115 protein-coding genes, 3 tRNA genes, 1 other RNA gene and 2 pseudogenes (2 of these 121 only partly in view) are annotated in these 109,196 nt (G+C 59.7%); 58 read left to right on the forward strand and 63 right to left on the reverse strand.

The features are described 5' to 3' along the window. Both SynA1544_RS03915 and SynA1544_RS03920 read right to left on the reverse strand, forming a co-directional pair. Positions 1-783, reverse strand: partial view of a Tab2 family RNA-binding protein gene (locus SynA1544_RS03915; protein WP_186514900.1) — the 5' portion only. It extends 102 nt beyond the left edge of the window; only the first 783 of its 885 coding nucleotides appear in the window; it begins with the start codon at positions 781-783; the stop codon falls past the left edge of the window. Further along, positions 780-2,027, reverse strand: a complete 1,248-nt coding sequence (locus SynA1544_RS03920) for a S1 RNA-binding domain-containing protein (RefSeq protein WP_186514901.1) — start codon at positions 2,025-2,027, stop codon at positions 780-782. The genes SynA1544_RS03915 and SynA1544_RS03920 overlap by 4 nt, the downstream gene beginning before the upstream one ends. A gap of 74 nt (positions 2,028-2,101) precedes the next feature. Between SynA1544_RS03920 and SynA1544_RS03925 the strand changes: the two genes are divergently transcribed. The 6 genes from SynA1544_RS03925 (at position 2,102) to folE (ending at position 7,395) form a co-directional block, all read left to right on the forward strand. Then, positions 2,102-2,944, forward strand: a complete 843-nt coding sequence (locus SynA1544_RS03925; RefSeq protein WP_186514902.1) for a creatininase family protein — start codon at positions 2,102-2,104, stop codon at positions 2,942-2,944. A 76-nt stretch (positions 2,945-3,020) separates the two neighbouring features. Continuing rightward, positions 3,021-3,740, forward strand: coding sequence for an aldehyde oxygenase (deformylating) (locus tag SynA1544_RS03930; protein ID WP_114988527.1), 720 nt, complete (start codon positions 3,021-3,023; stop codon positions 3,738-3,740). Positions 3,741-3,854: 114 nt separating this feature from the next. Beyond that, complete coding sequence (locus SynA1544_RS03935; RefSeq protein ID WP_006850195.1) at positions 3,855-4,895, forward strand: long-chain acyl-[acyl-carrier-protein] reductase; 1,041 nt, start codon at positions 3,855-3,857, stop codon at positions 4,893-4,895. 19 nt (positions 4,896-4,914) lie between these two features. After that, entirely contained in the window at positions 4,915-5,904 is a 990-nt protein-coding gene (locus SynA1544_RS03940; RefSeq protein WP_114988525.1) for an acetyl-CoA carboxylase carboxyltransferase subunit alpha, read from the forward strand. Positions 5,905-5,928: 24 nt separating this feature from the next. Continuing rightward, on the forward strand, positions 5,929-6,636 hold the full coding sequence (locus SynA1544_RS03945) for an SDR family oxidoreductase (protein WP_186514903.1): 708 nt from the start codon (positions 5,929-5,931) through the stop codon (positions 6,634-6,636). 9 nt (positions 6,637-6,645) lie between these two features. After that, positions 6,646-7,395: a GTP cyclohydrolase I gene (gene folE / locus SynA1544_RS03950; protein WP_186514904.1), complete on the forward strand. Its 750-nt coding sequence runs from the start codon at positions 6,646-6,648 to the stop codon at positions 7,393-7,395. Positions 7,396-7,431: 36 nt separating this feature from the next. On the opposite strand, the gene SynA1544_RS03955 is transcribed toward folE, so the two are convergent. Further along, the gene (locus tag SynA1544_RS03955; protein WP_186514905.1) at positions 7,432-8,106 is read right to left on the reverse strand and encodes a phosphoribosylanthranilate isomerase; all 675 of its coding nucleotides are present in this window, start codon (positions 8,104-8,106) and stop codon (positions 7,432-7,434) included. 62 nt (positions 8,107-8,168) lie between these two features. Between SynA1544_RS03955 and SynA1544_RS03960 the strand changes: the two genes are divergently transcribed. Beyond that, entirely contained in the window at positions 8,169-9,419 is a 1,251-nt protein-coding gene (locus SynA1544_RS03960; RefSeq protein WP_186515440.1) for a site-2 protease family protein, read from the forward strand. Here the strand turns inward: SynA1544_RS03960 and SynA1544_RS03965 are convergent. Next, a complete protein-coding gene (locus tag SynA1544_RS03965; RefSeq protein ID WP_186514906.1) occupies positions 9,377-10,093 on the reverse strand; it encodes a lipoate--protein ligase family protein in 717 nt (238 codons plus the stop codon). The genes SynA1544_RS03960 and SynA1544_RS03965 overlap by 43 nt on opposite strands. Positions 10,094-10,120: 27 nt before the next feature. Between SynA1544_RS03965 and SynA1544_RS03970 the strand changes: the two genes are divergently transcribed. Beyond that, the gene (locus tag SynA1544_RS03970; protein WP_115008694.1) at positions 10,121-10,888 is read left to right on the forward strand and encodes a sulfite exporter TauE/SafE family protein; all 768 of its coding nucleotides are present in this window, start codon (positions 10,121-10,123) and stop codon (positions 10,886-10,888) included. Between the two features lie 4 nt (positions 10,889-10,892). On the opposite strand, the gene SynA1544_RS03975 is transcribed toward SynA1544_RS03970, so the two are convergent. Further along, positions 10,893-11,363: a CRR6 family NdhI maturation factor gene (locus SynA1544_RS03975; RefSeq protein WP_186514907.1), complete on the reverse strand. Its 471-nt coding sequence runs from the start codon at positions 11,361-11,363 to the stop codon at positions 10,893-10,895. Positions 11,364-11,446: 83 nt separating this feature from the next. On the opposite strand from SynA1544_RS03975, the gene psaM reads away from it, so the two are divergent. The 3 genes from psaM (at position 11,447) to SynA1544_RS03990 (ending at position 13,013) form a co-directional block, all read left to right on the forward strand. After that, positions 11,447-11,551, forward strand: coding sequence for a photosystem I reaction center subunit XII (gene psaM / locus SynA1544_RS03980; protein WP_025362433.1), 105 nt, complete (start codon positions 11,447-11,449; stop codon positions 11,549-11,551). A 139-nt stretch (positions 11,552-11,690) separates the two neighbouring features. Next, on the forward strand, positions 11,691-11,993 hold the full coding sequence (locus SynA1544_RS03985; RefSeq protein WP_186515441.1) for a hypothetical protein: 303 nt from the start codon (positions 11,691-11,693) through the stop codon (positions 11,991-11,993). Positions 11,994-12,062: 69 nt separating this feature from the next. Then, positions 12,063-13,013 carry a protochlorophyllide reductase gene (locus SynA1544_RS03990; protein ID WP_186514908.1) on the forward strand — a complete coding sequence of 317 codons (951 nt, stop codon included), beginning with the start codon at positions 12,063-12,065 and terminating at the stop codon, positions 13,011-13,013. Positions 13,014-13,078: 65 nt separating this feature from the next. Here the strand turns inward: SynA1544_RS03990 and bchL are convergent, their stop codons facing one another. The 4 genes from bchL to SynA1544_RS04010 form a co-directional block, all read right to left on the reverse strand. After that, positions 13,079-13,969: a ferredoxin:protochlorophyllide reductase (ATP-dependent) iron-sulfur ATP-binding protein gene (gene bchL / locus SynA1544_RS03995; protein WP_114988518.1), complete on the reverse strand. Its 891-nt coding sequence runs from the start codon at positions 13,967-13,969 to the stop codon at positions 13,079-13,081. A gap of 150 nt (positions 13,970-14,119) precedes the next feature. Next, positions 14,120-15,694 carry a ferredoxin:protochlorophyllide reductase (ATP-dependent) subunit B gene (locus tag SynA1544_RS04000; protein WP_186514909.1) on the reverse strand — a complete coding sequence of 525 codons (1,575 nt, stop codon included), beginning with the start codon at positions 15,692-15,694 and terminating at the stop codon, positions 14,120-14,122. 4 nt (positions 15,695-15,698) lie between these two features. After that, a complete protein-coding gene (locus SynA1544_RS04005) occupies positions 15,699-16,976 on the reverse strand; it encodes a ferredoxin:protochlorophyllide reductase (ATP-dependent) subunit N (RefSeq protein ID WP_186514910.1) in 1,278 nt (425 codons plus the stop codon). 112 nt (positions 16,977-17,088) lie between these two features. Continuing rightward, positions 17,089-17,466, reverse strand: coding sequence for a hypothetical protein (locus SynA1544_RS04010; RefSeq protein ID WP_038556224.1), 378 nt, complete (start codon positions 17,464-17,466; stop codon positions 17,089-17,091). A 118-nt stretch (positions 17,467-17,584) separates the two neighbouring features. On the opposite strand from SynA1544_RS04010, the pseudogene SynA1544_RS04015 reads away from it, so the two are divergent. Next, positions 17,585-18,369, forward strand: a pseudogene (locus SynA1544_RS04015) (BMC domain-containing protein). A 19-nt stretch (positions 18,370-18,388) separates the two neighbouring features. Here the strand turns inward: SynA1544_RS04015 and SynA1544_RS04020 are convergent. Beyond that, positions 18,389-18,970, reverse strand: coding sequence for a non-canonical purine NTP pyrophosphatase (locus SynA1544_RS04020; protein WP_186514911.1), 582 nt, complete (start codon positions 18,968-18,970; stop codon positions 18,389-18,391). Between the two features lie 357 nt (positions 18,971-19,327). On the opposite strand from SynA1544_RS04020, the gene SynA1544_RS04025 reads away from it, so the two are divergent. The 13 genes from SynA1544_RS04025 to cbbX all read left to right on the forward strand — a co-directional run bounded on the left by SynA1544_RS04025 (position 19,328) and on the right by cbbX (position 32,680). Further along, positions 19,328-19,639 (forward strand): BMC domain-containing protein, encoded by a 312-nt coding sequence (locus SynA1544_RS04025; RefSeq protein WP_006169870.1) that lies wholly within the window; start codon positions 19,328-19,330, stop codon positions 19,637-19,639. A gap of 71 nt (positions 19,640-19,710) precedes the next feature. Next, positions 19,711-21,126: a form I ribulose bisphosphate carboxylase large subunit gene (locus SynA1544_RS04030; protein WP_011363747.1), complete on the forward strand. Its 1,416-nt coding sequence runs from the start codon at positions 19,711-19,713 to the stop codon at positions 21,124-21,126. Positions 21,127-21,185: 59 nt separating this feature from the next. Continuing rightward, positions 21,186-21,527: a ribulose bisphosphate carboxylase small subunit gene (locus SynA1544_RS04035; protein ID WP_006043651.1), complete on the forward strand. Its 342-nt coding sequence runs from the start codon at positions 21,186-21,188 to the stop codon at positions 21,525-21,527. A 101-nt stretch (positions 21,528-21,628) separates the two neighbouring features. Further along, positions 21,629-23,992 carry a CsoS2 family carboxysome shell protein gene (locus SynA1544_RS04040; protein ID WP_186514912.1) on the forward strand — a complete coding sequence of 788 codons (2,364 nt, stop codon included), beginning with the start codon at positions 21,629-21,631 and terminating at the stop codon, positions 23,990-23,992. Positions 23,993-23,999: 7 nt separating this feature from the next. Beyond that, complete coding sequence (locus tag SynA1544_RS04045; RefSeq protein ID WP_186514913.1) at positions 24,000-25,751, forward strand: carboxysome shell carbonic anhydrase; 1,752 nt, start codon at positions 24,000-24,002, stop codon at positions 25,749-25,751. A 2-nt stretch (positions 25,752-25,753) separates the two neighbouring features. Further along, a complete protein-coding gene (locus tag SynA1544_RS04050; protein WP_186514914.1) occupies positions 25,754-26,065 on the forward strand; it encodes a carboxysome peptide A in 312 nt (103 codons plus the stop codon). Further along, positions 26,065-26,316: a carboxysome peptide B gene (locus SynA1544_RS04055; protein ID WP_011363752.1), complete on the forward strand. Its 252-nt coding sequence runs from the start codon at positions 26,065-26,067 to the stop codon at positions 26,314-26,316. The genes SynA1544_RS04050 and SynA1544_RS04055 overlap by 1 nt, the downstream gene beginning before the upstream one ends. A gap of 53 nt (positions 26,317-26,369) precedes the next feature. Beyond that, positions 26,370-26,912 (forward strand): BMC domain-containing protein, encoded by a 543-nt coding sequence (locus SynA1544_RS14980; protein WP_304623021.1) that lies wholly within the window; start codon positions 26,370-26,372, stop codon positions 26,910-26,912. Between the two features lie 111 nt (positions 26,913-27,023). Continuing rightward, positions 27,024-28,868, forward strand: a complete 1,845-nt coding sequence (locus SynA1544_RS04065; protein WP_186514915.1) for an NAD(P)H-quinone oxidoreductase subunit F — start codon at positions 27,024-27,026, stop codon at positions 28,866-28,868. Positions 28,869-28,878: 10 nt separating this feature from the next. Further along, positions 28,879-30,369, forward strand: a complete 1,491-nt coding sequence (locus tag SynA1544_RS04070) for an NADH-quinone oxidoreductase subunit M (RefSeq protein WP_186514916.1) — start codon at positions 28,879-28,881, stop codon at positions 30,367-30,369. Beyond that, positions 30,366-31,505, forward strand: a complete 1,140-nt coding sequence (locus SynA1544_RS04075; protein ID WP_186514917.1) for a CO2 hydration protein — start codon at positions 30,366-30,368, stop codon at positions 31,503-31,505. The genes SynA1544_RS04070 and SynA1544_RS04075 overlap by 4 nt, the downstream gene beginning before the upstream one ends. 34 nt (positions 31,506-31,539) lie before the next feature. Next, positions 31,540-31,791 (forward strand): 4a-hydroxytetrahydrobiopterin dehydratase, encoded by a 252-nt coding sequence (locus SynA1544_RS04080; RefSeq protein ID WP_115008707.1) that lies wholly within the window; start codon positions 31,540-31,542, stop codon positions 31,789-31,791. Then, positions 31,775-32,680 carry a CbbX protein gene (gene cbbX / locus SynA1544_RS04085; protein WP_115008708.1) on the forward strand — a complete coding sequence of 302 codons (906 nt, stop codon included), beginning with the start codon at positions 31,775-31,777 and terminating at the stop codon, positions 32,678-32,680. The genes SynA1544_RS04080 and cbbX overlap by 17 nt, the downstream gene beginning before the upstream one ends. On the opposite strand, the gene SynA1544_RS04090 is transcribed toward cbbX, so the two are convergent. From SynA1544_RS04090 to SynA1544_RS04105, 4 genes are read right to left on the reverse strand one after another with little or no spacing between them, the layout of a single operon-like run. Further along, positions 32,634-33,860 carry a chloride channel protein gene (locus tag SynA1544_RS04090; RefSeq protein ID WP_186514918.1) on the reverse strand — a complete coding sequence of 409 codons (1,227 nt, stop codon included), beginning with the start codon at positions 33,858-33,860 and terminating at the stop codon, positions 32,634-32,636. The two genes, cbbX and SynA1544_RS04090, sit on opposite strands and share 47 nt — an antisense overlap. Next, a complete protein-coding gene (locus SynA1544_RS04095; protein WP_186514919.1) occupies positions 33,857-34,096 on the reverse strand; it encodes a 2Fe-2S iron-sulfur cluster-binding protein in 240 nt (79 codons plus the stop codon). The genes SynA1544_RS04090 and SynA1544_RS04095 overlap by 4 nt, the downstream gene beginning before the upstream one ends. After that, complete coding sequence (locus tag SynA1544_RS04100; protein WP_186515443.1) at positions 34,093-35,562, reverse strand: cobyric acid synthase; 1,470 nt, start codon at positions 35,560-35,562, stop codon at positions 34,093-34,095. The genes SynA1544_RS04095 and SynA1544_RS04100 overlap by 4 nt, the downstream gene beginning before the upstream one ends. A gap of 23 nt (positions 35,563-35,585) precedes the next feature. Continuing rightward, a complete protein-coding gene (locus SynA1544_RS04105; RefSeq protein ID WP_115132843.1) occupies positions 35,586-36,029 on the reverse strand; it encodes an Npun_F0494 family protein in 444 nt (147 codons plus the stop codon). On the opposite strand from SynA1544_RS04105, the gene SynA1544_RS04110 reads away from it, so the two are divergent. Further along, the gene (locus tag SynA1544_RS04110; protein WP_186514920.1) at positions 36,028-36,594 is read left to right on the forward strand and encodes a nucleoside triphosphate pyrophosphatase; all 567 of its coding nucleotides are present in this window, start codon (positions 36,028-36,030) and stop codon (positions 36,592-36,594) included. The genes SynA1544_RS04105 and SynA1544_RS04110 overlap by 2 nt on opposite strands. Here SynA1544_RS04110 and SynA1544_RS04115 read toward each other — a convergent pair. Both SynA1544_RS04115 and rpsD read right to left on the reverse strand, forming a co-directional pair. Then, positions 36,591-37,223: a DUF4079 domain-containing protein gene (locus tag SynA1544_RS04115; RefSeq protein ID WP_255477712.1), complete on the reverse strand. Its 633-nt coding sequence runs from the start codon at positions 37,221-37,223 to the stop codon at positions 36,591-36,593. The genes SynA1544_RS04110 and SynA1544_RS04115 overlap by 4 nt on opposite strands. 49 nt (positions 37,224-37,272) lie before the next feature. Next, on the reverse strand, positions 37,273-37,881 hold the full coding sequence (gene rpsD, locus SynA1544_RS04120) for a 30S ribosomal protein S4 (RefSeq protein WP_011363781.1): 609 nt from the start codon (positions 37,879-37,881) through the stop codon (positions 37,273-37,275). A gap of 76 nt (positions 37,882-37,957) precedes the next feature. On the opposite strand from rpsD, the gene yidD reads away from it, so the two are divergent. Genes yidD through SynA1544_RS04135 form a run of 3 tightly spaced genes read left to right on the forward strand, consistent with a single transcriptional unit; the run spans position 37,958 to position 40,050 of the window. Further along, positions 37,958-38,236, forward strand: a complete 279-nt coding sequence (gene yidD / locus SynA1544_RS04125; protein WP_186515445.1) for a membrane protein insertion efficiency factor YidD — start codon at positions 37,958-37,960, stop codon at positions 38,234-38,236. Next, on the forward strand, positions 38,236-38,508 hold the full coding sequence (locus tag SynA1544_RS04130; RefSeq protein ID WP_186514921.1) for a glutaredoxin family protein: 273 nt from the start codon (positions 38,236-38,238) through the stop codon (positions 38,506-38,508). The genes yidD and SynA1544_RS04130 overlap by 1 nt, the downstream gene beginning before the upstream one ends. 36 nt (positions 38,509-38,544) lie before the next feature. Continuing rightward, complete coding sequence (locus SynA1544_RS04135; RefSeq protein ID WP_186514922.1) at positions 38,545-40,050, forward strand: UDP-N-acetylmuramoyl-L-alanyl-D-glutamate--2,6-diaminopimelate ligase; 1,506 nt, start codon at positions 38,545-38,547, stop codon at positions 40,048-40,050. A 5-nt stretch (positions 40,051-40,055) separates the two neighbouring features. On the opposite strand, the gene SynA1544_RS04140 is transcribed toward SynA1544_RS04135, so the two are convergent. From SynA1544_RS04140 to SynA1544_RS04165, 6 genes are all read right to left on the reverse strand, one after another. Beyond that, the gene (locus tag SynA1544_RS04140) at positions 40,056-41,222 is read right to left on the reverse strand and encodes an aminotransferase class V-fold PLP-dependent enzyme (protein WP_186515446.1); all 1,167 of its coding nucleotides are present in this window, start codon (positions 41,220-41,222) and stop codon (positions 40,056-40,058) included. A gap of 91 nt (positions 41,223-41,313) precedes the next feature. Further along, complete coding sequence (locus SynA1544_RS04145; RefSeq protein WP_186514923.1) at positions 41,314-41,520, reverse strand: hypothetical protein; 207 nt, start codon at positions 41,518-41,520, stop codon at positions 41,314-41,316. Positions 41,521-41,604: 84 nt separating this feature from the next. Continuing rightward, positions 41,605-41,832, reverse strand: coding sequence for a hypothetical protein (locus SynA1544_RS04150; protein WP_186514924.1), 228 nt, complete (start codon positions 41,830-41,832; stop codon positions 41,605-41,607). 93 nt (positions 41,833-41,925) lie between these two features. Continuing rightward, complete coding sequence (locus SynA1544_RS04155) at positions 41,926-42,648, reverse strand: GAF domain-containing protein (protein ID WP_186514925.1); 723 nt, start codon at positions 42,646-42,648, stop codon at positions 41,926-41,928. Between the two features lie 112 nt (positions 42,649-42,760). After that, complete coding sequence (locus SynA1544_RS04160; RefSeq protein ID WP_186515447.1) at positions 42,761-43,054, reverse strand: gamma-glutamylcyclotransferase; 294 nt, start codon at positions 43,052-43,054, stop codon at positions 42,761-42,763. After that, on the reverse strand, positions 43,051-43,296 hold the full coding sequence (locus SynA1544_RS04165; RefSeq protein WP_011128549.1) for a NifU family protein: 246 nt from the start codon (positions 43,294-43,296) through the stop codon (positions 43,051-43,053). Before SynA1544_RS04165 ends, SynA1544_RS04160 begins: the two co-directional genes overlap by 4 nt. Before the next feature lie 80 nt (positions 43,297-43,376). Between SynA1544_RS04165 and SynA1544_RS04170 the strand changes: the two genes are divergently transcribed. Beyond that, complete coding sequence (locus tag SynA1544_RS04170; RefSeq protein WP_186515448.1) at positions 43,377-44,885, forward strand: malate:quinone oxidoreductase; 1,509 nt, start codon at positions 43,377-43,379, stop codon at positions 44,883-44,885. 3 nt (positions 44,886-44,888) lie between these two features. Here SynA1544_RS04170 and SynA1544_RS04175 read toward each other — a convergent pair whose 3' ends face one another. Then, on the reverse strand, positions 44,889-45,209 hold the full coding sequence (locus SynA1544_RS04175; RefSeq protein ID WP_136987605.1) for a multidrug efflux SMR transporter: 321 nt from the start codon (positions 45,207-45,209) through the stop codon (positions 44,889-44,891). Positions 45,210-45,280: 71 nt separating this feature from the next. Between SynA1544_RS04175 and lepA the strand changes: the two genes are divergently transcribed. Next, the gene (gene lepA, locus SynA1544_RS04180; protein ID WP_186514926.1) at positions 45,281-47,101 is read left to right on the forward strand and encodes a translation elongation factor 4; all 1,821 of its coding nucleotides are present in this window, start codon (positions 45,281-45,283) and stop codon (positions 47,099-47,101) included. 27 nt (positions 47,102-47,128) lie between these two features. Here the strand turns inward: lepA and SynA1544_RS04185 are convergent, their stop codons facing one another. The 6 genes from SynA1544_RS04185 to SynA1544_RS14985 all read right to left on the reverse strand — a co-directional run bounded on the left by SynA1544_RS04185 (position 47,129) and on the right by SynA1544_RS14985 (position 52,931). Continuing rightward, entirely contained in the window at positions 47,129-48,805 is a 1,677-nt protein-coding gene (locus SynA1544_RS04185; protein ID WP_255477713.1) for a VWA domain-containing protein, read from the reverse strand. Positions 48,806-48,916: 111 nt separating this feature from the next. Continuing rightward, the gene (locus SynA1544_RS04190) at positions 48,917-49,564 is read right to left on the reverse strand and encodes a Tfp pilus assembly protein FimT/FimU (protein WP_186514927.1); all 648 of its coding nucleotides are present in this window, start codon (positions 49,562-49,564) and stop codon (positions 48,917-48,919) included. Next, the gene (locus tag SynA1544_RS04195; protein WP_186514928.1) at positions 49,561-49,995 is read right to left on the reverse strand and encodes a hypothetical protein; all 435 of its coding nucleotides are present in this window, start codon (positions 49,993-49,995) and stop codon (positions 49,561-49,563) included. Before SynA1544_RS04195 ends, SynA1544_RS04190 begins: the two co-directional genes overlap by 4 nt. Positions 49,996-50,151: 156 nt before the next feature. Then, complete coding sequence (locus tag SynA1544_RS04200; protein ID WP_255477715.1) at positions 50,152-51,753, reverse strand: hypothetical protein; 1,602 nt, start codon at positions 51,751-51,753, stop codon at positions 50,152-50,154. A 105-nt stretch (positions 51,754-51,858) separates the two neighbouring features. Next, the gene (locus SynA1544_RS04205; RefSeq protein ID WP_186514930.1) at positions 51,859-52,332 is read right to left on the reverse strand and encodes a prepilin-type N-terminal cleavage/methylation domain-containing protein; all 474 of its coding nucleotides are present in this window, start codon (positions 52,330-52,332) and stop codon (positions 51,859-51,861) included. A gap of 80 nt (positions 52,333-52,412) precedes the next feature. Continuing rightward, on the reverse strand, positions 52,413-52,931 hold the full coding sequence (locus SynA1544_RS14985) for a type IV pilin protein (protein ID WP_304623022.1): 519 nt from the start codon (positions 52,929-52,931) through the stop codon (positions 52,413-52,415). 121 nt (positions 52,932-53,052) lie between these two features. On the opposite strand from SynA1544_RS14985, the gene SynA1544_RS04215 reads away from it, so the two are divergent. Then, positions 53,053-54,306, forward strand: a complete 1,254-nt coding sequence (locus SynA1544_RS04215; protein ID WP_255477717.1) for a HAMP domain-containing sensor histidine kinase — start codon at positions 53,053-53,055, stop codon at positions 54,304-54,306. Here the strand turns inward: SynA1544_RS04215 and SynA1544_RS04220 are convergent. Then, a complete protein-coding gene (locus SynA1544_RS04220; RefSeq protein ID WP_186514931.1) occupies positions 54,275-54,988 on the reverse strand; it encodes a response regulator transcription factor in 714 nt (237 codons plus the stop codon). The genes SynA1544_RS04215 and SynA1544_RS04220 overlap by 32 nt on opposite strands. A gap of 75 nt (positions 54,989-55,063) precedes the next feature. Between SynA1544_RS04220 and SynA1544_RS04225 the strand changes: the two genes are divergently transcribed. Genes SynA1544_RS04225 through SynA1544_RS04240 form a run of 4 tightly spaced genes read left to right on the forward strand, consistent with a single transcriptional unit; the run spans position 55,064 to position 56,951 of the window. After that, entirely contained in the window at positions 55,064-55,477 is a 414-nt protein-coding gene (locus tag SynA1544_RS04225) for a hypothetical protein (RefSeq protein ID WP_186514932.1), read from the forward strand. Continuing rightward, positions 55,474-55,881 (forward strand): hypothetical protein, encoded by a 408-nt coding sequence (locus SynA1544_RS04230; RefSeq protein ID WP_186514933.1) that lies wholly within the window; start codon positions 55,474-55,476, stop codon positions 55,879-55,881. The genes SynA1544_RS04225 and SynA1544_RS04230 overlap by 4 nt, the downstream gene beginning before the upstream one ends. Continuing rightward, entirely contained in the window at positions 55,871-56,413 is a 543-nt protein-coding gene (locus SynA1544_RS04235; RefSeq protein ID WP_186514934.1) for a Tfp pilus assembly protein FimT/FimU, read from the forward strand. Before SynA1544_RS04230 ends, SynA1544_RS04235 begins: the two co-directional genes overlap by 11 nt. Continuing rightward, entirely contained in the window at positions 56,385-56,951 is a 567-nt protein-coding gene (locus SynA1544_RS04240; protein ID WP_255477718.1) for a prepilin-type cleavage/methylation domain-containing protein, read from the forward strand. The genes SynA1544_RS04235 and SynA1544_RS04240 overlap by 29 nt, the downstream gene beginning before the upstream one ends. Before the next feature lie 31 nt (positions 56,952-56,982). On the opposite strand, the gene SynA1544_RS04245 is transcribed toward SynA1544_RS04240, so the two are convergent. Together SynA1544_RS04245 and SynA1544_RS04250 are read right to left on the reverse strand one after the other, a co-directional pair. Further along, positions 56,983-57,300, reverse strand: coding sequence for a hypothetical protein (locus SynA1544_RS04245; protein ID WP_186514935.1), 318 nt, complete (start codon positions 57,298-57,300; stop codon positions 56,983-56,985). Then, positions 57,297-58,706, reverse strand: coding sequence for a sensor histidine kinase KdpD (locus tag SynA1544_RS04250; RefSeq protein WP_186514936.1), 1,410 nt, complete (start codon positions 58,704-58,706; stop codon positions 57,297-57,299). Before SynA1544_RS04250 ends, SynA1544_RS04245 begins: the two co-directional genes overlap by 4 nt. A gap of 29 nt (positions 58,707-58,735) precedes the next feature. On the opposite strand from SynA1544_RS04250, the gene SynA1544_RS04255 reads away from it, so the two are divergent. Beyond that, entirely contained in the window at positions 58,736-59,608 is an 873-nt protein-coding gene (locus SynA1544_RS04255; RefSeq protein ID WP_186514937.1) for an ABC transporter permease, read from the forward strand. A 19-nt stretch (positions 59,609-59,627) separates the two neighbouring features. Next, positions 59,628-59,843, forward strand: coding sequence for a hypothetical protein (locus SynA1544_RS04260; protein ID WP_186514938.1), 216 nt, complete (start codon positions 59,628-59,630; stop codon positions 59,841-59,843). A 2-nt stretch (positions 59,844-59,845) separates the two neighbouring features. Here the strand turns inward: SynA1544_RS04260 and SynA1544_RS04265 are convergent, their stop codons facing one another. Next, positions 59,846-60,019: a hypothetical protein gene (locus SynA1544_RS04265; protein WP_186494835.1), complete on the reverse strand. Its 174-nt coding sequence runs from the start codon at positions 60,017-60,019 to the stop codon at positions 59,846-59,848. Between the two features lie 63 nt (positions 60,020-60,082). Further along, complete coding sequence (gene trmH / locus SynA1544_RS04270; protein ID WP_186514939.1) at positions 60,083-60,772, reverse strand: tRNA (guanosine(18)-2'-O)-methyltransferase TrmH; 690 nt, start codon at positions 60,770-60,772, stop codon at positions 60,083-60,085. Positions 60,773-60,855: 83 nt separating this feature from the next. On the opposite strand from trmH, the gene SynA1544_RS04275 reads away from it, so the two are divergent. Next, positions 60,856-61,236: an MGMT family protein gene (locus SynA1544_RS04275; protein ID WP_255477719.1), complete on the forward strand. Its 381-nt coding sequence runs from the start codon at positions 60,856-60,858 to the stop codon at positions 61,234-61,236. Between the two features lie 3 nt (positions 61,237-61,239). After that, a pseudogene (locus SynA1544_RS04280) lies at positions 61,240-62,578 on the forward strand (16S rRNA (cytosine(967)-C(5))-methyltransferase). Between the two features lie 9 nt (positions 62,579-62,587). Here the strand turns inward: SynA1544_RS04280 and SynA1544_RS04285 are convergent. The 3 genes from SynA1544_RS04285 to SynA1544_RS04295 are packed head-to-tail and all read right to left on the reverse strand — an operon-like array spanning position 62,588 to position 65,816. Next, positions 62,588-64,639 carry a transglycosylase domain-containing protein gene (locus tag SynA1544_RS04285; protein WP_186514941.1) on the reverse strand — a complete coding sequence of 684 codons (2,052 nt, stop codon included), beginning with the start codon at positions 64,637-64,639 and terminating at the stop codon, positions 62,588-62,590. Next, complete coding sequence (chlG, locus tag SynA1544_RS04290; RefSeq protein ID WP_186514942.1) at positions 64,636-65,589, reverse strand: chlorophyll synthase ChlG; 954 nt, start codon at positions 65,587-65,589, stop codon at positions 64,636-64,638. The genes SynA1544_RS04285 and chlG overlap by 4 nt, the downstream gene beginning before the upstream one ends. Before the next feature lie 11 nt (positions 65,590-65,600). Continuing rightward, positions 65,601-65,816: a DUF2862 domain-containing protein gene (locus SynA1544_RS04295; protein WP_114988478.1), complete on the reverse strand. Its 216-nt coding sequence runs from the start codon at positions 65,814-65,816 to the stop codon at positions 65,601-65,603. Between the two features lie 56 nt (positions 65,817-65,872). Here SynA1544_RS04295 and hisF point away from each other — a divergent pair, with 56 nt between their 5' ends. The 7 genes from hisF to SynA1544_RS04330 all read left to right on the forward strand — a co-directional run bounded on the left by hisF (position 65,873) and on the right by SynA1544_RS04330 (position 72,161). Beyond that, on the forward strand, positions 65,873-66,643 hold the full coding sequence (gene hisF / locus SynA1544_RS04300) for an imidazole glycerol phosphate synthase subunit HisF (RefSeq protein WP_186514943.1): 771 nt from the start codon (positions 65,873-65,875) through the stop codon (positions 66,641-66,643). Continuing rightward, a complete protein-coding gene (gene ubiE, locus SynA1544_RS04305; protein WP_186514944.1) occupies positions 66,640-67,341 on the forward strand; it encodes a bifunctional demethylmenaquinone methyltransferase/2-methoxy-6-polyprenyl-1,4-benzoquinol methylase UbiE in 702 nt (233 codons plus the stop codon). The genes hisF and ubiE overlap by 4 nt, the downstream gene beginning before the upstream one ends. Positions 67,342-67,420: 79 nt before the next feature. Continuing rightward, the gene (locus SynA1544_RS04310) at positions 67,421-67,771 is read left to right on the forward strand and encodes a hypothetical protein (RefSeq protein WP_186514945.1); all 351 of its coding nucleotides are present in this window, start codon (positions 67,421-67,423) and stop codon (positions 67,769-67,771) included. Between the two features lie 42 nt (positions 67,772-67,813). Beyond that, a complete protein-coding gene (gene glyQ / locus SynA1544_RS04315; RefSeq protein ID WP_186514946.1) occupies positions 67,814-68,704 on the forward strand; it encodes a glycine--tRNA ligase subunit alpha in 891 nt (296 codons plus the stop codon). Positions 68,705-68,710: 6 nt separating this feature from the next. Then, on the forward strand, positions 68,711-70,606 hold the full coding sequence (locus SynA1544_RS04320; protein WP_186515453.1) for a ComEC/Rec2 family competence protein: 1,896 nt from the start codon (positions 68,711-68,713) through the stop codon (positions 70,604-70,606). Positions 70,607-70,631: 25 nt separating this feature from the next. Further along, positions 70,632-70,718, forward strand: a tRNA-Ser gene (locus tag SynA1544_RS04325). 264 nt (positions 70,719-70,982) lie between these two features. Further along, positions 70,983-72,161, forward strand: coding sequence for a tyrosine-type recombinase/integrase (locus tag SynA1544_RS04330; RefSeq protein WP_370594108.1), 1,179 nt, complete (start codon positions 70,983-70,985; stop codon positions 72,159-72,161). A 380-nt stretch (positions 72,162-72,541) separates the two neighbouring features. Here SynA1544_RS04330 and SynA1544_RS04335 read toward each other — a convergent pair whose 3' ends face one another. Next, positions 72,542-72,742 carry a helix-turn-helix transcriptional regulator gene (locus tag SynA1544_RS04335; RefSeq protein ID WP_370594097.1) on the reverse strand — a complete coding sequence of 67 codons (201 nt, stop codon included), beginning with the start codon at positions 72,740-72,742 and terminating at the stop codon, positions 72,542-72,544. 338 nt (positions 72,743-73,080) lie between these two features. On the opposite strand from SynA1544_RS04335, the gene SynA1544_RS04340 reads away from it, so the two are divergent. Beyond that, on the forward strand, positions 73,081-73,578 hold the full coding sequence (locus SynA1544_RS04340) for a hypothetical protein (RefSeq protein ID WP_186514948.1): 498 nt from the start codon (positions 73,081-73,083) through the stop codon (positions 73,576-73,578). 1,135 nt (positions 73,579-74,713) lie between these two features. Here SynA1544_RS04340 and SynA1544_RS04350 read toward each other — a convergent pair. The 6 genes from SynA1544_RS04350 to SynA1544_RS04375 form a co-directional block, all read right to left on the reverse strand. Next, positions 74,714-74,971, reverse strand: a complete 258-nt coding sequence (locus tag SynA1544_RS04350; RefSeq protein ID WP_186514950.1) for a hypothetical protein — start codon at positions 74,969-74,971, stop codon at positions 74,714-74,716. A 221-nt stretch (positions 74,972-75,192) separates the two neighbouring features. Beyond that, on the reverse strand, positions 75,193-78,282 hold the full coding sequence (locus SynA1544_RS04355; protein WP_186514951.1) for a CHAT domain-containing protein: 3,090 nt from the start codon (positions 78,280-78,282) through the stop codon (positions 75,193-75,195). A gap of 77 nt (positions 78,283-78,359) precedes the next feature. After that, positions 78,360-79,079, reverse strand: a complete 720-nt coding sequence (locus SynA1544_RS04360; RefSeq protein ID WP_186514952.1) for a hypothetical protein — start codon at positions 79,077-79,079, stop codon at positions 78,360-78,362. Next, positions 79,076-81,301, reverse strand: coding sequence for a CHASE2 domain-containing protein (locus tag SynA1544_RS04365; RefSeq protein WP_186514953.1), 2,226 nt, complete (start codon positions 81,299-81,301; stop codon positions 79,076-79,078). Before SynA1544_RS04365 ends, SynA1544_RS04360 begins: the two co-directional genes overlap by 4 nt. Then, positions 81,301-82,320: a hypothetical protein gene (locus SynA1544_RS04370; RefSeq protein WP_186514954.1), complete on the reverse strand. Its 1,020-nt coding sequence runs from the start codon at positions 82,318-82,320 to the stop codon at positions 81,301-81,303. Before SynA1544_RS04370 ends, SynA1544_RS04365 begins: the two co-directional genes overlap by 1 nt. Next, complete coding sequence (locus tag SynA1544_RS04375; RefSeq protein ID WP_186514955.1) at positions 82,317-83,627, reverse strand: hypothetical protein; 1,311 nt, start codon at positions 83,625-83,627, stop codon at positions 82,317-82,319. Before SynA1544_RS04375 ends, SynA1544_RS04370 begins: the two co-directional genes overlap by 4 nt. An 872-nt stretch (positions 83,628-84,499) precedes the next feature. Between SynA1544_RS04375 and SynA1544_RS04380 the strand changes: the two genes are divergently transcribed. Next, complete coding sequence (locus SynA1544_RS04380; RefSeq protein WP_186514956.1) at positions 84,500-85,273, forward strand: hypothetical protein; 774 nt, start codon at positions 84,500-84,502, stop codon at positions 85,271-85,273. Positions 85,274-85,511: 238 nt separating this feature from the next. Here the strand turns inward: SynA1544_RS04380 and SynA1544_RS04385 are convergent, their stop codons facing one another. Together SynA1544_RS04385 and SynA1544_RS04390 are read right to left on the reverse strand one after the other, a co-directional pair. Further along, positions 85,512-85,751: a hypothetical protein gene (locus tag SynA1544_RS04385; protein ID WP_186514957.1), complete on the reverse strand. Its 240-nt coding sequence runs from the start codon at positions 85,749-85,751 to the stop codon at positions 85,512-85,514. 651 nt (positions 85,752-86,402) lie between these two features. Next, the gene (locus tag SynA1544_RS04390; protein WP_186510609.1) at positions 86,403-86,672 is read right to left on the reverse strand and encodes a hypothetical protein; all 270 of its coding nucleotides are present in this window, start codon (positions 86,670-86,672) and stop codon (positions 86,403-86,405) included. A 65-nt stretch (positions 86,673-86,737) separates the two neighbouring features. Between SynA1544_RS04390 and SynA1544_RS04395 the strand changes: the two genes are divergently transcribed. Together SynA1544_RS04395 and SynA1544_RS04400 are read left to right on the forward strand one after the other, a co-directional pair. Further along, positions 86,738-87,967 carry a glycosyltransferase gene (locus tag SynA1544_RS04395; RefSeq protein WP_186514958.1) on the forward strand — a complete coding sequence of 410 codons (1,230 nt, stop codon included), beginning with the start codon at positions 86,738-86,740 and terminating at the stop codon, positions 87,965-87,967. Between the two features lie 31 nt (positions 87,968-87,998). Continuing rightward, complete coding sequence (locus SynA1544_RS04400) at positions 87,999-88,757, forward strand: sugar transferase (protein ID WP_186514959.1); 759 nt, start codon at positions 87,999-88,001, stop codon at positions 88,755-88,757. A gap of 7 nt (positions 88,758-88,764) precedes the next feature. Here SynA1544_RS04400 and cbiB read toward each other — a convergent pair whose 3' ends face one another. From cbiB to SynA1544_RS04425, 5 genes are all read right to left on the reverse strand, one after another. Beyond that, positions 88,765-89,784, reverse strand: coding sequence for an adenosylcobinamide-phosphate synthase CbiB (cbiB, locus tag SynA1544_RS04405; protein WP_186514960.1), 1,020 nt, complete (start codon positions 89,782-89,784; stop codon positions 88,765-88,767). A 119-nt stretch (positions 89,785-89,903) separates the two neighbouring features. Next, positions 89,904-90,899: a ketol-acid reductoisomerase gene (gene ilvC, locus SynA1544_RS04410; RefSeq protein ID WP_114988451.1), complete on the reverse strand. Its 996-nt coding sequence runs from the start codon at positions 90,897-90,899 to the stop codon at positions 89,904-89,906. A 62-nt stretch (positions 90,900-90,961) separates the two neighbouring features. After that, positions 90,962-91,564: an ATP-dependent Clp protease proteolytic subunit gene (locus SynA1544_RS04415; protein WP_006851781.1), complete on the reverse strand. Its 603-nt coding sequence runs from the start codon at positions 91,562-91,564 to the stop codon at positions 90,962-90,964. A 53-nt stretch (positions 91,565-91,617) separates the two neighbouring features. Beyond that, positions 91,618-92,286 (reverse strand): ATP-dependent Clp protease proteolytic subunit, encoded by a 669-nt coding sequence (locus tag SynA1544_RS04420; RefSeq protein ID WP_114988632.1) that lies wholly within the window; start codon positions 92,284-92,286, stop codon positions 91,618-91,620. A 24-nt stretch (positions 92,287-92,310) separates the two neighbouring features. Further along, positions 92,311-93,468: a PIN/TRAM domain-containing protein gene (locus SynA1544_RS04425; protein WP_115008736.1), complete on the reverse strand. Its 1,158-nt coding sequence runs from the start codon at positions 93,466-93,468 to the stop codon at positions 92,311-92,313. Positions 93,469-93,507: 39 nt separating this feature from the next. Between SynA1544_RS04425 and hemW the strand changes: the two genes are divergently transcribed. Then, positions 93,508-94,713, forward strand: coding sequence for a radical SAM family heme chaperone HemW (gene hemW, locus SynA1544_RS04430; RefSeq protein WP_186514961.1), 1,206 nt, complete (start codon positions 93,508-93,510; stop codon positions 94,711-94,713). On the opposite strand, the gene panB is transcribed toward hemW, so the two are convergent. Further along, entirely contained in the window at positions 94,625-95,440 is an 816-nt protein-coding gene (panB, locus tag SynA1544_RS04435; protein WP_186514962.1) for a 3-methyl-2-oxobutanoate hydroxymethyltransferase, read from the reverse strand. The genes hemW and panB overlap by 89 nt on opposite strands. A 43-nt stretch (positions 95,441-95,483) precedes the next feature. On the opposite strand from panB, the gene ffs reads away from it, so the two are divergent. Further along, positions 95,484-95,581, forward strand: an RNA gene (ffs, locus tag SynA1544_RS04440) — signal recognition particle sRNA small type. 41 nt (positions 95,582-95,622) lie between these two features. Here ffs and ftsZ read toward each other — a convergent pair. The 5 genes from ftsZ to miaB form a co-directional block, all read right to left on the reverse strand. Continuing rightward, complete coding sequence (gene ftsZ, locus SynA1544_RS04445) at positions 95,623-96,732, reverse strand: cell division protein FtsZ (protein WP_115008739.1); 1,110 nt, start codon at positions 96,730-96,732, stop codon at positions 95,623-95,625. A gap of 117 nt (positions 96,733-96,849) precedes the next feature. Next, positions 96,850-97,695 (reverse strand): cell division protein FtsQ/DivIB, encoded by an 846-nt coding sequence (locus tag SynA1544_RS04450; RefSeq protein ID WP_255477720.1) that lies wholly within the window; start codon positions 97,693-97,695, stop codon positions 96,850-96,852. Further along, positions 97,683-98,093 carry a hypothetical protein gene (locus tag SynA1544_RS04455; protein ID WP_114988446.1) on the reverse strand — a complete coding sequence of 137 codons (411 nt, stop codon included), beginning with the start codon at positions 98,091-98,093 and terminating at the stop codon, positions 97,683-97,685. Before SynA1544_RS04455 ends, SynA1544_RS04450 begins: the two co-directional genes overlap by 13 nt. Before the next feature lie 23 nt (positions 98,094-98,116). Then, positions 98,117-99,169 (reverse strand): D-alanine--D-alanine ligase family protein, encoded by a 1,053-nt coding sequence (locus tag SynA1544_RS04460; RefSeq protein ID WP_186514963.1) that lies wholly within the window; start codon positions 99,167-99,169, stop codon positions 98,117-98,119. 51 nt (positions 99,170-99,220) lie between these two features. Continuing rightward, positions 99,221-100,615 carry a tRNA (N6-isopentenyl adenosine(37)-C2)-methylthiotransferase MiaB gene (gene miaB / locus SynA1544_RS04465; RefSeq protein WP_186514964.1) on the reverse strand — a complete coding sequence of 465 codons (1,395 nt, stop codon included), beginning with the start codon at positions 100,613-100,615 and terminating at the stop codon, positions 99,221-99,223. A gap of 74 nt (positions 100,616-100,689) precedes the next feature. Between miaB and SynA1544_RS04470 the strand changes: the two genes are divergently transcribed. Both SynA1544_RS04470 and SynA1544_RS04475 read left to right on the forward strand, forming a co-directional pair. Beyond that, entirely contained in the window at positions 100,690-101,778 is a 1,089-nt protein-coding gene (locus SynA1544_RS04470) for a dipeptide epimerase (RefSeq protein WP_186515456.1), read from the forward strand. Then, positions 101,778-102,860 carry a DUF1611 domain-containing protein gene (locus SynA1544_RS04475; RefSeq protein WP_186514965.1) on the forward strand — a complete coding sequence of 361 codons (1,083 nt, stop codon included), beginning with the start codon at positions 101,778-101,780 and terminating at the stop codon, positions 102,858-102,860. Before SynA1544_RS04470 ends, SynA1544_RS04475 begins: the two co-directional genes overlap by 1 nt. Before the next feature lie 3 nt (positions 102,861-102,863). Here the strand turns inward: SynA1544_RS04475 and SynA1544_RS04480 are convergent. Continuing rightward, positions 102,864-102,936 (reverse strand) — tRNA-His (locus SynA1544_RS04480). Positions 102,937-103,020: 84 nt separating this feature from the next. Here SynA1544_RS04480 and SynA1544_RS04485 point away from each other — a divergent pair. From SynA1544_RS04485 to SynA1544_RS04495, 3 genes are read left to right on the forward strand one after another with little or no spacing between them, the layout of a single operon-like run. Next, on the forward strand, positions 103,021-103,410 hold the full coding sequence (locus SynA1544_RS04485; protein WP_186515457.1) for a DUF4359 domain-containing protein: 390 nt from the start codon (positions 103,021-103,023) through the stop codon (positions 103,408-103,410). Further along, on the forward strand, positions 103,410-104,687 hold the full coding sequence (locus SynA1544_RS04490) for an amidohydrolase family protein (protein ID WP_186514966.1): 1,278 nt from the start codon (positions 103,410-103,412) through the stop codon (positions 104,685-104,687). The genes SynA1544_RS04485 and SynA1544_RS04490 overlap by 1 nt, the downstream gene beginning before the upstream one ends. Before the next feature lie 18 nt (positions 104,688-104,705). Further along, positions 104,706-106,055: an FAD-binding oxidoreductase gene (locus tag SynA1544_RS04495; RefSeq protein ID WP_186514967.1), complete on the forward strand. Its 1,350-nt coding sequence runs from the start codon at positions 104,706-104,708 to the stop codon at positions 106,053-106,055. Positions 106,056-106,058: 3 nt separating this feature from the next. Here the strand turns inward: SynA1544_RS04495 and SynA1544_RS04500 are convergent, their stop codons facing one another. From SynA1544_RS04500 to murA, 5 genes are all read right to left on the reverse strand, one after another. Further along, the gene (locus SynA1544_RS04500; protein ID WP_255477777.1) at positions 106,059-106,532 is read right to left on the reverse strand and encodes a pentapeptide repeat-containing protein; all 474 of its coding nucleotides are present in this window, start codon (positions 106,530-106,532) and stop codon (positions 106,059-106,061) included. A gap of 68 nt (positions 106,533-106,600) precedes the next feature. Beyond that, positions 106,601-107,815, reverse strand: a complete 1,215-nt coding sequence (locus SynA1544_RS04505; RefSeq protein ID WP_186514969.1) for a folylpolyglutamate synthase/dihydrofolate synthase family protein — start codon at positions 107,813-107,815, stop codon at positions 106,601-106,603. Then, complete coding sequence (locus tag SynA1544_RS04510) at positions 107,816-108,997, reverse strand: aspartate aminotransferase family protein (RefSeq protein ID WP_186514970.1); 1,182 nt, start codon at positions 108,995-108,997, stop codon at positions 107,816-107,818. 13 nt (positions 108,998-109,010) lie between these two features. After that, positions 109,011-109,093 (reverse strand) — tRNA-Leu (locus tag SynA1544_RS04515). 33 nt (positions 109,094-109,126) lie between these two features. Further along, positions 109,127-109,196: the final stretch of a UDP-N-acetylglucosamine 1-carboxyvinyltransferase gene (gene murA, locus SynA1544_RS04520; RefSeq protein ID WP_186514971.1), read on the reverse strand. Its footprint extends 1,232 nt past the window's final position; only the last 70 of its 1,302 coding nucleotides appear in the window; its start codon lies off the right edge, out of view; it ends in the stop codon at positions 109,127-109,129.

Below are 109,196 nucleotides of genomic sequence, written 5' to 3' on the forward strand. Positions count from 1 at the left end.
CGAAGTGGCCAGGGCTTCGGCGATTTCAGCGGCGATGCCTGGCTCCAGGTCGCTCACCAGCCAGCGGTCGTCCTGACCAGCCTCCAGCACCAGCTGGCGGTCTTCAACGATCATCCGCACGGGCTCAAGACCCCCCAACCAGCCCGCCATGGCGAGGGAGCGGCTTTGGCTGAACAGGCGCAGACCCGGCACAGAGGCTTCGGGGTCGATGCCATCAGGCACTTGCAGCAGCCCGCTGAAACTCATCGGCCATTCCGATGCCTCCAGCAGCAGGCTCGCCGGCAGGGCGGCCCAGCTCCAGGCGTCGCCTTGAACTTCCTCCGGCAGCGGCACCGGAGGGGTTGGAACGGGCGCCGGCGGCGGTGCCAATGGGCCCGCCATGAAGCCCTCCTCCTCGGGATAAACCTCCCTCTCGCGTTGTTGAAGCCAGTCGAGCAGGGCAAACGTTCGGCGACTGGGAATCACCTCGAGCTCTTGTTCGGCTGCGGCGCGCTGCACCATGGTGCGCATCGAACTGCGCCAGCAGCGCAGGCGCACGGGAGAACCCCAGCCCCCGCTGGCGGATGCCTCCTTGGCTTCTGCCAGGGCTTGGCTCAACCAAAGCGAGTTCACCTCACCAGAGGGGCACACCTTGGCGAAGCGAAAGGGCTCTGCATCGCCCGTTGCGGCAGGGGTGGAGGTGATCAGCAGTTCCCAACGCTTGCGGCCATCGGCCTCAAGGATGGGTCGGGAGTAGAAGTCGAGTTCCCAGTCTTCGGCGGCTGTCAGGGCAGCAGTGCTCATCCGGCGGACTGCTCCTGCTGTTTCAGGGTGTTCTGGGCGCGGCTGGCGCGATCGGCGGCTTCAGCCATCACTTTGTCTCTTTCGATCAGAAGCTCTCCAGGAGGACCCTCCAGCAGGGCAGTGTTGAGGCCGATCCGTCCGCGGCCAGGGTCCAGTTCCGTGATCAGGGCCGAAACGCGGTCGCCCTGGTCGAACACCTCACGGATCGAGCGCAGGCTGCCATTGGTGATGGCTGATTGGTGCAGCAGTCCGCTGATGCCACCAAGGTCGATGAACAGGCCGTAGGGCTTCACCGCAGCAACCTGCCCTTCCACCAATTGGCCCACTTCCAGATCTTGGAAGCGTTCGGCCACGGCGGCTCGTTTTTCGGACAGCACCAGCTTGCGGGTCTCCGAATTCACCTCGATGAAGGCCACGCCCAGGGTCTTGCCCACGAGCTCCTGGTGGTTTTCACCGTTTTGGAGTTGAGAGCGGGGAATGAAGCCGCGCAGCCCTTCGAGATCGCAGGTGACACCGCCGCGGTTGAAGCCATTGACGATGACTTGAACCACTTTCCCCTGTTTCTCCAGTTCCTTCACCCGGTCCCAGCTCTTGCGCAGCTCAAGGGCGCGACAGCTGATCGTGACCATCCCATCAGCGTTCTGCTCACGGGTCACCAGAACTTCAACCTCCAGGCCCTTGGGGAAGCGCTCCCGGAAGTTGGTCACCACGCCAAGGCCCGCCTCGCTCTTGGGCATGTAGCCGGGGGCTTTACCGCCGATATCCACGTACACGCCATCGCTTTCGATGCCGATCACCGTGCCCTTGATCACCTCACCGGTGGTGCCCACCGGAGCGTTCTCGTCCAGGGCGGCGAGGAAGGCTTCTTCATCGAAATCGAAGTCGTCCACACTGCGCGGCTGATTGCTCTGCTCCTTCTTGGGTTGTTGATCCGGCGCGCCCATCAGGTCGGCCATGGTCATGGCCTCCATGCCGCCCATGTCGAACAGAGCGTCGTCATCCGTGCCTGGAGACGATGTGGAGTCCTGCTGGATCGGTCGCGGCGGTGTGGCGAGACCCGCCCGTTCCTCAAGGATGCGTGCTTTTTCCGCCGCAGCCTCTGCTGCTGCCCGTGCTTCAGCCGCTTCACGAGCCAGCTTTTCCTGTTCTTCGCGGCGGTTGATCTGCATCACCTGCAGCGGTTTCGTCGCTGCCGGCTTGGGTGCCTTGGGGCGGTTGGGCTGCGGGCTGCCGGCTGCGGGCATGGACTATTGGGCTTGTCGATCGCTCATTTTGACAGGCTGGGTTGGGATCAGCACCCCCATGCCTGTGCAACGCCATGGACCAGCTCCGCAAGCGATTTGATCAGCTGACCTGGCCCGAGGCCAGCTGTGCTGCCAGCCATCCTGGTGCCACGGTGATCTGGCCGTTCGGAGCCTGTGAGCAACACGGCCCCCAACTGCCGCTTTCGACGGACGCTGTTTTTGCTGAGGGCATCCTCGATTTCGTGTTGCGCGGGCTTGAGCCAGCTCTGCCGATTTGGCGACTGCCGTGTCAGGCCATCGGCTTTTCGCCTGAGCACCAGAACTTTCCCGGCACCCTCAGCCTTTCAGCTCCTCTGCTTCTGGATCTGGTCGACCAGGTGGGCACGCAGCTGGCGGCGATGGGGGTGCAGCGCCTGGTTCTGTTCAACGCCCATGGCGGCCAGATCGGTTTGCTGCAGGTGGCAGCCCGACAGCTGCGCGCTCGCTGTCCGTCGTTGGCCGTTCTGCCCTGCTTCCTCTGGAGTGGCGTGGAGGGGCTGGCGGATCTGTTGCCTGAGCAGGAGTTGGCCCATGGACTTCATGCCGGCCAAGCCGAAACCAGCTTGATGCTGCAGATGGCCCCAGAGCTGGTTGGATCCGCCCGCCCGGTGGATGGACGTCCAGCACCAGGATCCGCGCAGGATCCTCCAGCGGGCTGGAGTCTCGAAGGGGCGGCGCCCTGCGCTTGGCTCACCGACGACCTCAGCGCGACGGGAGTGATCGGTGATGCGCGCCAGGCCTCCGCTGATCTGGGACGTTGTCTGCAAGATCGCTTGATCAAGCACTGGCAGGAGCGTTTTCAAACCCTTTTGGCCAGTGACTGGCCACCCACGCAAAGTCTTCTCACCAAACCGTCCAACATCACGCCCAAGTCCTGAACCTTGGACGCATGTGTCACCAACTCTTGGGGCACTGGTTATTGTCGGTCCCACTGAATGTGGTGGACAGCGTCCTATGACGACCCTCAATGCACCTGAAGCACCCGTGCTGGAGGGCCAGGACGCACTGCCTGATTTCACAACCGAGGCCTACAAAGACGCTTACAGCAGGATTAACGCCATCGTGATCGAGGGCGAACAGGAAGCCCACGACAACTACATCTCCCTTGGCACGCTGATCCCCGAGCAGGCCGAAGAGCTCAAGCGTCTGGCGCGAATGGAAATGAAGCACATGAAGGGCTTCACCTCCTGCGGGCGCAACCTCGGAGTTGAGGCAGATCTTCCCTTCGCCAAGAAGTTTTTCGAACCCCTTCACGGCAATTTTCAGGCCGCTCTCAAGGAGGGCAAGGTGGTCACCTGCCTGCTGATTCAGGCCCTGCTGATCGAAGCATTCGCCATCTCGGCTTACCACATCTATATCCCTGTGGCCGATCCCTTCGCCCGCAAAATCACTGAGGGTGTGGTGAAGGACGAATACACCCACCTCAATTACGGCCAGGAATGGCTGAAGGCCAATTTCGAGGCCAGCAAGGACGAACTGTTCGAGGCCAACAAAGCCAACCTTCCCCTCATCCGCTCGATGCTGGAAGATGTGGCGGCTGATGCGGCCGTCCTTCACATGGAGAAGGAAGACCTGATCGAGGACTTCCTGATCGCTTACCAGGAAGCCTTGGGTGAAATCGGCTTCACTTCCCGCGACATCGCCCGCATGGCCGCAGCAGCGCTTGCTGTTTGACCCGTTTCAGGTCTTGATCCAACGCCGGTTTATCGACAGGCACGTTGCCGTCGATACCGGTTGCCATGGGAGCATGGTTGTTCGAGGTGTTCTTTGAGACGTCAGCGGTAAGACATGTTTGGTCTGATCGGACATTCAACGAGTTTTGAGGCTGCTCGCCGCAAGGCGATGGAACTCGGGTTCGATCACATCGCCGACGGTGATCTGGATGTTTGGTGCAGTGCACCTCCGCAGCTCGTTGAGCACGTGGAAGTCACCAGTCCCGTGGGCACGACCATCGAGGGTGCCTACATCGACTCCTGCTTCGTTCCCGAGATGCTGAGCCGCTTCAAGACGGCCCGGCGCAAGGTGCTCAACGCCATGGAACTCGCCCAGAAGAAGGGCATCAACATCACTGCCCTGGGTGGCTTCACCTCGATCATTTTCGAGAATTTCAACCTGCTCCAGCACCAGACGGTGCGGAGCACCACCCTGGATTGGCAGCGGTTCACCACCGGAAACACCCACACGGCCTGGGTGATCTGCCGTCAGGTGGAGAACAACGCTCCAAGTCTCGGGATCGATCTCAGCAAAGCCAAGGTGGCCGTCGTTGGTGCCACTGGTGATATCGGCTCCGCCGTCTGCCGTTGGCTGCAGGCACGCACCGGAGTTGGTGAGCTCCTGCTGGTGGCGCGTCAGCAGCAACCGCTGCTTGATCTTCAGCAGGAACTGGGCGGTGGCCGGATTCTGTCCCTCGATGAGGCCCTGCCTGAGGCCGATGTGGTCGTCTGGGTGGCAAGCATGCCCCGCACCCTTGAGATCGATCAAGACAGCCTCAAGAAGCCCTGTCTGATGATTGATGGGGGCTACCCCAAGAACCTTGATACGAAGGTCGCCGGTGGTGGCATCCACGTTCTCAAGGGTGGAATCGTTGAGTTCTGCCGCGACATCGGCTGGTCGATGATGGCTATCGCCGAGATGGAGCGGCCGCAGCGCCAGATGTTTGCCTGCTTTGCCGAAGCCATGCTGCTCGAGTTTGAGCGCTGCCACACCAACTTCAGCTGGGGGCGCAACAACATCACCCTGGAGAAGATGGATTTCATCGGCGCGGCATCGGTGCGCCATGGGTTCAGCACCTTGAACCTTCAACCCAACCTGCAGGCCACTGCTGCCTGACCTTCGAAGAGCCAGAGCCATGCCCCGTCGCCCCCTGCTTGAGTTCGAAAAACCGCTCGTCGAGCTGGAGCAGCAGATTGAACAGATCCGTCAGCTGGCCAGAGATTCGGAAGTCGACGTCTCGCAGCAGCTTCAGCAACTGGAAAGCCTCGCGGCCCGACGGCGTCAGGAGATCTTTCAGGGGCTGACTCCCGCTCAGAAAATTCAGGTCGCCCGTCATCCGCAGCGTCCGAGCACGCTGGATTTCATCCAGATGTTCTGCGACGACTGGGTTGAACTGCACGGCGATCGTCGCGGTAATGACGATCAGGCCTTGATCGGCGGTGTCGGCCGTGTGGGCGATCGCCCCGTGATGTTGATCGGCCATCAGAAGGGCCGCGACACCAAGGAGAACGTCGCCCGCAATTTCGGGATGGCGGCTCCGGGTGGATACCGCAAAGCCATGCGGTTGATGGATCATGCCGATCGCTTCCGCCTGCCGATTCTCACGTTCATCGATACCCCCGGCGCCTATGCCGGCCTTGAGGCCGAAGAGCAGGGTCAGGGTGAAGCGATCGCCGTCAACCTGCGGGAGATGTTCCGCTTGCGCGTTCCGGTGATTGCCACCGTGATCGGTGAAGGCGGATCCGGCGGTGCCTTGGGCATCGGGGTGGCCGATCGCTTGCTGATGTTCGAGCACAGCGTTTACACGGTGGCCAGCCCTGAGGCCTGCGCCTCCATCCTCTGGCGTGATGCGGCCAAAGCGCCTGATGCGGCGGCAGCCTTGAGGATCACCGGCCGCGACTTGCTGGAGCTTGGGGTGGTGGATGAGGTGCTTGAGGAGCCCTCCGGCGGCAACAACTGGGCACCATTGGAGGCCGGAGAAAACCTGCGGGCGGCAATCGAGCGTCACCTCGACCAACTGCTGAGCCTTTCGGAACAGCAACTGCGCGAGGCGCGCTACTCCAAATTCAGAGCCATGGGACGGTTCCTCGAAAAAACGTCACAGGATGTCGACAAAGCCGCTTAAAGTGTCGCCGTTTGCTAACGGTTTTTGCCAACGGCTCTAATCACAGGTGCGAGCCGAGGCATAGGTCGCCGAACTGCTGAGCTTCTGGCTCATCAAGGCTGGGATTTGCTGCTCACCGCCCGCAGCGCTGATCAACTGGAGCAGCTGTGTGCTCAGCTCAGCACCAAAGGTGTTTCTGTGGCCTCTGCCGCCATCGACCTGACGCAACCCGATGGCATCGCAGCTGCGATGGCTGGCTTGTTGCTGCAGGGTGAGACCCCTTCCGTGTTGATCAACAACGCGGGTGCGGCCTACACCGGCGATCTATTGGCCATGCCGATTGAGCGTTGGCAATGGCTGCTACAGCTGAATGTCACCAGCGTGATGCAGGTTTGTTCTGCTGTTGTTCCCGCCATGCGTGAGAACGGCGGACTGGTGATCAACATCAGCAGCCACGCCGCCCGTAATGCCTTCCCTCAATGGGGGGCGTATTGCGTCAGTAAAGCTGCCTTGGCCAGCTTCACCCGCTGCCTGGCGGAAGAGGAACGGAGCAATGGCATTCGTGCCTGCACCCTCACTCTTGGGGCCGTGAACACACCACTGTGGGACGCGGAAACCGTACAAAGCGATTTCGATCGTCGTGCCATGCTCTCTGTCGATCAGGCGGCAGAAACACTGGCGAATCTGGCGTTGCAACCCAGCAACCAGTTGATCGAAGACCTCACCCTTATGCCGGCCGCCGGCGCCTTCTGAACGAACACCATGACCTCCACAGTCCCTTTCGTTTCCAACGGCGTCGCCAACGGCAACGGCAATGGCAGCTTGAATCCCCAGATTTCTGCGCGCATCCGTGAGCGCCTGAGGGAAGCGGGTGCTTCCTTCCTGGCGAACGACAACATCGCTGATCACCTCCAGCCGGGTGAGCTGGATCAGCTTCAGATTGAAGTTGCAGACAAGGTTCGCGACCTGCTGCGCAGCCTGGTGATCGATATCGATAACGACCACAACACCCATGAGACGGCGGAGCGCGTCGCCAAGATGTACCTCCAGGAGGTGTTCAAGGGGCGCTACCACCAGCAGCCCAAGGTGGCCAGCTTCCCCAATGTGAAACAGCTGGATGAGATCTACACCGTTGGCCCGATCACGGTTCGTTCCGCCTGTTCACACCACCTGGTGCCGATCATGGGCAACTGCTGGATCGGGATCAAACCTGGTGCCCGGGTGATCGGTCTCTCCAAATTCACCCGCGTGGCTGACTGGGTCTTCTCCCGCCCTCACATTCAGGAAGAGGCTGTGATGATCCTTGCCGATGAAATCGAGAAGCTCTGTGAGCCCCAGGGTCTCGGCATCATCATCAAGGCGCAGCACTACTGCATGAAGTGGCGTGGGGTGAAAGAGCCCCAAACCAGCATGGTGAACTCCGTTGTGCGCGGCGATTTTCGCCACGACCCAAGCCTCAAGCAGGAGTTCTTTGAGCTGGTGCGTCAGCAGGAAGCGCTGCTCAGCACCTGATCAGCCGCGATTCAACGCTCTTTTAACTCCTCGACTTCACGGTCTCGACCTCACAGCCTCGACAAGGGCTTGAACCTTGTCGAGGTTTTTCCATCCCGGTCGTTCCTCAAGCCGACTTGAGGCATCGAGCCCCTGGGGCGTGACGCGGCTGAGCAGTTCTGGAACCCACTCCGCACTCACTCCCCCTGCGAGCCACCACGGCACCGAAAGCTCGGTTTCGGCCAGCCAATCAAGGGGGATCCGGTGCCCGGTGCCGCCCAGTTGATCGGCGCTCCAGGCATCGAGCAGCAGAGCATCAACATGGGGCGCGTACTGCTCGAGCTGCTTGAGATCGTCGGGTTCACGCACCCGCAACGCTTTCCACCACTGCTGCCGGGGGTAGCGCTGTTTCAGGTGTTGGCAGCGTTCGTCTGACTCGCTGCCGTGCAGCTGCACCACGGAGGGCTGCCCAGCACCGTTGAGCGCTTCCTCGAGGGCGGCATCGTCGGGATCGGCCACCACCCAAACGCGATGCAGCTGGGGGTGCTGTTGTTCCAGAAGCTGGAACAAGCCCCTGCGCTGGGCTGGTTCCACAAAGCGTGGGGTGGCGGGAACGCCGATCACGCCAATCGCCTGCACCCCCATCTGTGCGATGGCTTGAGCCTGCTCGGGGTCGGTGATCCCACAGATCTTGAGGTTTGGAGTGGGGCGGGGATCACGCAAGGGCTGCATGGGTTGCTCTCCCTAGGATCGTGGATGAAAGTCCGCGGCAGCGGCACACGACGGGATTGGCGGTGGGAGAGGGCTGGCAGGTGCTCAAGATTGGCGGAATTCCCCTGCGGCTTCAGCCCAGCTGGTTGTTTGCCGTGGCGATCTTCACCACGTTGTTTCAGTCCCGCTACGCGACAACGGCCTCGGCAACGGCGAGTTGGGGGCTGGGATTGCTGACCACCTTGTTGCTGTTCAGCTCCGTGCTGCTGCATGAATTGGGCCATGCCCTGATGGCCCTGAGGGAAGGGGTGAAGGTGTTGAGCATCACCCTGTTTCATCTGGGCGGCATCGCGCGGGTGGAGAAGGAATGCCCCACCGCCATGGGCAATCTGCGCATTGCGGCTGCTGGCCCGATTGTGAGTTTGGTGTTGGCCTTCGGAATGCTGGCGGGGGCTGCAGCGCTGTCGGACACCCAGCCCTTGGCCACACAGTTGTTGAGCCAGGTGGGTTTGCTCAACTTGATGCTCGGCTTGTTCAATCTCCTGCCCGGGCTGCCCCTCGATGGCGGGCTGATCCTCAAGGCCTTGGTCTGGCAGCTGAGCGGCAGTCAGCAGAAAGGCGTTCAGGTGGCATCGGCGTCCGGACGGGCTTTGTCGATGCTGATGATCCTGTTGGGTGGTGTTCTGCTCTGGCAGGGCTGGCGGCTCAACGGCCTCCTGCTGATGTTGATCGGTTGGTTCGGCCTGAGTGCCAACCGCAGTCAGACCCAGATGCTGCAGTTGCAGACGGTGCTGCGGGAGTTGAAGGTGGAGGCTGCGGCAGGCAAACGTTTCCGCGTGCTGGAGGCGGATCAGACCTTGCGGCGCCTCAGTCAGCTGCGGCTGACCGCCAGCGAGGCGGAGGGACCTGCCGATTGGGTGCTCGTCTGCAAGAGCGGCCGTTGGGTGGGTTGGATTGACGATCAACCCTTGAAACTGCTGCCGGTGCAGCAATGGGACCAACAGCGCCTCGAGGATCATCTGCGCCCCCTCACTGAACTGCCGTCCATCGCCAGTTCGGCTCCCCTGGTGGAGGCGGTGCCGGCCCTGGAGGCGGCCTCCCAGGGACGCCTGTTGGTGATGAGTGCTGCGGGCCTTCCCTCCGGCACCCTCGACCGCATGGATGTGGGCGATGCGGTGCTGAAGCGGCTCGGGGTGAGCCTGCCCCCCGCGATCCTCGATGAGGCGCGCAAGCGCAATGGATACCCCCTGGGTTTGGCGATGCTTCCTCAGATGGTGCAGTCGATGCAGGCTCAGAGCGCAGAGCCGGACGCCAGCTCGTCCTCGAACTCCTGAACTTCCTCAGCCTTCAGTGGCTGCATCTGCCACGGGCAATGGCTCCAGGATTGAACCAGGCTCTGGCGCAGTCGCTGATCCAGCTCCAGCCGGTTGATCCGGGCTGGAGCCGCCGCTGGAGCCGCTTCCTCAAACACCTCCTCCCAGAGCTCAGTAGGGGGATCCAGCAGGATTTCACCGTGTTGAAGCAGGCGACCGTTCTGCCAGCGCTGGGCGCTGCCAACCCGTTTGACGCCGCATGGATCCACCAGGTCGGCCACCGTTGCCGAGGCGAAACAGTTGTTGGCCTCGCCACCAGCAGGGTCCGAGCCGAAGTGCAGCGCTAGTCCGAGATCCTGGAAGCCATTGATCAACCACTGGCAGGCCTGGCGGTAAGCCTCCTGGCGTCGCCGGGGTGCATCCGGCCAGATCAAGGCATAGGTGAGACCGCCGGCATGAAGCACGGCCCGACCTCCGCTCGGGCGTCGCACCAGGCTGATGCGGCCGCGGCGGGCCAGCTCATTCCAGTGCTCAGGCCAGTGGCGTTGATGGCGTCCCAGCGAGAGCCAGGGCCCATCCCAGCGGTAAAAACGCAGAACCGGACCGTTGCTGCGCTTCAGAAGCCAGGCATCCAAAGCCACCTGGGTGTGTCCATCCGCTTGCTGGGTGGGGAGCAAACGCCCGGTTGCGGGCATGCTGGAGGGAAGCATCGATCGCACGCCATGGTGCCCTGGTGGGATGTGCCGATCCTGATCGCCCTGGGCCTGCTGGCGGGGGGCTTGGCCGGGTTGTTGGGAATCGGCGGTGGCTTGATCTTTGCCCCGCTCCTGCTCTGGCTTGATCTCCCGCCCCATCAGGCCCTGGCCACCAGCAGTTTCGCCATTGTGCCCACGGCTTTGGCGGGCACCATTACCCATCTGCGCCAGGGCCGGCTGCCGACCCGGCCGGGACTCGCCATCGGCTTGGCGGCCTTTGGCTCGGCACTGCTGTTCGGTGGTTTGGCCGGTTTGGCAGCGGGCTGGATTCTGCTGGCGATGCAGACGCTGATGTACATCGTGCTGGCGTTCTGCGTTCGCGAACGGCCCGAGGCGGATGCCAATGATGACGTTGATGACGGCAGCGCTCCGCAGTTGGCGGGTGTGGGCTGCATCGCCGGCTGGACCGCTGGGATGTTGGGCCTGGGCGGGGGGCTGGTGATGGTGCCCCTGATGAGCGGTCCGATGTCTGTGCCGATTCATCAGGCCGTGCGGCTGAGCACGGTGGCGGTGCTCTGCTCTGCCAGCGCAGCATCCCTCCAGTTCCTGCATGAAGGACGCGGCGTTCCTCTGATGGGCCTGCTGCTGGGGGCGGTGGCGGCGATCGCTGCGCAGTGGACGGCCAGCCGGCTCGATCAGTTTGATGCGGCCCTGCTTGTGCGCTGTCTGCGGGGACTCGCCATCATCCTGGCGATCGACAGCTCCAGGCGGGCCCTGCAGCTTTGGCTGAGCTGACTGGTCAGCCCAACAGGTTCCAAAATCCCGCATCCAGCTCGTAGCCCAGGGCTGCGGCCATCTGGGAGAGGTTGCCCCGCATCGGGCGTCCGAGCTCTCGCTGGCAGAGGTCGTCCAACAGCATCAATCGATGCGTCACCCAGAGTTCCAAGGCTTCCGGGTCAAAACGCAGCCCTTCGCTGCGGCTGAAACTGTGGGGCACCACCAGGGCCACATGGCGAATCAGGCTGCCCTGGTCGCGTTCAAGCAAGAGCGGCAGCCAGGGGTAGCGCGCATCGGCCCGCAGGGCCCAGAGCCGAGGCTCGGGGCATTCCGGCAGTTCGCGTGGGTCATCCTGCGCCCGGGGCCAATCGAAACGAAGCTCGAGCACTGGCCCCTGGCTCAGCAGTGCATCCAGCGGCTGAGTGCTCCAGATCTCCAGCGGCCGTAGATCCAAGGCGCGGATAGCAGGGGCATCGATCAGAACCGGATCCATGGGCTGGTGTGACAGGCCTTTGCGAATGATGGCCTGCAGCCCTTCCCTCAGAGAAGAATGGGACCGTTTGATGCATGGCTCCCATGGAAACCGTTCTGTCTGCACCTGAGGTGTTCATTGCCCTCGTGGTGGCTGCCCATGCCGCTGTTCTGGCTCTGCGTCTCTCCATCAGCCTTTACGAGGCCTGATTTCAAAGGCAGCCCAGATCACCGGGCGTAGAGCTGGTCTTGGCACTGCGAACGGATTGCGTTACAAGCGGATGTTCGTGCTGATGCGGTGACCGCCAGTCAGGTTCAAAGTCCAGCTCCCCGCACGGATGCAGCCAGCATGGCTGCAGCGATTCAGCGGCAGACCGACCAACAGGAAGTGCAGTGCAGCCTTCTCGCCTTGGCCGCCAAGGCGAGTCTTGTTTTGTTGGGCTGTGTGAGCTTGGTCCGCCTGTCGGTGGCCTATCAGGAACGCATGGATCGCCACAGTGAAATCGCGGCGGTCGTGTCGATTGAGTCGGCGAAATTGGAAACGCTGCAACAACGCTTCGATCGTCTGTTCAGCATCGGTGGAGAGAAGCGTCTGATCAGCGAGCAGGATCAGTGGATCGCCCCCAATCGTCTGCGCGTGATCTGGCGCTGAGATTCGTGACCAGCGGCGTTGGGATTGAGTGCTGACCGGCAGACTGGCAGCCTTCCTGGCCCTGTCTTGATGTCCACGCCCGGCACCGTTCTGATCACCGGCACCACCTCCGGTGTGGGCCTGAATGCCACCTGCGCCTTGGTGAAGCGGGGTTGGACGGTGATCACGGCGAACCGCAGCCCGCAGCGTGCTGCGGCAGCTGCCGACGCTATGGACCTCCCCAAGGAGCGTCTCAAGCACGTGTTGATGGATCTGGGTGATCTCGACAGTGTGCGTCGGGCGGTGGATGCCTTGCCCGAGCGCGTGGATGCCGTGGTCTGCAATGCAGCCGTGTACAAGCCGAAGCTGAAGCAGCCGGAGCGTTCGCCCCAGGGCTATGAAATCTCGATGGCCACCAACCATTTCGGCCATTTCCTGCTGGTGCAGCTGCTCTTGGGTCGGCTGAAGGCCTCCACTCATCCCTCCAAGCGGGTGGTGATCCTGGGCACCGTGACGGCGAACTCCAAGGAGCTGGGGGGCAAGATTCCGATCCCTGCGCCGGCAGATCTGGGGGACCTCTCTGGTTTTGAAGCCGGGTTCAAAGACCCCGTCACCATGGCCAGTGGCAAGCCGTTCAAGCCCGGCAAGGCCTACAAAGACAGCAAGCTCTGCAACATGATCACCACCCAGGAGCTGCATCGCCGTCTGCACGGGGACACGGGGATAACCTTCATGTCGCTCTACCCGGGCTGTGTGGCGGACACACCGTTGTTCCGCAACACCCCCAAGGCCTTCCAGACGATCTTCCCCTGGTTTCAGAAAAACATCACCGGCGGCTACGTCTCCCAGGCCCTGGCGGGGGAACGGGTGGCTGATGTGGTGGCCAACCCCGACTTCGCTGAATCCGGTGTGCACTGGAGCTGGGGCAACCGCCAGAAGAAGGACGGTGAGCAGTTCAGCCAGGAACTGTCCGACAAAGCCACGGATCCGGAGACGGCCCGGCGGGTGTGGGAGTTGTCGATGAAGCTCGTCGGCGCTTGAGCTGAGCTCTTCTCAACCAAGCCCCGGTCGCAGCGGCCGAGGCTTCGTTGATCAAGTCGAGGGTGTCAATCGAATCCCAAGAGGTCGAAGATTTCCCTGTCTTTGAGGGAGGTCGCCTCGAGCGGCTCCACCTTGTCGAGCATGTTCTGGGCTAGCCGCAGATATTCGTTCTGCACCGCTTGCACAGCCTCATCGGCATCATCCATCTCAAAGATGGTGCATTTCTTGAGTCGGGATCGCCGGATGGCATCCACATCCCTGAAGTGGGCCATGGTGCGCAGGCCGGTGCGATCGTTGAACTTGTCGATCTGATCGGTGTCGGCGGATCGGTTCGCCACGACGCCGCCAAGCCGCACCTTGTAGTTCTTGGCTTTGGCTTGAATCGCCTGAACGATGCGATTCATCGCGAAGATCGAATCGAAATCGTTGGCGGTCACAATCAGGCAATAGTTGGCGTGCTGCAGCGGGGCGGCGAAACCACCACACACCACATCGCCGAGCACATCGAAGATCACCACATCGGTGTCTTCCAGCAGATGGTGCTCCTTGAGCAGCTTCACGGTCTGCCCGGTCACGTATCCGCCGCAGCCCGTGCCCGCCGGTGGGCCGCCGCTCTCGACGCACTGCACCCCGTTGAAGCCGGTGAAGACGAAATCCTCAGGCCGCAGCTCTTCGCTGTGGAAGTCCACCTCCTCAAGGATGTCGATCACCGTCGGCACCATCTTGTGGGTCAGGGTGAAGGTGCTGTCGTGCTTGGGATCGCAGCCGATCTGAAGCACCCGCTTGCCCAGCTTCGAGAAGGCGGCTGACAGGTTCGAGGAGGTGGTGGATTTGCCGATCCCGCCTTTGCCGTAGACCGCGATCACCAGGGTTTCTTCCTGGATGTTCAGTGCCGGGTCCTGGTGGACCTGCACGCTGCCTTCACCGTCTGCCGGTCGCGTCAGGGTTGTGGTCATGCAGCGACCTGTGCAAGAGAAGTCGATTTCATTCAACAGCAGCAGATGTGCAGTGGTTGGTTTTCACCAAGAAATGAAAGATCTGGTTCTTGCTTGAGTTGCAAGAGCAGAATTTCTTTCAACTAAATAAAAAGAAATGAGTGCAAATGCTCATGCCTTGAAGTGGGCTTTTGCGTCATACAGCGTTTCGCTGCTGATCTCTCTGCAGCCCACATCGCGCGCGTAAGCCTCCGTGTTGCGTCGCACCTTTCCCCGTACGAAGAAGGGGATCTTCTTCAGCTCGGCTTCCCCATCGGCCGTCCACTGCAGAGCGCCATCGCCCTCCCCTGGGATGTCACTCAAGCCGGAACTGTCGGCGGCGCCGGCACCACCGGCATGGCCCAGGTGGCTCTGGTGGCCGTCCACGAATTCGAAGTCGTGGCGGAACATCCCGATCAGGTGTTCCTCCAGGCCCATCATCAGCGGGTGCACCCAGTCGTCGAAGATCACGTTTGCTCCTTCCCAGCCCATCTGGGGGCTCATTCGGGCAGGAACGTCCTGCACATGCATGGGTGTGCTGATCACCGCGCAGGGAATCCCCAGCCGCTTGGCGCTGTGGCGCTCCATCTGGGATCCCAGCACCAGTTCCGGTGCCGCTTCGGCCATGGCCGCTTCCACCGCCAGGTAGTCGTCACTGATCAGGGCCTCCAGTCCCAGGGCTTTGGCGGCGGCCCGCACGGGCCGGGCCATCTCCCGGCTGTAGGTGCCCAGTCCCACCACTGTGAAGCCCAGTTCCTCGCTGCAGATCCGGGCTGCGGCGAGGGCGTGACTGCCGTCGCCAAAGATGAACACCCGCTTGCCCGTGAGGTACGTGGAGTCCACGGATTCCGAATACCAGGGCAGGCGTGAGCGCCGGTAGCCCTCATCGGGGGCGGGGGGCTCCATCCCCAGCATTTCGTGCACTTCGACGAGGAAATCGTGGGTGGCGCCGACGCCAATCGGCACCGTTCGGCTGAAGGGCATGCCGAAATTGCGCTCCAGCCAGCTGCAGCTGGATTCCGCCACCTCCGGATAAAGGCAGACGTTGAGATCGGCATCCGGGATCCTCTGCAGATCCTCCACGCCTGCCCCGAGGGGCGCCACCACGCCCACATCGATGCCGTGCAGGGTGAGCAGTTTCTGCACCTCCAGTACGTCGTCCCGGCAGCGGAAGCCCAGCAGGGAGGGGCCCAACAGGTTCACCCGGGGCCGGCGCCCCTGGTGTTGCCAGGCCCTGGGGTCGTGCTGGCTGTTGGCTGGCGCCTGCTCCTTCAGCAGGTTGCGCACCAGTTGGTAGAAGGTTTCTGCGGCTCCCCAGTTCTCTTTTTTGCTGTAGGCCGGCAGCTCCAGACTCACCACCGGCATGGTGAGCTCCATGCCCTGGGCCAGGGCACCGGGCTGATCCTGAATCAACTCCGCGGTGCAGCTTTCCCCCACCAGCAGGGCATCGGGTTGGAAGCGATCCACCGCTTCACGCACATGCCGTTTCACCAGTTCGGCGGTGTCCCCCCCGAGATCCCGGGCCTGAAAGGTGGTGTAGGTGACGGGCGGACGTTGTCCGCGCCGCTCAATCATCGTGAACAGCAGATCGGCATAGGTGTCCCCCTGGGGGGCATGGAGCACGTAATGAACGCCGCGCATGGAGGCGGCAATGCGCATGGCCCCCACATGGGGTGGCCCTTCGTAGGTCCAGAGCGTGAGTTGCATGGGATCAGGCGTGCACGGTTGCGTCGGGGCTGCTGGGGTGGAGGCCAGGTCGAATCAGTTGCCGGCGACGCAACGGCCGCGAAAACAGTTCCGCCAGGTCGCCGGCCTGGTCGATGCCGTGGATCGGGCTGAACACCAGTTCGATCGACCATTTGGTGGCGATGCCTTCGGCCTCCAGCGGATTGGCCAGGCCCATCCCGCACACCACCAGGTCGGGCTGGCTGGCGCGAACCCGGTCCAGTTGCTGCTCCACGTGTTGCCCCTCCATCACGGGGACGTCATCGGGGAGCAAGGCCAGCTCGGCAGCCATCTGTTCGCGGTTCAGATAAGGCGTGCCCACCTCCACCAGTTCCATGCCGCATTCCCGTTGCAGAAACCGGGCCAGGGGCAGTTCCAGCTGGGATTCGGGAAGCAGGAAGATCCGCTTGCCCTCCAGCACGGCGCGATGGCGGGCCAAGGCGCTCTGGGCGCGCTCCATCAACGGGTCCAGCACAGCAGCAACCCGTTCATCAGGCAGATGAAAGGCAGTAGCAGCAGCCTCCATCCAGCGGCGACTCCCCTCGGCCCCCAACGGGAAGGGGGCCGTGAGCACCGTGGCGCCGCGGTCGCTGAGCAGGCGCGCAGTTTCCGTGAGAAAGGGTTGGGTCAGCAGCACCGTGGTTCCCGCTCCCACGGCCGGCAGGTCAGTCGATTGCCGGGGCGGCAGGCTGCGAATCGTCTCGATGCCCATCCGCTGGAACAGGTGCATCTGCCGGTCTTCCACGGCATCAGCGAGGGTTCCCACCAGCAGCAACTGACGCTCATCGCTGGCGGGGAGCAGGGGAACGAGGGCTGCCAGTGCCCCGTCTTCTCCCTGGGTGAACGTGGTTTCAATGCCGCTGCCGGAGTAGTTCACCACCCGCACCCGGCCTGTCAGTTCTTCGTTGAGCCGTTCGGCGGCCCGGGCCAAATCCAGCTTGATCACTTCGCTGGGGCAGGACCCCACCAGAAACAGCGTGCGGATTTCGGGGCGGCGTTGCAGCAGTTCCCTGCAGACCCGGTCGAGTTCGTCGTGGGCATCGGCGAGGCCAGCCAGATCCCGCTCGCTGAGAATGGCCGTGCCGAAACGGGGTTCGGCAAAAATCATTACCCCTGCGGCGCTCTGGATCAGATGGGCGCAGGTGCGTGATCCCACCACAAGAAAAAAGGCATCGGGCATGCGCCGATGCAGCCACACAATCGAGGTGAGGCCGCAGAACACTTCGCGCGGCCCCGACTCCTTCAGCAGCATTGGCCCGGCCATCGGCCGCTCCCTTGATGATCAACCTCTCCAAGTTGCGAATAAATCCGCTGAGGAGTGGAAAGGTCGCTCAAACTCTTTGGGATCGCCCAAGCCAGGCAGGCCCTGCCGCAGCTCAAAGGCGGCGACGGAATCCGTCGTAACGATCGGAGCGATCGCTCTCCTCTGCTTTGCTCAAGCGCCAGACGTTGCGGCTGACCCGGCGGGCAACGAGGCCACCGCGTTCCACCCGTTCCGTTCCGGGGCGGGCCCCCAACAGCATGCTCACCTCCGCGGTGGTGAGTGGAGCACCGGTTTCGATGGCCAATGACGTCAGTTCCAGCCGTTGACGCAGCTGGCGCAGACGCTCACTGTCTGCATTTCCTGATGCCTCCAGCCAGGGCAGATCCACCTGGCCGTCCTGAGCAAGCCGTTGCATCAGGCCGAAGCTCACCATCCCGAGGGCTTGATCAGCGTTGAGATCCACTGGCTTCAAAGAAGACTGCTCAGTCATTGCAAGATCTCTAGAGGGGTTCTCCGGACGGTATCGGCTGTTTTTCAAGGCGCAAGACCGCAGGCTTTAACTCTTTATTGGCCCGTTTCAGCTGAATTCGTCCGGTACACTCCCCGCCATGACCCGTTTTGGCAGCTTCGATGCTCGGGAGCGGCGACGCGGCGGTAGTGCTCTCGTCACCGGCACTGAGGTGACCCCCCAGCAGGGGGGGCGAGCTGTGTTGTGACAACGGATTCGGAGTCGCCTCGGCTGTTGCGGCAGAACAGCCATGTCCAGTCGATCGAACTGCGCACCCACGTCTTCATCGACTCGCTCCAGCCGCAACTGGCGGCCTACATGGGTTCTGTGAGCCAGGGATTTCTGCCCATCCCCGGAGATGCCTGCCTCTGGATGGAGGTGTCACCGGGCATGGCGGTGCACCGGGTGACGGACATCGCCCTGAAGGCCAGCAACGTCCGTCTCGGCCAGATGGTGGTGGAGCGGGCGTTCGGCTCGATGGCCCTCTATCACCGCGACCAGAGCACGGTGCTCCATTCCGGAGATGTGGTGCTGGAAGCGATCGGGAGCACCATCGATCAGCGTTCTCCAGCCGATGTGAGCTGGACGGAAGTGATCCGGGCGATCACCCCCGACCATGCCGTGCTGATCAACCGGCAGAACCGACGCGGCTCAATGATTGAAGCCGGGATGAGCATGTTCATCCTGGAGACGGAGCCGGCCGGATACGTCTTGATCGCTGCCAACGAAGCGGAAAAAGCCTCCAACATCACCTTGGTGGACGTGAAAGCGGTGGGTGCCTTCGGACGTCTCACCCTGGCGGGACGGGAGGGTGATGTGGAGGAGGCGGCCGCGGCGGCGATGCGCGCCATCGACCACATCAACAGCAACGCAAGGCTGCGCTGAGCGCTCAGACCAGCTCGGATCAGCTCAGGTCCAGCAGCTCACGCAGCTGTGGAGCCAGAGCCCGCGCGGCCTTTCCACGGCTGCCCAGGCGGCTGAGCTGAGCCGCATTCAGTTCGCCATAGCTGCAACGGGCTTCCCGCACCCAAAGCAGGGATTCGAATCCGCCGCCGGCGTAGGCCGGGGCACTCAGGAGTTCGCCCCAGCAGATTCCCTCCGCCGCGGCACGACAGTTGCCGGAGGGATCACACAACACCATCGTGCTGCGGAAACAGGCACTCCGATAAGGCGATCCCACCAGTTCCTCCAGGATCCGCTGCACCTTGGCGTCGTTTCCCTCGGCGTAGCGGGCCGAATAGAGCCCTGGTGCCCCTTGGAGCGCATCCACCTCAAGCCCTGAATCGTCAGCCAGGGCCCAGCAGTCGGTGCGAAGGGCGGCAGCGCTGGCTTTCAGCTCAGCGTTTTCGCGGTAGGTGCTCCCCGTCTCTTCAACGTCCAGATCGGCAGGTTGACGCTGCACCTCCAGAGGAAGAGGTCCCAGCATGGCCTCGATTTCGGCAACCTTGATCGGGTTGCCCGTGGCAATGGTGAGCTGAAGCGCCAAGGTGGGCCAACAAAAGAGGGCCTCCCATTGTGCGGGCTGGTTGGGGCTAGGGAATAACAATCTCTGGATTCGACCCAGCGACACCCATTTGGGTTGAACATTCCACCCCGCAGCAAGGCTTTGGGAAGGTGACGCAACGTGAACCTATGGAGCTTCACCACTGCCGACAACGACTTGTGGGGATGTGATCACATGAACCACCACAGCAGACCGGAACAGTGAGGCACAGGGTGATAAGCCCGGCTTATTTAGTTCACTATGGACAGTGATCGAGAAAGTTGTCCAAATCGCTTGACGGGAAGGGTTCTGGCGGAGCAATGTCCCCAGCGAACATTCCACCCCTTCTACCGGTAGGCAATGGCTAACGAAACCATGGGCATCGCCCTCGGCATGATCGAGACCCGCGGTCTGGTCCCCGCCATCGAGGCAGCTGATGCCATGACCAAGGCTGCCGAAGTGCGCCTGATCGGTCGTGAGTTCGTCGGCGGCGGCTACGTCACCGTTCTGGTTCGCGGCGAAACTGGCGCTGTCAACGCTGCTGTGCGCGCTGGCGCTGACGCTTGCGAGCGCGTCGGTGACGGCCTGGTCGCCGCTCACATCATTGCCCGCCCCCACCGCGAAGTGGAGCCTGCTCTGGGCAACGGCAACTTCCTTGGTCAGAAGGACTGAGATCTTCCGCTGAGCCTCTGACGAGGCACGCGAACGTCTCAACCTCTTCACCGACCTAACGGAGTTTTCCCATGAGCAAGAAGTACGACGCTGGGGTCAAGGAGTACAGGGATACCTACTGGACTCCTGATTACGTCCCCCTCGACACCGACCTGCTGGCCTGCTTCAAGTGCACCGGCCAAGAAGGTGTGCCCAAGGAAGAAGTTGCCGCTGCTGTGGCTGCTGAATCCTCCACCGGCACCTGGTCCACTGTGTGGTCCGAGCTCCTCACCGATCTCGACTTCTACAAGGGCCGTTGCTACCGCATCGAAGACGTCCCTGGTGACAAGGAGTCTTTCTATGCCTTCATTGCCTACCCCCTCGACCTGTTCGAAGAGGGTTCCATCACCAACGTTCTGACCTCCCTGGTCGGCAACGTGTTCGGTTTCAAGGCTCTGCGCCACCTCCGTCTGGAAGACATCCGCTTCCCGATGGCGTTCATCAAGAGCTGCTACGGCCCGCCGAACGGCATCCAGGTCGAGCGCGACCGGATGAACAAGTACGGCCGTCCTCTGCTGGGTTGCACCATCAAGCCGAAGCTCGGCCTGAGCGGTAAGAACTACGGCCGTGTTGTCTATGAGTGCCTGCGCGGCGGTCTGGACTTCACCAAGGACGACGAGAACATCAACTCCCAGCCCTTCCAGCGTTGGCAGAACCGCTTCGAATTCGTTGCGGAAGCCATCAAGCTGTCCGAGCAGGAGACCGGCGAGCGCAAGGGTCACTACCTCAACGTGACCGCCAACACTCCCGAGGAGATGTATGAGCGCGCTGAGTTCGCCAAGGAACTCGGCATGCCGATCATCATGCACGACTTCATCACCGGGGGCTTCACGGCCAACACCGGTCTGTCGAAGTGGTGCCGCAAGAACGGCATGTTGCTGCACATCCACCGCGCCATGCACGCGGTGATCGACCGTCACCCCAAGCACGGCATCCACTTCCGCGTTCTCGCCAAGTGTCTGCGTCTGTCCGGTGGTGACCAGCTCCACACCGGCACCGTGGTCGGCAAGCTGGAAGGTGATCGTCAGACCACCCTCGGCTACATCGACCAGCTGCGCGAATCCTTCGTGCCCGAAGACCGCAGCCGCGGCAACTTCTTCGATCAGGACTGGGGTTCCATGCCTGGCGTGTTCGCCGTTGCTTCCGGCGGTATCCACGTGTGGCACATGCCCGCCCTGGTCACCATCTTCGGCGACGACTCCGTTCTTCAGTTCGGTGGTGGTACCCACGGTCACCCCTGGGGCTCCGCTGCAGGTGCTGCTGCCAACCGTGTGGCCCTCGAGGCCTGCGTCAAGGCACGCAACGCCGGCCGTCATCTCGAGAAAGAGAGCCGCGACATCCTCACGGAAGCCGCGAAGCACAGCCCCGAGCTGGCCATCGCCCTCGAGACCTGGAAGGAGATCAAGTTCGAGTTCGACACCGTCGACAAGCTCGACGTCCAGAACTGATCGTCTCAACGGCCGGTTGATGCAACCGGCCACCCCTTTCTCTTACACCCAGGATCCCCATGCCTTTCCAGAGCACCGTGGGTGACTATCAAACAGTCGCCACCCTGGAGACCTTCGGCTTCCTCCCGCCGATGACCCAGGACGAGATCTACGACCAGATCGCCTACATCATTGCCCAGGGTTGGAGCCCGCTCGTCGAGCACGTCCACCCCAGCAACTCCATGGCCACCTACTGGTCGTATTGGAAGCTCCCCTTCTTCGGTGAGAAGGATCTGAACGTCGTTGTCAGTGAGCTCGAGGCTTGCCACCGCGCATACCCCGATCACCACGTGCGCATCGTCGGTTACGACGCCTACACCCAGAGCCAGGGTGCCTGCTTCGTGGTCTTCGAAGGACGCTGATCCTTCGAACCCTTGGTTCCGAGCCCTGACCTGATCAGGGCTCCAGCTTTTTCCGGAGGGGCAAGTGCCCTTCCACTTCACGACGACATCCTCGGGCGGACATGGCAAGACTCTCCAGTCGCGAACTCGCACTTGAACGCCGCAAGGCGTTGACCACTTCCGGTAAGAAGTCCTCGGTAGCGGCTAGTGCTGGCGCTAACCGTGTTCGCACCGTTGCGGATGCCCGTCCCACCCGCACCAATGCGGCCGCAGCTGCTGAGCCTGTCTCTGCATCTGCTGTACCCGCTGCTGTAGCTCCGCAGCGGACCACGTCCCTCACAGCTGCCCCTGCGAGCCGCAGCTCTCAGGTCAAGCCGCACCGCGATCCCAGTCGCGAGTTGGTGCTGGCCCGCCGCGATGCCCTGTCCCGCCGCGGCAAGACCGCAGACACCAGCCGCGATCGCAACCGCGCTGATGTGGCCCGTCAGACCAAGGCCGCTACTCCTGCCGCTGCACCCGTTGAAGCCACCAAGAGCTGTGGTTGCGGTGGCAAACGCGCTGTTGAGAAGGCTTCCTTGAGTGCACCGGCTCCCAAGTTTTCTGCCCGCTCGGAGCGCCGTTCGGCAACTCCCAAGCGTCGTGCCATTGAGAATCCAAGCCGCGCGCTGGTTCTGGCCCGTCGCGAGGCCATGGCGAAGCACGGCAAAACCGCTGGGAAGCAACCCACCAGCGCCGCAGCCGTTGCCCGTCAGGCCAATCCTGACCTCACCAGCCGTGAACTGGCACAACAGGTGCGCGAGTTGCGCACCAAGGCCGGTGCCCGCAACAAGCAGAGCGCTGGTGTGACCCGACCTACCGGTCCCAACCGTCACGGCGCCAAGCAAGCCGCTGCCGCAGATGCGCACTGGAAAGTGGGTGAAAGCACCACCACGGCTGGTCAGACGGTGACCGGCACCCAGGCCAACCGCTCGGTGAAAACCACCGGCAATGAAGCCAGCACCTGCCGCTCGATCACCGGTACTGAGTACCTGGGCGCCGAAGTGTTCCAGACCTTCTGCCAGACCGCGCCCGCTGCCACCACTCCGGCCAAGGTGCGCGTCACCGCCACCAGCCACGGCAACCGCGTCACCGGTAATGAAGTCGGCCGTTCCGAAAAGGTCACCGGCGATGAGCCCGGCACCTGCAAGAGCGTGACTGGCACCGAGTACATCTCTGCCAACCAGGCCGCCGCTTATTGCGGTGGTGGCATGAACTCACCGCGCAAAGTGGGTCACAGCCTTACCGAACAGGGACGTCCTGTGAGTGGCGTGATGGTGGGCCGCTCCGCCAGCGTCACCGGTGACGAGGCCGGCGCCAACCGCAGCCTCACCGGCGATCAGTACCTCGGTTCCGATCCTCTGCCTGAAGGTCGTCCCGCTACCAAGGTGGGACTCTCAGGAACCCTGTCTGGTACGGGCGTGACCGGCACGATGGTGGGCCGTTCGGCTCAGGTGACCGGCGATGAATTCGGTTCCTGCCACCGCGTCACGGGCGATCAATACATCAGTGCTGAGCAGGTGAATGCCTACTGCGGCGGTAAGCCTGAACCCGAAGCCGCCAAAGTTGGTTTCAGCATCACCAACCGCAACCAGGTGGTGAGCGGCACCCGCACCGGCCGCTCGGAGCATGTGACCGGCGATGAGCCCGGCAGCTGCCAGGCCGTCACCGGGACCCCCTATGCAGGCCTTGAGCAGGCTGGCCAACACTGCGGCACCCCGGCAGTCCAGGCCATCCGTGAGCGCACCCCCGTGCGCGTCGGCACCCCTTCCGCTGCCATGACCGGCATCCAGCCCGGTGTGGGTGGTGTGATGACCGGCGATAAGCGTGGCGCTTGTGAAGCGGTCACCGGAACCCCTTATGTAGGGGCCGATCAGCTGGCCGCTGCCTGTGGCGCCGATGCTCCCGCTGGCACCGACACCCATGGTCAATCGCCTGAAGGTGCCCCCTGGACCCGTTTCAGCGTGGTGTCTCCTGCCCGTGCTGCACAACAGCAGCGTGATGCCAACTCCGGTGTGACCGGGACGTCCTATGAGCAGGGGAATCGCATCACCGGCCCTTTTGACATGGCTGGCGGCAAGGTGACCGGTACCGAGCAATTCCGCTTCGATAACCGCGAGTTCCAGAACCGTCAGCAACAACGTCAGTTCCAGCCCACCATTGCTGTGGTCAGTGAGCCTTCCGAGAAGCCTGCATCGCGGGTGACCGGAGAGGGGTCCTCCACCAAGATCACAGGTGATGACTGGGATCGTGGTGAGCACGTCACCGGCACTGAGGGTGCATCGGCGCGCCGACGCAATCCCAGCCGTCCGGGTCCGATGAGTGCCATGTCTCCCTTCGAGCGCAAGCGCAACGAGGAGACCGAATGGCCTGTGAGCCGGGTGACCGGCTCCAGCGGCAACACCGAGAAGGGTTCCCTGATCACCGTCTCCGGCGGCGCACGGGGCTGATTCATTGATGGTTCGCTCCAAGCCTCTCCGTGGCGGGCGACCTCAGGCCCCCTCGGCACCCACCCGTCGCCAGCTTCAGCAGTTGGTCACTCCATCGGCTCCCGCTCAGACCACCTCTGATGCGGAGTCGTCCACCCGCCAGGCCGCTCTGGACCGGCGCCGTGCGCTGACCACATCGGGCAAGGCGGCTCAACTGGACCGCGGCTCCGTCGGTGGTGGCCGGATTCGCTCCAGCAGCGATGCCCAGCGTCCTGCTCCCGCTCCCTCTCAACCGGGATGGGTGCGTCGTGAAAAAGCAGCAACCCGGGCGGTTCCGTTCAACCTGAGCCGCAGCTCGCTTCCGATTACGCATCGGAGTCATCCGCTGACGGATGCAGCGGCGAACGCCCGACTTCAAGCCTATGAGCATGAGATCAAGGGACGTTTTGATCGGATTGTTCCCCTGCTGCAACAGGTTTCCGCGCTCCAGCACGAAACTGATTTCATTCCCCAAGCCCAACGGCTGTGCCGGGCGGAACTCGGTTTCGATCTGCCGGATCACATCCTGCAACGGGCCTGGGTTCGCCCCCTCGACATGCGGGCCCTGTTCGCCTGGTGTGTGTTCGAAAGCCACCGCTTGTTCAGTGATCGCTTCTTCCAGGACGATCCCCTGGATGCAGCCACGGGAAGCGCTGCATCACGCGAGTTTGAGCAGTTCCTGCTCGACTGCGGCATTCATCTGCTCGATCTGACCCCCTGCGCCGATGGTCGGTTGGCCCACACCGTGGCCTATGCCCTGCGCATTCCCTTCAGCGCTGTGCGTCGCCGCTCCCATGCCGGCGCCATGTTCGACGTGGAGAACACGGTGAACCGCTGGGTCAAAACCGAGCATCGTCGCTACCGCGAAGGCGCTCCCAATCCCTCCACCGAACCGACCCGTTATCTGAAGGTGGTGACCTACCACTTCAGTTCTCTCGATCCTTCCCACCAAGGCTGCGCTGCCCATGGCAGCAATGATGAATTGGCAGCAGCGGCTGGTCATCAACGCTTGCTCGACTTCCGTGAGTCGGTCGAAAACAGCTTCTGCTGCGGTGCCTCGGTTGATCTTCTACTGATCGGCCTCGACACAGACACCGATGCGATCCGGGTCCATCCCCCAAGCCGTGACAGCGAGATGGTGCTTGACCGCTGGCTTTGTGCCAGGGAATTGCATGCCGCCACGGCATCGATGAGTGCTGATCAGGCGATGGCGCAGATTGCTGAAGCCGTTGAAAGCTCTGCTCCTGGACCCATGGATGCGGGGATGGTGTCCTTCCTCACCCGGTTGCTCGCCAACAACTTCTCCCAGATCGACTACGTGCAGGATCTGCACGGGGGCACATACCCCGATGCCGGGCATGCGGAGCGGTTCATTGGCGTTGGCATCGGCTTCAAAGAGGTTCATCTGCGCAACCTCACCTATTTCGCCCATCTCGACACCGTTGAAGAGGGGGCCCCTGATTTGGATGTGGGCGTGAAAATTTTCAAGGGTCTGAATGTGTCCCGGGATTTGCCGATTCCGGTTGTGGTTCGTTTCGACTATTCCGGCCGTGTGCCCGGTGCCCGGGAACGGGCCATCGCCGATTGCCAACGGGTGAACAAGGCCATCGCCGATCGCTACGCAGCTCTCGTTGATGAGGGTCTGCTCCACACCTGTCTCACCATTCGCGACCGCAACCAGACGGCTCCGGCCGAGGTCGTCGGTTCCACGCTCGACCCGCAACTTCCGGAGGCTCACTGATCATGCTCATCGTCAAGGTCGTCAAGCCGCTCGTCTCCACCAACCGGATCCCCGATTTCGAGCACAAGCATCTTCAGGTGGTGCTCGATGGCAGCACCAAGAAGGTGGCCGTTGATGCGGTGGGTGCGAAACCGGGCGACTGGGTGATCTGCGTCAGCAGCTCGGCCGCCCGTGAAGCCGCCGGCAGCAAGTCCTATCCCAGTGACCTCACGATCGTGGGGATCATTGACCACTGGGAACCCGACCCCCCGAAGACCTCCGCTCCCTCTCCATCCCCCAGCCCCAGCCAACCCGCGGGAGGCAAGGCCAGCTGATGGAGATCATGCAGGTGATGGGAACGCTGGTCTGCTCCTACCGGGTTGCCGGTCTGGATCACATGCATCTGCGCATTCTCAAGAACAACAAAGGCAAGAAGCTGGTGGCCGTCGACCCCGTGGGTGCCCGTGAGGGCAACTGGGTGTTCACCGCCAGCGGTTCGGCAGCACGGCATGCCTGCCCTGATAACACCGTTCTCACCGATCTAACCATCGGTGGAATCATCGATTTCTGGAATCCGGACGGATAGGGACCCCCCATTTCCCTCCGCCGTTTCCGTTCCGCTTCCACACCTTCACAGCCATGGCCACTCCTTCCCCCACCCCCCGTCGTCGCACCACCCGCAGTAGTGCTGCGGCGAACAAGACTGTGGATGTGAATCCCGTGGCCAGTACCCCTGCGCCTTCCTCGACTCCGGCAAAGACGACTTCCGCGGCAACAACCCGTCGTGCGTCCACCACCACCACAACGCCTGCCGGTAGCTCCTCCACCACAGGATCCGGTGGCGGTGGAGCCGTGGCCAAACCCTCTGCCACGCCTTCTCCCATCGTTCCTGGTGTGGCGCTGGGCATGATCGAAACCCGCGGCATGGTTCCTGCCATTGAGGCAGCCGATGCCATGACCAAGGCCGCTGAGGTGAGTCTGATCTGCCGTGAGTATGTGGGTGGTGGCTACGTCACGGTGATGGTTCGTGGCGAAACCGGTGCTGTGAATGCCGCTGTTCGTGCTGGTGCCGATGCCTGCGAGCGCGTGGGTGATGGCCTGGTTGCTGCTCACATCATTGCCCGTCCCCACAACGAGGTGGAGCCTGTGTTGGCCGGCAGTGGTGCAGTGCGTCGCAGCTGAATGCACGAAAGCCTCCTCACAGCCGTTCACAAAGAGCTCTTTTGCCCCTGATCGGCTCCTAGATTCGCCGGCCAACCAGCGACCAGCTCGATCACCATCCCGCTCGCCGTTTTGACCCCGGAGCTTTCGCTTCCCATCCAGACCGCCTGGTTGATCCCGCTCTATGGGTTCATCGGGATGTTGGTTTCCCTCCCTTGGGCCTGTGGCTGGTTCCGCCGAGATGCCCATCGACCGGCGGCCTACCTCAACATCCTTCTCACCCTGCTGGCCTTCGTCCACGGAAGCCTGATCCTGCAGGAGGTGTACCAATCAGGGCCGGTCGATCTGGCCTTCCCATGGCTCAGTGTGGCTGATCTGGAGCTGAACATCAGCTTCAGCTTGTCGCTCACCAACCTGGTGGCCCTGGAACTGATCACGGGCCTCAGCTTGCTGTCCCAGGTGTATTCCTTGGGCTACATGGACAAGGAATGGGCGTTGGCCCGCTTCTTTGCCCTGCTCGGGTTTTTCGAGGGGGCCATGAGTGGCGTCGTGCTCAGCGACTCCCTGTTCCAGAGCTATTTCCTGCTGGAGATGCTGACGCTCTCCACTTATTTATTGGTGGGTTTCTGGTACGCCCAACCCCTGGTGGTCACAGCAGCCCGGGATGCCTTCCTAACCAAGCGCGTTGGTGATGTGCTGCTGCTGATGGGTGTGGTGGCGCTCTGCAGCTATTCCGGCGTGATGGGGTTCAACGACCTTTACGCCTGGGCCGCCCAAGACACCCTCTCTCCGCTGGCGGCAACGCTGTTGGGGTTGGGCCTGGTCGCTGGCCCAACGGGCAAATGCGCCCAGTTCCCCATGCACCTCTGGCTGGACGAAGCCATGGAGGGCCCGAACCCCGCTTCGATTCTGCGGAACTCGGTGGTGGTGACCTGCGGCGCCATCGTGCTGCTGAAGGTGATGCCGATCCTTCAGCTCTCGCCCATCGCCATCGGCGTGATGCTCGTGATCGGCAGCATCAGTGCGATCGGTGGCTCTTTGGTGGCCCTGGCTCAGGTGGACATCAAACGCACGCTGTCGTATTCCACAACGGCCCACATGGGCCTTGTCTTCATCGCCATTGCGCTGCAGATCCCTGTTCTGGCCTTGTTGCTGCTGTTCACCCATGCCGTGTCCAAGGCGCTGCTGTCGATGAGCATTGGCGGCGTGATTGCCTCCACCAACTGTCAGGACATCACCGAGCTGGGGGGATTGGGCAGCCGCATGCCGGCTACCACCACGGCGTTTCTGGTGGGTGGTGCTGGTCTCGTGGGCTTCCTCCCCCTGGGTGGCTTCCTGGCCCTGGCCCAATCGATTGAACTGCTGAGCGTGCGCTCGGTGCCGTTCATGGCGGTGTTCCTGCTCACCAACGCACTCACCGCCATGGGTCTGGTGCGGGTGTTCCGCCATGTGTTCATGGGGGATTCCCTGATCAAGTCCCGTCGGGCTGCCGAGGTGAACTGGCAGATGGCGTTCCCAATGGTGGCGCTCACCGTGATCGTGCTGATCACCCCGCTGTTGCTGGTGCGGCTTGAATCGCTCGATGGTTTGTTGGCCTTCCCCCTCTGGGCAGCAGCTCTTGTGGTGGGAAGCGGACTGCTGGGCCTGCTCGCTGGCGCCGTTCTCCCCCTGAGCAAGGCCTGGTCCCGCTCGCTGAATCCTGTTCTGCGCTGGTGGCAGGACCTGCTGGCCTACGACTTCTACACCGAGCGCTTCTATCGCCTCACCATCGTCAACGTGGTGGCTGGCTTCTCTCGCCTGGCCTCCTGGTTCGACCGCAATGTGGTGGATGGTCTTCTCAATGGAGTGGCGCGCTTCTCCCTGGCCAGTGCCGACAGCCTCAAGCTCAGCGTCAGCGGCCAGAGCCAGTCGTACGTGCTGACGGTGCTCCTGGCCATCGTTCTTTTCCTCACCGCGGTGAGCTGGTTCCTCACCTGATCGCCCCGAGATGCTTCTTTCCCTCCTGCTTCTGATTCCCTTCCTCGGGGCTCTGGCTCTGATCCTCTGGCCGGGATCCCCGTCCAGTGCACGCCTGCGCGATGTGTCCATCGTGCTGCTGGTGGTGCAGTGCTTGGCGAGCTTCGCCCTGCTGCTGCCCTTCGATGCCGCCGACGCAGGTTTGCAGTTGGTGGAACAGGCCCGCTGGGTGCATGCCATCGGCCTGGATTACGCCTTGGCGCTGGATGGCCTGTCCTTGCCATTGGTGCTGATGAACGGTGTGCTCTGCCTGGTGGCGGCCATCGCCTCCCGCACGATCGAGAACCGCCCACGGGTTTATTTCGCCCTGCTGCTGGTGATTTCTGGCGCCGTGAATGGAGCCTTCCTGGCCCAGAACCTGCTGCTCTTCTTCTTGTTCTACGAACTGGAACTCATCCCCCTCTGGATGCTGATCGCCGTATGGGGTGGTGCTAACCGGGCCTACGCCGCAACCAAGTTTCTGATCGTCACCGCCGTCTCGGGCGTTCTGATCCTGGGCGCCTTCCTTGGCATTGCCTTTGTCACCGGGACCATGGACTTCAGCCTCCGGCCGATCCTTGCCGGTGAACTGGGCATGACGCCCCAGCTGGTGCTGATGGGTGCTCTGCTGATTGGCTTCGGCATCAAGATTCCCCTCTTTCCCTTCCACACCTGGCTGCCGGATGCTCACACCGAGGCCTCCACACCGGTTTCGGTTCTTCTGGCAGGTGTGCTGCTCAAGCTGGGCACCTACGGCCTGCTGCGTTTCTGCCTTGGATTGTTCCCCGACGCCTGGCAGGTGGCTGCTCCCTGGCTGGCCGGTTGGGCTGCGATCTCAGTGCTCTACGGATCCCTTGCGGCGATTGCCCAGACCGACATGAAGCGCATGGTGGCCTACAGCTCGGTGGGCCACATGGGCTACGTGCTGCTGGCCGCCGCCGCCGCCACGCCGCTCGGGTTGATGGGGGCCCTGTTCCAGATGGTGAGCCACGGCCTGATCTCTGGCGTGCTGTTCCTGGTGGTGGGTGTCGTTTACGCCCAGACCGGCACCCGCGACCTCAACGTCTTGCGTGGCCTGCTCAACCCCCAGCGCGGCCTGCCGCTCACTGGATCTCTGATGATCATCGGGGTGATGGCCAGTGCCGGAATCCCCGGCATGGCCGGCTTCATTTCCGAATTCCTGATCTTCCGCGGCAGCCTTCAGCCCTTCCCCCTGGCCACGCTGCTTTCCATGGTGGGATCGGGACTGACGGCGGTGTATTTCCTGCTGTTGGTGAACCGCGCCTTCTTCGGTCGCCTGGCGATCGCCCCCGGGGAGGTGGTGAATCCCCGTATCCTCAATCGCGTAGCGCTGCAGGAGCAAGTTCCGGCCATCGCCCTCAGCCTCGGTGTGCTGGTGCTTGGCCTTGCGCCGGAGCTGCTCTCGAACCTCAGTGAGGCGGCCACCACGGGCCTCAGCCTGATCACTGGAGATCTGTCATGACCCCGACAACCGCATCCCCTGTTCAACCTCCGGTGCTTCCTGATCAGGAGGAGTTGATCCGTCGTTTGCTCAGCGACACGCCGCTGCTCAAGGACACCCCAGACCATCTGCTGCAGGTGGTCAATGTGCTCGAGAGCTATGGCCTGGTTCTCGATGCCTACAGCAAGAACCTGGTGGATCAGGGCGAGCAGCAGATGCTCAATCCCTTCCCGGTGTTCCGCTTTTTCCACGAGGGGTTCAACCTCAAGCGCCTCTGGACCCATCTGATGGGGGATCGGATCAACTTCGAGTACGCCGAGTACTGCCAGAAGGCGATGTTCTGGCATGGCACCGGCGGGCTGGATGCCTACCTCGATACGCCTGCATTCGCCGAGGCTTGCCAGCGGATCATCAAGCGCAAGTCGGCGCGCGACCCCCTGCTGGCCCTGAACAACCGCCTCTATCCAGACTTCGCCCCGGAGGCCATCCGTTCGCTCACCACGATTTATTGCCTCGGTCTGTTCTGGCGCGTGATGAGCGACATCTTTGTCGACCTGGCCCGCCGCTACGCGATCAAGGAAGTCACCTGCGTCAACGATGTGGTGCATCACATCCGCGATGGCCTGGTGGCGGCGGCCGGAAGCCCGATTGAATACAAGGTGACGATCGGTGGTGAAGAGATCTGGGTCCTCCCCCCTGAGGCGGGTCTCACCTTTCTGGTGGATGTTGCGGTGCCCTACGTGGAGGCCGTTTTCTTTCGCGGCATGCCCTTCCTTGGAACGGTGTCGTACAACGCCCAGGCCCGGCAGATTTCACCGGACATCAGTGATTTCAAGTACGGCGCCCTTTACGCCGACCCGATTCCGAGCATGGGTGCGGGCATTCCCCCCAGCCTCTGCATGCAGGACATGTATCGCCACCTGCCCGAGGAACTGAGCCTCTGGTACGACGACAACGGTCGAGGCCAAACGGATGTGCACGTGCAGATCTGCGTCAGCTTCCAGAAGTCGATGTTCTGCGTCACCAATGCCGCCATCGCCGGCACGATGCCGCATCCGCTGGACACCGATGACCCCGAGCAGCAGGCCGCCAATCGGGCCTACGCCGAGGCCTGGTCAGGGCGCTTGATGGGCTGCCAGCGGGTGGCGCTCCTCTAGGTTTCCAGCAGGTTCAGGCTGAACGGGGACTCTGATGAATCAGTGGCAGGAGCGGAAACGACCCGTATGCCTCGAGTGTCGTTTCGAGTTTGAGAGCTACGACGCCACCAGGGATTTTCTTGACAAACTCGGCGATCACAGCGAGGCGACCCAGCGCTTTCCCGACATCAGCTTTGGGCGCACCTACGTGAACATCACGATCCGGCCGGAGGATGACGGCCCCGAGGCCCAGCTGAGCGAAGCCGATCGAGCCTTTGCCGCAGAGATCGATGCCCTCCTCAGTTGATCTGGCTTCGGCCTATGCCGATTCCGGTGTGGCTGAGGTGTTGGACCAACTGGACCGTGAACTGATCGGCCTGGCGCCGGTGAAGACGCGGATCCGAGAGATCGCAGCGCTGTTGCTGGTGGATCAGGCGCGGCAGCAACTGGAGTTGCCCAGCACCGCGCCCAGTTTGCACATGTCGTTTACCGGCCATCCCGGCACGGGCAAGACCACCGTGGCGCAGCGGATGTCGCAAATCCTGCATCGCCTGGGTTACCTCCGCAAGGGTCATGTGGTGACGGCCACCCGCGACGATCTCGTGGGTCAGTACGTGGGTCACACCGCCCCGAAAACCAAGGAGATGCTCAAGCGTGCCCAGGGTGGCGTGCTGTTCATCGATGAGGCCTATTACCTCTACAAGCCAGACAACGAACGCGATTACGGCGCCGAAGCGATTGAGATTCTCCTGCAGGAGATGGAGAGCCGGCGCAGCGACGTTGTGGTGATCTTTGCGGGCTATAGGGATCGGATGGAGACCTTCTACAGCTCCAATCCAGGCCTGTCCTCAAGGGTGGCGCACCATCTCGATTTCCCCGACTACAGCGACGACGAGCTGATGGCGATTGCAGGCCTGCTCCTCGAGGCCCAGCACTATCAGTTCAGTGCCGAGGCCGAGACGGCGTTCTCCGACTATGTCTCGCGTCGGCGGCAGCTGCCTTTCTTCGCCAACGCGCGCTCGGTTCGCAATGCGTTGGACCGGGCCCGTCTGCGCCAGGCCAACCGGTTGTTTTCGCGGATGGGAGAAGCCCTCACCAAGCAGGATCTCATCACGATTGAGGAGGCCGACATCCGGGCCAGCCGTGTGTTCAAGGGCGAAGTGGAGGGCCACCATCCCGCTCAGCACGGCGCCTGATCAGCTGCGCCATGCCGAGGCCCACCAGCAGGCCTGCTGTGCCGTGACCCTGCAGGAGAGCAATCCCGAGCACCAGAACCGCCATGGGAGCAGGCAGCACGAAGCGGTACAACGCACCCGTGAGGGCACCGCACCAACTGCCCAGGCTGCCCAGATCGGGCAGCAGCAGGTGAAGTCCCATCCCGAGTGCGCAGGCCACCAGGAACAGTGGAAAGAACACTCCGCCCCGCCAGCCGGTTTCCAGGCAAAGACCGAGCATCAGCAGTTTCACGATCGCTGAGAGAAGCAGCACCCAGGCCTCAGTTGAGTTCTGGCCCTCCAGCAGGGGCCTCAGCTGGTCTTCTCCGGCGAAGGGAACCAACGGCAACCAGTGCATGCAGGCCCCCAACAACAGGCCGGTCAGCAGCGGCCACCAGGGCCATCGGGCCAGGAGTTGGCGCTGCTCCAGCCAGCCTTGCCACTGCAGCAACAGCCAGCCCAGGCCGCAACCGACCACTCCTCCCAACAAACCTGCGCTGAGGGTGCCGAGATCTTCCCCCAGGCTGCTGGGCCAGATGTAAGGAAGCCGTTGCAGTGATCCCCCGCTGGCAGCACCGATGCCGTGGAAGGCTGCAAACCCTGCTACGCCGCCGAGGCTGCCGGGCAACCAGCGGTCGAGGAAGGTTTGCCTCCGGTTTTTTGGGTGAGAGGCTTCGCCAACAACAGCCCCCCCCAGCAGTGGAGCTCCGAACAAGGCCAGGCTCCCTGCCACCGTTGCCTCCTGCAGTTTCTGGTCACGACCACGCCAGATTCGTTGGCTGATCAGGGCGGCCATGCGGCTCATCAGGGCCTCAGGCCCGATGCATCCTCCCCCGATCTGGGCCAGCGCCGCTCCGAGGAGACCGCGAGCTTCATCGCGTTTCGGCGCCTGGTCGGGATCACGCAGATCACTCAGGGTGTCCCGCAGCTCAGGCAGCAAGGTGTTGGGGCCGGGGCGATGCAGCAGCGAAAGAATCAAGCCGCTGCTGCCGCAGATCAACATCGACCAGCCCAGGGGAAGGCCGCGATCCAAGCCCTCGAGCACCGGATCTCCCCAGAGCAGCTGGCTTAAGCCGCCGATCCAGCCCATCACAACCGCCACACCGGCGCCGCTCAGGGTGCCGGTGAGCAGGGCCATCAGGCTGAGGCGTAGGCGAGTCACCAGTGCGGGTCGGTGGCGAATTCAACGCTGAGTTTCGCTGATTTCGATGCCGGAACGGTGCTGATGCAGGCGCGCACCGTCTTGCCGTTCACGTCGATCTCGCAGGCCCCGCAGCTGCCCCCCAGGCAACCGGTGGGAATGCTGATGCCCGCTCCACTGGCGGCCACCAACCAGTCCTGGCCAATGGTTTCGTGGGTGATGCGCCCATCGGGCCAGCGCACGGGAATCGACGTCATGGCTGGAGCAATGGAGCAAGGTTCACATGTTGCTCGAAGGCATCGGCGAGGCGATCGAGCAACAGATCACGGTGGGCGCTGTGGTTCTTGGGATCGTTGGCCAGCGGTTGCAATCCCCGTTGCTCGCGAAGCCGGTTGAGCCAGGCCCGTCGCCAGGGGCCGTTGTCGAGCAAGCCGTGCAGGTAGGTGCCCACCACGCTCGAACCCTTTGGCCCGGGAGCCCACCACCCCAAACCAGGGTCGCTGCTCAGGGGCTGAAGACCGGGATCTGGGGTGGTGGTGCCGTAGTGCAGTTCAAAACCGTTCAGCGGTGTTTCCATGGGCCAGAGGCCATCGATGCTGCGCTGGCTCAGCCGTTTCGTGCCGCTGAAGGTGGTGTCCAGGGGCAGGAGGCCCAGGCCGCTCTGGGGTCCCCGCTGATCGGTGCCCTCCAGTCCCTCCGGATCGTTCAACGTTTTGCCCAGCATCTGCATGCCGCCGCAGATGCCCAGGACGGATCCCCCAGCCTGGGCGTAGCTCCTGAGTTGATCGGCCAGTCCACAGCTGTTCAACGCTTCGAGATCCCGCAGCGTCTGCTTGCTTCCCGGAAGAATCACGGCATCCGGCTCACCCAGGGGTTCCCCGGGTTGAATCCAGCGCAGCTTCAGGCTGGCTTCGGCTTCGAGCGGATCGAGATCCGAGAAGTTGCTCAAGGAGGGCAACCGCAGCACAGCGATCTCCAGATCGGTGGCCCCGCGGGTGGGTTTGCGTTCCAGCAGATCGAGGGAATCTTCGGGTGGAAACAGCTCGTTGAGCCAGGGCATCACCCCCAGCACCGGGACCCCGGTGTTGGCTTCCAGCCATTGGCGACCCTCATCAAACAGCTCCCGACGGCCGCGGAAGCGGTTGATCAGGATTCCTTTGATCAGCGGGCGCTCCACCGGGCGTAACAAAGCGAGCGTCCCAACGATCTGGGCGAAGACACCGCCGCGCTCAATGTCGGCCACCAGCAGGCAGTTGGCCCGCAGGTACTGGGCCAGGCGCAGGTTGGTGAGGTCGCGGCGTTGCAGGTTCACTTCCACCGGGCTTCCCGCCCCCTCCAGCACCAGCCGGCCTTGAGGCCATTTCTGCTCAAGCTGCATCAGCCCGCTGCGGATCGCCTGCCAACCGGGGCGGAACCAGTCGCGGTAGTAGTGCTCGGCGCGGGCGATCCCCACGCTCTGGCCCCCATGGATTACCTCACTGGTGCTGTCTCCCCGGGGTTTCAGCAACACGGGATTCATGGCGCAGCAGGGCTCAAGGCCCGCCGCCCAGGCCTGCATGGCCTGGGAGTAGGCCATCTCCCCGCCATCGGCATCCACCCAGGCGTTGTTGCTCATGTTCTGGCCCTTGAAGGGCAACGCCTGTTCCTCACGGCGTTGGAGCACCCGGCACAGCGCCGCCGTCATCAGCGATTTGCCGGCACCGCTGGAGGTGCCCAGCACCATTAGGGGTCGCGGCGTGGTGCCGGTCACAGCGGCCAGTGCCGACGCAGGCTGTGACGCAGACGCTCCAACACCGGAATCGAACGCTGCAGGAGTGCGGGGTCGTCATCGAGGAGTTGGCGACCCAGGGGCGTGAGCCTGAAGCGGCTGGTCAGCCCTTGCCCATCCACTTCCCGGCGCAGCACGCCCACGCTGATCAGCCAACGCAGGTCGTCTTCGAGGGCTTCGCTGTTGCGGAACCAGCGTGTTTTGCGGCCGTAGCGGCTGGGTTCGCTCCAGAGGTCGCCGGCATCCAGGCCTTGCTGCTGAAGATCCCTGTAAAGGGCCTCAGAAAAGGGCAGGCATCCCATGGCCCGGCAGGCCCGGTCACGGCTGCGTCGATCCAGCAGGTCGGTGGGGTGAGCGATGGCGAAGCCTTCCGTCCCTGGCAGCCTACGGAGCGTTGTTCTGCGGTGTGTTCCCGTGCTCATGCTTGCTTCCGCCTCGCCGGCGCGTCGCCGTTTGCTGGAGCAAGCGGGAATCCCGCATCAGGTGCGCGTCAGCGGTGTGGATGAAGACCAGATCCAGCATGCGGAGCCTGCAGAGCTGGTGAAACTGCTGGCTCAGGCCAAGGCCACAGCTGTTGCCCAGACGCTTGACCCGGTGGGCGATGCCGAGATCACGGCTGTGCTGGGCTGTGATTCGGTGCTCAGTTTTGAAGGGCAGGTGTTCGGCAAGCCCTCAGGGCCAGCCGAAGCGATGGAGCGTTGGCAGCGCATGGCTGGCGGCTGCGGATCACTGCTGACGGGCCATTGCCTGATCCGTCGCGGACAACCTGAGCTGGTGGCTTGCGTGGAAACGGTGGTGCGCTTTGCCGCGCTCAGCCAGGCCGAGATCGAGGCCTACGTGGTCAGTGGAGAACCGCTGCAATGCGCTGGTGGTTTTGCCCTCGAGGGCCGCGGCGGCCTCTGCATTGATGGCTTGGATGGCTGTTATTCCAACGTGATCGGCCTGAGTCTTCCCTGGTTGCGTCAGCAGCTTTCAGTTTTGGCTTAGTGCAGCAGCAGATTTCGCGTTCCCGAGATCGCTTGCATGGCCAGCAGCAATGCCACCAGCAGATTGCTGCTGATGTGAATGCGCCTGGCCTGCACGGAATGACCAATCAAGGGCTGCAGCGCCGTTGAGCTCAGCAACAGGGCGGTGAGCAACAGTCCCATCCAGAAATGGGACTGCCAGAACAGGGGGCTCCAGGGAACATCGCTGAACCGCTCCACGGCCGGATGCAGCCCCAGCAGAAGCAGGCCGCAGGCACTGGCGATAGCCCAGAGAAAGCGCTGCCAGACCAGCCGGGTCGTCAGCAGGCGCCCGAAGCTGAACATCACAGCACTGCCGGTGACGACCAGACCCAGGGGATGGCTGCTCCAGAGGCTGTGGCCGAGGCCGATCAGCACCGCCACCAGCACCCCGCCGGTCACCCAGGCTCCGTGTTGCGCGTGCTCTGCCGGCACCGTGTCGGCGATTGGGTTGATCTTTAATCGTTTCTCCCGCGCCAGGATTCCCAGCCGGATCGTGGCGCCCACCACCGGGTAGACGAACAGGATCATCAGCACGGGGTGGATCAATCCGAGCCAGTCGTGGCTGGTGAGCGCTTGCAGTGCCTGGGGATCAACCAAAAAAAAACGCAACCCTGAAACCAGGGTTGCGCATCGTGGGGATTTGAACTGCGGATCTGGATCAGACCTTTCTGGAGTAGTACTCCACCACCAGCAGTTCGTTGATCTCCAGGGCAACCCACTCGCGTTCGCAACGGGCGGTGACCTTGGCGCTCAGCTTGGACTTGTCCAGCTCGAGGTGGCTGGGCACGTTGGCCAGACCGGGGAACTCGAGGTTGGCTTCAGCCAGCTTCTTGCTGCACTTGCGCTCGCGGATGGCGATCACATCGCCGGGCTTGCACTGGTAGCTGGCGATGTCGGTCACACGACCGTTCACGGTCACGTGGCCGTGGTTCACCAGTTGACGGGCGCCGGGCACGGTGGGACCGAAGCCGAGGCGGAAACAAACATTGTCGAGACGGTTCTCGAGCAGCTTGAGCAGGTTGGTTCCGGTGGAACCCTCCTGGGCGCGCGCTTTCTTCACGTAGCGCACGAGCTGACGCTCGGAGACGCCGTAGTTGAAGCGAAGCTTCTGCTTCTCTTCGAGACGGATCGCGTATTCAGAGCGCTTGCGACGGGCTTGGCCGTGCTGACCGGGGGGATAGGACCGTTTGGCGGCCTTCCGGGTGAGACCGGGTAGGTCTCCCAAGCGCCGCGTGATCCTCAGGCGAGGGCCGCGGTAACGAGACATAGGTGGGAAGGTGTGTGTTGAGATCGTGCGGTTGTTGGGCATGCTGGAACCGAAACAGCTCCAGGCATCTGCCGCGATGCACGAATCTGCCACTGTATCTGGCGGCCCGATGGCCAAGCTGCGACAGGCGTTGAACCGAGCTCTGGCGGCTGTTCTCCTGGCAGGGATTGGGTTTTATCGGCGCTTCATCTCCCCGATGATCGGGCCTCGCTGCCGCTTCACGCCCACCTGCAGCGCCTATGGCCTGGAGGCCATCCAGAAGCATGGTCCCTGGAAGGGGGGCTGGCTCACCGTGAAACGGCTGCTGCGCTGCCATCCCTTCACGCCATGCGGCTGTGACCCGGTGCCCGATTGATGAAGCAGCTCATCCTCTACAGCCGTACCGGTTGCTGCCTCTGCGAAGGCCTGGAATCCCGCTTGCGCGACCTCGATCTCCTGGGGCTCTCGATCGAGCTGACCGTGATCGATATCGATGCGTCCGGCACCCCCCAGGAGCTGAAGGCGCGCTACGACCTTGAGGTGCCTGTGCTCGCGCTCGATGGGTCTGAGCTTCCCCGGGTTTCCCCGCGGCTCACGGGTGAGGGACTGTTGAATTGGTTGCAACGCTGTCTGTCCACGGCGCTCTGAACGGCTTAAAACTCCCCCAAGCACAGGGGAGATGGGATGACGCAGGTGTTGCATGCCCTGTTGAGTGACGCAGGCATCGCAGTGCCGCCGGGGCTGGTGAACCCTGGGTTGGAGGCAATCACCACCGATTCCCGTCGCGTCGGCCCTGGAACCTTGTTTCTCGGTCTCCCGGGCGAACGGGTGGATGGAGGCAGCTTCTGGGCCCAAGCCCTTGAGGCCGGGGCCGCCGCTGCCGTGATTGGAGCTGAAGCCGCTGCTGCGCAACCGCCAGCTGCTGATGACCCCGTGGTGGTGATCCAAGAGTCGGTGGCGCGTCGGATCGGTGAGATCGCTGCGGCCTACTGGCATCACCCCTGCAGGCGCATGGCCCTGATTGGTGTGACCGGCACCAATGGCAAAACCACCACCACCCATTTGATCGAGCATCTGGCCGCTTCGGCCGGCCAATCGATGGGCTTGTTCGGCACGTTGGTGAACCGCTGGCCGGGCCACAGCATCACGGCCACCCACACAACGGCCTTTGCCGACCGCCTGCAGGGGCAACTCGCCGAGGCTGCCTCCGCCGGTTGCGGCCTGGCGGCGATGGAGGTGAGTTCCCACGCCCTGGCGCAGCAGCGGGTGGCTGGCTGCCGCTTCGCGGGCGCCGTGTTCACCAACCTCACCCAGGACCACCTCGATTACCACGCCTCCATGGAGGACTACTTCGAGGCCAAGGCGTCGCTGTTTTCAGATCCTTTGCTGCTTGCCGACGGCGTGCGATCGGTGGTCAACAGCGATGACCCCTGGGGCGCGCGCCTGGCCGAACGGCTTGGGGCCGCCTGTTGGCGCAGCTCTCTTGAGGATCCCTCGGCCGAGTTGCACATGAGCGACCTGCAGATGACGGCTGCTGGGGTGGAGGGTCGCTTGATCAGCCCTGTGGGTGAGGGTCGTTTCCGTTCGCCCTTGTTGGGTCGCTTCAACCTGATGAACCTGCTCCAGGCGGTGGGGGTGCTGCTTCAGCAGAAGCTGCCTTTGCCGGTGCTGCTGGAGGCCATCGGCCGTTTCGGTGGCGTGCCTGGCCGGATGGAGCGGGTGATCCTGAACGGTGTGGATGCAGCGAATTTGCCGCCGGTGCTGGTGGATTACGCCCACACTCCCGATGGTCTGGACAACGCGCTTTCGGCAGCGCGTCCGTTCTGCACCGGGCGGCTGATCTGTGTGTTCGGGTGTGGTGGTGACCGGGATCGGGGCAAGCGTCCGCAGATGGCTGCGATTGCGGCACGCCTGGCGGACCGCGTGGTGGTCACCTCCGACAACCCCCGCACCGAGGATCCTCAGCAGATCCTGGATGACGTGGTGGCGGGGATCCCGGCCGGCATTGATCTGCTGGTGGAGGGAGATCGAGCCAAGGCGATTGCCTTAGCCATTGCAGAGGCCAAGGCGAATGATCTGGTGCTGGTGGCTGGCAAGGGGCACGAGGATTACCAGATTCTCGGCACCGAGAAGGTGCACTTTGACGATCGTGAGCAAGCGGAACGAGCCTTGCGTTTGAGATTGGTCTGAAGCGCTCAAACAGTGCTGATCGCTGCCACCAGGGCGTTGATGTCGTCTGCCGTGCTGATGATGTGGGTGCAGGCCCTCAAGCAACTGGGATCCGCCAGATCGCGAATCCACAGCCCTTGGGCACCCAACTGCTTCACATGCTCTGCAGGGGGCACATCGCCGTTGATCTGAAAACCCACCAGTCCGCTTGAGGGTGCTGTCTCCAGCAGGGGCTTGACGCGCTCCAGCCCTTGGAGTGCCTGCCAGAGCTTGCCACTCAGCGTTTGGATGCGGTCCCAGCGTTGTTGGGCTGATCCCTCTTGGTCCAGCAATTGCAGTGAGCTGCGCAGCCCAGCCATCAGGGGCACGCAGCTGGTGGCCACTTCAAAGCGGCGGCTGTCGTGGTGAAACAGGTCGCTGCTGTTCAGATTGGTCTTGCTTTCATCACGCAGGCTGCGCCAGCCGATCACGGTCGGTGCGGCATCCTCCAGCACTCGTTCCGACAGCGCCACGCCCCCCAGTCCTTCGGGCCCGCAGGCCCACTTGTGGCCGGTGAAGGCGTAGATGTCTGCTGCTGCAGCGGCCCTGTCGACGGGGATTTGTCCGAAGCTTTGGGCTGCATCCACCAACAGAAAGGGCTGTTGGGGGTGTTGGTTCAGCTGGTTGGCGACCGCCGCAATGGGCATCACTTGTCCTGTGTTCCAGAGCAGATGGCTCAGCACCACCAGGCGGGTGCGGGGGGTGAGGTTTTGGGAAATCGCCTCGAGCACGGAGGCATCGCAGTGGGTCTGATCACCCCGCAGATGCTTCACCGGCAGCACGTCGATGGCGAGGTTCTGGCGCCGCGCCAGTTCCACGCAGGCACTCACCACTCCGGGGTGTTCGCAGTCGCCGATCAGCAGCCGCTCCCCTTCGGCAAAGGGAAGTCCCCAGAGCGGCAACACACAGCCGCTGGTGACGTTCTCGGTGAGGGCAAGCCGATGGGGCGGAACACCGCAGCACTGGGCCAGAAGGCGCCGGGTGCTGTTGACCTCTTTGGCGATGTAGGGCCAAACATCTGCGGTGAACGGCCCGAGCTCCTGAATGCGCTCCCAGCTCGCCGTGATGGCATCAAGGGATGGACTGGGCAACGGTCCCTGGCCGCCGTAGTTGAAGTAGGTCTTGTTCTGCAGGGCAGGGCAGAGGTCGCGCATGGTCACGGCAATGGCGTGAGCCAAAGGATCGGTCTCACCACGTTGGCAAGGCTGCGTTGTTTTTCAGGGACTTAGGGCTTTCGTCAACGACTCAGGCCCACTTTTTTCTGAACTGTTTTTCCGCTGTTCGTTCCATCTGCCATCCCGACCAACGTCGCCATTCGATTTCTGCGGCCGTCAGGCATTGATCGGCGAGCACTTCTTTTTGATTGTTCGCTGTGCCAAAGCGGATGGGGCAAGCAGGACCAGCGTTCATCTCGAGCTCCCCATTTGATTCAACCTTGTCGTAGGGGTTCAACCGATGGTGGTTGTGTTTGCTACCGAACCAAATTAATCAGTATTTCAACTCAGTTTGTCGTCCAATCTGTGGGTCTGGTCAACTTCAGCTGGCCTTGAGGTAAACCTTGCGACCTTTGGCATCAACCTTGTAGCGGCCACCCCTTGGGCCGATGTGAATCACATCCGATGCCGATATGCGGATGGGGGTTGGTGGTTCCAAGGGCTCCGGGTCCACCACTTTTGGAGCGGGAGCGTCTGGCGTCAGAGTTCGCAGGTGGGGTGCCGGTTTGAAAATATTGAGCCCAAGCTTGCGATACAGAAAATCTGCCATTCGCATGGCGCAATCCTTGAACTTCTTTCATATTTTCTGGTGATGTCAAGTGAGCATGGTGGTGCTGATCTCACCAGTTCATCTCCAATCGACTCAACCGTGATGGTTTGAGGATCCTGCGCGGCTTGTTTGGACCTCTGGAAAGTGAGCGTTCATGCAGTCCGGGCAGATGCCATGGCTGAAGCTCAGTGTGCTGTGTTGCATCAGGAAATGTTCGATCGGTTGCCAGGCTCCTTCTCTGTCGCGGACTGATTTGCAGTAGCTGCAGGTGGTGATCAGGCCTTGGGCGTGATGCATCTGGCAGAACTGATCCATCAGGGCCAAGGAGCGACGCCTGAGTTCCAAAAGCGTGGTGGCCTGTTCGGCCAGGCCTTGCATCACCTTGTATTGCGAATTCGTCAGTGATTTGGGAATGCGATCAATCACGCAAAGCGTTCCAATGCGGTGGTTGATATCGGTTTGGAGGGGGAATCCTGCGTAGAGCCGAATGTGGGGTTCTTCCTGAACGAGGGGATTGTCTCGGAATTTCTCGTGAAAGAGTGCGTCCTCCACTACCATGGGTTTGGAGTCGAGAATCGTATGGGCACAAAAGGAAACGTCCCGCTCGGTTTCGTTGGCTTCAAGTCCCACCTTTGACTTAAACCACTGACGCTTATCGTCCACCAAAGAGATCAAGGCGATCGGTGTCTGACAGATCTCCGAAGCCATCTTGGTGATGTTGTCAAAGGCCTTTTCAGGCTTCGTTCCAAGAATTCGATATTCGCTGAGTGATCTCAGCCGGGCTGCCTCATTGATCGGCTTGGGTGCTGCCTTCATATGTTCAGCTCACTATGCATGCTTTTGGTCTAAACCATGGATTCATTATTTCCTGTAAATATGCAGTGCGAATGTTTGCGCTTTATGTATTTTTTCTCTTCGACTAATTAATTTATTGCGTCGCTTCGTAGAGCCACACGCTGCGCCCATCCCTGAGGGTCACGCTGATGTGTTGATACACCACAGGCACCTCCTCCCAATCATCCAAGGCGGGCCAACAAGGCTCGGGCACCCAATACACCTCTCCTGAAATGGCCTCATTGCCTCGCTGCAGCATCGGGTAGCCACGGTGCTGGATCTCGATGAAGCCGTCAACGATGCCGTCGAGGTCTCGTTTTGCGCCCTTCAGCAAGTGATGGGCGCTGCCGTTGCTTTTGAGTGATCCGTAGACGAAGAGACGCTTCAGAGCACCTGCACCACTTCACTCACTTCGGGGATCGATTCGCGCATCTTGCGTTCGATGCCCATCTTCAAGGTCATCGTGCTGCTGGGGCAGCTGCCGCAGGCTCCCTGCAGCCGCACCTTCACGATCGGGCCGTCCAGTTCCACCACTTCAACGTTGCCGCCGTCGGCCATCAGGAAGGGGCGCAGCTCATCCAGCACCTTCTCCACGTTCTCAAGCGTGAGGGCCATGGTTTCAGTGCTCATCGGGATGAACCAGACATCAACGCCCCAAGGTTACGGAGTGGCCCCATAGGGTGACGAGAGCGGTTAACCCTCCAGCTCCGGTGCAGCACGACGGTTCGTACAACCCAGAGGCCCGCTACGACGCCGTGCTGGTGGGCGCCGGAATCATGAGCGCCACCCTGGCGGCGCTGCTGCATGAACTCGACCCGCAGCTGCGGATTCTTCTGGTGGAGCGCCTTGAAGCGCCTGCTCTGGAGAGCAGCGCAGCGGTGAACAATGCCGGCACCGGCCATGCCGCCAACTGCGAGCTGAACTACACCCCGATGCAGGCGGATGGCACGGTCGCCACGGCCAAAGCGGTGGCCATCAATGCTTCCTTTGAACGCAGCCTGGAGTTCTGGGGTTCGCTGCGGGAGCGGGGCGATCTCGACACCAGCAGCTTCCTCCACCAGGCGGCTCATATCAGTGCCGTGTGGACCCCGGAGAACATCGCCTTTCTGCGTCAGCGCTACAGCCAACTGAAAGACCTGCCGGCCTTTGCGCGGATGCGCTGGAGCGAAGACCAGAGCGAGCTCACCGAATGGATGCCCCTGGTGATGGCGGGCCGTGATCTCAAGCAGCCGGTGGCGGCCACCAGGATTGATCGGGGAACCGACGTGGATTTCGGAACCCTTACCCGGGCCTATCTGATGCCGTTGCAGCAGAGCGGAGCGCTCAGCGTGGAGTACGGCACCCAGGTGCACGACCTCAACCGTCTGCGCCGCAGCGACATGACCGAGGCCGACTGGCGCGTGGTGCTCAAGGGGCCTTCCGGCAAAAAAGAGGTGCGGGCCCCCTTTGTCTTCCTCGGTGCCGGGGGTGGTGCCCTGCCGCTGCTGCAACGCTCCGGGATTCCGGAGGCGGCTGATTTCGCTGGCTTCCCGGTGAGTGGCCTCTGGCTCGTCTGCGGTGATGCCCAGCTGGCCGATCGTCAGCGGGCCAAGGTCTACGGCAAGGCGGCGGTGGGGGCCCCTCCGATGTCGGTGCCCCATCTCGACACCCGCTGGATCGATGGCAAGCGGTCGCTGTTGTTCGGGCCCTTTGCGGGCTTCAGCAGCAAGTTCCTCAAGCAGGGCTCCCTGCTGGATCTGCCCGCTTCCGTGCGCGCCACCAATCTGGTGCCGATGCTGCAGGTGGGAGCCACCAATTTCGAACTGGTGCAGTACCTGATCAATCAGCTGCGCCAGAGCCCGGCGGAGCGGCATGAGGCGCTGCAGCAGTTCATGCCCACCGCCCGCGCCGAAGACTGGACCCTCTCGGTGGCGGGCCAGCGGGTGCAGATCATCAAACGCAGCAAGCAGGGCGGACGGCTGCAGCTGGGCACGGAGGTGGTGGCCTCCGGGGATGGCTCGTTGGCGGCGTTGCTGGGGGCCTCTCCGGGTGCCAGCACGGCGGTGACGATCATGTTGGAGGTGCTGCAGCGCTGCTTCAAGCAACGGCTCGACAGCGAGGCCTGGCAGCAGCGGTTGCTAGCCCTGTTGCCCAGCATCCAAGAGGATCCTCAGCAGGATCCGCAGGTGCTGCATCAGATGCGGGAGCGCAGCGATGCCTTGCTGGGGCTCACCGCCTGAGGCTCATTCCCCCAGATTCACCAGCACCACACCGGCGGTGATCAGGCCAATTCCGATCAACTGCGCGGGCTGGAGCATCTGGCTGTAGGCGAAGCGGCCCACCAGCACGATCACCACGGTGCCGATGCCGCTCCAGAGGGCATAGGTGATCCCCAGGGGAATGCTCAGCACCACCTTGGAGAGCAGAGCCATGGCAAGGGCGTAGGCGCTGAACACCAGCAGCGTGGGCAGCGGTCGGGTCATGCCCTCCGACAAGCGCAGGCAGGAGGTGCCGATCACCTCAGCACTGATCGCCAGCAGCAGCAGGGTCCAGGGATTGCTCATGACCACTGGTGCCGCTCCTTAGGATTGTGGCAACGACGCTTACTGGACCCGAGACGGGATTCCGCCGCTGCATGACCGACGCCCCCGTCTCACGGATCCGCAACTTCTGCATCATTGCCCACATCGACCACGGCAAGTCGACCCTGGCCGACCGGTTGCTGCAGGACACGGGCACCGTGGCCAACCGGGACATGCAGGACCAGTTCCTGGACAACATGGATCTGGAGCGGGAGCGGGGAATCACGATCAAGCTCCAGGCCGCCCGGATGAACTACACGGCGGCCGATGGGGAGGAGTACGTCCTCAACCTGATCGATACCCCAGGCCACGTGGACTTCTCCTACGAGGTGAGCCGCAGCCTGCAGGCCTGCGAAGGGGCGCTGCTGGTGGTGGATGCGAGCCAGGGCGTCGAAGCCCAGACCCTGGCCAACGTGTATCTGGCACTGGACAACGATCTCGAGATCATCCCGGTGCTCAACAAGATCGATCTTCCCGGGGCGGATCCGGATCGGATCAAGGAGGAAGTGGAGGCGATCATCGGCCTCGATTGCAGCAACGCCATCCCCTGCTCGGCCAAGACCGGCATGGGTGTGCCCGAGATCCTGCAGGCCGTGGTGGACCGGGTGCCCCCACCGAAGGATGCGGTGGAGGAACCCACCAAGGCCCTGATCTTCGACTCCTATTACGACCCCTACCGGGGCGTGATCGTCTACTTCCGGGTGATGAGTGGCCGGATCAACTGCAAAGACAAAGTCCTGTTGATGGCCAGCAAGAAGACCTATGAGCTCGATGAGATCGGGATCATGGCGCCGGATCAGAAGAAGGTGGATGAGCTCCACGCCGGTGAGGTGGGGTATCTCGCGGCGTCGATCAAGGCCGTGGCCAATGCCCGTGTGGGTGACACGATCACCCTGGTGAATGCACCGGCGGATGAGCCTTTGCCCGGTTACACCGAGGCCAAGCCGATGGTGTTCTGCGGCCTGTTCCCCACCGAGGCTGATCAGTACCCGGATCTGCGTGATGCTCTCGACAAGCTGCAGCTCTCCGATGCTGCGTTGAAGTACGAGCCGGAAACCAGCAGCGCCATGGGCTTCGGCTTCCGCTGCGGCTTCTTGGGCCTGCTGCACATGGAGATCGTGCAGGAGCGGCTCGAGCGCGAGTACGACCTTGATCTGATCGTCACCGCCCCATCGGTGATTTACAAGGTGAACATGATTGATGGGTCCGAAGTGATGGTGGACAACCCCGCCACACTTCCGGATCCGCAGAAGCGCGAGTCGATTGAAGAGCCCTATGTGCGCATGGAGATTTATGCGCCGAACGATTACAACGGTGCCTTGATGGGCCTCTGCCAGGAACGGCGCGGCGATTACATCGACATGAAATACATCACCACTGATCGGGTGACGTTGATCTACGAATTACCGCTGGCGGAGGTGGTGACGGACTTCTTCGATCAGATGAAGACGCGTACCCAGGGGTATGCGTCGATGGAATACAGCCTGATTGGCTACCGCAAGAACCAGTTGGTGCGCCTTGATGTGCTGATCAACGGCGAGCGGGCCGATGCCCTCACCACGATCGTCCATCAAGACAAGGCCTACAACGTGGGCAAGGCCTTGGTGGAGAAACTCAAGGAACTGATTCCCCGCCAGCAGTTCAAGATCCCAATTCAGGCCTCAATCGGCAGCCGGATCATTGCCTCCACCAGCATCAGTGCCATCCGCAAAGATGTGCTTGCTAAGTGCTACGGCGGTGACATCTCTCGTAAGAAGAAACTGCTGAAGAAGCAGGCCAAGGGCAAGAAACGGATGAAGGCGATGGGCAAGGTGGATGTGCCGCAGGAGGCCTTCATGGCTGTTCTGAAGCTGAACGACGGTGGGGGGAGTTAACTCCTACACACCGTTCGTGGTGTTTGGTCAAGGTGTTTGCCCTCCATTTTGTTCAATATCATCCTCGTTATTGCAATGGTCGAAGTTTGCACTTGGATTGCTCGGATCACAATCTCCGAGATTGTTTCCATGACCGTTGTTGTCTTTGCCGACTTCGAGGTAAGTACCACGTGTCAATTCTGAGAGCTTCATCAGCCAGTCGGATTTCAGATCAATTGATGTGGCGTTAACGATCAGTGGTTGATCTTTTCCTTCATAACTTCTGTTGTTGTTTAATTCTGCGTATTTGAGAGCCGTCGGATCATGGTCGTTGTTCTTCCAGCTACCACCATCAGGGTCTTGATCTGGTTCTCCATCTGTGAGTATGTAAAGAGTGTCTGTTTTTGTGTCGTCGAACACATCTTCAATGGATGGCCAGGGATCTGTTCCTCCCCATCTGCTTACTTTGCCTGCATCAAGACTGTTGACAAATGCCAAGGCCGACTCCCGTTTACCTTCGTCGCCAAGGCGAACCAAGCCATTGGATGACTCCATCCACTCTTTATTGTTTTGATAGTTTCCAGAGCTGAAGGTTGTGATCCCGATGTTTGTATTGTCTGGTAATTGATTGATGATCATTGTCATCTCGCTGATGAGAGCCTCCATCCTTGTTAGTGCGCAAATTTTCCTAGTGTCGCGATATCTTTTCTTGTTTGGATCGTAGAAGGTTCTCCAGGAACCGTAGCCATCGCCCCACATCACACAGGCGCTCATCGAGCCTGATCCATCGATCACAAAACGAACATTGCTGCTTGTGATGTTCTGGAAGAAAGCTCCATTGAGCGGCCCGCCTTGGCCTTCTTCTCCAAAGTTGTCGATACGTTTATCGGCACGTGCGAAGGCGGTGAAATACAGGGGTTGATAGGTCACCTGTCTGTCACCTACCCCCAGTTTGTTGATGAAGCTTTCGGTGATCGTGTCTTCATCCTGTCCCTCGCCTGCTGCGGTGGGGTCAATGAACTTCATCAATTTATAGTTGGTGTCGGTTTCAATCCGCAGTGCGGGTTGGCGTTCCGATCGGCTCGGTGTTTTACCTGCAGTGAAGGTGAAATCCGTGCTGTTCAGAATCTGGGCCTTGGTGGGGCCATCTTCTACACAAACGCTGGCCAGGCTTTCGCCTTCCTTGAGTTCGCTTTCCTTGCGGCAGGGAATGGCGCCGATGTCTTCAAGGACGCGAGAGAGAAACACATCCGCCGTTTCGTTGTATTTTCCATCTGGATTCAGCGGTGCACCACAGCGTTCAATCGTGAATCCGCCTGAGCTCAAGCTCATGCCATAGAGAACGGGTTGATTCAACTCAATCATTTTCACCCCGAACAAGGGCTTGAAGGGCCGGTTGCCAGCCAGTGCTGTGCACTCGCTCACCAAGGATGTATAGCGGCTGTCATTCAGATTGATATGGGTTTGATCCTCTGTGAAGGCTTCTGATTTATTGAGCACAAGGTGCATGCTGCGCTCCACTTCTGAACGCATCAGGCGGAGGCCATTGGTGGAATTCTGACGGAGCGTTGTTTTGTCTTCGGATTGCTTGATCAAGGTGCCCGTGGATTGCAAAGCCACGCCAGAGGCCATGATGAGGAGTGTTCCAACACCTGCGGAAATCACCAATTCGCTCATGCCAGCAAAGCCATTCTTTTCTGGCTTGCGTTGAATGTTGGCAAGCAAGGCTCTTGGTTTCATGACCTTGTTACAGCTTGATCCTTGTACTGTTGTTGATTGTGAGGCCGATGTCCTGGGTGAGAGGTGATGATGCTCTGAGGGGTGCGTGAGAGATTTTTATTTCACGCAGCTGGAGGTTGAGGCATCCCAGCTGGCTCGAACGATCGTCCCTGTTCCTGAAATTTGCAGACAGCGGGTGCGCAGGCGTTGTTCCTCGGTGTTGGTGGAGCGGATCAGAAAAATAAGATCCTCCGACATGGTGCTGGTACCAGGAGGTGTGAGCTCATAGCTCGACAGATTCACACTCACTTCCACCGCGTCTGATTCTGGTGTTCCCTCCCGATCGAGCAGGCGCAGCGAACGGTCGCGGATGATTTTTGCTTTCTCATCGCCACTGGAGCCTTCAGCTAATAATGTTCCAATCTCAGGCCCATAGGCACAGCCGCTGGATCGACCTGCCGCTTCAATATCGCTGTTGCAGCATTCGATCCGCTCCGGGTGGTCTTGCATCTCCACCACATCGGCGGGGGCGGCGAAATTGCTGAGCCCGTTTTGGTCGAAGTTCAATGTGCAACTGGTTTTCTGTTGGCCGAGCTTGGCGCGCAGGCCAAAAAAACCGGCCTCCAATTGCTGGGTGTAGCGGTCGACCTCTCCCTGACGCATGTTGCGCAGGTAGGACGGAATCGCTGCTGTCAGGCCGATGGTGACGATCACCATCCCCACAAGCAGTTCAAGGAGTGAAAAACCTGCTGATTTTGATTTCATCGTGTGCTGTAACACTTGGCTGCAAAGTTTGGGGTCATTTCAATGATCCTTTGTTCTGCTTGGACCTGTTGTTCGGGGCCTTCAAAGCTGTAGAAAATGCGCAGAATTCCAGGGATGGAACTACTGTCAAATGTTCGTTTAATAGCTGCCAGCCGAGGTTCTGGTGCAACATTTTGGAGGTGACTGCTGAGTGCCTCTGGGGGATTGGTGCAAGCACTTTTTAGGTCTTCTTGGCCTCCATTGTCGATAATCCACTCAGCGGTGTAGTAGGAATCTTCTTTCTGCATGGCTTGAATATTGTCATTAATGGCTGCTTCAATCCTTGCTCGATCTGAGAGGTTGGCACTGCCACTTAAAGCCGCAACCGAAATTCGACTGACCGCTGCTAAGGCAGAGGCGAGAAGAATTCCTGCGATCAGCACCTCGACCATGGAAAAGCCATTAACTGGTTTTCTTGATCGTTTCTGGTGCCGATAGTGAGGTCTGTTCTTCACCCGATGGTGTTACTCAATAACAATTGATGTGTTCTACTAATTAGTTTTAACTGATTGTTGTTGTCTGGAACTGAGTGGTGGATGAGCGTTGACTTACCAACGCCGGAATGTATCGAGCCCTGTGCCGCGGATCCCACGGGTCACCATCTGGCCGTAGCCCGGAAAGTTCTGGCTTTCCCAATCCCACTGTTCATTCAGATCACGAACAACAGTGCTGTCTCCGCTGGTGCCGGTGATTAAGCTGAAGGGGCCTGCATCGGTGCAGATGCCATCGGCCCAGATCAGCCCATTCAGGCTGGTGCTGCTGCTGCCTGTTTTCACGATGCCGGGAATCAGATGCACGCTGGCAGCAGGCAGGCTGTCGCCATCAAAGGCGAGCACGTATTTATCGGTTGAAGGCGATGCCCCGCAGCTGCGCACACCGCCTGGTTTTGGTGCAGCAGACAAAATGATCAGTTGTTCCGGTTTGTCGTTGCAGGCATCGCTGCCGGTGTTGACGCCGCAGAGCTGGGCGCCACTGCCAAGATTGATGCTGCCGCTGATGCCTGGTTCTGAGGGGTCCACTGTGGAGGTGCCGGGATATTCCAAGTGCAGCACCACCGGGCGGTTTGCACTGGTTTCGATCAGCAATCGTGTGCTGGTGAGGTTGATATGTTCCACAAAGATGTGACAGTCGTCTCCTGTTCCTTTGCAGAGTTCGCTGGCACTGAGCCTGATCACAGAACCGCCATTTTCTTCCAGGTCATCCCGTTCTTCGGCGCTGGCTGAATCGGAATCACGGCTGCAGGCAATGGCATCGCAATCGTCTAAGAAACCGGTGTCGTCAAAGCTCCATACTCGGCTTTTGTCGGAGTTATTGGCTTTGTCTTGGGTGAGGCCAAGGTTCCATAAATTGCTTGTGGGCAATCCTTTCTCAAGGATGGGAACAATTCTGTTTTCTAGATTGTCGTTGGTGTTGCTGGCTCCTACATCCTCGAGCAGGTTGTAGGGCAAGCAACCGTTGGCGGTGAGATAGCGATCGGCTGAGTTGACATTCAGCAGTACTTTGCCATCCCCGGATGCTCCATTGCTGTCCAGAATTTCGGTGTCTCCCAGTGAAAGTGTCTGGCCCGCCAGCACCGCCCAATCCCCTTCACCGGCAACAATCGAGTTCACATAGAGCGAACGAAGCAGCAGGGTTCTTGCGAGATAGCCCTTGCCTGGATCATCACCATCGCGCACCACCAAGCCTTCGATCTGGAACCGTCCTTCCCCTGCACCGTTGTTGCTGGCCGTTGCCGTGGTGGTGTATCCCCGTAGTCGGTACTGCAGTTGGATGTTGGCTTTCCCATCATCCCGTTGGCTTGATGTGCTTTCTGTTAATGCAACATGGGGAGGTTCTCCCGTGCTTGCGCTGGCCGGCACGGCCTCGGGCAATAGGCCGCGGTTGGTGCATAGTTCTCTTAGAGGAAAATCAGCTTGGTTGGAGGCGTTCCAACCCCATTTCTCACTCCCCGAACTATCGATATCTCCGCCATGGTGATCAAGGGTAAAGAGGTAACCCTTGTAGGCCGTGTTGTCGTCGTTGTTGAGTTCGCTGAGAATCCTGTTGAATCCATTCAAGGCAGCCGTTTCGGCCATCTGTTGATAACTCTCAGCGGCTCCTAGCTTGCGGCCCATCAATTGCCGAAGCAGCAATCCAGTGACGCCGGCCATAAGTACCATCCCCATCATCAAGGCAATCAACATCGAAAGCCCCTGCTCCTGCTTGGGGATCTTTCGTGCTGAGTACTTTTTGTAGGGAGGGTGTGGAAATTTCATTTATCCGCAATTGGGGGCTGAAGCGGCGGTGATTTTGGTCCCTTTATTGATACCGCTGGCGCCGTTGGTGAGATTGATGCAAGCGACGATGTTGAGATTGGGGGCTTCATCATGCGTGGCTCTGATCGTGAAGAGATTATCGGTGTTTCTGATGGCAACGTCGTAATACCCTCCTGCTAATGTGATTACTTGAAAGTTGTTGGATGTTGCAGGACCGTTTTCCGTCATGACTGCACTGGTCTCGTTCAGCTCAGCCCAGCTAGTAGGTAAAACACCAAATTCATCGGCATAGGAGGCGATGGTGGTTTGGATTTGAGCGACTGTTGATGCTGCTTCGTTCTGGCGGGAACGATTGACTTGGTTGAGATAATTGGGGAGTGCCAATGAGGTTAAAATGCCCACAAGACTGACTCCTACCATTAATTCTGTTATTGTAAATCCACCTCTACTTAATATTTTTAGAGAGAATTTCATTTTGTTAAGCTTTCTTTGCTTTTTGGTTTGTGGTAAAAGCGGCCATAAGGCCGCTTTTGTGTCTCTCTTTTGCCTATGTATTAGCAGCTTGGTGCGGTCGGTGCACTTCCTGTAGTGCTTGTTGCTGCACCCTTCTTGCCAGTGGCATAGTTCACGCAGAATGCTCCATCGTATTTGCCTGCGAGGTCACCTATTCCCGTTGCAGTAAGAGTGTATACGTTCGAATCTGCGTCTCCTCCTGATGTGAAATCACAGATGTTGGAGTTTGTGTCTGCTTCATCTACCAAAGCGGTTAAGGATGCATTCCCAGCGGCTTCGCTCTGTAAGGCTTCTGCTGCAACAAGACCCATGATGTTGCCGCCCTTGGTGGTGCATTCAGTTGCTTTGGCTTTGGCTGTTTGATTCAAGAAGTTGGGAAGTGCAACAGCCGACAGAACGCCAACAATCACGATCACGATCATCAGCTCCACCAGCGTGAAGCCCTTCTCGATCAGATTTCGGCCCTTTTTACGGTTGAGCAGTGCCAGCTGAAGCTTGGAATTGAGGGAAGTCATTCTTAAAAGTTGTTGGTTGGTGATGTGCACCGTTGGTGCCGACATGACAACCATCGCCTGATCCGTTGGCGTTGAAAGAAGCCCTGGCTAAAGCTTCCCTAAGAACGCTCTTAGCTTCTTTCTCAGATTTGTGGGCCTGCGACCTCTCCCCTCTCTGCGCGTCTGGTTGCAATCCACATCCCTGTTGGCGGTTGTGGCGGGCTACATCGCCCTGCTGGCCTTCGGTTCCTCCATGGCGGAGGCTGAGCGCTTGCAGCGGCACCAACGCCTGGTGGGTCAGATCCAGGCTGGTCTGCGTGGCGGCACCCTCAGCCTGCCGCTGCCGCCCGGATTTGATGTGGAGGCGGATCTGCTGCCTGACGGCCCAGTGGAGCCAGAGCCGATTCTGCGTCCCATCGGTGATGCCTCATGGCTGGTAAGCCGCCGCCCGTTGCTGTTGCCCAATGGCGCTGGTGCTTTGTTGGAAGTGCGGCAGAACATCACGGCCTCGCTTCGGAGCCAACGCAGGGATCAGTTGCTGCTGGTGGCTGCCGCAGGTGGATCGATGCTGCTCACCTCGTTGTTGCTGCGGCTGGTGATCTGGCGGGGTCTTCTCATGCCCCTGCAGTCCCTCACCGGGGATCTTGCCTCGCTCAGTGTGGACTCCCTCGGCACAGTCAGCCTCGATCCCGTCGGCCAGTCCCAGGAACTGCAGCCGATCGTGACGGCCTTCAACCAACTTCAATCCCGCTTGGCGGAAGCGTGGCAACGGGAACGTCGCTTTGTTGATGGCGTGGCCCACGAACTGCGCACCCCGATCACGGTGATCTCCGGCCATGCCCAGAGCCTGCAGGCCGATGCCTCCGAAGTAATTCGTCCGGTGGTTGGCCTCATCGCCGCCGAAGCGACGCGCCTGGGCGACTTGATCACGGTGATGCTCGATTTTGCCCGGGGCGATGCCGGGCGTTTGTCGTTGTCCATCAGCGAGCTGGATGCAGAGACCCTGGTGTTGGAGGCCTTTGAGAGGCTCCAGGCGCTGGCGCCTGATCGCTTGCGCTTGGCTGCTCCCGCTAACGACGCAGCGTTGATGATCCACGCCGATGCAGAGCGTGTGCAGCAATGCCTCGCCGCCCTGGTGGAGAACGCGCTGAAATTCAGTGACGGGGCGGTGCAGTTGGCGGTGACGACGTCATCGGATGCCGTAAGCCTGCATGTGCGTGATCAAGGCCCCGGCATCCCTGAAGCCGAACGCACCCAGGTGTTGGAGCGGTTCGTGCGTGGCAGCACCGCCATCGGCACCCGCGGCAGCGGCATCGGCCTGGCCACGGTGGTTCTGTTGATGCAGGCGATGCAGGGCGAGCTGCGGATCGCTGATGCCCCGGCGGCTGGGGCCGACCTGCAATTGCGCTTCAAGATTTTGGCTCCCCCACCCGCGCCATGAAGCCCACACCGCGCACGGTGTGGAGCAATTGCGCTTCCCCTTTCGCTTCCACCTTTTTGCGCAGGTAGCCCATGTAGACGTCGAGGGTGTTGGGGTCGCCAACAAAAGGTGCACCCCATACGGCATCGAGAATCGTTTGGCGCGACTGCACTTCATCCGCATTGCGCACCAGGAACAGCAGCAGTTCAAACTCCCGCTGCGAGAGCGCAATGCCGCGCTCTCCCCGCTGAACGCAGCGTTCGATCGGATCCAGCAGTAGGTCGCCCAGCGCAATGCCGGTGGCTTCCCCTCGTGCCGCCTGCTCATAGCCGCCGCGGCGCAGCCGGGCCCGCACCCGAGCATGCAGTTCCTTGAGGTTGAACGGCTTGGTGAGGTAGTCGTCCACCCCCGCATCGAGGGCCTGCACCCGTTCGTCCACATCGTCGCGGGCGGTGAGCATCAACACCGGCGTGGTGTTGCCGCTGCTGCGCAGCCGGCGGCAGAGCTCCACGCCCGAAAAGTCGGGCAGGGTCCAGTCCAGCAGCACCAGATCGAACTGTTCCTGGCGCCAATGCAGCAGAGCGTCCTGGCCGTTGTCGCAGCCGATGCAGTGATGTCCAACGCCGCTGAGTTCCTCCACCAGGAACCGCAGCAGTTCCGGGTCGTCATCGACGATCAGCAGCCGGCTCTGCTCCGGACTCACGGGCTGGATGCAATCACTTCAGGCTAAGTCGGCCCACCAGCGGGGAATGCTTCATCCAGTGTTGGTTGACGTTGGATGCGATGGCCTGATCCACAGCAGCGGGGCTTTGCCTTGCCCCTGGCCCTCACCACCTCGGCACTGCTTCTGCTCAGCAGTTTGTCGTTGCAGACCCTTGCCTTGCATGCGCGCCAGCGCAGCCGTCAGGCGCTGGCCACCGCCCAGACCCTTGATGCTGAACGCTCGGTGGCGATGGTCTTTCAACAGCACGCTGCCGGTGCCCATGCCTGCCTGTTGGCCTTGCCCTCCTCGGAGTGGGAGGGATCCGATCGTTGCCCTGGGCTGAACCCTGGGCTGCTTCAATCCGGCCGTGTCGCCGATCGCGATTGGCAGCTGCTGGATTGGCAACCCCAAGGTGCGCGAGCTGGAATCCTGCAGCTGCGTTGGAGTGATGCCCGCCAGAGCCGGCTGGATCTGGAGCTGCTGCCATGACGTTCACAGAAGTTGTCGTCTCCGCGGTGATCCTGGGAATCAGCAGCCAGGTGTCGCTCCAGGGCTGGTCGCGCACCAGCCAGGCCGCCGCCGCATCGGCCCGCACCGATCAGCAGGTGCGCTTGCTGGAGCAACGGCTCCTGGCCAGTCGCCGTGCCTTGGCCAGTGCACCCCTCGCTGCTGCCGATTGCCGTTGGGATCGTGATGCGGTGGCCGGTGTTCTCGAGGGCTTGCCCAAAGACGCCCACCTTGAAACGTCATGGCGTTTTGAACCGTCAGCGGATGGTCTCTGGCTTGCCGTCGAGCTGAAGGATTCCGATGCTGCGATCCCGTTCAAGCGGGGTCAGTTGGTCACCCCCGCTGGGCTGGGGCATTGTCCCCGGGAGTCCAGCGATGCCCAGTGATCTGGCGCGCTCTGACGGGTTGAGCAGGACTCGGCCCGATGGCTTCAGCCTGGTGGAGTGCCTGGTGGTGGTGGCGCTGCTGGGGATCCTGGCGACCTTGGCGATTCCCAGCTCCAGTGCCGTGCAGCGGCGATTGGAACTGGATAGCGGCCTGCGCCGCTTGCGGGTGGGGCTGGATCGGGGCCGAATGGCAGCGCAACGGGATCGCCAGCCCTGTGCCCTGCAACTGAGCGCGACCGGTTGGCAACCGACGCTGGCGGGCGATCTGCCGGCCTGTCGGGGAGGTGTGACGTCTTTGGCTGAGACCGGTTCAGGAGAGCTGGAGCTGCGCAGCAACCTGCCGGACGCCGTTCGCTTCAGCACCAATGGCCTGGTGCTGGATGGCGGTTTGGTGCTGTTGTCTCACCCCAGCCATGCCCAGGCCTTGTGTCTGGTGATTGGCCTGCCCCTGGGCATCAGCCGCAGTGGTGTTTACCGGGGGGATCCAGGTGGCTCCTTAAGCAGTGCCCTCTGCCAACCCAGCGATGCGTAAGACCTGCACCGCACAAGGCTTCACCCTGGTGGAGTTGATGCTGGCGGCTCTGTTGGGGTGCCTGCTCTGCGGTGTGGTGTTTCAGCTCCTGTTCGCCGAAGCCCGCCAGGGCGGCGCGTTGGCCGAAAGCCTGCAGCTGAAGCAGTGGCAGCGCCGCACGCTGGAGTTGGTGAAAAGCGATCTGGAACGCGGCTCCAGCTGGCAGATCGACCCAGATCCCGCCGGGAGTTGGCCCTGTGGCTTGGCCGGTCGGCAACCGAAACTCGCCATCACCCCAACAGACGGCTCCGCTTCTGTTGTGTACAGCCTGGGGCCAGCGCCATCGGCGATCTGGCGCGGTGATGTGTTGATGCGCTGCGGGCCTGCCTTTGATCTGCAGGGCGGAATTCGAAGCGGGAGTCGTTATCAGAACCGTGTGGTCTTGGATGGCGTGGATCGCTTTGAGCTCATCCAGCCCCCGGGGCTGCCGGTCTTGCAGATGCAGCTCGAACAACGCACTCGCCGCGGAGCCCGGGTCAGCTCTCGGGGGGTGGGTTAGGCCTCAGTGGTGGGCTCTGGCTCCGGAGCGATCAGAAAAAAACTATCAATGCCAGTTCAGACAGGGCCAGGAACAGGTGGTCCAACCAGCCGAAGTCCACGCCCATGCCCATGGCGGTGATCCAGCTGTTCACCACCACCATCACCATCGCAAAGATGGCCAACACCATTGCGGCAAGAGGCCGCAGCAGACGCCGTTGATCCCGGAGCGTCCACAGCAGGGGAATCAAAACAACCGTGCAGACGCCATGCAGGATCCGCATCGACACATCGCTGTGCATGTGCGGTGTGATCGCAGCCCAGAGGTTCACCGGGATCAGCAGTGAGCAGAACACCAGGAACGGAATCATGACGGCAACACCACGGTGAAGCAGCTGCCTTCTCCGAGGCGGCTGTGCAGCTCAATGCTGCCGCCCATGCCCTCCACCAGCAGCTTCACAACGGAAAGTCCTATGCCCGACCCCGTTTTGTCCGGGGCGTTGCTGGCGCGTTGAAAACGCTCAAACACCTTGTTCAGCTCGGTCTCTGGAATGCCGATGCCTTGATCGATCACATCGATCAAGACGGCACTCGCGCTTTGCCGCAGCACCAGCCTGATCGGCGTCTCCTGGGGTGAATACTTGTCGGCGTTCTCGATCAGATTCAGCAGCACCTGGCGCAGGCGGGCCTGATCGGCCTGAGCCACCGCATCACGGGCTGTTGGATCCTCAGGCAGCTCCAGCAGCAGCGGGCGGCTCAAGGTGTTGCGGGCAAGATCCGCCACCTGTTCCAGTTGGTCAGCGAGGCGCACAGGCTCCTTGGTGATCGCCAACCGGCCGGAGTCGCCGCGGGAGAGGTCCAGCAGATCGTCCAGCAGCCGGCGCATGCGGATGCTCTCTTCTTCGGCGGTCTGCAGCCCCTTCACCTGGTTGGGGTTGAGGTTGTCGCCGCGTTTGATCGTGCGGTGCAGATAGCCCTGAACGATGGTGAGGGGCGTGCGCAGTTCATGGCTGACAGCGCTCACGAACTGGCGTTGCTGGCTCCAGGACTGGGCCAGCCGTTCCAGGAGTTCGTTATAGGTGCGGCTCAGCTGCATCACCTCGATCGGGCCCTCACCCAGCTGCAATTTGGAGTTGGCCAGGGTGTCGGCGGTGAGTTGGGAGGTGGCGGCATTGAGTTGATCCAGGGGCTGCACAATCCGGCGCACCACCCAGCTGACGCTGAGCAGGGTGATCACCAGGCAACTCCCCCAGATCAGGATCATCAGGACCAGGTAGTTGTTTAGGGCCTGCTCGTTGGAACTCACTTCGTGATGAATCCAGAGATTGGATCCATCGGGGAAGCGTTTGACCAACTCTGTGAGCAGCCGCCGGTTCTCCACATCCACAAGCCGTTGCAGGCCCACCGTTCGGTTCGGATTGATGGCCATCGAGGCCATCACGTCTGCTCTGGAGAGCTTGAGATGGTCGCTTTCGGGCAGCACCAACTGGCCATTGGCTTTCTCCACCCAGAGTTTGGTGCGAGCACTGGAGTGCACCAGCAGTTCTTGCCGCACAAAACGGTCATCGCTTCCCCCTGCGGCCAGGCACTGCTGCACCGAATCAGCACTGCTGCGCAGGATCCGTACCTCGTTCTGGATCAGGTTGCGCTGACCGATCCACAGGCCCACCGAGGACGCCCCGGTGAAGCCGAGGAAGACCACCAGATAGGTGGCCAGCTGCAGCTGGCCTTGCAGGCTGCCAAGCAGCCGTTGTCGCCAGCGGTAGCGGGACGCCATGACTTCATTCTTCCGCGGTTCGGGAGAAAATGCATCTGCCCGAGGCCAACCTGCCCGTGACCCGCAGCCTCTCCACCCGCATGGCCCGCTGGGGCCTGGTGATCGTGGGGATCTACCTGCTGGTGGCCTTGGTCACGCCGTTGTTGGTGAGTGCTGGCGTCCTTCCGGACGCCAATGCCGGCCTGGAGAACCCAATCTACTCCGGCCCCAGCTGGACCCATTGGTGCGGCACCGACCGGCTCGGCCGGGATGTGTGTGTGCGCACCATGGCCGGCAGTGGGGTGGCGCTTCAGGTGGTTTTGCTGGCAGTGGGTCTGGCCCTGCTGGTGGGCGTGCCCCTGGGCATGGTGAGTGGTTATTTCGGCGGCGCTGTCGACCGTTTGATGGTGCTGCTGATGGACACGCTCTACACCCTGCCGGTGCTGTTGCTGTCGGTGGTGTTGGCGTTTCTGTTGGGCAAGGGCATCCCCAATGCAGCAGCAGCGCTCTGTGTGGTCTATGTGCCGCAGTATTTCCGGGTGGTGCGCAACCAAACTGCCCAGGTGAAGAGCGAATTGTTTGTGGAAGCCGCTCAGAGCCTGGGGGCGGGGCCGCTCTGGATCCTGCGGCGCTACTTGTTCCGCAACGTGATCACCTCAGTGCCGGTGCTGCTCACCCTCAATGCCGCCGATGCGGTGCTGGTGCTTGGGGGCTTGGGATTTCTCGGTCTGGGCCTGCCGGAGACCGTGCCCGAGTGGGGCGGTGATCTCAACCTGGCACTCGCAGCAGTGCCCACCGGTGTGTGGTGGACGGCGCTGTTCCCCGGTCTGGCGATGTTTGTGTTGGTGCTGGGGTTGTCCTTCCTTGGCGAAGGCATCGAGGCCTGGGTGAGCGGCGCAGAAGCCCGGCCCGCGTCAGACTGAACCCATCAGCACGGGTGTGATGGCCTGGTGGATCAGCTTGATGTTGCTGAGCATGGCCGCGTTGCTCTGGAAGAAGAGCTGCGACAGCACGGATGACGTGATCGCTTTGCTCGAGCGGATCCTGGCCACCACTCTGCTCCTGGTGGTGGTCTTGGTCAGCCGAAATCTGCTGCTGGAGTCGGCGGTGTTGATCGCCGCGGTTCAGTTGCCTGGGGCACCGCGGCGACAGCGCTGATCTCAGGCGGGTTTCGGTGCCTTCACCTCACGGATCGAAATTCGGCAGGAGCTGGGGAAGATGGCGTGGGCCGCTTCCACGGCATGGGTGAGATCGTCGGACTGGAGCATTTCTTCGCCCCATTCGTTGCCGCAGTGGTAGGTGACCGCGTACTGGTGCAGCTGTTTGTTGTCCATTGCTGACAATCCGCTGCTTTGGTTATGGCCCAGGGTTCGCCGAGATACAAGTCTTCCGTCGGATCAGCAGCGCAGCTTCACAGTTCGCGGTAACTCCTCCATCAGCTCTCCCTCCTCACTTAAGGCCGGGTATGGCCGTTGCTGGTCCCGGCACCAGCGGGCCACCTCGGGATAGGACCACTCAAACATCAACTGCTTGTACTGCTCCGGCTTGAGTCCTTCTCCCTGGGTCGGTGCCAGGCCGGCCACCTGGCGTTGGCGCAGCGCTTCAAACAGCAGCGTCGCCGTGGCGACCGACACGTTCAGGGACTGCACCATGCCGCGCATCGGGATGAACAGCGCTTCATCCATCAGATCTCGGGCCTGATCGGTCAGTCCCCATTTCTCGGCCCCGAGCACGAAGGCGGTGGGGCCGGTGAAGTCGCAGTCCCGGTAGTCCTTGGCATCCACCCCCAGGTGGGTTCCGTAGAGCCGGAACCCTTTCGCTTTGAGATGGCGAATGGCTGTTTCGGCATTGGGATGGTCGTGCAACGGCACCCACTTCTGGCTGCCCTGGGCCGTGCTGTTGAAGGTGCGCGGACGCCCGTCGAAGCTCACCGCATGGGCTTCCAGCGCCCCGACGGCATCGCAGCTGCGCAGGATGGCGGAGAGGTTGTGGGGTTTCTCCACGTGTTCGAGCAGCACCGTGAGATCCGCCATGCGGTGGTTCAGCACGGATTTCAGCCGCTCAAACCGTCGCGGCAGCAGGGGCATGGGCGGTCAGTCGGGAGAGAGCAACAGGTGGGGTCCTTCCATGCTTTGGGGTCTGGAACGACAATCAAGAAGTCAGCGCTTCCGTGGCCATCCAGATCCCGCTCAAGGATCCCTCCGTTGAACCGTACGTCTCCGACGGCACGTTTGATCAGCGTGTCTGGAGCCAGGTGGCCCGCATTCCCCACGGTCGCTTGGCAACCTACGGCCAGATCGCTGATTTGATCGGTGCCTATGGCTGTGCGCGTCAGGTGGGGTGGGCCTTGCGGCGGCTCAAGCTCCCGTCCAGCGTTCCCTGGCACCGCGTGGTGAACGCTCAGGGCCGGATTTCGATGAGCCTCAGCCGTGAGGGCAGTGACTGGATCCAGCGGGATCTTCTGCTGGCTGAGGGCATTCCGGTGGATGGGGAGGGGCGTTTGCCACTGCGTCAGTTCCTCTGGCAGCCGGACGCCCATGCTGGAGATTGATGCGTGGTGCTCTTGTCTGCTCCGGCTCCGATTGGATTGCTGCCGCGCCGTCTCGCCTGGGATGTGTTGCAGGCGGTGGCGGCAGGGGCCTATGCCGATGTGGCGCTGGAGCGGGTGCTGCGGGAGCGGGACCTCAAGCCTTCGGATCGTGGGCTGGTGACCGAGCTGGCCTATGGGGCCATCCGCCAACGGCGCACTCTCGATGCCTGGCTGGATCGGCTGGGCAAGGTGCCGGCGTTGAAGCAGCCGCCCAAGTTGCGCTGGCTGTTGCATGTGGGTCTCTATCAACTGCTGTTGATGGAGCGGATTCCAGATTCAGCAGCGGTGAACACCGCCGTGGAGTTGGCCAAATCCAGCAAGGGATTGGCCCGGCTGGCCCCTGTGGTGAATGGGGTCCTCCGGGCAGCGCTGCGAGCACGGGAGGCCGGCGAAACCCTGCAATTGCCCAACAATCTGCCGGCTCAGCTCGCCCAGGCCCATTCCCTGCCGGATTGGTTCACCCAGTTGTTGATCGAGTGGCGCGGGGCGGAGGGGGCCGCGGCGGTTGCCAGCGCCTGCAACCGCGTACCGGATCTGGATTTGCGGGTGAACCGGTTGCGATCGAGCCCTGCGCAGGTGCAGCAGGATCTGGCCGCGGCTGGTATCAGCAGTGAGCCCATCGTGGATTGTCCCGATGGCCTGCGCATCTCTGGGCATAGCGGCGACCTGCGCGACTGGCCTGGATATTCCGAGGGCTATTGGTGTGTTCAGGATTGTTCGGCGCAATCGATTGCACCTCTGCTCGATCCCCAGCCGGGGGATCGCATCCTGGATGCCTGTGCTGCCCCGGGGGGGAAAGCCACCCATGTGGCGGAGTTGGTGGGGGATCAGGCGGAGATCTGGGCTGTGGACCGTTCGCCTGGACGGCTCAAGCGCGTTGCGGCCAATGCAGCGCGGCTGGGCCTCGCCTCCATCCATGCCCTGGCCGCAGATGCCGCCAACCTGTTGGAAGAGCGTCCCCAATGGCGTGAATCCTTTCAGCGGATTCTGATCGATGCCCCCTGTTCGGGCCTTGGAACCCTGGCCCGTCACCCCGATGCCCGTTGGCGGGTGACGCCCGAATCCATCCGTGGCCTCCTGCCCCAACAACAGGCCCTCCTGGATGGCCTTGTACCGCTGCTGGCTCCCGCCGGAGCATTGGTATACGCCACCTGCACCATTCATCCCGATGAAAATCAGGCGCAGGTTCAGGCCCTGCTCAAGCGCCACCCCATGCTGCGCCTGGAGCAGGAAAGCCAGCTCTGGCCCGATCAGGTCAGCGGGGGGGGATGGGTTCTATTCAGCCCTGCTTCGGCGGGTTTAGAGCACGGGATTAATCCCGGGTCCATCGGCGTCCCTGGCGATCAACGTTTCTCCCAGGGGAACTGTCCCTCCAGAGATAGGGCGTTGGCCGAGGCGGAGGTGCCACGGGCGTGAGAGCCGGCAGGTCGGTCTCAACTGTCGGTTGCGTTCCATCAGGCTCACCGTTGCCTTTCTCCTTCTTCTGCTTTGGTTTGGTTTTCGGTGGCTTGGCAATTGTTTTGGGGTCGACAGCCAAACGCACTTTTCGCTTCGTCTTGGGTTTTTCGGGGAAGTTGCGCACGGGGATCTCGTCCTTGATCTGGAGCATGAATTGCTTCCAGGCCCATGCCGCTTCGCCACTGGTGCTCTTGGTGGCGCGGTCGTCGTCGTATCCGAACCAGACGCCCGTTGTGAGCTGAGGAATCGAGCCGATGAACCAGAGATCGCGGGTGTTTTCTGAGGTTCCCGTCTTTCCGGCCACCTGCCGGTCATCGAGTTTGGCGGCGATGCCGGTGCCGCCGGTCACCACCCGCTGCAGCATCCAGTTCATGGTGTCTGCCACATCACTATCAACCGCCCGCTTGCCTCGGTTGTCGCTCAGGCGTCGGCTCCAAAGCAATTCATTCTTGGGTCCGCGAATTTCCTCGAAGGGGCTGGGGGTGAAGAACACACCGCGGTTGGCCATGCCGGCATAGGCGGCGGTCATGTCGAGGATGGTTTGCTCATAGGCCCCGATGGCCATCGGGTAGTACTCGCCGAGAGGTCGCTCGGTGCCGATATTGAAGTTGTTGGCAATCTCAATGACGGCATCAAATCCAACGATGTCCTGCAGTTGAACCGCCACCGTGTTCAGCGAGTTCTTCAGTGCATCGGCAAGGGAGATGTTGCCGTAGTACTTGTTGCCAAAGTTTTTGGGGCAGTAGCCGTTCCAGCAACGCTTGGCATCAAATACTTTGGTTTCGGGCTTCATGCCCCGATCGATGGCCGCGGCGTAGGGAAACAGCTTGAAGGTGGAGCCCGGAGAGCGCAGCGCCAGGATGGTGCGGTTGAACTGGCTCTTGGAGAAATCCTTGCCGCCCACCATCACCCGCACCAGCCCGTTGCCGGGATCGATCGAAACCATCGCGCCTTCGGTGTCGAAGGGGGCATTGGCTCGAATCACCTGCTGAGCTTTTTTCTGCCAGTCGAGATTCAGGCTGGTGCGCACCTTGACTCCGCCCACTTCCAGTTGTTCGGGCGTCAAGAATTTGGGCAGCTCCTGGGCAATCCAGGTGGTGAAGTAAGGCGCTGAACTGTTGAAGTATTTGGGTGTTGCGGGCTTCAGTCCAAGCGGGCTGGTGCGACCGCGCTCCGCTTCGCTGGTGGAGATGAATCCGGCCTGGGCCATGCGATCCAGAACGATCGAGCGCTGCTCTTTCGCCAGGTCTGGGTTCACCAGGGGTGAATAAATCGATGGAGCCGGCGGCAGCCCAGCGATCATGGCCGCTTCTGGAACCGTGAGCTGCTCGGGGGTTTTGGAGAAGTAGATCCAGGCCGCATCGGCAACGCCGTAGGCGCCGGACCCCAGATAGACGTAATTGAGGTACTGCTCGAGGATCTGCTGCTTGCTCAGCTGACGCTCCAGCTTCATGGCCAGAGCCGCTTCCTTGAGTTTGCGGGTGATCGTGCGGTCCTGGCTCAAAAAGACTGTTCGAGCCAGCTGCTGGGTGATGGTGCTTGCCCCTTCCCGAACGGCGCCCTGGCGGACATTGGTGACGATGGCCCTGGCGATGCCCCAGCCATCCACACCATCGTGCTGATAGAAGCGCCGGTCTTCTGCGGCGATGAACGCCTCAGCCACCGTTGGCGGCATCGCGCCGGGCTTCACCTTCTCTCGCGTCGCTGGCCCAAGCTTCTGAATCACCTTGCCATTGGTGGAGAGCAGGGTGATCGTTCCCGGCCGATTGAAGCTGGCAATCCCGCGGGCATCCGGAAGCGTGGCATCCACCAGTTCAGTCAGAGCGCGCATGCCCAGAGCAGCTCCAACGCCCACTGCAGCTGCTGTGCCAGCGATCAGTGCCCAGTGCAGGCGGGTACGGTTCACATCACCTGGGTCAAGGGGCTGTGGCCCACGGCCAGAGCGGTCACCAACATGCCGAGCACCAGGAAGGGTTGGGCACTGGCCTGATATTTCACGTCAAAGGCCACGGGGTCTCGCAGCAACCAGATGTCCTGGAAGGTGATCTGGGGAACGATCAAGAGAACCAGCAGAACCGCTGCGAAATGCTGGCCGATCCCGATCAGGACGGCAACCATCGCCATCTGAAAAACATCGATCATTGCGGCGCTGATCCAACTGGCGCGTTTGATGCCGAACACAACAGGCAGGGATTGAAGTCCGAGTTCTCGGTCGCCTTCAACGCTTTTGAAGTCGTTGACAACAGCAATGCCGAGACCCGCAAGGCTGTAGGCCAGGGTGAGCAGTGCCGTGCCCCAGGTCAGCTGCCCGAACAGGGCCTGGCCTGCCCACCAGGGCAGAGCGATGTAGCTGGCACCGAGGGCGTAGTTCCCGAGCCACCCGTTCTGCTTGAGCTTCAGCGGGGGAGCTGAATAGATGTAGCTCACAAAGGAGCCGCCCAACGCCAGCAGAAAAACCACAGGCGTGGCGTGACCGGCCCATCGGTCAAGGCCGTAGGACACGCCCAAACCCGCAAGCAGCAGAACCCAGATCTGCAGCTTGACCTGGCCCAGGGGAATCGCTCCCGAGGGGATCGGGCGGTAGGGCTCGTTGATCGCGTCGATCTCGCGGTCGTAATAGTCGTTGATGGTCTGGGTGAAGCCCGCCAGCAAGGGGCCACTCATCAACATGCAGGCGAAGGCGGCGAGCACGTGGTCCACTCGCCATTCGTAGTTACCGCTCGCTGCGGCGCCACAGATCACCCCCCAGATCAAGGGGATCCAGGTGACCGGTTTCATCAGCTGCAGCCGCAGCTTCCAGATGTTGGTGGTGCCTGAGGCACCCTTCATCCCAAGCAGCTGACGGGCGTCGCTCACGGAGTCAGTCCTCAGGCGGCGGCGATTTCGTCTTCGAAGAACCAGCTGGTGGAGCCATCGCTGAGCTCAACAACCACACCGATTCCCTTGCCGTCGACGGTGCGGAAATCCTTCACCGTGCCGTTGGCGTCCTTCTTCAGAAGGTCAACCATGGCCTGGGGAATGCGATCACGCACGCGGGTCACGCGAACCTTGGAGCCGATCGAAATGGCGTCAGCCTGGGACATGGCCTGCGAGGCTTGGAGAGTGGCGCAACCCTAACAGTCGCTTTTGCGCCGAATCGATGGTTGCTCTGCGTCTGATTCCTTGCCTGGATGTCGCCCGGGGACGGGTGGTGAAGGGCGTCAATTTCGTCGGCCTTCGCGATGCCGGCGATCCGGTTGAACTCGCTTGCCGCTACAGCCGGGCAGGGGCGGATGAACTCGTTTTCCTCGACATCGCAGCCAGCCATGAGGGGCGGGGCACCTTGATCGACATGGTGCGTCGCACCGCTGAATCGGTCACGATTCCTTTCACGGTTGGCGGCGGCATCAGCACCGTTGAAGGGATTACCGAGTTGTTGCGGGCCGGTGCCGACAAGGTGAGCCTCAACTCCTCCGCGGTGCGGCGGCCTGAGCTGGTGCGAGAGGGGGCTGATCAGTTCGGCTGCCAGTGCATCGTCCTGGCCATTGATGCCCGTCGTCGCGATGCCGGCGGCTGGGATGTGTACGTGAGGGGAGGCCGCGAAAACACCGGTCTCGATGTTGTGGAGTGGGCCCGGCGGGTGGCTGGCCTCGGGGCTGGCGAGATCCTGCTCACCTCCATGGATGGTGATGGCACCCAGGCTGGTTATGACCTCGCCCTGACCAGGGCCGTGGCCGATGCGGTCCCCATCCCGGTAATCGCCTCCGGTGGTGCGGGTTGCCTGGATCACATCGCTGAGGCGTTGGACGTGGGCCCCGAGGGAGGCCATGCCTCCGCAGCACTGTTGGCCTCGTTGCTGCACGACGGTGTTCTCACCGTGGAACAGATCAAGCAAGATCTGCTGTCCCGTGGCCTGACGATCCGTCCATGAAGCCTGGTGATCCCGCGGCGGTGGAACAGCTGTTTGACGCTGTCGCTCCCCGCTACGACCGCCTCAACGATCTGCTCAGTTTCGGGCTGCATCGCCAGTGGAAACGTCAGCTGGTGCGCGCCCTGAAGCCTGTGGCGGGGGAACAGTGGCTGGACCTGTGCTGCGGTACGGGGGACCTGGCCTTGGAGTTGGCGCGCTGTGTTCGGCCCGCTGGAGCGGTGACGGGTCTGGATGCCGCCGCTGCCCCCTTGGAGCGTGCACGCCAGCGTCAGCGCCAGCAGCCCTGGTTGCCGGTGACCTTTCAGCAGGGGGATGCCCTGAACACGGGTTTACCAAGTGCCTGCGCTGATGGCGCGGTGATGGCTTATGGATTGCGCAATCTGGCGGACCCCCTGCAGGGGCTGAAGGAGCTGCGACGGCTGCTCAAGCCCGGCGGACGTGCCGGGGTGCTGGATTTCAATCGTCTTCCGCAAAGCGGTGCGGCGGCTGCCTTTCAGCGCTTTTACCTGCGGCGGCTGGTGGTGCCTGCTGCGGCCTCTGTGGGGTTGCGGGAGGAGTACGCCTATCTGGAAAAGAGTCTGGATCGCTTTCCAGCGGGGCCTGATCAGGAGCGGCTGGCACGGCAGGCGGGATTTTCTGAAGCGAACCACCGCTCGCTCGTGGCCGGACAGATGGGCGTTTTGACCCTTAGAGCATGAATCTTCGCCTGCGTCGCTTGCGACACACCCCGCCGCTGACGTAGGAAAGCTGAAGAGAACGTTAAGGGGAGGTTCCGGTTTGGCGTTTCCGCTGCCGAAGCTGTTGCCCCGCATTGAAGAGCTGCTTCAGGAAGTGCAGTGGCTTGATGGATTGATCCTGATCACTGACTCCGACCGTGCCTGTTTCGTCTCCTTCTCGCAGGTGGATCCACTGTTGCGTCGCCTGCGCCAGCGCCCCAAAGGCCCGGAGGTGGCTGAAAAGCTCTGCATGTCCTTGCTGGATTGCCATGGCAAGGGCGGTGCAAAGCCCGTCCTGGTCTTTCAGGGGGATGGCAGTTTCTGGCTCGGAATGATCGGTCTCAGCGGCAACAATCCGCATCGCCATCACGCCATCGCGCACCTCCACCGTTGCCTGGCTTTGGAGGGCTGACCGGCCACTGGGCAGAATCGGAACCCAGGACGCCCCGGCCCAGTGCATTTTCAGGACATCATCAGCACGCTCAACCGGTTCTGGGCAGACCAGGGGTGTCTGTTGCTTCAGCCCTACGACACCGAGAAGGGTGCCGGCACCATGAGCCCCCACACGGTGCTCCGAGCCATTGGCCCTGAGCCCTGGGCCGTGGCCTATCCCGAACCCTGCCGTCGCCCCACCGACGGTCGTTACGGCGACAACCCCAACCGGGCACAGCACTATTTCCAGTACCAGGTGCTGATCAAGCCATCCCCAGATGGCATCCAGGAGACCTATTTGGCGTCATTGGAGGCGTTGGGCATCAAGGCCGCTGACCACGACATCCGTTTCGTTGAAGACAACTGGGAGTCCCCAACCCTCGGCGCCTGGGGCGTGGGCTGGGAAGTGTGGCTCGACGGCATGGAGGTGACCCAGTTCACCTATTTCCAGCAGTGCGGTGGTCTGGACTGCAAACCGGTGTCCATTGAGATCACCTACGGGCTCGAGCGGCTTGCGATGTATCTCCAAGACGTGGAAAGCATCTGGGACCTCAGCTGGAACAGCGAGCGCAGTTATGGCGAGATCTGGCTGCCGTTTGAAAAGGGGCAGTGCCACTTCAATTTTGAGGCCTCCAATCCCGAGCGGCTCAAGCAGTTGTTCGCCATCTATGAAGCGGAAGCGGCAGATCTGATCGAGAAGCAGCTGCCGGCACCGGCCTTGGATTTCGTTCTGAAATGCAGCCACACCTTCAACCTGCTGGAGGCCCGTGGCGTGATTTCCGTGACGGAGCGCACCGCCACCATCGGTCGGATCCGCAACCTGGCCCGCAAGGTGGCCGAGGCCTGGCTGGCGGAACGGGAGGCCCTTGGTTTCCCGCTCTTGAAAGGGGGAACTCTCGAGACAGCGGCCTGATGGTTTCTGCGTCGACGTCGTTCTGCTGATGCCATTGCCCTCTGTCTCCTGGCGCTCCTTGTGCTTCGAGGGGTGTTGTGGGGGGCGCCGACGCCGAGCCGAGCCGATCCATCTCGCCTGATCCAGACGCCACCGGCGACCGTGGCGATCAGCGGGCGCTTGCTTGCCGATGTGCGCCGTTATTCCTCGGGGTGTTCCGGTCTGTTGGAGGTGGATTGGGTCGAGGCTCGTCGGGTCGACGGGCGAACCGAGCTGCAGTTGCCTGAGTGCCCTGCACCCCTGCTGCAGGGCTGGCGTGTCCAGGCCACGGGGGTGCTGAGGCGTCCGCTGCCAGCGGTACACCCGCTGTTGCCGGGATCGGCAGAACGTCTAGCCCGCCAAGGCAGTTGGAGTCAGCTGCGGGCCGAGAGCATCGAAGTGCTGCAGCGTCCATGGACGCCGTTGGCTGATCTGCGGCGCGATGTTGCTCAACGGCTGCAACAGGCTGTGGGGCCGCGGCGGGGTGGTTTCCTGGCTGCTCTGGTGCTGGGCAGCGCCCAGGTGCAGCTCCCGGAAGACATCCGAGCGGCGTTCCGTATGGCCGGCTTGTCCCATGCCCTCGCCGCATCGGGTTTTCACCTCTCCGTACTGCTCGGCAGTGTGCTGATGCTGGCCCGCCGCTGGCCTCTTGGCCTGCGGCTTCCCCTGGCGGCCACGGCGCTGCTGCTGTTTCTCTGCCTTGCCGGAGCCCAGCCATCGGTGGTGCGGGCGGTGCTGATGGCTGCGATGGCCTTGCTGATTCGTGAGGCAGGTCATCACAGCCGTCCCGTCGGTGTGTTGTGGTTGACGCTCAGCGGCATGTTGCTGTTGCGCCCGGCCTGGGCCCTATCGATTGGTTTTCAACTCAGTGCGGCGGCCACCGCTGGGCTGATCCTGACGGCTCCTCGCCTCGAGAAGGCTGTTCAGGCGTGGTTGCCGGATCGCTGCCAGGGCCTGGCAGCAGCGTTGTCCATCCCTGTGGCGGCCTTGCTCTGGACCCTGCCGCTGCAGTTGCTCCATTTCGGTGCCATGCCGTTGTATGCGCTGGTTGCGAATCTGCTTGTTGCCCCGCTGCTGGCGCCGCTCACGCTGCTGGCCATGCTCTCGGCACTGTTGGTTCTCGTGGGGCCTAGGGCTGTGCTGCCCCTGCTGCTGTGGCCTGTTCATCAGTTGGCGGGCCTGGTGATCACCATGGCCAGCTGGATCAGCCACTGGCCTGGGGCACAACTGCTCACCGGACGTCCCCAGGTGTGGGTGGTTGCCCTGCTGGTGCTGGGCTTGCTGCCTTGGTTGCTGGGGGCAGGGCCCTGTCGCCGCTGCTGGTCGTTGATCCCCCTGGCAACCGCCCTGCTCGTCCACGGCCTCGTGCAATTGGGCGATGGTTTGGTGACGGTGGAGCGGTTTAATCGTCACTGGTTGCTGGCTCGCCATCGTGGGCGTGCCGCTCTGGTGAGCACCCATGGCGATGCGCGCAGTTGCCGGATGGCCAAGAAGCTCGCCGCTGTGCACGGCCACGCCCGTCTGGACTGGGTGCTGCTTTTGGATCCTGTGGCCACAGACGTGCTGGCCTGCTGGCAAGCGCTGGCGCACCACGTTGAGGCTCCCCAGCAAGGCCAAGCTCCCATCGCCATCGGCCAGGTGCTTCGGAGCGATGGCCTATCGGTGCAGCGTCTGCAGTCCCGCTCTGGCGCACTGGTGATGCGGGTGGGGCATCAGTGCTGGCAGCTGGTCCCGAGCCCTCAGGCCTTGTGGGCACTGCAGCAGCGGCAGCGATCAGAACCCCGGCAGCTGATCACCGGAACCTGGCTGGGGTTTAAGCCTTCCGTACCCCAGCGCCGTTGGCTTCTGAAGCATGGAGCAGGTGCCCGGTTCGTCGGCCTTTAAACTGCGGGTACGCCTGAGGGCGTGTGGAGAGGTGGCAGAGTCCGGTTGATCGCGCACGACTCGAAATCGTGTAGGGGTAACACCCTCGTGGGTTCGAATCCCACCCTCTCCGTTCAATCGACGTCCGCTAAGGGCGCAAAGCTTCCATAAACCCTTTTGCCCCAGCATGTCTGGGCCTTTTTGCTGTCCGCCAACGTCCAAAGTGAACCCCGGAATTCCGGTGGCCGTGTTGTGAGACGTGTTGTGAGATTTTTGATAATGTGTTGTGAGAAAAGTTGGTGTTGTGAGAATGGTGCAGACCCCGCTCAATGACTCGCAAGTCAGGGCTCTGTAGGCCGGCCCAAAGCGTTCAATTCATGCTTTAGGTAATTCCTTACTGCTCGTCGTCGAACCGGCTTTAAAAGGCGGCGGCAAGCGTTTTGTGGGGCGGTACCGCTTTCCATCAGGTCGTTTGGGCAAACAAAAGGAGTACGCCCTCGGGGTATATGGCAAAGGGCATGGTCAGCTGACCTTGAAGGAAGCCCGTGACACCTGGACCAAGATCAGAGCTTGGGGGCTTGAGAGTGGCGAAGACCTTCAGGGCTACAAGCAGTCGGTGCTCAACCCGCCCAAGCAAGACTCACCAACCTTGGGGACGGCGATCAAGGAATATCTGGCCACGTCCCGTCATCGCGAGTCGACACGCAAGGACTACGCCAATTGCCTGAACAACCAGGTCATGCCGGTCCTGGGAGCTGAGACACCGCTCAGTTGTTTTGCTTTCTCTGATGTTCAACGGGATGGACGCACGGGACGGCGGATCGTTCTGGACATGAAGAAGGATCTGGAAGAGCATGCTCCAGTTCAGGCTGATAAAGCCTTGATGGTTCTTAGACAGGTCTTTGGTTATGCCATTGATCAGGGCTGGATGTCAGAACCGAACCCTGCGCAGGGATCACGGCATGCACGGTCGTCCCACGTTGTCCAGCATCATCCAAGCCTGACGGCGGATCAATTGCCGACATTTTTTGAGTGTCTAAATCGCAATAAACCGAAGGGCTCCTTGGTTGTTGTCTCTGCAGTAAAAATATTGTTTTTATCGTTCTTGCGAGTTGGCTCGCTGGCTGGTATCCGATGGTCTGAAATTGATGAAAAGGAATCAATATTGGCAATTCCAGCAGAGCGGATGAAAAGCAAGAAGTCACATGTGGTGCCGTTGACCCAGCCTATGGTTGATGTCTTTGAGCCTCTCAGAGACTTAACAGGAGAATATGAATTCGTCTTTGATACGGGTCGTGGGGGGAAGCTTCCTCATATGCATCCATCGTCAATAAATGCTAACCTATTCAAGTTGGGATACAAGGGAATGCTGCGAGCGCATGGTGTTCGTTCCATTCCACTGACGATTGGCCAAGATATTCTGGGATTTTCACCTGATGTAATTCGACGCCAATTGGCTCATACGATTGGAGATAAAGTCCGCCAAGCTTACGATCGTTCGTCTTTGCTAAAAGAGCGCAGAGACTTCATGGTTGCTTGGTCAGATTATCTGCTTGATCAGGGTCTCAAGGTTTAGGTCAAGTCTTTTTAACCAGAATTCTTCAAAGTTCAGCAAGTTCGAGTTCGTGTATAAACCTTTTCTATAGGCAAACAAGCATTTTTTGTAGACATTTTTGCTTTTTGTGGCTACGTTGGTGAGTTCAGGAGTTCGATCTTTGATCTACTATCTTTTTCTAAAAGAAGTAGTCATTTTTTGCGGTCATTTTTTGCCGTATGCTCTCTTTATCTAAGCACTATTATCTTTTATTTTTAGGCTCAAAAGTCCTGCCGAGCCAAATTCCTACTCCGTTACAAACAGCCTTTGCGTAGCCCTGCTCGTGGGTGAAGGGAGAGTGGTGATCAGATCGACCGGCAGCTTCGAACTGGCTTCTAGTATAGATAGCTATGCAACTTGATTTACTGCTGTTCCATAGTTTCGATCCAACTTAAAATGTCTGATTCACGCCAGACCGCTATACGAGCACCAATTTTGAATTGTTTGGGAAATGATCCTTGGCTCATATGTGAATAGATAGTTGATCTAGAAAGACCAGTCATCGCAATGACTTCAGGTAATCTGATGAGCCGCTTATGCCTCATGGTCAACTGAAAGCCCATCGAGTGTGATTAGTCTTGGAAAGTAGCCATGTCATTCCCAAGTGTCTACGTCTAATCCTTGATTTGAATGTCTAAATCTTGGCATTAATTTGCTTGTTTAATGGGCTTTAGCATGCTCTCTGGATTTGTCAGTTGATAGCTATTGATAAAACAGATTTCTGTGAATCATGATTGGATTGTTAAAAGGTGATTCTGGTTTCGCCTTAATCGATTGCAGCGCAATGCACGAGAGCAATCTCGAGGCTCCACTAGGAGACGGAACTCCACCAGCCTTCTTCTGTCGATTCAGTTGATGTCCTCTCACACCAGACTTATGGTGGGATATCTGAGTTAGAGCTATGGGTCGCTCTCGAGATCCCTATCAGATTCCAAAAGCCGGGGTTGAGATTGCTCCCCTAGCTGGGCTTGCGTCCTTCAACATCAACGGGAGTGTTGGTCCAGTCTCGGCCAGGGAGTTTGTAGGCGAATCCACCTTGGGCGGGGTGTTGGTCTATGCCATCTACCAAGCTCTCTTAACTGGTCTCCGTACCGAAGCCATGCGTAAGCGTGGAGCTGTGGATCGCAAAACTCAAATTCGTTTGGTGGCTGAGTCTGTTTGGGCATCTGCCAAAGAGGGCGCTGCAGTGAGTGCTGTGCTTGGGGTTGTTCTTGTGGTGCTCCCTTGGATGGCATTACCCTTATCAATCCTCGGTGTGTTCGGTGCAGGCAAAGCAACCATGGATCTGGTCGATGCATTCTGGGATGGACTCACAGAAGAGCAGCAAAATGAAGTTCGAGTTTTGGCCTACGAAGCTGGTGTGAATCTCAGTCAGATCTTCCAGCCAAGACCTGCCTGATCTATCAGAACTAGAGTGGGCTCTTTCTTTTTTTTCTATGCGACATTTCAGTCTTATGAAATGCGTGTGACCTCTTAGGCGCCACAGTTCCTATTTGCCTGAAAAAGTCCGGCTTGGTCGATTGTTGTGGCATAGGCCTGAGACAGTTTCCCCTTTTTTGATTTTAGATATATCAACTTAGAATTAACTAGTGTTATATAGTTTGTTTTGTGGATAGTAATCCTGTCAATACAGCAAAGTTGTTAAAAGATCTGATTATGCGTGTTGATCATTTGCAGCGAGAAGTCTCCCGACTTGTTCAATCACGATCACCTGATCGGTTTGTGCCCTTGAAAGAGGCAACCAGGCATTTGCATTGTGGGCGTGACTGGTTGGTGTCCCAGATCAAGGCAGGGGTGTTGCGGCCTGGTATTGACTTTATTGATCGGACGTCCACGACCTCATCGCGTAAGCGTTACTTGGTGAATCCTGTTTCGGCATTGCGTTGGCTTAATGGAGCCCAAGTGGTGGCTGTTAAAACGAAAGGCAAGGCTATTCTTCCTGTCCGGGATTAGTTCCATCGGGATCTTCCAGTAGTTGTTCAATGATCATCTCTAGTGCATCGCTTCTGCTAGACAAATTATAGTGTTGCTTGATTTTCTCAAGCAAATCAATAGTACGTCGGCTGAGATTAACTCTCACTTTAGGCATGAGATTCGTCCGTTGTCTTTAGATGGATTCGATTTGTCTTGGTAAAAGATTGGTAAAGCTGCTAGGTCTTCACTTGTTAGTATGAATTTATTTGAGAATTTGATTGATCGTCTTTCCGTCGCAGTCTGTTTGAGCTTGGTGCTCCAAGTCTCTTATCAAGTCCTTGATGTGTTTATAATGTATTCGAGCATAACCTAGTGAAGTGTTTGTAAAAGAACATGCTGCCATTGCTGGATTGCTTTGATCAATTTCATGATAGAGAGGTGCATGGAAGGTGACATACCTACGGCATTCTTGAATGGATCGAATCTTTTCGTCTCTGATAGCTGCATAACAATTCCGAAGTGCCCCTAATTCGTTAAGGGTTTGGTCAAAAAATACAGAGGAGCAAGCGCTTGCGAAAATTCCTAAGGAAAGAATTATGAGAGCATTTGGGTATTTGACTTTATTCAATTGTCATTAAACTAGTTTTAAATTTATTAGAAATAGACAAGCTCTTTGTTTGGGTCATTTTTTCTAATGCAGAGTGATTCTTATTGTTTAGGTCACCAGCCAAAGTAGGCACCGCTTGAATGTCCGTTGCGGTAGTGCGATGGACCAGTTCTGTAGTTCTGTGTACCGCTACGCATAGGTTGACCGAAGTAGCTGCCACTACCCCAGCCATTGCTGCGCTGATACTGACGTTGTTGGTTGCTAAGCCCATAGCTTCCCCAGCTCCAAACCTGAGCAGATGCTGGTTTGACAGCCATGATGCTGAGCGACCCCATGGCAATGGCAGCAGTGATGGCTTTAGTGAACAATTTCATGATGAGGAGAGGTGGTGTGGCGTTGTCCGCCTGGCGTCTCCTTCTCGTTCCGGGGTCCAGGAGGTGATTCCAAAGATGAACCACGTCCTCCAAAAGCACTGGTATAAGAGGCTTTTGGTTAGAGCCCTTCGATTGGGCCCCAGTCTCCACTCAATTGGAAAGCGGCCCAGACATAGGGTTCACGCCAGTCTTCGTTGGGGTGAGTTCTGAATTCTTTTTGAGTTGCTGACAGGGCATCTCCACGTCCGCTGCCATCTTTGAGCCTTGTGTAGAAGCTGGTCATGAAGGCGGCTGTCGCTTCATCGTCGACCTTCCAGAGGCTTAACAAACTGCTCCTTGCACCTGCAACTGCAATTGCACGCTTTAGCCCATAGATCCCTTCGCCAGCTCGAATTTCCCCTCGTCCAGATTCGCAGCCTGAAACCACTACCAATTCTGTTCCATCCCAATCAATTTGTGTAATCTCAAGTGCTGTTAGATATCCATCGTTATCAAGACTTGTATCGTCATTATTTGCTTCTGAAAGCACTATACCACTTCTAATTAGAGGATTTAGATTATAAAAATCTCCATTATTGATGCTATCTTTATCAGGATCTAAGACGGCTTTTTCTCCTGCTTCATCGCTCTTGCTTGACCCTTTGGATAAGTAAAAAGCGTGTGTTGCTAAATGTACTACTTTAGGTGCTGATATTTGTTTTACATTGTTAGATGTCGCTTGTTCTCTCATTAGTAGTTTTCCCCCAATTAAGGATTGAATGGAATTACCCTCGATAGCTGTTTCTTTAAGCCTTTGCCATACACGTAGATCTTGATTAGTTGCAGGCCGAAAAACTTTTTTATTGGATTTATTTTCAACCGAGGTTACTCTATCAGAGACTTGATTAATAGCGTCATATGCTGGATCGGCTACTATCAAATTTTGACTTCTTGAGCTTTTTGAGCCCTTTGTCAGGTCTATTAATTCTCTTCCGGTAGTAATTAAGCGAAGATTTACTGATTCAGATAAATAGGAATTATTCCTTTCGGGAATCTTCAAGCTATTAAATGGCATGCGATTTAATTCACCATCTGCTGATATGAACCAATTTGATGCATCATTTGTAGCTTTTTTCAGTGGCCTTATTACAAGCTGATAGACATTATTAATCAATTGAGTGGAGTCACTCCATTTTTTTTCGATCCCTTCTGTCATCTTATGAATTGCCGCATCTATATCTTTTGCAGGACCAAGGTCTATTGTTGAAATTGAATGATTATCGGTCAGTATAATTGCTAAATATCTGGCTCTGTCCCATCTTTTTCCCACACGCGGATGGTATTTTTGAAACTCAATCAATACGCTTTTTTGTGGCATGGCTTTTGCCACCTCTTCAATTGAAGTGATGCGTGGCTTTAATCGAGGTAGAATTTTGTACAAACTTTGCTCGAGCGTTTCTCTATAAGTGTTTAACTTTTTTCTTTCGCTAGGTTCAAGTGAAAACGAGCTCAGAGAAGAAATTACAGACTGTAATTCTTTTACAATCTCATACTGTGTATTAGATAAGTTCGTCAATTTTGATTGGTTTCCCTCTAGATCTGCTAGTATTCCATGAAGGTTTATCCGTGAAAATAAAGCAATTGTATTGTATTCTGAATTCCTTTGTGCCAGTGAATAGCTTAACTCACTTATTCTGCCAAATGTTTTTTTGAATTCCGTTCTCTTGCTGATTGATAGAAATGGCGCTTCTCTTTGGATTAATATGGTTTGAATCTGTATCACACGTTTAATGGCATCTTCTGTTATGGAATATTTACCCGCATTAAAACTGCTACTGGCTAAAGTTGTAAGCGCTTCATAGGTCTTTTGATTATATTCTCCAACTGATTCTCGAAAGATTTTAAGCGCACGTTGGCTATAAATTAAAGCCTGTTCGTATAACCCTTGGTCGCTATATATATTCGCAAGATTATTTAAAGTAATTCCTATGTCAATATGATCTTTGGGCAATACCTCCTCTTTGATCTTTAAGGATTTTATATAAAATGATTCCGCCTTTGTTTTGTCCCCGATGTTTGCATAGGCTGCAGCTAAATTGTTCAAAGATGTCGCTGTATACGGGTGGCTTAATCCGTATATATTCTTATTAATTTGAACAGTCTTTTCCAAGACAGGTAAAGCCTTTGTAGGATCCGTAGTTAGTAGCATACTGGCAAGGTTATTCATAGTTAATGAGGCATAGTGATGTTCTAGACCAAAATTTAGTTTGACAATTTCTAATGCTCGTAGGTAATGGTCAAAAGCTTCGTCGTATCCTCCCCCTTGAAAATCATTGCTTTGACTAACAAGTGCATTTGCTAATCTGTTAAGGGGCATAACTAAATCTGGGTGATTTTTACCAAGCACTTTTTCCTTGATTAATAATTCTTTGATTGCATAATCCTTTGCTTCACTGAATGCATTAAGTCGCAGGAATATATTGCTAAGATTGCCTATTACTGTGGCCGTGTGTATATGATAAGTGCCGAAATTGCTCTCAAAAATTGAAAGGACTTTCATGTAAATTGCTTTAGCTTGCGGATACAGGCTCAGATCTTCATTTAATGCAGCAAGACTTTGCAGGGTCATTGCAGTGATGAGACTATTCTCTCCTGTTAGGTTTTCTATGATGTTCAAGGCTCTTGTGTAATATTCTTTGGCTTTGATGTATTTGCCCTGTTTGTGATAAAGCTGTCCAAAACTAAAGTAAATTCCGTGACTGCTTAGAGGATTAGGTTTTGAAAAATTCTCTACAACTTTCCTGGCTTTGATGTACTGCGCTTCTGCTTCTGGGAATTTTGCTTGCTTCTTGTAAATGTTTCCTAGCGCAAGCAAGGTTTGTTCTATTTCCCACGAGTCTTCTATCTTGGATTTAATGAATATTCTTAGTGCTTCTTTAAGAGAGTCTTCTGCCTCTTTGAAGTTTCCTAGCTTTGCGTGGATCGAGCCAATTTTTTTTAGAACAATGCCTACCCAGTAATCTTCCTTTCCGAGATGCTCTATTTTAATTTTCAAGATCTGTTCGTTTGCCTTTAAAGCGTCTATCAGATTCCCATTATTCTCAAGGTTATTGGCTGCTTTTTCTAGTTCAGATATGTTTGCATTTGATTTGTTTTCTGTGATTAATTGCGAATATAGATTGTTTGTTTCTAGAACTGTATGGTCCTTGCTATGGGTGGACTTGTTCAAGTCAATAGTTAGGGCTATTGTCAAAATTAATTGAACCAAATAATGACTCTGCCGGGCTGCTAATAATTTTATCTGCTTCATTCTTTACAGCCTGCAGCTAGCTCATTTGTTAAATGTTGTTTGTTGGTTGAATTCAAGCTGAAAAGAATATTCATCTTTATTTCTGGTGAGCCCTCTTTAAGGATTTCTTTTTTTCGAACAGTAGTTGTTTGTTGTGAGTTGAATTCTCTGAGTAATGCCTGAGTTGCTTTCATTTGTTTCGGCTCCTCACTAATCAGTAGTACTTCTACCTTTTCGCTCGCCGGTGAATGAATATTTCTGAATTCAAGAATATACTTTTCATTTGGTCCAATTGGTTTAATTGGCCATTTTAGAGGCGTCTTAACCGCTTCTGTAGAAGATGACAAAGCTTGGAAGAGTATTTTTTTATTTCTATCTGCCTCTCGGATTTTCAGCTCATTGAGTAACGACCCTGTAATAATAATTGGATTGGCGATGCTTGTGGTGGCGATATTTTTTTGACCCTTTTTCTTTAGGACAGGATTTATCAAGCAGATATATGATTTTGTATGTAGTGCGCTTCGACTGCCGGCGGCTGCTACATTTTGTGGAAGACCAATTAAACTCCGTATGATCTGAGCTAAGGATTTATCAGTTATATTGGAAAACTCTGAAGAGCTGCTTTCTTGGGCTAAGGCTGTTGATTGAGCTGACAATGCTCCAATTATTATTAATAAAGCTCCAGTAATTAGTTCTGTTTTATGGAGTCTCATCCTAATTGTCATTTTTCTCTTCATTTGCGACTTAATGTGATTGTACAGAATGTTGCTATGGGAACTAATATTGGTATTAGTATCAACCCACTAATAGTCCATTGATAGCAGGCCCAAATAAAGATAAGTGAGATGATGCCGACTGCTGCTACTCGTATCTTCCTACTTTGTATTCCTGCTGCTGCCAATACTCCAACTCCAGCTGATAAAAGAGTTGTCATTGCCGAGGATGCTGGCATCAACCAATGTCCCATGTGAATACTTTGAGCCATCACACCTTGAACCATGACACCTGGAATACTACCTAGCGGAAGTTGCCAGCTTTTGATGGCTCGTATCGCTGCAGAGGGTGGGTTAAATAAGTCCGGATGCTGAAGGCTGAACTGGCCATCCGTACCGATAAGAAGAATTTCTGAATTAAGACTATTTAGTTCATTTACATCAATACGATATATTAGATCTTCCCAGGGTATTGACCAGTCAATAATCGCATCTGTAGGTATTGTTGTTGAAGGCTTTTGAGAAAGCTGGCTGGAAAAGAAGTCACTTGTGATCGGGGCTTTAATTTGTAGAGGTGCTTGGTTTCTTTGAGAGTCTTTAAACCAACCTGGATCAGTGTTTACAGCAAGATTATATGACTCAAGCCCCGCTTTTCTAAGTATAGGAACTGGTTTCGAAAGTGTACCGGCCCCCTCTGCATTACTCCATTCACCGAAATAACCTGCGAATAGCTTTGGACGTTTCTGTTTTGTTATAAGTGAAGCAAGTTGTTGCGTCGCGACTGGCTCTATCGATGGTTCATCTAGTACCAGGTCTAAACCTATTAAAGGCACTTTTTTTGGTGGAACTCTCTCTAGTACCTCTTTTATGGCTGCTCGAGAAATACGTTTTTGATTGGGATTAATTATCCCTTGTAGGCCTGGGAAAGTCTGTTGCGGGTATGCATCTGTGGCTCCACGGTGCGTTTGATTCAAAAGGATTAAATGAGTCAAGTTGAGTGCTGGATATGCCCGTCTTTTCTCGAGGATGAGTACCGGTAATGGTTTTGTTGTAGGACCTGGCTGCTGAGTTACATCACGATAGACCCGCTGTAGGCGAAGTCTCTGGTTCAGCAGGCCATGATTTATGGGATTCCATGGCACGACATCATTAAAAGCTCCTATGGCTGCGGCAGTTGCAGCCGTGATTAATTGAGTTTTTGTCGAGCTCCTAAGTCTTCGGAGGAATTGTCTTCTCTTGCGAAGCGGGAGTTTGAAGGGTATGGCTGTGCTTGTACTGAGGGTGCTCAGCAAAAAGGCTGTACTACTTTTGCCGTCTTGATTTAAATTTTTCCTCGTTTTGTCTACTGCGGCAATCAAGTCAGAACCTTGTTCTAGGGCTACAAGAATCTGATGGAAGCTATTTGCAGCATCTTCTGATGGAACAACCTCCCGGAAGCAAACAGCCCAGCTGACGCCAAATTCGAGTGCTCTAGTGCTCCAATCAAGTCCACTGCAACTGTTGAGGAGAATAAGTCGGAGTCCATTGCCGACTGCAGTTTTGAGTTGCTGATCTACGGCTTTTGCGCTGAGCCAGCTGTTATCTCCAAGATGCAGCCGCCCACCATTGTTGGGGTCGCTTTCTGAATGACCAAGAAAAATCAGTGCATCCCAGCCTTTTGGATCTTCTAGCTCTTTCCGGATTTCACTGGGGGAACATTCCTGTCCTCTTAAAATCTTTAATTCAATCCGTTTATCGTTCTTTTGTTTTTCTAGTCGTCTAACTTCGCTACTGAGGTCTAATCCATCTTCATTGCCTACAACTAGTAAAAGCCTTGGCTTCCGGTTTGACTGGGTTTGAATTGCTCCAGTTGTTCCATTATGTTGAACGCGCCATAGTGGTCGATTTTCTGTCCAGCTTTCCCAAGGTAATCGTGTCAGGTCTGAAAGTTCAGTGTCAATCCACAGGCGAATCGGTATGCCTGGGTTTGTTGTAAGAGCAATTTTCAGCTCACTCCATTCATGGCTACTCAGCCATATCTCCAGTTCATTGGTCAGTCGGTCTTTGTAGTTCTGGAGCACATCCTCAGGCACAAGGCTCCCTTTGCTGTCGTGGTTGGCAATAAATCGCCGTAACCATGCGTCATAGCTTTGATTCAGTCGCTTATTCGGTGTGACGCTAAAGGTTGTGCTCAGACCTCGTCCTGTAAGGAATGCAAGGACTTGTCCATCTCCTTGTTGCTTGAGGTGGAGATCTAGGGTCTCCATTACTGCGGTATCTCCAGCGCTGGAAGAGTGACTGATTTGGAGTCCGGATAACTTACTTTTACTTCAATTGGTTGTTGGCCATTTTCAAACACTAGTTCCAGTGCTGTATCCGTTGCACTCGTTTTTTCTTGCTTCCAGTCTCCTTGCTTAGCTTGTAGTGTTAGTCGTTCGGGCAGAAGGTCTCCAGTCTGTTCAGCAATCAAACGCACGAACAGTTGGTTGATTGCGTCTGTACCAGAGGGGATAAGTAATAGCTGAAAGCGCTCAATACATTTTTGTGCAGTTTGCCCCGTGTATAGCTGGCCGTCATCTAAGCCCATTGGTATGGCCAGTACAGCTAGCGCCTCAACACTGGCGTCCACAGCACTTCGAAAGGTGCCCGCTGTTGCTGGTATCAGTCTTCCGCCCAGGTCCAGGAGCATTTCGTCGACATTTCCAGTTAGCCAATCCAGTACAGATGTGATGGGTCCTGAATAGGCAGATGATCCAACCAACTCTTTTCTGCTGATTGCACCAGGTTGAAGTAACTGCACAAATGTCAGAAGCCGCTCCATACCTCCTTTGAATTCTGAAATAGGGACTTCAAGCTCTGAATCCGCTGTCATCTTTTGATCTTCTTGGACTTCTCTGAACCACTGCCGAAACTCCTCGCCTGTGAGTAAGCCAGGAATGTGCACGACCTGGCTTTCCTCATCAATGCGTCCCACTACCAGTAATTGTGGTGCAGCTCCGTCGCGATACCAGTGAGCCAGGGGAACAGGGATTACATCTGTCGTGAATCCACAGGTCAGTAGTTGTACAGCGATCTGGTTCAGGCTCAACAGGCGCTGTGGATTATTAAGGTCCAAGGCTGGACCAATTGTCCAGTTGAGATTCTGGGACTTGAGCCTGGCTTGCAGGGCCTCGAGCACCATCTCCCTTGGAGACACTGCGTTACCTTCCGCAGGTAGAAGCACTGCATCAATCGGCAGTGGCACAAGGTCCAGGGGGGCTAGTGGTTGTGAGTTTGCGTTGGTCATGCTTGCGGGAGGTATGAGCGGATCCAACGGCGTAATGGAGCTACATCACTGTCTTGTTCTGGGCAGAGCAGGTGATTCCTCAGTGCTTCCACCATCCGCTCGGCACCCTCTGGATCCATCTGTATTTGCTTGAAAGCGTTATGTCGACTCAGCTCTGTGGCGGCCCCTAAAGCGATCGCGTGTGACAGGGTTTTTTCCTGCAACAGCTTGCTGACCCAGGCTTGTTTGTGGTCACACCGGCTTGCGATGTCACGTTGCCCCATCCCGTTGCTGTAAAGCTGCCATGCCAGCAACCGATTCGGATCTCGTTGCCATTTGCGTTGATCCTTTTCGATGGCGACCTTGATCTGCTCTGCAGCGCTTTTTTGGAGTGCTCCCTGGATCAGTGTGTTCAGGTCAACATCACTGGTGCTTCTGTCGGGTTCAGATAGTTCATCCAGACTTCTCGGATCTGGGATCGCTGCTTCTTCACCGTCTTGGAACAGGCTGGGCTTCAGTGCCAGAAAGCGACGAATCGCCTGATCTAACTGACGTAGGGCGTTGTCGTTCTTTTGTGGCGGGGCCAGGGATTCAAGAAATGCTGAGTCGGGTATCCATCCAGAACTCTTGCCGACCTCTTGCTTGTAGGTCTCCTTCGCTGGCCAGTACGCCTTGAGATAGCTGGCGTGCAGCTCAATGACCTGCTCAGCGTTCATGGCCCCTTCACCGCATTGCTCCCAGGCTTCTTTGACGCGCTTGGGACTCGTATCAGCAATCAATGCCCATGGTGAGATCAGCATTAGTCCACAACTGCGGAGGTAGTGCTTCAGTTCTCTGTTGCCTTGGACGAGTGTTTCGGTCCAGCTTGGTAAGGCACAGCGGGTTGAGTCGTAGCTGCGCAATATGTCCGCTGCCAGCGGTTTGACCTCTCGCTGAGGCATTGCGCTGATCGTCTCCCAATCAAAAGGCAGCCTTTGGGTTCTGATCTGGCCATCGCTGCTTTGTGATTTCTGCCTGATAACGAGCTCACCTCCGTCATCTAGGACGCATGCAGCCATTTCTTCTAGCTCAAGCTCATGTTGGTCGCGATGCTTGGCATGCATGGCTCTTAGCTTCTTGGCTACAGCAGCACTGACTCTGCAGCGCAGGCAGAGCAAAGGCAGTGGCTCTGAGGAAGCTTTTGCTGAAGAGATCAGCCGTTCATCAAGTTCAGGGCTGGCCTCGAGGTCAGCCCAATCTTTTTCTTCTAGGTATTTCTGCGCGTTGTTGTTGGCATTGCGGATGATTCCGGCCGGCCCAGGGAGGAATATCTCGGTGTAGAGGGGCATGACCTGACTCTTCACAACTTGATTTTGGCAGTACTGGCCTCGTTTTTCACGGATTGGAATCAGTTCGTTGCTGCCAGAACAAGGAGGGGGTGCCCGGGGCGCTCGCCCCTCAACCATCTTCAAAGCATGAGCAATCAGAGCAAATTCACTGACAAGGAGAAGCAAGTTCTTGCAGACATCGCAACTCTTGGTCTTATTGGTGTTAGTGCCTTCGTGATGCCACATCTTCCTCTATTAGGTGGTGTCCTATGGGCACGGGACGTTATCAATCGTCCATCCAAGTGATCTTTATAAGAAAGTTCGTAGCCTTGGCTTGATTGATGCCGGCTCAGTTCTTGCGATTAGTGCATTGGTTGTAGCTTGCATTGGAGCCGTGGCTGCATGTGTTCTTGATATTTCTTAAACAGCTGACAAACAGTCCCGATGAAATCGCATGAGGTTATCGTCAGTTAAATTCCTAAGATGTCCAGTTCTTGAATATTCAAGATGAATGGTATTTATCATTGGCTTTTTCTCTTCTTCGTAGTTATTAGTCTATAGGCTTCGGATGTCTATGGAAAAGATTTCTCTTGGCTTTTCTGGCCTGAGGCTTTTCATTTGTAATCCTTGACTATTGATTTTGGCCTTTTCTTGGCCTTGTCAAGGTCTCTGTACTATTAATTGTTTTATTTGAGTATGAATTCTTTTGATTTCTCTGACTTTGATCAGTCTTTTGATTCTCAAGGTTCTGAATCTTGTTGTGAGTTTGATTTGGCTCAGGCTTTGAGCCTTAATTACATCGCTCAAGGAGTTGACCCAATGCAAGCCGTTATGGAGGCTCAACTGCAAGCACCCTTGATCAAGCCTTTTCTCATCTCCTGATCTGATTAATGATGACCATTTTTTCCCCTAATTGTTCTTCTTCCATTCATGCTCCTGCTGAATTTTATGCTCCTTACGCTGATGAAATGCTTTCGGTTGCAAGAACGACTTGTGGCTTCCAATCCCGAGATGTTTTAAGACGTATTGTTTCTGGTGAGCAGCAGAGGATTAAAGAGGAACAAATGCTGTGGCGAGTAGGTGGTGCCTTGCTCGGAGCAGCTTTTGGATTCAGCGATGGCTTTGAACTAACTGATCTGTTTGTCGGAATGGCGGGTGGATCGATTGGTGGTTTGGCTCATGATGTCATGAGTAATCATGATCGTCGATTTTTAGAGCAGTGCCAGGCACTATGGCTGGTTGGTGCTCACTCACCATTGGAGTTGGCTCAGCGCTTAGGTCCCGCAAGATCCAGGATTTTACTTTTTGATTCCTCTTGGCAATCACCTGTTATTTTTAACCATCACCGTGGTTCACGTGGCGATCATCTGGTGCCATTAGGTAACGCGCGGAATTTGGCTAATGGTTTTGCTGATGAAAGGAGTCTGGAGGTTTTGAATCGCTATTTTGATGCGTCTGAATTAGAGACTCTTGAAGCGCAGCTTTATCCAATAGCTGATCAGGTAGTCAGTGTTCAGAGCCTTTCCAGTCTTTCTAATTCAGATGCACTCGCCAAAGATTTATATGCCCAATCCTTTATGCGGAAAAGTCAACCGGTCATGATCCAGGTAAGTGGATCTGAAGTTGTTGGATATCAAATACCAATTCCTGCTACCAGCGATTTTTAATTATGTACCTTCCTGTGTCTGTAATGAGCTTTTCTTCTTTGAAAATTCATCGAGTTCGTCGTTCTTTAGGTACCGCTGGAGTGTTGGCACTTGCTTTTTCTGGAGGACCATTCGGTCTGACTTGGCTGGCTGCCACGACCTCAGCTACTTTTTTGGCTTTGCTTTCCATCAGGTCTCTGCAGGTGACTAGAAAAAGTTCTTGAGCTGCATGGCTCTTGTCTGCTGCAGCACTGACCCTTCAGCGCAGGCAGGGCAAAGGAAGTTGCTCTGACGATGCTTTTGCTGCAGAGAGCAGTCGTTCATCAAGTCCAGGGCTTGCTTCGAGGTCAGCCCAATCTTTTTCTTCTAGGTATCTCTGCGCTTTCTCCTTGGCATTCCGGTTGATGCCGGCCGGCCCAGGGAGAAAAATCTCGGTGTAGAGGGGGCATGGCCCGTCTCTCCGCAACTTGATTTTGGCAGTACTGGCCTCGTTTTTCACGGATTGGAATCAGCTCGTTCCTGCCAGAACAAGGAGGGGGTGTCCGGGGCGCTCGCCCCTCAACCATCTTCAAATCATGCGTGCTGCACTTCTTGGATTGCTCGTGGCTCCCCTTCCTCTTCTTGCTCCTGGGAACGAAGCCAAAGCCTTCCCCCTATATGGACCGTCTGAGTCAGTGATGTGTGCAGCGGTTGGCAATGATCCTATGCATCGTGCTGTCCTTGGTTGTCCGAGGGTTGTTCACATTCCCACCACCTCTCCTGGCACCGTTCTGCGGATCACTGCTCCATCCGAATCAGTCATGTGCGCGGCGGCGGGTAATGATCGAATGTTGCTTGCTGTTCTGGGTTGCTGAGTTAATCGCTGCATCTCTCCAGGAACGGATCGCTGGCCTCACATAATCACTGTGTTGTGAGATGTGTTGTGAGAAATATCTTAACCATTTGGCAAATGCTTTAGAAGTGCTTGCCTAAATAGGTTTTTGTGCTTGGTTGGACTTTCACCCTCTCCGTTTATGTTGATCGCTGAATAGGTCGAATAAAGAGATTGCTTGATTAAGAGTTCATGAATCAAGCCCTCTAGTGGCTTATCGCAAATGCTTGAACATCGAACTTGTTAATTGGGTTTTTAGGGGATACTTCTGTGCTGTTTTTATGAATGAAACAGCAGAACCAGCCCCTGCTCCACTTGATGAAATTCTCGTTCCTCTCGGCTGAGGTCGAGCCCCACATTGAGCCCTTCTTTGAGTGCGTCCTCAAAGGGCGGTGTTGATGGCGGAGCGCTGTCAATCCAAAGTGCCGCTATCCCCACCGCTGTGGCATGCCAACGGAATCGGCTCGTTGTGCCGATGTCCGGTTCATTCAACGCCTCCTCCAGGAGGATGTTGATGGTGATGTTCGTGCTGGACATGTGCACCAGCATCGTGATCTTGGCCTGCTCCTGCAATGAGCTGAGAGACTTCGTAGCGTTCGCTTGACTCCAGAGGGATGGTCTCGGCTTCGGATCACCTCCCGCGGCGCATCGCTCTGGTTCATGAGTGGTTCTCGCCTCGCTCAAGCGGGGGCTCGGAACAGGTTGTTCAAGAGGTTGATTCTCTGCTGCGCAGCCTCGGCTGCGAGCCGCAGCTGGCGGCCCTGGTCGACGCCGAATCTCAACGGCCGGGCAGTTGGTTGCACGCACGATCCGTTCTCACCAGCCCGATTCAGCGTCTGCCCTGGGGGCCCAGTCATGTGCAGCAGTACCTGCCGCTGTTGCCCTATGCGATCGAACAGATCGATCTCGGCGCTGCTGAGCTGGTGATCAGCAGCAGCCACCTTGTGGCCAAGGGTGTGCTCACCGGTCCAGAGCAATTGCATGTCAGCTACGTGCACACCCCAGTGCGTTACGCCTGGGACCAGATGCATGCCTATCTACGCCGCTCGGCCTTGGCGCGGCGTGGTCTCGGCCCCTTGATTCGCTGGCAGTTGCATGCCCTTCGGCAATGGGATCAACTCAGTGCTCAGCGGGTGGATCACCTCATTGCCAACTCCCGTTTCACGGCCCGACGAATCCGCAAGTACTGGGGGCGCGAAGCCAGCGTGATCCATCCTCCTGTGCAGGTGGAGCGCTTTCGCTGGAACGCCGATCGAGGCGACGTTTACCTCTGTTTGTGCCGTTTGGTGCCTTACAAGCGGGTTGATCTGGTGGTGGATGCCTTTAACCGTTTGGGTTTACCTCTTCTTGTGGTGGGGGATGGACCAGAGCGGGGACGGTTGGAGGCTCTGGCTGGTCCCACGGTCACGTTGCTGGGCCGTCAGTCCCAGCAGCAGGTTGTAGAGCTCATGGGTCGTTGTCGGGCCTTTGTGTATGCCGGCCTTGAAGACTTCGGCATTGCTCCGGTGGAAGCGATGGCCTCCGGAGCGCCGGTGATCGGTTTGGGCCGGGGTGGTTTGTTGGACACCGTGCGTTGTGCGGCTGCCGGGATACCTGGCCCCACTGGAGTGTTGTTCCCGGAACAAGCCGTGCAGTCGTTGGTGCAGGCCGTGGAGTGGTTTGAGCAAGAACGTCTTTGGCGTTCCCTCGATCCGGAAGCCATTCGTGCGTGGGCCGAGCGTTTTCGGCCGGAAGCCTTCGCTGCGCGCTTTGAATCCGCTCTCCGAAACGCTTGGAGCACCCATCAAAGGGCCTGTGCCGTTGCAGCGAGTGACCCTGCGGAGATGCCAGGGCTCCGCTTGTGACGTTGAGTGTGGTGAGTCCCAGGTTGAGCCTTTGACCTCGGCCTCCCGGCCTTCCTTGATTCAGACCGCAGGTCGCACGTCTCGCCGTGGCAAGTACAAGCCACACCTTGCGCTGATCTCAGCCCCGCCATCGGTTCTGTCGACCGGCACGCTGATCCGCCATCAGAATCGTTGGGGCCGCGTCTTTAAGCGCACCGGAGACATTGTTTTTTCTCTGGCCGTACTCAGCATCGGTTCCCCGGTGTTGCTTCTTCTTGCGGCATTGGTGAAGCTCAGTTCGCCAGGACCTGTGTTTTACGTCCAGCGGCGTGTGGGCCGGAGCTACCAGCGTTTTGGCTGCATCAAGTTCCGCACCATGCGGGCGGATGCTGATGCCGTTCTTGCGCGTGTTCTGGAGGCAGATTCCTCGTTGCGCGCTGAGTTTGAGCGTGACTTCAAGCTCAAGAGTGATCCCCGAATCACTCCCGTGGGTCGATTCCTCCGCCGCTCGAGTCTTGATGAGTTACCTCAGTTCCTGAACGTTTTGCGTGGGGAGATGAGCGTTGTGGGGCCACGTCCGATTGTTGACAAAGAACTTGTGCGTTATGGCCCCTACATGGACGAAGTTGCTTCGGTCCGTCCTGGGTTGACCGGGCTTTGGCAAGTGAGTGGCAGAAACAACCTGAAATACAAGAAACGCGTCAAGCTTGATCTGGCTTACGCCCGTGGTCGTTCCTTCGGTCTCGACTGCGCCATCATTCTGCGCACGTTCGGTGTGTTGCTCCTCCCGATGGATCGTGGTGCTTACTGAGTCGTGTTCAGCGGCTGATCGCCCATTGGATGATCACAAGACTACTGAGCCAGACAATCTCCAGCCGGCTTGATGCCTTCAGAACACTTTTGACGAGGGTCACGTTTGGACAGGCTTGGCCTGCCCCCAGCAGTGGTTTCTGAACCAGGCGCTCTCCATACCTGTTTTCGCCGCCGAGTTGGATCCCGATGCAGTGGGCATAGATCGCTTCTGAACGACCTGCATTGGGGGATGGATCCGCAGAGCCATCCCGTTCTGCCGCCTGCACCCGTTGCACCCATTGCGTCCAGGGTGGGCAGACCAGGGGCAGCGTCAGCATGACCATCCGGCAGGGCAGCCAGGTGAGCAGATCATCGAGGCGTGCGCCGGCTGTCCCCAACCAGCGCAGCCGGCCGCTGCGGTACCCGAGCATGGAATCCAGCGTGCTGCTGGCCTTGAAGCCCCAGGCCAGCGCCAGCGGACCAGGGCCAGAGGGCAGGACCATCCACAGCAGGGCACCGATCCCCATCCAGAACAGCGGTGCGAACACGCCATCCACGGCATTCTCTGAGGCTGTTTCAGCTGCGGCCCTGAGCAGTCCCGTGCGATCCAGACTCTGAACGTCGCGTCCAACGATCCAGCTCAAGTTCCGGCGGGCTGGTTCGAGATCCCCCTCCGCTGCTGAGGGCAGTGCATCCACCACGGCGAGCACACTGTCCTTGAGGCTGCGAGCCGCCAGGGCGCTGGCGAGGCTCAGGGTCAGTACCGGAATGCTGAGCCATCCCCATGGGGAGGGAAGCCACAGCAGCCGCTCCAGACACCAACCCGTCAGAACACTGCCAAGCACCACGATCAGGCTGATCAAGCCTCCCCCGATCCGCAGCTTGATCGGATGGTCCCCCGCCCATAACTCGACCCAATGGCGCAACTGCTGAATGCTCCACCCCATCACCACCACGGGGTGGAGCCACCGGCGCGGGTCACCGATCAGCCGATCAAGCACGGCTGCCCCGATCACCAGCAGGCCTCCCAACGCTTCTGAACTCATGGGAGGGGCGTGGCCAGAAACCAACAAAAATCCCCGCTCTGCACCGTTAGGGCAACAGAGCGGGGGGTGAGCTGAGTGATGGTGTCTGATGCCACCGGCTGTTCAGCGCTTGCGCTGGATCAGGCGTCCTTCAGCCAGCTGAACATCGAGCGCAGGCCTTTGCCCACTTTCTCGATCGGATGCTGTGAATCACGGTCGCGCACCTTCTTCATCTCTGGCTTGCCGGCTTCGCATTCGGCCACGAAGTTTCTGGCGAAGGTGCCGTCCTGGATGTCTGCCAGAACGCGCTTCATCTCGGCCTTGGTGTCGGCGGTGATCAGACGGGGGCCGCTGACGTAGTCGCCGTACTCCGCGGTGTTGGAGATCGAATCGCGCATGGAGGTCAGTCCTCCCTTCACCATCAGATCCACAATCAGCTTCACTTCGTGCAGGCACTCGAAGTAAGCCAATTCGGGCTGGTAGCCCGCTTCCACCAGGGTCTCGAAACCAGCCTTCACGAGTTCAGACAGACCGCCGCACAGCACAGCCTGCTCACCGAACAGGTCGGTTTCGGTCTCTTCCTTGAAGTTGGTCTCCAGAATGCCGGCACGGGTGCCACCGATTCCCTTGGCGTAGGCCATTGCCATGCCGCGGGCGTTGCCGGAGGCGTCCTGTTCGATGGCGAACAAGGCGGGCACTCCTTGGCCGTTCTGGTACTCCCAACGCACGGTGTGGCCAGGGCCCTTCGGGGCGATCATCACCACATCCACATCGGCGGGGGGCTTGATCAGCTCGAAACGGATGTTGAAGCCGTGGGCGAAGCTGAGCACCTTGCCTGCACTCAGGTGGGGTGCGATTTCCTTCTCGTAGACGTCCTTCTGGAATTCATCGGGCAGCAGGACCATGATCCAGTCGGCCTTGGCTGAGGCATCGGCCACGCTCAGCACTTCAAGGCCGTCCGCCTTGGCTTTCTCGGCGGAGCGGCTGCCGTCATAGAGGCCCACCACCACGTTCACGCCTGAATCCTTCAGGTTCAGAGCGTGGGCATGACCCTGGGAGCCATAACCAATGATGGCCACGGTCTTGCCGTTCAGCAGACCGAGATCGGCGTCGGAGTCGTAAAAGAGCTGGGCCATCCGGGGCGGGCTTGCGGAACACTGCAGTGGACGAGCTTACGCAGCGGCCTGCCCCGTTCGGTTCAGGCCTCGTTCGGATGGGAGATGACGCGGTCGATCAGGCCGTATTCCTTGGCTTCTTCGGCGCTGAGGAAGTAGTCCCGGTCGGTGTCCTTCTCGATCTTCTCGAAGCTCTGGCCACTCATGTCGGCCAGGGAGCGGTTGAGCATCTCCTTCATCCGCAGGATCTCCCGTGCTTCGATCTCGATGTCACTGGCCTGGCGACGGCTGGTGCCGCCGAGGGGCTGGTGAATCATGATCCGGCTATGGGGCAGGGCGACCCGCTTGCCTTTGGTGCCAGCCGCGAGAAGGAAGGCACCCATGGATGCAGCAAGGCCAACGCAGATGGTCACCACCTCGCTCTTGACGTATTGGATGGTGTCGTAAATCGCCAGTCCAGCCGTGACGGAGCCGCCGGGGGAGTTGATGTACAGGTAGATCGGCTTGCTGCTGTCTTCCGAATCCAAATAGAGCATCTGGGCCACCAGGCTGTTGGCGATGCCGTCATTGACCTCAGAGCCGAGGAAGAGGATCCTCTCCACCCCGAGACGGGTGTAGATGTCGACCCAGCGCTCCATCTGGCTGCCGGGCAGGCGGTAGGGAACGCTGGGGGTACCGATCGGCATGGTTCAGAACGTTGATGAAGGAAGAGCAGGAGGGTTGGGTCTGATGCCGTCGGTCAGACGGGGGGATTGCCAGGCAGGTCCTTGCGGCTACTGAGCACGCGGTCGATCAGTCCGTACTCAACGGCTTGTTGAGGGGTGAGGTAGCTCATCCGGTCGGAGTCTTTGCTCAGCTCCTCCACAGAACGACCTGTGTTGGTGGAGAGGATCTCGAGCATCGCCTGCTTGTTGTGCAGCACTTCCTTGGCCCGGATCTGGATGTCCGTCGCCTGGCCGCGGGCGCCGCTGCGGGGCTGGTGCAGAACGATGGAGGAGTGAGGCAACGCGGCCCGTTGACCTTTGGTGCCTGCCGAAAGAATCACTGCCGCCGTGCCCATGGCCTGGCCGATGCAGATGGTGTGCACCGGAGGCTTCACATAGCGGAGGGTGTCGCAGATGGCGAAGGCTTCGGTCTCGAATCCGATCGCATCACCCGAGTACCAGCTGGTGCCTGTGGAGTTGATGTAGAAGTAAATCGGCTTCTCTGGGTTGTCAAACTCCAGATAAAGCAGCTGAGCAATTATCAGCTCAGTCACATCGATGCCCATCTGACGCTTGGCGTCGTCGTCAGAGAACAGGGGCAAGCCCAGGTAGACGATCCGCTCCTTGAGCAGGAGTGAGGGAAGGTCAGGAGGTGGTGTGCGCATCACGGCGCTGTCGCCGTAGTACGGGGCTGAAGTTGTCATCTCCACCATCGCGGTGGGGCGAGCCTAGCCGGGGTCAGCGGGCTTGCGGTTGCTGGTTTTGGCCGGTTTTCCCTGACTTTTCGATTTGGATGAGGGCTTGGTGTCCGTTGATGCATCGTTCTCGTCCAACCGTGCAAACACCATGCGGCCGGTTGGGGTTTGCAGGGCACCGGTCACCACCACAGGTTTGCGTTGGCCGATCAGCGATTTCGCCTCGTTGACCACCACCATCGTTCCGTCATCGAGGTAGCCGACACCCTGGCTGTCCTCCTTGCCCTCTCGCACGATCTTGAGTTTGAGCTCGTCGCCGGGTTGCACTTCAGGCCGCAAAGCGATCACCAGCTCACTCAGATTCATCACCTTCAGGTCTTTGACTTGGGCCACCTGCGCCAGGTTGAAGTCTGCGGTCACCAGCGTGCCGCCGGTGTCGGATGCCAACTGCAGCAATCGGTCGTCCGTTCCCTTGCCGTCGTAACGGGTGCTGTTGATCACCAACCGCCGCCCGTAGGTTTCCCGCAGATCCTTCAGAAGCTTCAGGCCACGTCGGCCCTTGGCCCGCTTTTCGATGTTGGTGGAATCCGACAGCTGCTGCATCTCATCGATCACCGATTCGGCAACGATCACCTGCCCTTCCAGCAATCCGCAGGCGAGCATGCCGCGGATCCGGCCATCGATGATCACGCTCGTGTCCAGGATCTTGGCCGTGGCGGGGGTCAGCACCCCATCAGCCACCAGCAGCGCCTCCGTGCTCGCGGGATTGAACAGGCGCAGCAGCGTGCGGCCGTGAACTTCCGCCAGGTTGCTTCCGAGAATGCCAAAAAAGACATTGCTCACCACCGCCAGAAGGGGTTTGAGCAGAACAATTCCTCCGGAGAACGGAAGCAGCAGAACAGGCAGCAGCAGCAGGTTGGCCACCAGCAACCCCAGGATCAGGCCGACAGCCCGGCTCACCAGCAGATCGGTGGGCATGGTGCGCACCTGTTGCATCAGGCGCACCCGCAGCTTTTTGAATACCAGGCCTGCGATCAAGCCAATGCCACCGCCAGCTCCGCTGAGCTGGAGACGCAACTGTTCAGCATTGGTGGTTGCACTCACCAGGCCGTCGGGCAGCAAGTGAATCCCCATCCACCCGGCAGCTGCACCGGAAACCACAAACAGAAGCAGGATGAGCGGATCCACCATGGGTTCAGGTCGTGGCAGCTCGATCCGGATGCCAGCAGCATGCCTTATCCCATCCCGCCCCGCAGCGCCTACCTCCACATTCCCTTCTGCCACCGGCGCTGTTACTACTGCGATTTCGCCGTGGTTCCCCTGGGGGACCAGGCCCGAGCCGACAACGGGCCTGGCAGTCGCTCGATCCGTGAGTACCTGAGCTTGCTGAATCGGGAAATCGCCTCTGCCCCAGGCGGTCCTCCCTTATCCACCGTGTACATCGGCGGGGGAACGCCATCGCTGTTGTGCCCCGATCAGATCGGAGCACTGATCGATGCCTTGGCCAACAAATTCGGTCTTCAACCGGGTGCGGAAATCACCCTGGAGATGGATCCGGCCACCTTTGATGCCGCGCAGTTGGCCTCCGTTCTGGCCCATGGCGTGAATCGCATCAGCCTGGGGGGGCAGAGCTTTGATGATGCGGTGCTCGAGCAGCTGGGGCGTCGGCATCGCCAGAGCGACCTCCATGCGGCGATCGACTGGCTGGTTCAGGCCTGGCGCGATGGCGCGCTTCGGTCCTGGAGTCTCGATCTCATCCAGAACCTCCCGGGCCAGACCCTGGCCGGGTGGGATGCGCAGTTGGATCAGGCCATTGCCAGTCAGGCTCCCCATCTCTCGATTTACGACCTCTCGGTGGAGCCGGGCACGGTGTTTGAGCGCCAACGAACGCTTGGCCTGTTGCAGCTGCCGGAGGACGACCTGGCCGTTGCCTTGATGGAGCGGACCACACAACGGCTGGCGGCTGCTGGACTCAGCCGCTACGAGATTTCCAACCACGCCCGTCCGGGCCATGCCTCCCGTCACAACCGGGTGTACTGGAGCGGTGCCGGCTGGTGGGGTTTTGGCATGGGAGCGACATCAGCACCCTGGGGGGTGCGTTTGGCGCGACCCCGCACCCGCGCCGCCTACGCGGAATGGCTGGATCATCCTCCTGAGGAATCAGTCGCCGAGGCTGGACTCCCCCTGGATGATCAATTGCTGGTGGGTCTGCGGCGCCGGGAAGGAGTGACCCTTCAAGGTCTTGATGCCGATGCCCTGGTGCGCCGCTGGCAACCGTTCGTTGAGCGTGGATGGCTGCAGCAGCGGGCAGGCCGTTGGTGTCTCACCGACCCCGAGGGCATGGCCCTCAGCAATCAGGTGCTGATTGAGGTAATTCTGTGGTGGGAAGAGTGTTGTTCCGGGTCTGCTGGACCCAACCCTTCAACGCGTCGATGAACAGGCGGCGGCCATCCACCAGCGCTGGGCTGAAGGGAGGTTGTTTGGCGGTGAGCCCCAGCAGGTCTGCGGTGACGCGCACCTGGCCGTCGCAGCCGTCACCTGCCCCGATGCCGATCACCGGGATGGTCAGCGCCTGCTGCACCCGGCACGCCAGATCGGCAGGAACATGTTCCAGCACCAGGGAGAAGCAGCCCTTCTGCTCGAGGGTGCGCGCCTGATCCACCAGGCGTTCCTGGCTAATGGCGTCCGTGGCCTGGCGCCTGTACCCCAGGCGATGCACGGCCTGCGGGGTGAGGCCCAGATGCCCCATCACGGGAATGCCCATGCGTACAAGACGGTCGATCACCGCGACAACCTCGGGTTCCGCCCCCTCCAATTTCACCGCCGCTGCGCTGGACTCCTTCAACAAACGCCCTGCAGCCGCCACGGCGCGGTCTTCGCCGCACTGGTAGCTGAGAAAGGGCAGGTCACAGACCAGCAGGGGCTGATCGGCCGGCATGGCCGTCAATCCCCGGGCGACCGCCTGGGTGTGATGGAGCATCTGGTCCAGGCTCACCGGGAGTGTTGTGGCATGGCCCAGCGCCACCATCGCCAGTGAATCACCGATCAGCAGCACGTCTGCACCGGCGGCCTCGGCCAGAGCTGCAGAGAGGCTGTCCCAAGCGGTGAGCACGGCGATGGGTTGGCCCTTCTGCTTGAAGCGGGTCAGATCAGAAGGACGCATGCAGCTTCAGAACCCCTCGGGGGCTCATTGCTAGCATTCGGCCGATTCGGGCCCATGCGGCTCTGACGCCCAAATCTGGTCAGGACCGGAAGGGAGCAGCCACACGGGATGCTCAGGGCAGGCGTGGGTTCCGGGTCACCACATTCAAAAGAGCTGTCAGACCGTGGGGTCTGACAGCGATCTCACAAGCTGCCGTTGTCCTGTTGCTGACGGCGACGCAGGAACTCAGGAATGCGGGCGCCGTTCTCTTCGGGCTCCCCACGATTCAGCATTCCGGGCACGGAGCGGCTGCGCTCGCTGCGGTACGGCTGCTTGTTCTCAAAGCCTGTAGCGATCACCGTCACGTGGATCTCCCCTTCGAGGGCCTCATCCACCACAGCGCCCACGATGATGTTGGCTTCGGGATCGACAACGTCGTAAATCACCTCGGAAGCAGTGGTCATGTCCTCCAGGGTCATGTCCTTACCACCGCTGATGTTGATCACACAGCCCTTGGCGCCATCGATGCGCTCGGTTTCCAGCAGCGGGCTTGCAATCGCGGCTTGGGCTGCTTCCACGGCTCTTGAGCGACCGGAACCGATGCCAATGCCCAGCAGTGCTGTGCCTGCTTCGGTCATCACAGAGCGAACGTCAGCAAAGTCAACGTTCACCAGGCCCGGGCAGGTGATGATGTCGCTGATGCCTTTGACGCCCATGCGCAGGACGTCGTCCGCACTCCGGAAGGCTTCCTGAAGGGGAGCTCCGCCGATGGCATCACGCAGGCGGTCGTTGGGGATCACAATCAGGGTGTCCACGTGTTCCGCCAACCGAGCGATGCCTTCGTCGGCCTGACGCATGCGACGACGGCCCTCGAAGCTGAACGGCTTGGTCACGATGCCCACGGTGAGAGCACCGACTTCACGGGCGACTTCGGCCACCACTGGTGCTGCACCAGTCCCTGTTCCACCGCCCATGCCAGCGGCAATGAACACCAGATCGGAGCCCTGCAGTGCATCGTGCAGATCCGTGCGGGATTCCTCAGCTGCCTTCTGGCCGATGGTGGGGTTGCCGCCGGCACCCAGTCCGCGGGTCAGGGTCTGCCCCAACTGCAGCCGTTGCTGGGCCTGCGACTGGATCAGGGCCTGGGCATCGGTGTTGAGAACGCGGTATCCAACCCCTTCAAGGTCGCTGAGGATCATGCGGTTGACGGCATTGCTGCCGCCACCTCCAACGCCGATGACCTCGATGCGGGCGGACTGGCTGGGCTGGATACCAGCTGCCGTGAAAGACCCTGAGCCGCTCACCATCTCCATCGTCGAGGCAGAACCGTGTGGTTGCGTTGCATTATGTCCCTGAAGCCTTGTCTCGGTTTCAACAGATCACAAACCAGGAGCTGAGGTTGTGGTCTCCAGATTTTCCACCCGAAGGTTTCAGGGTTCAGTTTTGGGCTGCTTGGGGGCGGGTGGCGCCGGCAGTTGCAGTTCCGGGCGGTCCGGATTGCTGAGATCAAGGCTGCTGTGATGGGCCCCGCGCAGGTGCTTTGGCAACGTCCTGTTCAGATGGAGGATCGTTTCGATCTGGGTGTTTAAGAGGGCCGGTTCGCCACCGAGATCAATCCGGCCAAGCTCGGTGGTGATCAGACTGATGTTGCCGTCGGGATCAAGCTCGATGGCTTTCAGCATCCCGGCGAAGCGATTCCGTTGTTGCAGCAGCGCAGCGACCTGACCGCGTTGCGGGCTATTCCAGCCGCGCACCATGATCTCCGTGAGCGGATCTGCTACTGCGTCGCTCAGGGGTATCCATTCACCTGCGGCGTTGAGCAGCCCCCGTTCGCGTCCAGCGGGTCCCCGACGCTCAGCGCGTGCGATGGGAATCTCTGGCTTCAGGCTGATGACGAGGCGAGCGGGGAACATCCGGCGCTGCACGTGAGCGCTGTGAACCGGTAAGACCCCGATCAGCTGTTGTTCCAGCTCCCTCGGACTGACCTCCAGCAGGGGTGAGGGAAAGCGAAGCTTGGCCGCCTCGATCACCTGATTGCTCTCAAGGCCAGCACCTCCGGTCAGGATGACTGCCTCAGGGCTCCGCAGAGTCCAGCCGTGGCGCAGCAAGATCCAGCTGAATCCGCCACTGAGCAGCAGCAAGGCCACAAAGCGCCAGAGCTGAAGCAACAGGGTCTGGCGGCGCTGCCGGCGCAAGTCCCGGCGCCGGGCGACCTGCGCGGAAACCGGCCTTTGGGAGGATTTGTTGTTGGTCGAGACCCGGCTCACAGGTCGCATCGGGCCCGTGCCATCAGCTGCTCACCCCAGCTGCGCGCGCGGTCGGCATCAGAGAAGGGCACATCCATCTGCAGATCTTTCCCGATGAGGCGCAGCCGACAACGCCCCTGGGATTCGTCGGTGAGGGGCGCATCACCGGACGCCAGCGACATCAGCTCCACAAGCTCGAGTTTGCAGACGTCAAACGAGCCCTGATCCTGAAAACTTCCCGCCTCGAAGCTGCTCCAGTGCAGTTCACCGTCTTTCAGACGGGCACCACCACAACCATCGAGCTTGGCGAGTTCGGAGCCTTCGGCCCAGGTGCGAAACAGGTTTTGGCGCCGCCGTTCCAGCCATCCGAGCGACGCCAGCAGCACAAAGGCCAGCAGCAGAGGAAACCAGAGCAGTCCGTGGCTCATGGGTTAGGCGAAGGACGCTGCGTTCATTCTCCTGCGGTTTGGATCAGTTTGTGCACCAACTGTTCGAGTGTTACGCCGCTGGCCGCCCAGAGCATCGGGAACATGCTCTGGGCCGTGAAACCAGGCAGGGTGTTGATTTCGTTGATCCAGAGCTGATCGTTGGCGTCGTCGTAGAAGAAATCCACCCGACCCATGCCGTTGACGCCCACGGCAGCGCAGGCCTGCAGGGCCTGGGCGCGGATGCGGTCAGCCACGTCATCGGGTAATGGCGCGGGAATCAACGTGGTACTGCGCCCTGCGGTGTATTTCGTCTCGTAGTCGTACCAGTCCGCATCAAAACGAACCTCACCGATCACCGACGCTTCGAGCATGCGTCCCCCTAGGACGGCGCATTCCACCTCTCGGGCGTTGACGCCCTGCTCCACCACCAGCCTTGGATCGAGCGCTGCAGCCTGATTGAGGCCTGCTTCCAGTTCTTGGCGGGAACGCACCTTGCTGATGCCCACTGAGGAGCCGAGATTGGCGGGCTTCACAAAGCAGGGGTAGTTCAGTGCGCGTTCAATCCGATCCATGAGGGCCGATCGGCTGATCGCGTTCTCGAGTTCGGATGCGTGCAGGGCCACATAGGGCACCTGGGACAGCCCGGCGCTGGCGAAAGCAGATTTCATCGCCTGCTTGTCCATGCTGACGGCTGAGCCGAGCACGCCGGCACCAACGAACGGTTTGCCGGTCAGCTGGAACAACCCCTGAATGGTGCCGTCTTCTCCATTGGGACCATGCAGCACTGGGTACCAGAGGTCGACCGCATCACATCCCTCCGGGAACCCCTGGAATCCTGATGGGGGCAGAGGTGGGTTGAGATCCGGTGCGGTTTCGGAGGCCAGGGTTGCTTCGGACAGATCTGTTCCCCACCAGCGACCATCGCGGTCGATGTAGATCGGCTGCACCGTGTATCGCTCTCGGTTCTGCCCGCTGCGCAGGCCTCGGACGACGGTCGCCGCAGATCGGATCGACACGTCGTGCTCTCCAGAGCGGCCTCCAAAGACGAGCCCGACCGTGATGGGACTGGACGGCATGAATGCGGCGACCCCTGAGCGGTGGGAGCGCCAAAGGTATCAGCGTTGTGCTCAGTGGGGCAGGGGGCTGCCGCTGAGTGAAAAGGAGCGCACCGCATCGATGCGCACCGGCACGAGATCGCCCGCTTCGTAGGCACGACCATCCGCTCCGGTGGAGCTGAAGAAGGTCAGGCGATTGGTGCGGGTTCGCCCCATCAGCTGCGATGGGTCCTTGGGGTTGATGCCCTCCGCCAGCACTTCTTCCGTGCGCCCCTCGTAGCGGGCATTGGCCTTGCGGGCGCAGCGTTCCACGAGGGCATTGATTTCGCGCAGGCGTTCCACCTTCACCTCCTCCGGCAGCTGGTTGTCCCAATCGGCTGCAGGGGTATTGGGCCGGGGTGAATAGGCCGCTGTGTTCACCTGATCGAAACCGATCTCTTCGATCAGATCGAGGGTGCGGCGGTACTGCGCATCGGTTTCGCCAGGGAAGGCAACGATCACATCGGCACTGAGGGAGGCGTCGGGCATGCGCTCACGGATGCGGTCGATGATCCGCCGGTAGCGCTCAACGGTGTAGCCCCGGGCCATGGCCTGCAACACGTCGTTGTCCCCGCTTTGAAACGGAATGTGGAAGTGTTCGCAGAGCTTGGGCAGGTCGGCACAGGCATCGATCAGCCGCTCGGTGAAGTAGCGCGGATGGCTGGTGGCAAAACGGATCCGTTCAATGCCCTCCACGTCGTGGACGTGATGGAGCAGATCCGTGAGGGTGTGTTGGCGGCGACCCTCCGGCGTGATGCCCGGCAGATCGCGGCCGTAGGCATCAATGTTCTGGCCGAGCAGAGTGATCTCCTTGTAGCCCTGGGCGGCAAGACCCTCCATTTCCAGCTTGATCGCCTGGGGCAGCCGTGATTGTTCCTTGCCGCGCACGGAGGGCACCACGCAGTAGGTGCAACGTTCGTTGCAGCCGTAGATCACGTTCACCCAGCCACAGATGCTGCTGTCCCGGCGGGCCGTGGTGATGTCTTCAAGGATGTGGTGGTCTTCGGTGGCGACCACCTGCTGACCGCTGTCTACCTGCAGCAGAAGGGTTTCAAGCCGATTGGCGTGTTGCGGTCCCATCACCAGATCCAGCTCCGGCACCCGCCGGAGCAGGGATTCGCCCTCCTGCTGAGCAACGCAGCCCGCCACCACCAGGGTGAGATTGGGGTTGCTGCGTTTCCTCTGGGCCTGTCTGCCGAGGTAGCTGTAAACCTTCTGCTCGGCGTTGTCCCGGATGGTGCAGGTGTTGTAGAGCACCAAATCGGCATCCAGTTCGGCTGACGCCTCCCGATAGCCCATGGCCTCCAGGATTCCCGCCATCCGTTCGGAGTCCGCCTTGTTCATCTGGCAGCCGAACGTGGTGATCCAGTAGCTGCCGCGCTGGGGGTTGGCGGTGGCGTCAGTGGCGAGGGGGGCGGAGGCGACCAAATCTCTGGCTCAAGCCTTCTCAGTGTGAGTCACAGCGGTGTTGTGTCAGTTTGGAGATTGACAGCCGGATGGCGATGGGCTGGGCCCTCACACGGTTTTCGCTCACCAAGGCCGTGCCCCTCACGATCAGCAGGGGCACCACCGCTGCCGTGGTGCGGTTGGAGCTCAGGTTGGAACGTGATGGGCTGGTGGGCCGCGGCGAGACCGGGGGATTTGAGACCGGCCACCGAGCCTTTGCCCTTGAGGCTGTGGAACAGGAACTGCTGGGGCTTTTGCCGCAACTGGAAGCTCTGGATCCCCACCGTCCGCAACGGTTTGAGCCCCTGCTTGCATCCCTGAGTCCCCCGGCCCGTTGTGCCATCGACCTGGCCTTGTGGGACTGGCATGGGCAACGGCTCGGCCATCCGCTGTGGCGGCTCTGGGGATTGGACCCAGCCGAGGGTGTGGCCACCAGCGTCACCCTGGGACTGGCTTCAGTGGATGCCGTGTTGGATCGTCTCGAACGCTGGTGGACGCAGCTGCCGGCGACGCGGGTGAAGCTCAAGCTGGGCAGCCCCGACGGCTTGGACCACGACCTCAGCCTGTTGGGGGCGGTGGCTCAGGCCATCACGGATCGATCCCAGCGGCAGGGTGTGGCCATCGAACTGCAGGTGGATGCCAATGGCGGATGGACCGTGAATCAGGCCAGGCAAATGCTGGAGCCCCTGGCCGCACACCGGGTGGTGCTGCTGGAGCAGCCTCTGGCTCCAGACCTGGATCCCACGCAGGACACAGCGGGATTCGCGGCGCTGCACCCGCACTGTCCGATGGCCTTGGTGGCGGATGAAAGTTGCTGGGATCTGGAGGATCTGCTGCGCCTGGCCCCAGTGGTGGATGGCGTGAATCTCAAGCTGCTCAAGACCGGGGGGCTCAGTCAGGCCTTGTTAATGGCCCAAGTGGCGCAGACGAAGGGGCTGGCCCTGATGGTGGGTTGCTACTCCGACAGTTCGTTGTTGAACGGTGCAGCGGCCCAGATCTTGCCTCTGATTCGTTGGCCGGATCTCGACAGCCATCTCAACTTGGTGGATGACCCCTTTGTTGGCCTTGAGTTGCAGGACGATCGTCTGCGGCCTTCGGCGATGGCTGGATTGGGGATCCGCCAGGCAGGAGGCACTGCAGCGTGATGAGCGGGACTCAAGCGCCGTCGGGATTTCGGGAGATGCGGTTGGTGCTGCTCCAACACGGTGGTTTGGCCAGCCTCACCGGCAAGACCGGTCTGGCCATGCTCCGACACCGTGCTGGACCGATCGTCGCGGTGATCGATCCCGACCATGCGGGCCAGTCTCTGCAACGCGTCACCGGCATCGAGCGTGATGTGCCGGTGGTGGCGGACTTGTCTGCTGCTCTGCCCTACGCGCCTGAGGTTGCTGTGGTGGGCCTGGCTCCTTCGGGGGGGCGGCTGCCTGATCCTGTTCGCCACGACGCCTTGGCGGCGTTGCGCGCAGGCCTTCATCTCGCCAGCGGACTCCACACCCGCCTGGCCGATGATCCCGAACTGGCAGACGCCTGCTGGCGCGACCGTTGGATCTGGGATCTGCGCCGGGAGCCGGAAGGCCTCAACGTTGGCCAGGCACGCGCCGCAGAGCTTCCCTGCCGGCGCCTTCTGGCCATTGGCACCGATATGGCTGTCGGCAAGATGAGCGCATGCCTGTCTCTCCTGGAGGCAGCCCAGCGCTCCGGGATCCCCGCGCGCTTTGTGGGCACAGGGCAGGCCGGAATTCTGATCAGCGGAGAAGGGGTCGCCCTGGATGCTGTGCGCGTCGATTACGCCGCCGGTGCGGTGGAGGCGGCGGTGCTTCGCGCGGCGGCGGCTCTGCCGGAGCAGGGTCTTGTGCTGGTGGAGGGTCAGGGATCGCTCTGCCATCCGGCCTCCACGGCCACGTTGCCCCTGTTGCGGGGCACGCAGCCGACGGCCCTGTTGCTCGTGCATCGGGCAGCACAGCAGACCATCGATCGGCTGCCTCAGATCCCGCTTCCAAGCCTTGAGGCCTTGGTGGCCACCACAGAATCCCTGGCGAGCTGGGCGCGGCCTGATGAGGCTGCTGAGCCAGCCAAGGTGGCCGCTGTCGCCCTCAACACCGCCCGCCTTGATGAGGCTCAGGCTCGAGACGAGGTGGAGCGCATCCGCCAGACGCTGGGTCTGCCCTGCACGGATCCGATCCGCTGGGGAGCAGAATCGCTCCTCAGGGCTTTGTTGAGTTGTTGAGAGGGCGAGCGAGGGGATTCGAACCCCCGAATAGCGGCGCCACAAGCCGCTGCCTTAACCACTTGGCGACGCCCGCCGCGTCCGTGAGAATCTACCAACACGAGCTGCAGCCTGCCTGGTGTCCCCTTCATCGCGTCCGCAAGGTCGGTCTGCTCTAGCGATGTTGGCGGGGGGAATTGCAGCGGTCGGGGTGCTCTCTCTGGTGGTGTCCAACCCGTCGTTGGAGGACTATCAAGCTCACGCCGGTGATCAGCTGGTCCGGTTGGGCACCAAGGAACTTTGCGACGAGCCGACCCTGCCGATGGTGCTGCGTCTCTGGATTCGCAATTGCCCTGAGCTGATTGCCTCCCAGCGGGATGCACTGGCAGCGTTGGCGGGTCAGTTCACCACCCGTCGAAACTTATTGGTGGCCAGTCTGTATTCCACCCGGATGGAAAGGAAGGAGATGCTGCCCGGTCTGCGCCTGCCTGGTTTTGAAGTGCTCAGCCTTGGTGTGGCCGGTCGTTTCGTGGTCCTCAGCACCGATGCCAGCAACGGTGCTGAGCGGTGATGGACGTCCCGTCGCTTGAGTCCAAGCCGGGGAGTGGCGTCCTTGAGGCCTGGGCGCCCCTGGGACTGCTGGATTTCGCCCCTTCAACGCCCTTGCCGGAGGTTGAGAGGCAAGGGCTGACGCCTGTGCGCCTGGCCTGGGAGCAGGGGCGTCTGCGGGAGCCCCAGCCCCTGTCTGCCGAACGCGTGCCACCGTCTCGAATGGTGCTGCCGCGCTTGGTCGACTGCCATGTCCATCTGGACAAGGTCTACACCTGGCAGGAGCATCCCAACCTCAGCGGCAGCTACGGGGGTGCCCTGGAGGCCAACCTGCGGGAGCACCGCTCCCGAACCGTGGCCTGCGTGCTTCAACGCGGAGAACGCGCCATGGAGAGAGCATTCGCCCATGGGCTGCGGGCCATGCGCAGCCATGTGGACAGTGGTGGCCCTGGCGCTGAGCCCAGCTGGGATGCCTTGCTCACCCTGCAGCAGCGCTGGCGCCGCCGCATCGACTTGCAGCTGGTGGCGCTGGTGCCCCTGGAATTCTGGTGTTCAGCTGAAGCGGATGCTCTGGCGCGTCGTGTGGCCGCCAGTGGCGGCTGCCTTGGTGGTGTTCTGACACCTCCTTGTGGATCGGCCGTGGTCACGGAGCAGTTGGAGGTGTTGTTGCGCCTGGCTGATCGCCACAACTGCGGCGTCGATCTCCACATCGATGAGGCGGATCAAGGTGCGGCGCAGGGCATGGTTCAGCTGTTGCAGGCCCTACAGCGCGTGCCGGTGCAGGTTCCCGTCACCTGCAGCCATGCCAGCAGTCTTTCCCTTCTGCCGGCGTCCTCTCTGGCGCGGTTGGCAGAGCGCATGGCAGCAGCGCAGCTCAGTGTGATTGCCCTGCCCCTGACCAATGCCTGGTTGCTCGCACGGGCGGACGATGCCACCCCCCTTCAGCGTCCGCAGGCCCCGATCCGTCAGTTGCAACGTTCCGGTGTTCCGGTGGCGGTGGCGGGTGACAACGTGGCCGACCCCTGGTTCCCGGGAGGCGACTTCGACCCCTTGGCCCTGCTGGCTGCATCGATTCCGTTGACTCAGTTGTTGCCCTGGCAGCGTCTGGGCCTGGCCCCTTTCACCACGGCACCGCCGGCCATTCTTCAACTGGAATGGGATGGGGTGCTGCGGGCCGGCGCTCCTGCCGATCTGATCAGCATGGAGGGCCAGGGATGGTCGGACCTGATCCGTTGTGCTCCCCAGCGTCAGGTTCTCGTGGACGGCCACTGGCAGTCGTCGCCAGGCGCTAGACCCTGACCAGTGTTCCGCCACGCCATGGGTCGCGCCGAAGCCTTGATTGCCCTGCGGCAAGCCCTCAGCGTTGATCCGGAACTGGAGTTGTTGGATGAACCGGGGGAGCTGCAGCGCCATTCCCGGGACGCCTTTGAGTACTCCCCCGTGCTGACGCCGCGGCTGGAGGCCTGCCGTGCTGAGTTGGTGGTGCGTCCGCGCACGGTGGATGCCGTTGAACGGCTGGCTTCGGCCTGCGCCGAGCACCAGGTTCCCTTAACCCTGCGCGGCTCTGGGACAGGGAACTACGGCCAGTGTGTGCCTCTGCAGGGCGGCGTGGTGATGCTCACCACGGCCCTGCGGCAGATCCGCTCGATTGATCCGATCACCGGGGTGGTGACCGTGGAACCGGGCTGTGTGATGCGCGATCTGGATCAGGAGTTGCGCCGCCATGGACGCCAGCTGCGCTTGATGCCCAGCACCTGGCGCAGCGCCACCATTGGCGGCTTTGTGGCAGGGGGCTCTGGGGGCATCGGTTCCCTGCGCTGGGGCTTCCTGCGGGATCCAGGTCATCTGCTCGGGTTGGAGATCGTGCCGCTACGCCCCGATGCCCGGCGCCATCAACTCGGCGAGATGGATGCGGAGGCTTTGAATCACGCCTACGGCACCAATGGCATCATCACGGCCCTCAGCCTGGCCACAGCTCCAGCGGTCAACTGGCACCAGGTGAGCGTGGACTGCGAGCACTGGGAGCAGGCGATTGAGCTGATGCAACGGATCGCTGCCTCGGCGTTGGATCTCCATTTGGCGAGCCTGCTGGAACAGCCGCTGCTGTCCCGGATGCCCAGCTGGGGTGGCCCTGCCGTCTCGGCGCACCGGCTGCTGTTGCTCGTTGCCCCCGATGGGCTCAACAGCCTGCAACGGATGGCGCAGTCAGCTGGCGCCATCCTGCGGGATCTCGGCCCTGAGGATCTCTCCGGGGGCAATGGCTTGCGCGAGCTGAGCTGGAACCACACCACCCTGCATGTGCGGGCTTCAGAGCCGGGATGGACCTACCTGCAGATGCTGTTGCCGCAACCGGAGGCCCCAGCGATGGAGGCCTTGAAGCAGCGCTGGGGTGATGCCCTGCTCTGGCATCTCGAGCTTGTGCGTCAGCAGGGCTGTCCTCGGCTGGCGGCTCTGCCGCTCGTGCGTTGGCAGGGGGCAGATCAGCTGAACCGGTTGATGGACGACTGCAGGGCCGCGGGTGCCGTGTTGTTCAACCCCCACGTGATCACCGTGGAAGACGGCGGCCTTGGCGTCATCGATGCCGATCAGGTGGCGGCCAAGCAGCGCTTTGATCCCGAGGGCCTGCTCAATCCCGGCAAGCTTCGAGGTTGGGAGGAGCGTTCGTGAGGATCAGCAGCCCAAGCTGTCGAAGGTGGAAACTCCGGTGCTGGGGTTGATGCCATCGGCCTCGCTGCACAGCCGGCGTTGATCATCACGATCAAGCAGGGCATCCGAGAAATCGGCCCCCTCGATCTGAGCGTTGCTGAAGCTGCTGCCCGAGGCAATGATCCCTGTCAGCACAGCATTGCGTAGATCGGTGGCGACGAAGTCGGCGCGATCCATCAGGGCGTCGGAGAGGTCAGCTCCCTGGAAATCAGCTTCGGCGAAGGCCCCTTGAGTGAGGATCGCGCCATGCAGGTTGGCGCCCCGGAAATTCGCTCCGCGGCCCACGGCTCCGGCGAAGGATGTGTTGGCCAGGTTCTGCCCCTCGAAGTCGCCGTTGCTCTGGTTGGTGAGCGTGTAGTCCACCTTTTCCTGGAACAGGGCACGATCCTGCAGTCCCACCCCAGCTGAGGTGTCCAGGGCCGGGGCCGGCGTTGCCATGAGCAGGAGGGGCAGGAGAAGGCCCAGCAACCGGGAGATTCGCAGCACAGTTCACGCCCAAGCTGTGCTCACTCTGCCGTTACAACGCCGCGAGCGAACAGGTCACCGATCAGATAAAGCGATCCGGCAACAATCGGCATCGGTGTCGGCCATCCATTGCTGCTGAGCTGGTGCAGCACGCTGTCGAGGCCGTCGGCCTCCTGCAGCTGGTGCTCGAACTGGGGCAGATCCTGGAGGAGGGCCGAACGACTCCAGCTCCTGTGGCTCGGCACCGGAATGATCCAGGCCTGGTCCTGGGGCTGCAGCAGCGTCTGGAGCATGGCGACAGCGTCCTTATGGGCCTGAATCGCCAGGATCCAAACAACACCGTTCCAGGCACCACTCCACTGGCTGCGTTCTTCGGCCAGCTGCACTGCGGCCGGTGGATTGTGGGCTCCATCGAGGCGAAGCGTGTGGACGCCCCAATGCACGGTTTGCAGGCGACCGGGCCAGTGGGCTTTGGCGAAGCCCTCCTGAATCACCGCCTCAGACAACGACCAGCCCAGGCCCGAGAGGGCTTGCAAGGCACCGAGGGCCACAGCGGCGTTGCTTCGCTGAATGGCGCCGGGCAAGCCCAGCTGCCAGCTTGAATTCAGTGGCTTCACCCAGCGGAGCGTGGCCTGCTGAGTGCGGCAGGTTGTTTCCAGGACCTCCTGCACTTCAGGGGCTTGGGCTCCACTGATCACGGTCGCCTGAGGCGGGATCGCTGCCGCTTTTTCGGTTGCGATGGCGGTGAGGCTGTGGCCCAGGTGCTCGCAGTGGTCCATCCCAATGCTGGCGACGGCCACCACAGGACGGCAGGGATGGGCCGTGGTGGCATCAAGCCGTCCCCCCAGCCCCACTTCCAGCACCAGCAGGTCGCAGGCGTGCCGGTGGAACTCCAGCAGGGCGGCCGTCACCAGCAGTTCAAACGGGGTGAGCCGATGCCGTTCGTTCAGGGGCTGGAGCGCCTGCAACCGGCTGCGCAGGGTTTCAATCGCAATGGGGGTCCCCTGGATCCGGATGCGTTCACACCAGCTCACCAGGTGAGGGGAGGTGGTGACCCCGCAGCGGAGGCCGGCGGCACAGAGGGCTGATTCCAGAAAGCTGACGATGGATCCCTTCCCGTTGGTGCCCAGCACCTGAATCGCGGGAATCGTCCGACAGGGATGGTCGAGTTCGTGCAGGGCCGCATCCATGCGATCCAACTGCAAATCCATGCCACGCAGGTCGAAGCGTGGGATCAGATCAGACAGATCGTCCACTCAGCTGAGGCTGGAGAGGGTTGCCGCCAGACGGCGCAGCAGCTCGCGCACCTCGCGCTTGTTGATGGTTAGTGGGGGCACCATGCGCAGCACCGAGGGGCCGGCCGCCACCAGCAGCAGACCGTGGTCGATGGCGGATTTCGCCAGTGCGGGGGCCGTCCAACTGCTGCCCTCCCGGATCACGATGCCCTGCAGCAGGCCCCAGCCCCGCACGCCTTGCAGGTGCTCGGGGAAACAGTTCACAAGCTCCTGGAGCCCGTTGCGCAGTTGTTCGCCTCGGGCTGTGACGTTGGTCAGCAGATCTCGTCGTTCGATTTCGGTGGCCACCGTCAACCCCGCCCGGCAGGCAAAGGGATTGCCGCCGAAGGTGCTGGCATGGTCGCCGGGTTCAAACACATCAGCTGACGCGTTCACCAGCAGGGCACCAATGGCATGACCACCGCCCAAGCCCTTGGCCAGGGTGAAGGCGTCAGGGGTGATCCCCAGTTGCTCATAACCCCAGAGGCGGCCACTCCGCCCCATGCCCACCTGCACCTCATCAAGGATCAGCAGGATGTTTCGCTCCGTGCAGATCTCGCGCAGGCGTGAGAAGAAAGTGCGGTCTCCAGGGTTGACGCCACCCTCTCCTTGCAGGGGTTCAACCAGAACGGCCGCGATTGAGGGACCGGACTGTTCGTAGCGGTTGAATAGAACTTCGAGGGCCTTCAGATCGTTGTAGGGGAAATAATCAAACCCGGTCACCATGGGCTCAAAACCCTTGTGGTACTTGGGTTGACCGGTGGCGGTGACCGCCGCGAGCGTGCGGCCATGGAAGCTGGCTGCTGCCGTGAGGATCACCGGCTGTTCGATGCCGCGCCGTTGATGGCCGTGTTTGCGCGCCAGCTTGATCGCGGCCTCATTGGCTTCGGCGCCTGAATTGCAGAAGAAGACGCTGTCGGCACAGCTGTTGCGCACCAGCCAGCTGGCCAGCTCTTCCTGTTCCGGAATCCGATAGAGGTTGGACACATGCTGGAGCCGTCCCAGCTGCTTGCGCAGAGCCCGCTGCATGGCCCTGTCGCTGTGGCCCAGGGTGCAGGTGGCAATGCCAGCAACAGCATCCAGGTAGCGCCGCCCTTGGGTGTCCTTGACCCAGCAGCCCTTTCCCTTGGCCAGAGCCAAAGGGAAACGGCCGTAGGTGTTCATGACGGCGGAGGGATGGGAGCCGGGGGACTTGAACCCCCAAGACCAGTGGCCGGCTGATTTTGAGTCAGCTGCGTCTACCAATTCCGCCAGGCTCCCGCACAGGGATTGTATTGATTGAAGGGCCCCTCTTCAGAGGATGTTGCGCTTCACCTCAGCGCCGGCAGCGCTGAGTTTGGCTTCGAGGTCGTCGTAGCCCCGA

Source organism: Synechococcus sp. A15-44 (assembly GCF_014280115.1).
GTDB lineage: Bacteria > Cyanobacteriota > Cyanobacteriia > PCC-6307 > Cyanobiaceae > Parasynechococcus.

What these genes read in the sequence shown, in the direction of transcription:
- SynA1544_RS04055 (WP_011363752.1), top strand. Translation starts at nt 26,065, where the DNA reads ATGGAGATCATGCAGGTGATGGGAACGCTGGTCTGCTCCTACCGGGTT.
- SynA1544_RS04150 (WP_186514924.1), bottom strand. Translation starts at nt 41,832, where the DNA reads ATGGCAGATTTTCTGTATCGCAAGCTTGGGCTCAATATTTTCAAACCG.
- SynA1544_RS04135 (WP_186514922.1), top strand. Translation starts at nt 38,545, where the DNA reads ATGACGCAGGTGTTGCATGCCCTGTTGAGTGACGCAGGCATCGCAGTG.
- SynA1544_RS04045 (WP_186514913.1), top strand. Translation starts at nt 24,000, where the DNA reads ATGGTTCGCTCCAAGCCTCTCCGTGGCGGGCGACCTCAGGCCCCCTCG.
- ftsZ (WP_115008739.1), bottom strand. Translation starts at nt 96,732, where the DNA reads ATGGAGATGGTGAGCGGCTCAGGGTCTTTCACGGCAGCTGGTATCCAG.
- SynA1544_RS04200 (WP_255477715.1), bottom strand. Translation starts at nt 51,753, where the DNA reads ATGGCCGGCGTCACTGGATTGCTGCTTCGGCAATTGATGGGCCGCAAG.
- hisF (WP_186514943.1), top strand. Translation starts at nt 65,873, where the DNA reads ATGGTTGCTCTGCGTCTGATTCCTTGCCTGGATGTCGCCCGGGGACGG.
- SynA1544_RS04025 (WP_006169870.1), top strand. Translation starts at nt 19,328, where the DNA reads ATGGCTAACGAAACCATGGGCATCGCCCTCGGCATGATCGAGACCCGC.
- SynA1544_RS04490 (WP_186514966.1), top strand. Translation starts at nt 103,410, where the DNA reads ATGGACGTCCCGTCGCTTGAGTCCAAGCCGGGGAGTGGCGTCCTTGAG.
- SynA1544_RS04095 (WP_186514919.1), bottom strand. Translation starts at nt 34,096, where the DNA reads ATGACGTCGATTCCCGTGCGCTGGCCCGATGGGCGCATCACCCACGAA.
- SynA1544_RS04225 (WP_186514932.1), top strand. Translation starts at nt 55,064, where the DNA reads ATGCGATGGCCTGATCCACAGCAGCGGGGCTTTGCCTTGCCCCTGGCC.
- folE (WP_186514904.1), top strand. Translation starts at nt 6,646, where the DNA reads ATGACCTCCACAGTCCCTTTCGTTTCCAACGGCGTCGCCAACGGCAAC.
- SynA1544_RS04005 (WP_186514910.1), bottom strand. Translation starts at nt 16,976, where the DNA reads ATGGCCGGGCCAATGCTGCTGAAGGAGTCGGGGCCGCGCGAAGTGTTC.
- SynA1544_RS04250 (WP_186514936.1), bottom strand. Translation starts at nt 58,706, where the DNA reads ATGGCGTCCCGCTACCGCTGGCGACAACGGCTGCTTGGCAGCCTGCAA.
- SynA1544_RS04080 (WP_115008707.1), top strand. Translation starts at nt 31,540, where the DNA reads ATGAATCAGTGGCAGGAGCGGAAACGACCCGTATGCCTCGAGTGTCGT.
- yidD (WP_186515445.1), top strand. Translation starts at nt 37,958, where the DNA reads ATGCACGAATCTGCCACTGTATCTGGCGGCCCGATGGCCAAGCTGCGA.
- SynA1544_RS03985 (WP_186515441.1), top strand. Translation starts at nt 11,691, where the DNA reads ATGGCTGCAGCGATTCAGCGGCAGACCGACCAACAGGAAGTGCAGTGC.
- SynA1544_RS04390 (WP_186510609.1), bottom strand. Translation starts at nt 86,672, where the DNA reads ATGCTGGTGCACATGTCCAGCACGAACATCACCATCAACATCCTCCTG.
- SynA1544_RS03975 (WP_186514907.1), bottom strand. Translation starts at nt 11,363, where the DNA reads ATGGATCCGGTTCTGATCGATGCCCCTGCTATCCGCGCCTTGGATCTA.
- SynA1544_RS04420 (WP_114988632.1), bottom strand. Translation starts at nt 92,286, where the DNA reads ATGACAACTTCAGCCCCGTACTACGGCGACAGCGCCGTGATGCGCACA.
- SynA1544_RS03955 (WP_186514905.1), bottom strand. Translation starts at nt 8,106, where the DNA reads ATGCAGCCCTTGCGTGATCCCCGCCCCACTCCAAACCTCAAGATCTGT.
- SynA1544_RS04100 (WP_186515443.1), bottom strand. Translation starts at nt 35,562, where the DNA reads ATGGTGCTGGGCACCTCCAGCGGTGCCGGCAAATCGCTGATGACGGCG.
- SynA1544_RS04415 (WP_006851781.1), bottom strand. Translation starts at nt 91,564, where the DNA reads ATGCCGATCGGTACCCCCAGCGTTCCCTACCGCCTGCCCGGCAGCCAG.
- SynA1544_RS04035 (WP_006043651.1), top strand. Translation starts at nt 21,186, where the DNA reads ATGCCTTTCCAGAGCACCGTGGGTGACTATCAAACAGTCGCCACCCTG.
- SynA1544_RS04340 (WP_186514948.1), top strand. Translation starts at nt 73,081, where the DNA reads ATGGGTCGCTCTCGAGATCCCTATCAGATTCCAAAAGCCGGGGTTGAG.
- trmH (WP_186514939.1), bottom strand. Translation starts at nt 60,772, where the DNA reads ATGCCCCTGCTGCCGCGACGGTTTGAGCGGCTGAAATCCGTGCTGAAC.
- SynA1544_RS04040 (WP_186514912.1), top strand. Translation starts at nt 21,629, where the DNA reads ATGGCAAGACTCTCCAGTCGCGAACTCGCACTTGAACGCCGCAAGGCG.
- SynA1544_RS04455 (WP_114988446.1), bottom strand. Translation starts at nt 98,093, where the DNA reads ATGAGCCACGGACTGCTCTGGTTTCCTCTGCTGCTGGCCTTTGTGCTG.
- psaM (WP_025362433.1), top strand. Translation starts at nt 11,447, where the DNA reads ATGGAAACCGTTCTGTCTGCACCTGAGGTGTTCATTGCCCTCGTGGTG.
- SynA1544_RS04365 (WP_186514953.1), bottom strand. Translation starts at nt 81,301, where the DNA reads ATGGAGACCCTAGATCTCCACCTCAAGCAACAAGGAGATGGACAAGTC.
- SynA1544_RS04375 (WP_186514955.1), bottom strand. Translation starts at nt 83,627, where the DNA reads ATGCCCCTCTACACCGAGATATTCCTCCCTGGGCCGGCCGGAATCATC.
- SynA1544_RS04335 (WP_370594097.1), bottom strand. Translation starts at nt 72,742, where the DNA reads ATGGGCTTTCAGTTGACCATGAGGCATAAGCGGCTCATCAGATTACCT.
- SynA1544_RS04450 (WP_255477720.1), bottom strand. Translation starts at nt 97,695, where the DNA reads ATGCGACCTGTGAGCCGGGTCTCGACCAACAACAAATCCTCCCAAAGG.
- SynA1544_RS04070 (WP_186514916.1), top strand. Translation starts at nt 28,879, where the DNA reads ATGCTTCTTTCCCTCCTGCTTCTGATTCCCTTCCTCGGGGCTCTGGCT.
- panB (WP_186514962.1), bottom strand. Translation starts at nt 95,440, where the DNA reads ATGCGTCCTTCTGATCTGACCCGCTTCAAGCAGAAGGGCCAACCCATC.
- ubiE (WP_186514944.1), top strand. Translation starts at nt 66,640, where the DNA reads ATGAAGCCTGGTGATCCCGCGGCGGTGGAACAGCTGTTTGACGCTGTC.
- SynA1544_RS04140 (WP_186515446.1), bottom strand. Translation starts at nt 41,222, where the DNA reads ATGCGCGACCTCTGCCCTGCCCTGCAGAACAAGACCTACTTCAACTAC.
- SynA1544_RS04000 (WP_186514909.1), bottom strand. Translation starts at nt 15,694, where the DNA reads ATGCAACTCACGCTCTGGACCTACGAAGGGCCACCCCATGTGGGGGCC.
- SynA1544_RS04500 (WP_255477777.1), bottom strand. Translation starts at nt 106,532, where the DNA reads ATGGCAACGCCGGCCCCGGCCCTGGACACCTCAGCTGGGGTGGGACTG.
- SynA1544_RS04190 (WP_186514927.1), bottom strand. Translation starts at nt 49,564, where the DNA reads ATGAAATCAAAATCAGCAGGTTTTTCACTCCTTGAACTGCTTGTGGGG.
- SynA1544_RS04260 (WP_186514938.1), top strand. Translation starts at nt 59,628, where the DNA reads ATGGCCTGGTGGATCAGCTTGATGTTGCTGAGCATGGCCGCGTTGCTC.
- SynA1544_RS04245 (WP_186514935.1), bottom strand. Translation starts at nt 57,300, where the DNA reads ATGATTCCGTTCCTGGTGTTCTGCTCACTGCTGATCCCGGTGAACCTC.
- SynA1544_RS03935 (WP_006850195.1), top strand. Translation starts at nt 3,855, where the DNA reads ATGTTTGGTCTGATCGGACATTCAACGAGTTTTGAGGCTGCTCGCCGC.
- lepA (WP_186514926.1), top strand. Translation starts at nt 45,281, where the DNA reads ATGACCGACGCCCCCGTCTCACGGATCCGCAACTTCTGCATCATTGCC.
- SynA1544_RS03990 (WP_186514908.1), top strand. Translation starts at nt 12,063, where the DNA reads ATGTCCACGCCCGGCACCGTTCTGATCACCGGCACCACCTCCGGTGTG.
- cbbX (WP_115008708.1), top strand. Translation starts at nt 31,775, where the DNA reads ATGCCCTCCTCAGTTGATCTGGCTTCGGCCTATGCCGATTCCGGTGTG.
- SynA1544_RS04255 (WP_186514937.1), top strand. Translation starts at nt 58,736, where the DNA reads ATGCATCTGCCCGAGGCCAACCTGCCCGTGACCCGCAGCCTCTCCACC.
- SynA1544_RS04360 (WP_186514952.1), bottom strand. Translation starts at nt 79,079, where the DNA reads ATGAAGAGAAAAATGACAATTAGGATGAGACTCCATAAAACAGAACTA.
- bchL (WP_114988518.1), bottom strand. Translation starts at nt 13,969, where the DNA reads ATGACCACAACCCTGACGCGACCGGCAGACGGTGAAGGCAGCGTGCAG.
- SynA1544_RS04130 (WP_186514921.1), top strand. Translation starts at nt 38,236, where the DNA reads ATGAAGCAGCTCATCCTCTACAGCCGTACCGGTTGCTGCCTCTGCGAA.
- SynA1544_RS04075 (WP_186514917.1), top strand. Translation starts at nt 30,366, where the DNA reads ATGACCCCGACAACCGCATCCCCTGTTCAACCTCCGGTGCTTCCTGAT.
- SynA1544_RS14985 (WP_304623022.1), bottom strand. Translation starts at nt 52,931, where the DNA reads ATGTCGGCACCAACGGTGCACATCACCAACCAACAACTTTTAAGAATG.
- hemW (WP_186514961.1), top strand. Translation starts at nt 93,508, where the DNA reads ATGCCTTATCCCATCCCGCCCCGCAGCGCCTACCTCCACATTCCCTTC.
- cbiB (WP_186514960.1), bottom strand. Translation starts at nt 89,784, where the DNA reads ATGAGTTCAGAAGCGTTGGGAGGCCTGCTGGTGATCGGGGCAGCCGTG.
- SynA1544_RS04475 (WP_186514965.1), top strand. Translation starts at nt 101,778, where the DNA reads ATGAGCGGGACTCAAGCGCCGTCGGGATTTCGGGAGATGCGGTTGGTG.
- SynA1544_RS04350 (WP_186514950.1), bottom strand. Translation starts at nt 74,971, where the DNA reads ATGGGCTTAGCAACCAACAACGTCAGTATCAGCGCAGCAATGGCTGGG.
- SynA1544_RS04230 (WP_186514933.1), top strand. Translation starts at nt 55,474, where the DNA reads ATGACGTTCACAGAAGTTGTCGTCTCCGCGGTGATCCTGGGAATCAGC.
- SynA1544_RS03970 (WP_115008694.1), top strand. Translation starts at nt 10,121, where the DNA reads ATGGTGCCCTGGTGGGATGTGCCGATCCTGATCGCCCTGGGCCTGCTG.
- SynA1544_RS03930 (WP_114988527.1), top strand. Translation starts at nt 3,021, where the DNA reads ATGACGACCCTCAATGCACCTGAAGCACCCGTGCTGGAGGGCCAGGAC.
- SynA1544_RS04105 (WP_115132843.1), bottom strand. Translation starts at nt 36,029, where the DNA reads ATGAGCACGGGAACACACCGCAGAACAACGCTCCGTAGGCTGCCAGGG.
- SynA1544_RS03965 (WP_186514906.1), bottom strand. Translation starts at nt 10,093, where the DNA reads ATGCCCGCAACCGGGCGTTTGCTCCCCACCCAGCAAGCGGATGGACAC.
- SynA1544_RS04165 (WP_011128549.1), bottom strand. Translation starts at nt 43,296, where the DNA reads ATGAGCACTGAAACCATGGCCCTCACGCTTGAGAACGTGGAGAAGGTG.
- SynA1544_RS04195 (WP_186514928.1), bottom strand. Translation starts at nt 49,995, where the DNA reads ATGGTCGAGGTGCTGATCGCAGGAATTCTTCTCGCCTCTGCCTTAGCA.
- SynA1544_RS04295 (WP_114988478.1), bottom strand. Translation starts at nt 65,816, where the DNA reads ATGTCCCAGGCTGACGCCATTTCGATCGGCTCCAAGGTTCGCGTGACC.
- SynA1544_RS04235 (WP_186514934.1), top strand. Translation starts at nt 55,871, where the DNA reads ATGCCCAGTGATCTGGCGCGCTCTGACGGGTTGAGCAGGACTCGGCCC.
- SynA1544_RS04030 (WP_011363747.1), top strand. Translation starts at nt 19,711, where the DNA reads ATGAGCAAGAAGTACGACGCTGGGGTCAAGGAGTACAGGGATACCTAC.
- SynA1544_RS03925 (WP_186514902.1), top strand. Translation starts at nt 2,102, where the DNA reads ATGGACCAGCTCCGCAAGCGATTTGATCAGCTGACCTGGCCCGAGGCC.
- SynA1544_RS04155 (WP_186514925.1), bottom strand. Translation starts at nt 42,648, where the DNA reads ATGAAGGCAGCACCCAAGCCGATCAATGAGGCAGCCCGGCTGAGATCA.
- SynA1544_RS03920 (WP_186514901.1), bottom strand. Translation starts at nt 2,027, where the DNA reads ATGCCCGCAGCCGGCAGCCCGCAGCCCAACCGCCCCAAGGCACCCAAG.
- SynA1544_RS04050 (WP_186514914.1), top strand. Translation starts at nt 25,754, where the DNA reads ATGCTCATCGTCAAGGTCGTCAAGCCGCTCGTCTCCACCAACCGGATC.
- SynA1544_RS03940 (WP_114988525.1), top strand. Translation starts at nt 4,915, where the DNA reads ATGCCCCGTCGCCCCCTGCTTGAGTTCGAAAAACCGCTCGTCGAGCTG.
- SynA1544_RS04380 (WP_186514956.1), top strand. Translation starts at nt 84,500, where the DNA reads ATGACCATTTTTTCCCCTAATTGTTCTTCTTCCATTCATGCTCCTGCT.
- SynA1544_RS04205 (WP_186514930.1), bottom strand. Translation starts at nt 52,332, where the DNA reads ATGAAATTCTCTCTAAAAATATTAAGTAGAGGTGGATTTACAATAACA.
- SynA1544_RS04460 (WP_186514963.1), bottom strand. Translation starts at nt 99,169, where the DNA reads ATGCCGTCCAGTCCCATCACGGTCGGGCTCGTCTTTGGAGGCCGCTCT.
- SynA1544_RS04395 (WP_186514958.1), top strand. Translation starts at nt 86,738, where the DNA reads ATGGTCTCGGCTTCGGATCACCTCCCGCGGCGCATCGCTCTGGTTCAT.
- SynA1544_RS04470 (WP_186515456.1), top strand. Translation starts at nt 100,690, where the DNA reads ATGGGCTGGGCCCTCACACGGTTTTCGCTCACCAAGGCCGTGCCCCTC.
- SynA1544_RS04010 (WP_038556224.1), bottom strand. Translation starts at nt 17,466, where the DNA reads ATGACTGAGCAGTCTTCTTTGAAGCCAGTGGATCTCAACGCTGATCAA.
- rpsD (WP_011363781.1), bottom strand. Translation starts at nt 37,881, where the DNA reads ATGTCTCGTTACCGCGGCCCTCGCCTGAGGATCACGCGGCGCTTGGGA.
- SynA1544_RS04175 (WP_136987605.1), bottom strand. Translation starts at nt 45,209, where the DNA reads ATGAGCAATCCCTGGACCCTGCTGCTGCTGGCGATCAGTGCTGAGGTG.
- SynA1544_RS04510 (WP_186514970.1), bottom strand. Translation starts at nt 108,997, where the DNA reads ATGAACACCTACGGCCGTTTCCCTTTGGCTCTGGCCAAGGGAAAGGGC.
- SynA1544_RS04495 (WP_186514967.1), top strand. Translation starts at nt 104,706, where the DNA reads ATGGGTCGCGCCGAAGCCTTGATTGCCCTGCGGCAAGCCCTCAGCGTT.
- SynA1544_RS04110 (WP_186514920.1), top strand. Translation starts at nt 36,028, where the DNA reads ATGCTTGCTTCCGCCTCGCCGGCGCGTCGCCGTTTGCTGGAGCAAGCG.
- SynA1544_RS04370 (WP_186514954.1), bottom strand. Translation starts at nt 82,320, where the DNA reads ATGACCAACGCAAACTCACAACCACTAGCCCCCCTGGACCTTGTGCCA.
- SynA1544_RS04265 (WP_186494835.1), bottom strand. Translation starts at nt 60,019, where the DNA reads ATGGACAACAAACAGCTGCACCAGTACGCGGTCACCTACCACTGCGGC.
- ilvC (WP_114988451.1), bottom strand. Translation starts at nt 90,899, where the DNA reads ATGGCCCAGCTCTTTTACGACTCCGACGCCGATCTCGGTCTGCTGAAC.
- SynA1544_RS04425 (WP_115008736.1), bottom strand. Translation starts at nt 93,468, where the DNA reads ATGGTGGATCCGCTCATCCTGCTTCTGTTTGTGGTTTCCGGTGCAGCT.
- SynA1544_RS04485 (WP_186515457.1), top strand. Translation starts at nt 103,021, where the DNA reads ATGTTGGCGGGGGGAATTGCAGCGGTCGGGGTGCTCTCTCTGGTGGTG.
- SynA1544_RS14980 (WP_304623021.1), top strand. Translation starts at nt 26,370, where the DNA reads ATGGCCACTCCTTCCCCCACCCCCCGTCGTCGCACCACCCGCAGTAGT.